Origin of the sequence: Micromonospora echinospora (assembly GCF_014203425.1) — a bacterium.
GTDB lineage: Bacteria > Actinomycetota > Actinomycetes > Mycobacteriales > Micromonosporaceae > Micromonospora > Micromonospora echinospora_A.
Window position 1 is genome coordinate 2,098,219 of record NZ_JACHJC010000001.1, and the last position, 113,161, is coordinate 2,211,379.

Consider the following 113,161-nt stretch of genomic DNA (forward strand, 5'->3'; position numbering starts at 1 on the left):
GCGACAGGCACCGCGGCCTCCTCGTCACATAGGGTCGGCAAGGGCACGTACGCGACGCTCGCGCGATGCGCGGGGAGAAGGGGCGGGGCGGATGACGCAGGTTGTGAGTGACCGGAGCCTGGCGATGGAGGATCCGACCGCGCCTCCTCCCGGTCGGTCCCGCCGGGTGGTGCTGAAGCTCTCCGGTGAGGTCTTCGGCGGCGGCGCGATCGGCGTCGACCCCGACGTCGTGCAGGGCATCGCCCGGCAGATCGCCACAGTGGTACGCCGCGGCGTGCAGGTCTCGGTGGTGGTCGGCGGCGGCAACTTCTTCCGCGGCGCCGAGCTGCAGAAGCGGGGCATGGACCGGGCCCGCGCCGACTACATGGGCATGCTCGGCACGGTCATGAACTGCCTGGCTCTTCAGGACTTCCTGGAGAAGGAGGGCATCGAGACCCGGGTGCAGACGGCGATCACCATGGCCCAGGTCGCCGAGCCGTACATCCCGCTGCGGGCGATCCGGCACCTGGAGAAGGGCCGCGTGGTCATCTTCGGCGCGGGCGCCGGCATGCCGTACTTCTCCACCGACACCGTGGCCGCCCAGCGGGCGCTGGAGATCCGCGCGGACGTGGTGCTGATGAGCAAGAACGGCGTGGACGCGGTGTACACCGCCGACCCCCGGATCGACCCGACCGCGAGCAAGCTCGACTCGATCACCTTCTCCGAGGTGCTGCGCCGCAACCTGCGGGTGGCGGACGCCGCGGCGTTCAGCCTCTGCATGGAGAACGGCCTGCCGATGCTGGTCTTCGGCGCCCAGGGCGACGACACCATCGTCCGGGCCGTCACCGGTGAGAAGATCGGCACCCTGATCACCGCCTGACCGGCCCGCCGGATCGACAAGCGGTCCCTCTGCCACGGCGGCACCCGCACTACCCACGACGAGCGACAGAAGGAGGCGAGGAGACCGGTGATCGACGACACCCTCCTCGAGGCGGAGGAGAAGATGGAGCGTGCCACCGAGCACGCCAAGGAGGAGTTCGGCGGGATCCGTACCGGTCGCGCCAACGCCGCCATGTTCTCCCGGATCGTCATCGACTACTACGGCAGCCCGACCCCGCTGCCGCAGATGGCCTCCATCGCGGTGCCCGAGCCCCGCATGGTGATCATCAAGCCGTACGACAACTCGCAGCTGGGCGCCATGGAGAAGGCGATCCGCGACTCGGACCTCGGGGCCAACCCGAACAACGAGGGCAACCAGCTCCGCATCGTCCTGCCGCAGATGACCGAGGAGCGGCGCCGGGAGATGATCAAGGTCGCCCGGCAGAAGGGCGAGGAGGCCAAGGTCGCCGTCCGCAACATCCGCCGCAAGGCCAAGGAAGAGCTGGACCGCCTGGTCAAGGACGGCGAGGTCGGCGAGGACGAGGGCCGGCGCGCGGAGAAGGAACTGGACGACCTGACCCACCGTTTCGTCGCAGGAGTCGACGAGCTGGTCAAGCACAAGGAGAGCGAGCTGCTCGAAGTCTGAGCGCGCGCGTACCCCGCACGGCACCGCCGCCGTCGCCCGCACGGGCGGCGGCCCGGTGCCGTCGTCGTGCCCGGCGGCGCACACCCTCAGGGCTCCGGCGGGTGCAGTAGGCTCGGCACGATTCCCGACCACCACGGGGTGAACGGCGGGGGTCGCCCGGCCGTCGGTCGGTCAACAGGAAGTCTCACGCCGGTAGGGGATGGTTTTGGTCTTGCGTCATGTGGTGGCTCTCGTACCGGCTGCCGGTGCGTGATGTCCCACCCCGACCCCTACGGCAGCACCGAGCCGCGTGGCTGGGACCGTCCGGCCCCCGCCCTGCCCTGGCCGGACACCGACCTGGAACCCGGCCCCTGGCGGCCCGGTCCGGCGGCGCCTGCCCACCCCGCCGAGCCGGACACCTACACCGGCCCGGACGCGTACGACACGTACGCCGGCCCCGACAACACGTACGCCGGGCCGTACCCGACGACGTCGCGGCACAACGACGGACCGGGCCGGTACGACGGACCGCAGGCCGGCGACCGCGGCCGGCCCGGCGGGCCGGAGCACAGCGGCCCGGGGGGTGAGCCGGTCCGCGACGACGAGTACCCGACCGCGCAGATCGCGCCGGTGCGCGACGAGCCCACCGACCAGATCCCGGCGGTACGCGACGAGCCCGAGCCCGAGCCAAAAACCGGCCGACGGGGCCGGGGACGGCGGCGGGCGAGCGCGGAGCGACCGCCGACCGTCGTGCCGAAGACGTCCCGGGCGGGGCGCAACCTGCCGGCCGCGATCGGCGTCGGGGTGGCCCTCGGCGCTGCGGTGGTGGTGCCGCTGTTCTTCTTCATGCCGGCGTTCCTCGCCGTGCTCGCGACAGCGGTCGGGATCGGCATCTGGGAGATGGCCCGGGCGGTACGCCGCAGCGGCGCCCACCCGCCGCTGGCGCCGCTGGTCGCCGGCGGCGTGATCATGGTGGGCCTGGCCTGGTTCGCCGGCCCGGACGCGCTCTGCCTCGGCCTGCTGGTCACGGTGCTGGGCACGATGATCTGGCGGCTGGGTGACGGGCCGGGCAACTACCAGCGCGACCTCACCGCGGCCACCCTGATCGCGGTGTACGTGCCGTTCCTCGCCGGGTTCGCGGCCATGCTCGCGGCGGCGCCGGGCGACGGGCACCTGCGGGTGCTCGTGACGCTGGTCGCGGTGGTGCTCTCCGACACCGGCGGGTACGCGGCCGGGGTGACGTTCGGCAAGCACCCGATGGCGCCCACGATCAGCCCGAAGAAGTCCTGGGAGGGCTTCGCCGGCTCGGTGGCCGCCGCGGGGGCGGGCAGCGCGGCGCTGCTGTGGGCGTTGTTCGACGTGGCGCCCTGGTGGGGCGCGCTGTTCGGGATGGCGATCTCGGTCTCCGCGGTGCTCGGCGACCTCGCCGAGTCGATGATCAAGCGGGATCTCGGCGTCAAGGACATGAGCAACCTGCTGCCCGGGCACGGCGGTCTGATGGACCGGCTCGACTCGGTCCTGTTCGCGGTGCCGGTGGCCTACCTGCTGCTCGCCGTGTTCGTCCCGGTGGTGAACTGAGGCATGCGTCACGGCGGCGACCTGTGGCGGGCCGGGCGGCCGGGGGCGATTCGACACGTACGGACGGGTGCGTCCGGGCGGGAGCGTGTCAGACTGGACGCGCCATGACGAGTCTCCCGCTGATCTCCGTAGACCCCGACGCCCGCGGCCGCCGACCCTCGATGCCCCCGCGCCACCTCGCCGACCTGGACCTGCCCGGCCGGCAGGCGCTCGTCACCGAGCTGGGCGAGCCGGCGTTCCGCGCCAAGCAGGTCTCCAACCACTACTTCGGCCGCCTCGTGCGCGACCCGGAGCGGATGACCGACCTGCCGGCGGCGACCCGGGAGCGGCTGGCCGGCACGCTGCTGCCCACCCTGCTCACCCCGGTACGCGAGCTGGCCTGTGACGACGGCGCGACCCGCAAGGCGCTCTGGCGGCTGCACGACGGCTCGCTCGTGGAGAGCGTGCTGATGGGCTACCCGGACCGGGTGACCGTCTGCATCTCCAGCCAGGCCGGCTGCGGCATGGCCTGCCCGTTCTGCGCGACCGGCCAGGCCGGGCTGACCCGCAACCTGTCCACCGCGGAGATCGTCGACCAGGCGGTCTACCTGGCCGGGGTGGCCGCGTCCGGCGCGGTGGCCGGCTCGCCGCCGCGGCTGTCGCACGTGGTGTTCATGGGCATGGGCGAGCCGCTGGCCAACTACTCGCGGGTGGTGGCGGCGATCCGCCGGCTGGTCGCTCCGGCGCCGGAGGGTCTGGGCCTGTCGCAGCGGCACATCACCGTCTCCACTGTCGGGCTGGTCCCGGCGATCCGGCGACTGGCCAGCGAAGACCTCTCCGTGACCCTTGCGTTGTCGCTGCACGCCCCCGATGATGAGCTGCGCGACGAACTCGTCCCGGTCAACCAGCGCTGGAAGGTGTCCGAGGTGCTGGACGCGGCGTGGGACTACGCGGCCACGACGGGGCGTCGCGTGTCCATCGAATACGCGATGATCAAGGACGTGAACGACCAGCCGTGGAGAGCAGATCTGCTCGGGCGGCTGTTGGCCGGCAAGCTGGCCCACGTGAACCTGATCCCGCTCAACCCGACTCCGGGCAGCCGCTGGGACGCCAGCCCGAAGCCGGTCGAGCGGGAGTTCGTCCGGCGGTTGCGCGACGCCGGGGTGTCGACCACCGTGCGGGACACCCGGGGGCGCGAGATCGACGGGGCGTGTGGCCAACTCGCCGCCGCCGGGGACACGGACGGCGACTCACGCGCGGCAACGGCGTAGCGGTACGAGACCAGGAGACATAGTGGCGAGTCAGGGTCAGCGTTTCCGGCGTAAGGCGCTCCGCCGGGGATACAAGGTCGACGAGGTCGACGCCTTCCTGGACCGGGTCGAGGCGACACTCGCCGGTCAGCCGGTCGGCGCGCCCGTGGCCTCCCAGGAGGTCCACGACGTCGTCTTCCGGGTCCGCTTCAACGGCTACGACGAGTGGCAGGTGGACCTGCACCTCGACCGGGTCGAGCGGCAGCTCGCCGAGCTGGAGGAGCGCGGTGGCGCCCCCGCCGGGCGCGGTGGCGACCCCCGGGTGGCCGACCGGCTCGGCCCGCCGATGCGCGACGACCGGGGCATGTCGCCGGTGCCGCAGCCGCCGATGCCGCCCCGGCAGATGCCGGCCCAGCCCGGCCCGCCCGCCGACCGCTACGCCAGCCGCTACGACGAGCCGACCGGCGCGTTCGCCGGCGGGTACGACGGTCCGCGCGGTGGCTACGACGGCCCGCGTGGCCCGGGCGGCCCCGGCCCGATGGGTCCGGGCGCGCCGATCGGGCACGGCGGCCCGCCGCCGCGCGGCCTGCCGCCCGGCCCTGGCGGCTACGGCCAGGACACCGGTCCGGGCGGCTACGGCCAGGACGGCGGCCCTGGCGGGTACGGCCAGGACAGCGGTCCGGGCGGCTACGGCCAGGACAGCAGTCCCGGCGGGTACGGCCAGGACAGCGGTCCCGGCGGGTACGGCCAGGAGGAGCGCTTCGACGGCTTCGAGGCGGGTCGGCGCGGGCGTGCCGACATGACCGCCGAGATCCGCATGCCCGAGCGTGAGCTGCGCGGTCGTGGCCCCGGTGGCCCGCCGGCACTGCCGCAGCAGGGTTACGGCGCGCCGGAGCCCGGTTACGGGCCGCCGGACCAGGGCTACGGCCCCGGCCCTTCGATGACCGGCCCGCCGCTGGTGACCCCACCGGTCGCCGGCCCGCCCATGGTGGGACCGCCGATGGCCGGCCCGCCCGGCAGCGACCTCTACCGGGTCGACCAGATCCGGCGCAGCTTCCAGGTCCGCCGGTTCGGCAGCGGGTACGACCCGGACCAGGTCGACCGGTTCTTCGACACGCTGCTCGGCGGCATGCAGGGCCGCAACCCGATGCCGGTGAACCCGAAGGAACTCGACACGCTGCGCTTCGGGCTGGTGCCCGGCGGCTACTTCGAAGCCGAGGTCGACGCCGCGCTCAAGGACGTGCAGGACATCCTGCTCGGCCGCTGACCCGCCCGGTCACCCGACGACGAAGGGCCCACCCCGCGAGGGGTGGGCCCTTCCGCGTACCGTGGGCGCCGCGCGTCAGGACCGCAGGCCGTTGCGGCGCAGCACGGCGTCGCCGATGACGATGGCGATCAGCAGCCCGGCGATCCCGAACAGCCAGATGTGCTCCACCCGGCCCTCCTCGATCCCGCAGAACGCCATCAGAACCAAGACCAGCGCCGACAGCACCGCGCCGATCCGTCCGGACTTGCGGTGCCCGGGCTTGTGCTGATCTGGCGCGGTTACCGGCTCGTCTCCTGCCACTGTCGGTCCTTCCCTCGCGATCGGATCTCCGATCAGTCTGGCACGCCCCCAACCGGCCCCGGCGCAGGGTCCGGCCTCCGGTGCGCTGGACGACCCGGGCGGGCGACAGCGCTGTTGTCGCGTGACCCGGGCCTTAGGTCCCGTCCGGGTCGGGGCGGTTGGGCACTACCGGCGTCGCGGGACGGCGAGCACACTGCCTCCGGTAGCGTCTTGACGTACACCTGATGCCTTTTTGAGGGGGACTGCGGTGCGAGTGACCGGTACGGGCCATGCCAGCATGCGGATCGACACGGCCGCGGGCAGCATCCTGTGCGACCCGTGGGTCAATCCCGCCTACTTCGCCTCGTGGTTCCCCTTCCCGGACAACTCCCTGCTCGACTGGGAGACCCTCGGCCAGGTCGACTACCTGTACGTGTCGCACCTGCACCGGGACCACTTCGACGCCAAGCACCTGCGCGACTTCGTATCGAAGGACGCCACCGTCCTGCTCCCCGAGTTCCCCACCTCGGAGATGGAGGACGAGTTCCGGGAGCTGGGCTTCACCAAGTTCCTCAAGGCCCCGAACGAGCAGGTCGTGGAGCTGCCCGGCGGCCTGAAGATCATGATCCAGGCGCTGACCAGCCCGACCGACGGCCCGATCGGCGACTCCTCGCTCTGGGTCGAGTACGACGGCGTCCGGCTGCTCAACCAGAACGACGCCCGCCCGACCGACCTGAGCGTCTTCGCCGAGCTGGGCCACGTGCACGCGCACATGCTGCAGTTCTCCGGCGCGATCTGGTACCCGATGGTCTACGAGCTGCCGCAGGCGGCGAAGACCGCGTTCGGCAAGCAGAAGCGGGACCGGCAGTTCGACCGCACCTGGCGGTACATCGACGACCTCAAGGCCGACCACGTCTTCCCGATCGCCGGTCCGCCGTGCTTCCTCGACGACGAGCTGTGGCAGTTCAACGACATCTTCGGCGACGAGGGCAACATCTTCCCCGACCAGTCGGTGTTCCTCTCCGAGTACGCCAAGGTCGGCGGCACCAACGGCATCGTCCTGCTGCCGGGCAGCGTCTCGGAGATCACCACCGAGGGCGCGACGACCACACACCCGGTGCCGGTGGAGGAGTTCTTCGCGAACAAGGTCGCCCACCTGGAGGAGATGCGGGAGCGCAAGCGCCCGGTCATCGAGGCCGAGAAGGCGTCCTGGCGGCACCCCGAGGTCGACGTGCTGGGTGAGATGAAGCGCCGGATCGAGCCGCTGCTGGACGAGTCGATCTACCTGGCCAAGGGCGTCGGCGGTCCGGTCCGCTTCGACCTGGTCGGCTACGACGGCGACAGCGTCGAGTCGATCGTGGTGGACTTCCCGGGCAAGGAGGTGCGGCCGTACGCGGACGAGAAGGTCCGCTACCGCTTCCGTACCGAGCGGGCGCTCATCGAGCACCTGCTGCACATCGGCGAGGTCGACTGGGTCAACTCGCTCTTCCTGTCCTGCCGCTTCTCGGCGGCCCGCATCGGCCAGTACAACGAGTTCGTCTACGCCTTCTTCAAGTGCCTCTCCGAGGAGCGTCTCCAGTACGCCGAGGGCTGGTACGACGAGCACGAGCGGGCCGTCGACGCCGAGGACATCACGCTCGACGGCTGGGTGGTGCAGCGGCGCTGCCCGCACCTGAAGGCGGACCTGAGCCGGTTCGGCATCGTCGACGGCGACCAGTTGACCTGCCAGCTGCACGGCTGGAAGTTCGACCTGGCCAGCGGTCGCTGCCTGACCAGCGTCGGGCACAAGATCCGGGCGCACCGCGCGGACGCGGAGACCCCGGCGCCGGCCGGGGAAGCGGCCATCTGACGGTTTCCGCCCCGCCCGCCGCCCCCGGCACGCGACCATCAGGCGTGAGGGGGCGGCGTGACGGGTGCGGACAGGGAACCGGTCTACCGGTTCGGGCGCGGCAGCGAGATGGCGCGCGACGCCTCCCGGGTGGAGGCGTTCAGCGACGCGGTGATCGCCATCGTGCTCACCCTGATGGCCGTCGAACTGCTGGCGTTCGACCCGGACCTGCCGCAGGACGACGGGCTGGCCGCAGTGCTCATGCAGGAGTGGCGGGCCTACCTGGCGTACGTGATCACCTTCGCCATCGTCGGCCAGGTCTGGCTGACCCACCACAACATGTGGCGCTACGTCCGCCGGGTCGACCAGATGCTGTTGGTGCTGAACCTGCTGCTGCTGATGTTCGTGGCGGCGATCCCGTTCACCGCCGACCTGCTCGCGGACAACCTGCGCGGCACCGTCCGCGACCAGCGGCTGACCGCCGCGCTGTACGTGGGCGTGGTGCTCGGCGAGGCGCTCTTCTTCAACCTGAGCTGGTGGTGGGCGCGCCGCCGCGGGCTGCTGCACCCGGATCTCGATCCGAGGCTGGCGAGCGCGGTGGCCCGCCGGTTCCGGCTCGGCCCGCTGCTCTACCTGGTCGCGTTCGCCATCGTGTTCATCGACCCGCTGCTGAGCCTGCTGGCGTACCTGCTGCTGGTCGGCGTCTACCTGGTGCGGGGTCCGGGCGATCTCCCGCCCGCCGGCCAGGAGGCGCCCGACACGCCGTGAGGGTTGTTAAGAAGGGGCCCTTCCTCTACCGGAGGCGTTAAGAAGGGGCCCTTCCTTACCTCTCGGCGAGGATGCGGCGGGCCGCGTTGTGGCCGGCTGCGCCGATCACGCTGCCCGCCGGGTGGCAGCCGGCGCTGCCCGCGTACACGCCGTCCACACCCGTCGCGTACGGCATCCGGTCGGTGAACGACACCGTGTTGTCGACGTGGTGGATGTGCCCGCCGGTGATGCCGAAGTGCGCCTCGATGCCGGGCGGCGGCAGCGGCACCGCGTCCGCGACGAGGTCACCGGCGCCGGGGGCGTACCGCTCGCAGATCGCGATCAGCCGCTCCAGGTAGCCGGGCAGCGCCGCGTCCCAGGTGGTGCCGGCCAGCTCGTAGGGGACCGACTGCACGAACAGCGCCGACGAGTGGTGCCCCGCGTCGTCGGACAGCGACGGGTCGACTGTGGTGTGCAGGTACCACTCGATGGTCGGCTCGTCCGGCAGCCGCCCGGCCCGCACGTCCGCCCACATGCCGCGCAGCGCCGCCATCGGCGACTCGCCGCCGTCGCCGACGAGCGAGGCCGAGCCGGGGAGCAGGTGGATGGTCGACCCGAACGGGCTCGGCGCGTCGTCCGGCAGACAGGAGAAGCGCGGCAGTCCGGTCAGCGCCAGGTTGAGCTTGAGCGTGGTGCCGGGGCGGCGGACCGCCGCCATCCGCGCGCCGAGTTCCGCCGGAAGCGCGCCGTCGGGCAACAGCTCCATCAGCCGGTACGGGTCGCAGGCGCCGAGCACCACCGGGGCGTCCACCTCCCGCCCGTCGGCCAGTGTCACCCCGGCGGCGGCGCCGGACGCCAGCCGGATCGCGGTGACCGGCGCGTCGGCCACGATCCGCGCCCCGGCGCGCACGGCCGCCTCGGCGAACGTGCGCGACACGGTGCCCATGCCGCCCCGGGTGATCATCCAGGTGCCGTCCGCGCCCGGCAGCCGGCACATGTTGTGCACCAGGAAGTTGTGCCCGGTGCCCGGGTCGTCCGGGCCGGCGTTGAGCCCGGACAGGCCGTCGGTGACCGCGTACATGCTGACCAGCAGCTCGGAGCGGAAGTCGAAGCGGGCCAGGTGGTCGGCGACCGAGCCGTGGACCAGGTCGACGAAGACCTGCCGCAGCGCGGGCCGCACGTAGCGTTCGGCGGTCTCCTCGACCGGCAGCGGCTCGGCCAGCCACGCCGGGGCGAGATCCTCCCGCAGCTGGGCCAGCTCGGCGTGCAGCGCGTCGTCGGCGGCGACGTCGGCGGGAGAGAACATCTCCGCGAGCTGCCGCCGGCCGGCCGCGACGTCGCTGCCGGCCAGCAGGTACGGCGAGCCGGGCCCGCCCGGCGTGGGCAGGAAGTAGTGCGGGTCGCGGCGCAGCACCGGGATGCTCACGTCGAGCGTGGCCAGCAGCTCCGGCGGCATCAGCCCGAGCAGGTACGACCCGGTGGAGTGACGCAGCCCCGGCACCTTCGGGAACGGGTTCTCGGTGCGGGTGGCCCCGCCGATCACCCCTGATGCCTCCAGCACCAGCACGTCCAGGCCGGCGCGGGCCAGCAGGATCGCCGAGACCAGGCCGTTGTGCCCGGCGCCGACCACCACGACGTCGGCGCGGGACGGCAGCTCACTCGCGTCGCTCATGGGCCGGAGCGTAGCGGCGGGCGAGCCCTTGCGGGAGGGTTCGCGGTGGGGCGCTACCGTTCCCGGCATGTCCCCGGCTGTCCAGGTCGCGCTCGCGGTGGCGCTCGTCGTGGTGGTGCTCCTTCTCCTGCTCGTGCTGCGGCGCGACCGTCCCCGGGACCTGGTCGCCCCTGATCGCCCGGCCGGCGACGGGCAGGCCGAGGTGGTCCGGCTGGCCCGCGCGGGGCGTACGGTCGAGGCGGTCAAGGTGCTGCGCGAGCAGACCGGGCTGTCGCTGCTGGACGCGAAGCGGGCGGTGGACGCGCTGGCGGCCGGCGGCTCCTGGTCGCCCGGCCCGCCGGCACCGGGAAAGGGCGTCGACGAGGCGGTGCGGGCAGAGGCCGCGCGGCTGCTGCACCGGGGCAAGAAGATCCAGGCGATCAAGGTGGTGCGGGAGCACACGCACATGTCGCTCGCCGACGCCAAGCGGTACGTCGAGGGCCTCTGACGCCGGACGGCCGTCACCGGGCGTTCACCTTATAGTGGCAGTTGTCGATGCATTTCCGTCTTACCGTCGACGGGACACCCACCGCCTCCGGGAGGTAATCCCCGATGGATCGTCGTACCGTCCTGCGTGCCACAGCCGTCGGCGGCGCCGCCGCTTTCGCCGGTGGTCTCTGGGCCGCGGCGGCCGCACCGGCCCAGCCGGCCCAGCCCGGCCCCGGCCCGTACGGCGACCTGCTGGCCGCCGACGCCAACGGTCTCCAGGTGCCGGCCGGCTTCACCAGCCGGGTGATCGCACGCTCCGGGCAGCGGGTCGCGGGCACCTCGTACACCTGGCACCCGGCGCCGGACGGCGGCGCCTGCTTCCCGGCCGCCGACGGCTGGATCTACGTCTCCAACTCGGAGGTGCCGCTCGTCGGCGGCGCGTCGGCGGTGCGGTTCGCGGCTGACGGCGCGATCGCCGCCGCGTACCGGATCCTCGGCGGCACGAACGTCAATTGCGCCGGCGGGCCCACCCCGTGGGGGACGTGGCTGTCGTGCGAGGAGGTGCCGCTGGGTCGGGTCTTCGAGACCTGGCCGGAGGGGGGCCGGTCCGGCGAGGAGCGGACCCGGATGGGGCGCTTCAAGCACGAGGCGGCGGCCTGCGATCCGCAGCGGCGGGTGGTCTACCTGACCGAGGACGAGTCGGACGGCTGCTTCTACCGGTTCGTGCCGGACACCTGGGGTGACCTGCGCACCGGCAAGGTGCAGGTGCTCTGCGCCCCGGACGGCCAGGTCACCGGGCCGGTCACCTGGCGGGACCTGCCGGACCGCGACGGGTTCCCGGTGCCCACCCGCTACCAGGTGGGCGCCGCGCAGACGTTCGACGGCGGCGAGGGCTGCTGGTACGCCGACGACACCTGCTGGTTCACCACAAAGGGCGACAACCGGGTGTGGGCGTACGACGCGGTGAACCAGCGGCTCGACCTCGCGTACGACGACTCGCTGGTGCCGGCCGGCGCCGCGCCGCTGACCGGCGTCGACAACATCACCGGCACCGCCGGCGGCGACCTCTACGTGGCCGAGGACGGCGGCAACATGGAGATCAACATGATCACGCCGGCCGGCGTGGTGACCCCGTTCGTGCGGGTCCTCGGGCAGTCCGAGTCGGAGATCACCGGGCCCGCGTTCTCCCCGGACGGCAGCCGGCTCTACTTCTCCTCCCAGCGCGGCACCAGCGGCGCCCGGGCCGGGACCGGCGGCATCACGTACGAGGTGCGCGGCCCGTTCCGGCGCTGACCCGCAGCCGTCAGGCGCGGGCCGCCTCCCGGGTGGCCCGCCACCGGCTCGCCGCCAGCGTCGCGGAATAGCCGGACAGCACGATCACGTGGAACAGGTACAGCCAGAGCAGCACCGCAACCCCGCCGCCGATCTCGTCGAAGCCGCCGAACGGCACGCCCAGGTCCAGCGGCAGCGAGCAGAACAGCACGAAGCCGTGCAGGAAGCCGGACAGGTTCGCCGCCGTGAACGAGCCCAGGACGATGGTGGCGAGCCAGTCCGGGGAGGCCGGGCCGACCACCCGGAACACCCAGATCAGCACCGGCGTGAGCACCAGCCACACCGCCAGGAACGACAGCACCACGCCGAGCGCGCCGATCCAGCCGCCCTGGCGTACCAGCCGTGTGGTCATCGGCAGCCCGAGCAGGATCGACAGCAGCAGCACCGGGGCCGGCGCCAGCAGGGGGAGCAGCAGCAGCCGGCCCCGCCAGCCGACCAGCGCGCCGGATTCGGCGCGCGGCTCGGCCACCGAGACGAACGCGCGGCGCAGCCCTTCCCCGTACAGCGAGGCCGGCAGCAGCGAGGCCAGCGCCAGCAGCGGGGTCAGCCCCAGCCCGGCCTCGACCAGCGCGGCCGCCGCCCGGTGCGCGCCGATATCGGTGGGCAGCGTGTCGATGGCGTACCCGGTCAGCCGCCGCACCCGGTCCGCCCCGGCGAGCAGCCCGGTCAGCCAGATCGCCAGCAGCGCCACCGGCACCACGGCGATCGCGCCGTAGAACGTGATCGCGGCGGCGTGCAGGGAGAGATCCCGGCCGCGGACCGGCCGGAACGCCGCAGCCGTGATCCGCTTCGCCCGATCCCACCCGTCGCCCATCGCCCTCTCGTTCCCCGTACGGCCCCGCGCCACGCATTACGATCCGGCGGCATGACGATCGCCACGACCGAACGGCTGGTGCTGCGGGACTGGACCGAGTCGCCGGAGGACCTGGCCCGGATCTACGACATCTACTCCCGTGAGGAGGTGATGCGCTGGCTGGGCGGCGGCAAGGGCCGGATGACCGACCCGTCCGAGGCGCGCGAGCGGGTCCGGTCCTGGCACGAACGCTGGGCGCCGTACGAGGGCCGCTGGGGCCTGTGGGCGATCGAGCCACGCGACGGCGGACCGGTGGCCGGGAGCATCCTGCTCAAGCCGTTGCCGGGACGCGACGGTGTCACCCTGACCGACGACATCGAGGTCGGCTGGCACCTGCACCCCGACGCCCAGGGCAACGGCTACGCCACCGAGGCGGCCCGCGCGGTGCTGGAGCGCGAGTTCGCCACCGGCACCCCACGGGTGTACGCGGTGGTGATGGCCGGGAACGACCCGTCGATGGCGGTGACCCGGCGGCTCGGCATGACACACGTGGGCGTGCGCACCGACTGGTACGGCGGCGTCGAGCTGGAGGCCTTCGTCCTGGAGCGCCCCGCCTGACCGTTCGGCGGAGCTGGCCGGGCGAGGACGCGGTTTACCGTACGTCGTGCTGATCGAGTTCGAGGCCGCACCCGATCGGGGCCCGTTCACCGTGGCGTGGCGCCGGTTCCTGCGGCGTGCGGTCCTGCCCTATCGATGGGTGGGCGGCACGCTGGCGCTGCTGGCGGTCTTCACGCTCGTCGCGGAGCCCCGTCTCGCCGCCGCCGCGCTGGCAGGTGGGGCCGTGCTCTGCTGGTTCCTCGCCCCGGCCGTGATGCTGCACCGCGCGGTGGGGGCGGCCTGGCAGTGGGGCTCGGTCGCGGCCCGGTGGAACCTCTCGGACGAGGGTCTGCGGTGCGAGAGCCCGGAGGGGCACACGCTGGTGCGGTGGTCCGCCGTGTCCGCCGCAGAGCAGGTCCACGACCAGTTGCTGGTGCGACTGTCCGGTGGGCGAGCGCTGATCGTGCCTTTGGCTTCACTGACGCCGGAGCAGAGGCAGGACGTTCTCGCCTTCCTCCACGACCGGGCCTTGCTCGTCTGAGCGCGTCGGTCGACACCGGGACGCACCTTCTGTGCGAGCGACGGCACGAGAACGGGTGAAGCTCGACTCCGAGCATCCGGCTCGGCCTGGTCGAGGAGAAAGGGCGAGTTCGGTGAGCGGAGACACGTCGAGTGACGCGGAGCGGAATCCGGGCACGGCTGCCGTCCCGGCCGGCGAACTCGCACGCCGCCAAGGCGCCGAGCCGGTCACCAGCCTCGACGGTCTGGCTCGTCCGGACCTGATCGGGTCGGACGAGGAACTGGAGGTTCTCCTTGCCGACCTCGACGCCTCGCGGCATCGGGACCGGCCTGACCGCGATCCGTCCGGCGGGTCGCTGGATCTGCTCGGCCGCCGGGATCAGCCCTGGACGGCCGCAGCGGCACTCGACCTGCTGCCGGAGAACAACGGCCCGAGGATCGAGGTGCTGCGCGGCTGCGTGATCGTCACGCCGGGCAGCGGCGTCGACCGGCGTACGGCGCATCTCCATCTCGCGTACCGGATCGGGGTGGCGGCCCGGGCGGCCGGCTGGTGGGGCTGTCGATCGGTCAACCTGGTGTCCGGTGACGACCTGTTCGTTCCCGACCTGGTCGTGCTGCGACGGCCGGCCGGCGGTCTCCGGGCCGTGATCGTGGCGGACCCGCTGCTGGTGGGGGAGATCGCACCGTCCGGCGTGATCGACAGGCCGCGGGAGTACGCCGCCGCCGGTGTGCCGTACTTCCTCCGGGTGGACCTGCGCAACCGGGTGCCGGCGCTCGCCCTCTACGAACTGGTCGAGGGTGAGTACCGGCCGCTCGCCGCCGCGGCCGCCGGTGCGACGTTCGTGATGCGGGAGCCGTTCGAGTTCAGCGTCGACCCGGCCGACCTGCTCGACGAGGAGGCGCCCCAGGCGTGATCGACACCAGTTCCCCGAAGTGGTGGCATCGCGACACCGCTGATGGCGCCACCTCGGGGAACTGCAGTCGATCATGCCGCCGGGCACTCCGGGACGAACCGGGGTGAGGCGCTGGGGAACAATGGTCCGGTGACCACTCCCCGAGATCTCGTGCTGCTCGGTTCGACCGGCTCGATCGGCACCCAGGCCATCGACATCGTCAAGCGCAACCCGGACCGCTTCCGGGTGGTGGCCCTCGGCGCGGGTGGCGGCAACGTGGAGTTGCTCGCCGCGCAGGCGCTGGAGCTGGGCGTGGAGGCGGTCGGCGTGGCCCGCGCGTCCGCCGCGCAGGACCTTCAGCTCGCGTTCTACGCCGAGGCGAGCAAGCGCGGCTGGGCCACCGGTGACTTCAAACTGCCCAAGATCGTGGCCGGGCCGGACGCGATGACCGAGCTGGCGCAGTGGCCGTGCGACGTGGTGCTCAACGGGGTGGTCGGCTCGCTGGGCCTGCCGCCGACGCTGGCCGCGCTGCACGCCGGGCGTACCCTCGCCCTGGCCAACAAGGAGTCCCTCGTCGCCGGCGGCCCGCTGGTCAAGGCCGCGCTGATGCGGCATCCGGGTCACAGCCAGATCGTTCCTGTTGACAGTGAGCACTCGGCGCTGGCGCAGTGCCTGCGCGGCGGCGCCCGGGGCGAGGTGCGGCGCCTCGTGGTCACCGCCAGCGGCGGCCCGTTCCGGGGGCGGCGGCGCGACGAGCTGACCGCCGTCACGCCGGAGCAGGCGCTGGCGCACCCGACCTGGAACATGGGCCCGGTCGTCACGATCAACTCCGCCACGATGGTCAACAAGGCGCTGGAGGTGATCGAGGCGCACGAGCTGTTCGACGTGCCGTACGCCGACATCGAGGTGATGGTCCACCCGCAGTCGGTGATCCACTCGATGGTCGAGTTCACCGACGGCTCGACGCTGGCCCAGGCCAGCCCGCCGGACATGCGGCTGCCCATCGCGCTGGGGATCGGCTGGCCGGACCGCGTGCCCGGCGCCGCCGCCGCTGTGGACTGGACCACTGCCCACACCTGGGAGTTCTTCCCGCTGGACGACGCGGCGTTCCCGGCGGTGGCGCTGGCCAAGGCGGCGGGTGAGGCGGGGCGCTGCCGTCCGGCGATCTACAACGCGGCCAACGAGGAGTGCGTGGCCGCGTTCGTCGCGGGGCGGCTGCCGTTCCTCGGCATCGTCGACACCCTCCAGCGGGTGCTGGAGGACGCACCCGATTTCGACGAACCAGGTACCGTCGAGGACGTGCTCGCCGCCGAGTCGTGGGCACGGGCGCACGCCCAGGAGATCATCGTCGGGTCGGTGGAAGGAGCTCGATGAGCTATCTGCTCGGGGTGGTGCTGTTCGCCCTGGCGATTCTCATCTCGGTGAGCCTGCACGAGGCGGGGCACATGCTGACCGCCAAGGCGTTCGGGATGAAGGTCACCCGCTACTTCGTCGGCTTCGGCCCGACGCTGTGGTCGTTCAAGCGAGGCGAGACCGAGTACGGCATCAAGGGCATCCCGCTCGGCGGCTTCTGCAAGATCGTCGGCATGACGCCGCAGGACGACGACGTCGAGCCCGGGGACGAGAAGCGCGCGATGTGGCGCTACCCGGTCTGGAAGCGGACGATCGTGATGTCCGCCGGCTCGATCACCCATTTCGCGCTCGCCCTGATCGCGCTCTGGATCATCGCGATCACCGCCGGCCTGCCGAACCCGAAGTTCCCCTCCACCGAGGACGGCTTCAAGGCGGAGCCGGCCGTGATCGCGCTGGCCCCCTGTGTCGTGGTGGAGAACGCGGCCCGCGCATGCCAGGCCGACGACCCGGCCAGCCCGGCCGAGAAGGCCCAGCTCAAGGACGGCGACCGGATCACCGCGGTGAACGGCCGACCGGTCTCCACCTGGGGCGACATGCTCGACGTGGTCCGGGCCACCCCGCCCGGCGCGGCCACCGTCACCTTTGAGCGCGACGGCCGGTCGCAGGAGGCCCGCGTCGACCTGGCCGCGGTGCAGCGCCCGCCGCTGGACGACCCGAAGGGCGCCAGCTCGTCGGTCTCCGCGCTCGGCGTGGCCCTGCGGCCGAGCACCCCGCCCCGGGTCGAGTACGGCCCGATCGCCGCGTTCGGCGCCACCGCCGACTTCACCGGCACCATGGCGGTGCAGACCGCGCACGCCATGCAGCGCATCCCGCAGAAGGTGCCCGCGCTGTGGAGCGCGATCACCGGCAGCGAGCGCGACATGGACACCCCGATCAGCGTGGTCGGCGCCACCCGGCTCGGCGGCGAGGCCGTGGAGCACAACGCCTGGCTGGTGTTCTTCATGCTCTTCGTGTCGCTGAACTTCTTCATCGGCGTGTTCAACCTGCTGCCGTTGCTTCCGCTGGACGGCGGTCACATCGCCATCGCCTGGTTCGAACGGGCGCGTTCCTGGCTGTACGCGCGCATCGGCCGCCGGGATCCGGGCCGGGTCGACTACCTCAAGCTCATGCCGTTCACGTACGCGGTGATCCTGATCGGTGGCGCGTTCACGCTGCTGACCGTCACCGCTGATGTCATCAACCCCATCACGCTCTTCTCAAGGTGAGTGCCTGAAGTGACCGCTGTCAGTCTCGGTATGCCCCCCGTACCGCCGCCGCCGCTGGCCCCGCGCCGGGCCAGCCGCCAGATCATGGTCGGTTCGGTGCCGGTCGGCGGCGGCGCGCCGGTCTCGGTGCAGTCCATGACCACGACCCTCACCGCCGACGTCAACGCCACGCTCCAGCAGATCGCCGAGCTGACCGCGTCCGGCTGCCAGATCGTCCGGGTCGCCGTGCCGTCGCAGGACGACGTGGAGGCGCTGCCCGCGATCGCGAAGAAGTCGCAGATCCCGGTGATCGCCGACATCCACTTCCAGCCCAAGTACGTCTTCGCGGCGATCGACGCCGGCTGCGCCGCGGTGCGGGTGAACCCGGGCAACATCCGGCAGTTCGACGACAAGGTCAAGGAGATCGCGCGGGCCGCCGGCGACGCGGGCGTGCCGATCCGGATCGGCGTGAACGCGGGCTCGCTGGACAAGCGCCTGCTGGCCAAGTACGGCAAGGCCACCGCCGAGGCCCTGGTGGAGTCGGCGCTGTGGGAGTGCTCGCTGTTCGAGGAGCACGGCTTCCGGGACATCAAGATCTCGGTCAAGCACAACGACCCGGTGGTGATGATCCGCGCCTACCGGCTGCTGGCCGAGAAGTGCGACTACCCGCTGCACCTCGGCGTCACCGAGGCGGGCCCGGCGTTCCAGGGCACGATCAAGTCGGCGGTGGCGTTCGGCGCGCTGCTGGCCGAGGGCATCGGCGACACCATCCGGGTCTCGCTGTCCGCCCCGCCGGTCGAGGAGATCAAGGTCGGCAACCAGATCCTGGAGTCGCTGGGCCTGCGTGAGCGTGGCCTGGAGATCGTCTCCTGCCCGTCCTGCGGGCGGGCGCAGGTCGACGTCTACAAGCTGGCCGAGGAGGTCACCGCCGGCCTGGAGGGCCTGCCGGTGCCGCTGCGCGTCGCGGTCATGGGCTGCGTGGTGAACGGTCCGGGTGAGGCCCGCGAGGCCGACCTGGGCGTGGCCTCCGGCAACGGCAAGGGCCAGATCTTCGTCAAGGGCAAGGTCGTCAAGACCGTGCCCGAGGCGCAGATCGTGGAGACGCTGATCGAGGAGGCGCTGCGGATCGCCGACGAGATGGGCGCCGAGATCCCCGAGGAGCTGCGCGAGCTGGTGCCGGGTGGCGCCACTGTCACCGTGCACTGATCCACTTCCGCGTCGCCGTGCGGCCGTCCCGTCGGGGCGGCCGCACGCGCCGTCTCAGGGCCGGGGCACGGCGGCGAAGGGGGAGAGGGTGAACCAGCCGGGCGCGGCGCGCCGCAGCGCCTCCGGCCCGGTCACCTCCACCGCGCCGCCGCGCAGCGCCACGGCCCACTCCAGGTCGCCCATCCAGACCTGGACCAGGGCGCGCAGGTCTGCCGTGACGGTCACCGTCACGTCGTGCCCGGGGTCGATGTCGCAGACGTCGGCCTCGCCCCCGGCGATCACCATCCACCAGTCGCGCTGCGACGCGGGCACGTCCCGGAAGCGGAACCGCACGACGGTACGCCCCGGTGGGACCGCGTCGTGGTCGACGTGCCGGTGCATGTCCCACAGCAGCAGCTTCGGGTCCAGGTCGGCGTCGCCCAGCTCACCGATCCAGCGCACACCCCAGGCGCCGAGCGCCTCCAGCACGGGCCGCAGCTCCCGCCCGGCGGCGGTCGGGACGTAGCGCACGTCTGCGCCGTCGACCCGCCGCTCCACCACTCCGGCGCGGACGAGCTGGTGCAGCCGGCGGGACAGCAGCGTGGGCGACATCCGGGGCAGGCCCCGGCGCAGCTCGTTGAAGCGTTCCGAGCCGCTGACCAACTCCCGCACCACGAGCAGCGTCCACCGCTCGTCGAGCAGTTCCATGGCCTTCGCCACGGGGCAGAACTGGTGGTAGGAGGCCCCCATGGCGGGCACGCTACGCCCGGCCCGGCGGCCCGGCCAGGCGCCTGTCGGGAGCGGTACAGATCTCGTACTGGGGGCCGGGACGTCCGCTGCCTAGCGTCCCTGACAGGGACGACAGGTGAGGAGCGACAGATGATCGAGGAACGGGAGCGGGACGCGGCGGTGAAGGCCCGGCACCGCGCGATGTGGGCGCTGGGCGACTACTCCGCAGTGTCCGCGCAGGTGATCCCGCAGTTGGGGGCGACGCTGGTCCGGGCGGTGGGGGTGGGACCGGGCATGCGGGTGCTGGACGTGGCGGCCGGAACCGGCAACGCGGCTCTGCCGGCGGCCCGGACCGGCGCGGAGGTGGTGGCCGGTGACCTCACCCCGGAGCTGCTGGCGATCGGGCAGGCGTCGGCCGAGCGGGAGGGCGTGACGCTCACCTGGGAGGAGGCGGACGCGGAGGCGCTGCCGTACGCCGACGGCGCGTTCGACGCGGTGCTGTCCTGCGTGGGCGTGATGTTCGCGCCCCGGCATCGGGTCGCCGCCGACGAGTTGCTGCGGGTGTGCCGTCCGGGCGGGACGATCGGCCTGGTCAACTGGACCCCGGAGGGCTTCGTCGGCCAGTTGTTCGCGGCCATGCGGCCGTACGCGCCGGCACCGCCGCCGGGCGCGCAGCCGCCCCCGCTCTGGGGCGACGAGGACCACGTCCGGGAGTTGTTCGGCGACCGGGTCGACGCGCTCAGGCTGGGGCGCGACGCCGTGGTGGTGAACCGGTTCGCCACGCCCGCGGAGTTCCGGGACTTCTTCGCGACCCACTACGGACCGACTGTGGCGGTCTACCGGGCGAACGCGGGCGACCCGGAGCGTACGGCCGGGCTCGACCGCGCGTTGACCGACCTGGCCGCCCGGCACCTGGACGGCGGCGTGATGCGCTGGGAGTACCTGCTCGTCACCGCGCGCCGCGCCTGACGGCACGCCGGCCGTCGTCCGGCCGGCGCGCCGTCGCGGGCGGCGGTGCTCACTCGGACTCGGCGAGGATGGCGTAGAGCTTGCGCCGGGTCTCGTCGAGCACCTGGGCGGCCCGGGCGCGCTGGTCGTCGGTGCCGGTGGTCATCACCTGCCGCAGCGCCTGCATGGCCTGCCCGCCCGCGTCGCGGATGTCGTGCCAGCTGTTGACTGTCTGCTCGGCGAACTCCGCCCAGGGCGGGGCCTGCGCCGCGGTGGCCGCCTCGGCCTGGCCCTGTTCGGTGAGCGCGAACCGCTTGCGTCCGCCCTCGGAGTCGGCGGCGGTCGCGATGACGCCCTCGTCCTCCAGCAGTTGCAGCGTCGGGTAGATCGAGCCGGGGCTGGGCCGCCAGGCCCCGCCGGTGCGGGAGTCGATCTCCTGGATCATCTCGTAGCCGTGCATGGGCCGTTCGGTGAGCAGGGCCAGCACGGCACCGCGCACGTTCGGCCGCCGGCCGCGTCCGCGCCCGCCCCGGCCTCGACCGTGACCATGCGGTCCGGGCGAGAAGGGCGGCGGACCCGGGGGTACGGGCGGGAAGCCGAAGCCGCCCCGGCGGCGCATCTCGTCGTGCATGGCGTGCATCCGTCGATGGAAACCCATCAGTGTTCTCCTTCTGTCGTCGTATCACTGATGCATCGCCGACAAGACGCTAGATAAAACCGGGCCGAAAACCGTACGCACGTACTGTTAGGCTGCCGACGTGCGGCTGCTTCCCGAACCCGGACCGTCCCGGACACTCGCCCTCTCCACGCTCGTCAACACCGTCGGGCGGGGCACCTGGCTCACGGCCAGCGCGCTCTTCCTCACCCGCTCGGTCGGGCTCACCGTGACCCAGGTCGGCGTGGCGCTCACCCTCACCGCGCTGGTCAGCCTGGTGGCGAGCACCCCGATGGGCTACCTGGCCGACCGCCTCGGGCCGCGCGGCCTCCAGATGGCCGCGCTGCTCGCCTCGGCCGGGTGCACGGCCGCGCTGGTCGCGGTGCGCTCGTTCACCGGCTTCCTGGTCGTCGGCGTGCTGATGGCGTTCGCCGACGCGGCCAACCGGGGTGCGCGGGGCGCGCTCATCGCCGGGGCCGTCCCACCCGACCAGCGGGTCCGCACCCGCGCCTACCTGCGCGCGGTCACCAACGTCGGCATCTCGGTGGGCACCGTGCTGGCCGGGTTCGCGCTCGCCGCCGACACCCGCGGCGCGTACGTCATGCTCATCCTGCTCGACGCCGCGACCTACGTGCTGGCGGCGGCGGTGCTGCTGCGGCTTCCGCCGGTGCCGCCGGTACCCGCCCCGGCGCACGGGCCACGGCTGATCGCGTTGCGGGACCGCCCGTTCCTCGCCTTCACCGTGCTGGACGGGCTCATGTCCATGCACTTCTCGCTGATCAACATCGCCCTGCCGCTCTGGATCGCCGGGCACACCACGGCCCCGAACTGGCTGATCTCCGTCTGCCTGCTCGTCAACACGGTGGTGGTGATCCTGTTCCAGGTCCGCGCCTCGCGGGGCACCGAGGACCTGACCGGCGCGGGCCGGGCCTCCCGCCGGGCCGGCGTCCTGCTCGCGGTCGCCTGCGCGCTGTTCGCCGCAGGTGGCGGCGTGCCGGTCGCGGTGGCGGTGCCGCTGCTGTTGACCGGTGCGCTCGTGCACGTCGTGGGGGAGCTGTGGCACGCGGCGGCCGGCTGGGGCATCTCGTTCGGGCTGGCCCCGGCGCACGCGCACGGCCAGTACCAGGGGGCGTACGGGATGGGCATGCAGCTCGGCTCGATGGTCGCCCCGGTGGTGGTGACCACCCTCGCGATCGGCTGGGGCGCGCCGGGCTGGCTGGTGCTCGGCGGGGTGTTTCTGCTGCTCGGCGCGCTCGTGCCGCCGGTGGTGCGGTGGGCCGCCCGGACCCGGCCGCCCGCGCCCGAATCAGTGCCTGCGCCGGTCGGCTGAGCCACCGCTCACCACAGTGCTCCGGGGTGTCCGGTCGGCCCGCGCATCCCGGGGTGGATCTGGCAGGCTGGTAGCCGTGCTCACGATGCCGGTACGCCAACTGGGGGAGTCGGAGCGCCGCGCGGTCGAACGGCTGCTCGACCTCGACCCCTACGCCGGCGCGCAGGTCGCCGAGCGGGTGGCGGCGCGCGGGCTGGCCTGGTGGCGGGCCGAGGCGCGGATCCTCGGCTACGGCTCGCGCCGTCAGCTGGAGTCGATCTGCTGGCTGGGCGGCAACCTGACTCCGGTGCTCGCGTCCGAGCCGGCGGTGAGCGCGTTCGCCGAGCAGCTGAGCGCCCAGGAGCGGCTCTGTTCCTCGATCGTGGGCCGCGCCGACGCCGTACTCGGGCTCTGGGACCGCCTCGGCCCGTACTGGGGACCGGCCCGGGACGTACGCCCGAACCAGCCCTTGCTGGCCACCGACGCGCTGCCCGCTGTGGCGCCCGACCCGGACGTGCGGCGGGTGCGCGGCAGCGAGGTCGACCGACTCTTCCCGGCCGCGGTGGCGATGTACACCGAGGAGGTCGGGGTGTCGCCGCTGGCCGAGGACGGCGGGCGCGGCTACCGGCGGCGGGTGACCGAGCTGGTGCGCGCCGGCCGCGCCTACGCCCGCTTCGTCGACGGGCGGGTGGTCTTCAAGGCCGAGCTCGCAGTGGTGACCCGCCGGACCGCCCAGGTGCAGGGCGTCTGGGTGGCGCCCGAGTGGCGTGGCCGGGGCATCGCCACCGCCGCGATGGCCGCAGTGGTGCGCGACGCGCTGGACCGGGTCGCGCCGACAGTGAGCCTCTACGTCAACGACTTCAACCTGCCCGCCCGGCGTGTCTACGAGCGCTGCGGCTTCCGCCCGGTCGGCACGCTCGCCACAGTGCTGTTCTGAGGATCACGTCCGTCAAGAGGTCCCGAATCGGACACCCGGCGCTAGGCTGGGCATGTTTTTATACTGACTAGTCAGTTCGGAATTCGGGGTCTGATGAACATCGTCGAGACCATTGGCCTGGGGCTGCGGACCCGCCGTGGTTGGGTCTACCGGGACGTCGACCTCACCGCCGCGAGTGGTGAACTGGTCGCGCTCACCGGTCCGCCCGGCAGCGGACGCACCTCGCTGCTGCTCACCCTGGCCGGGCGCTTCCCGCACAGCCACGGCGAACTGCGCCGCCGCGGCCCGGCCGCGCTCGGCCAGGTGGCCGGCGTGCACGAGCCCGACCCGACGCTCACCGTCGCCGAGCACATCACCGAACGGCTGCTGCTGCTCGGGCCGGTGCCGCGCCGCCGTCGGCGGCTGATCCCGGTGGCCGCGGTGCGGGCCCGCCGGGCCTACCGCCGCGACGCGTACGCCACCGCCGTCGCCGGCGCCGGCCTCACCGACGCCCCGCTCGACCCTGATCGGTACGGCCGCGACCTCACCCCTGTCGAACGGCAGGTGCTCGGGCTGGTGCTGGCCAGCCTCGGCGGTCCCAGCCTGATCGTCGCCGACGACGTGGACGCCGGCGCCGACCGCCCCGAGCGGGAGTGGATGTGGGGCGCGCTGGAACGCCTCGCCGACCAGGGGTACGCGGTGGTCGCCAGCGCCCGCGCCGTCGAACCCGGCGTGGCCGCCACCGTGCACCGCGTCGGCGACCCGGCAGTGCCCGCCCCCGCCCTTCCCGCCGAGCCCACCCTCACCGAGCTCGCCGAGGTGCCCGCATGAGCGTCCTGCGACTGGCCCTGTTCGAGCTGCGCCGGATGACCCGGGGCCGGCTGCCACGCGCCGCGCTGGCCGTGCTCACCATCGTCCCGCTGCTCTACGGCGCGCTCTACCTGTACGCGTTCTGGGATCCCTACGGGAAGATGGACCGGATCCCGGTCGCCCTGGTCAACGCCGACCGTCCGGCTACGGCCGGTGACGGCAGCGAGGTGCACGCCGGGCGCGACCTGACCGAGAAGCTGCTCGACCGCAAGGTTTTCGGCTGGACCGTCACCGACCAGGCCGACGCCACCAGGGGGCTGCGCGACGGGCGCTACCACCTGGTCTTCTCCATCCCGCAGGACTTCTCCGCCACGCTCGCCGCCGGCCCGGAGCCGGACCGACCGGCCCGGCAGGGCGAGCTGAAGGTCGTCAACGACGACGCCACCAACTACCTCTCCGGGCTGCTCGCCCGGTCGGCGTTCAGCGAGATCCGGGCCGCCGCAGCGCAGAGCACCGCCGCCACGTACTTCGACAGGATGCTGATCGGCTTCACCGACGCCAAGGCCGAGACCGGGCGCGCCGCCGACGGCGCCGGGAAGATCGCCGACGGGCTCGGCAGCTCCCAGCGGGGCGCCGATCAGCTCGCCGACGGGATCGGTGACGCCACCGACGGCGCCGGTCAGCTCGCCGGTGGACTGAACCAGTCCGTCCAGGGCGCGGACAAGCTCGCCAAGGGCCTCGACCAGCTGCGTACCGGTGCCGCCCAGCTCGCCGACGGCGCCGGGCGTGCCGCCACCGAGACCAAGGCCGCCGCGGCCACTGTGAACGCCGCCGCCGACAAGTACGAGCCGGTGCTGCGCGGCAACGCCGACAAGATCCAGAAGGCGGCCACGCTCGTCGCCGACGGCGCGCAGCAGCTCGCCGCCGGGCTGGACGCGCTGCCGGGACGGGCCGCCGAGGTGGTCGCGACCGCCGAGGAGATCCGTGACCGGCTCGACGCGGTCGCGAAGGAACACCCCGAACTGGCCGACGACCCGGACTTCGCCGCCGCCCGCAAGGCCGCCGACCGGGCCGTCACCCAGGCCCGCTCAGTGGTGGCCGCGCTGGACAAGACCGACATGGCCACGCTGCGCAAGCAGATGACCGACGTGGCGAAGACCGCCCGCGAGGTGGCCGCCGCCGCGCCGCACCTGGCCGACGACGTCGCCTCGGCCCGCGCCAAGGTGAACGAGCTGGCCGGTGGGCTCGCCACGCTGGCGCAGGGCAGCGCCAAGCTCCGCGACGGGCTGGGTGACGCGTCGACCGGGGCGAGCGAGCTGCGCGGCGGCCTCTACCGGCTCGCCAGCGGCGCCCGCCAGCTCGACGGCGGCCTGGCCCAGCTCGGCAGCGGCAGCAACCGGCTGGTCGACGGGCTGACCCGGCTGGAGGGCGGCGCCGGCGACCTCGCCGACGGGCTCGCCGCCGGGGAGCGGAAACTACCCGGGTACGACGACGCGGCCAGTCGCGCCGACGTGCTCGGCGACCCGGTCGGTCTGATCCGCGACACGCAGAACCCGGCCGGCTCGTACGGCGTGGGCTTCGCCCCGTACTTCCTGTCGCTGGCGCTCTGGGTCGGCGCGATGATCACGTACATGCTGTTGCGGCCGGTCAACCGGCGGCACGTGATGTCCGGCGCGCCCGGCTGGCGGGTCGTGCTCGCCGGGTGGCTCCCGGCTGCGGGCATCGGCCTGGCCCAGGTCGCGGTGCTCTACACGGTGGTGACGCTGGCGCTCGGGCTCGACCCGAGGCACGGGGGGGCCACGTTCGGGCTGCTCGCCCTCACCTCGCTGGCGTTCACCGCGATCATGCAACTGCTCGGTGTGGCGCTCGGCCCGGCCGGCCGGCTGGCCGCGCTGGCGCTGCTGATGCTCCAGCTCACCTCGTCCGGCGGCACCTACCCGGTGCAGACCTCGCCCGGCTTCTTCCAGGCGATCCACCCCTGGCTGCCGATGACGTACGTGGTGGACGGGCTGCGGCACACCATAAACGGCGGCACCACCGCCCCGGTGGTCACCGCCGCGCTGGTGCTGCTCGCGTTCGGGCTGGGCGCGATGGTGCTCACCGTCGGCGCGGCCCGCCGGTCCCGCCGGCTGACCCCGGCGAAGCTGCACCCCGAACTGACCATGTGAGGATGAGCCGGTGACGGACGGACGGACGCGCCGGCGCGAGGACACCCGCCAGCGCCTCTTCGTGGCGGCGGTGGACCTCATCGCCGAGCAGGGCTTCTCGGCCACCACGGTGGACGACATCGCGGCCCGGGCCGGCGTGGCGAAGGGGACCGTCTACTACAACTTCGAATCCAAGACCGTCCTCTTCGAGGAGCTGCTGCGGCACGGCATCGGCCTGCTCACCGCCGAGTTCCGGGCCGCCGTCGACGGGCTGCCGCCGCTGGAGGCGCTCGGCGCGCTGGTCCGCGCGCAACTGGAGTACATCCGCCGCTACCGCGCCTTCGCCCAGCTCCTGCTCTCGGAGATGTGGCGCACCAACCGGGAGTGGCAGCAGACGCTGCGGCTGCTGCGCGGCGAGGCCATCGCGGTGATCGCCGACACGGTGCAGGCCGGCGTCGACAGCGGCGATCTCCCGGCCGACCTGGACGTGCGTACCGCCAGCTCGGCGCTGTTCGGCGTCGGGCTGGTGGTGGCGGTGGACTGGCTCGTCTTCTCGCCGGAGCGGCCGATCGACGAGGTGCAGGAGTCGCTGCTCGGCATCGTCCGGCGGGTCGCCCGGACCTGACCAGCGGTCGGTAATTCGGTTGATTCCGGGCCGCCGGAGGGTGAGGGTGAGGTCACCGCCCCCACCGATCCGAGTCCGGAGGACCTTCCATGCGCCTGCTCCGAGATCTCTGGGCCACGGCGCCCCGGCGGATGGCGGCGGTACTGCTGCTGATCGTGCTCGGCGCCGGTGGCCAGGCGGCCGCGTCCGCGCTGGCCGGGCCGGTGCTGGTGCACCGCTCGTCCGGCTGGTTCGTCGCGCTCGCGGTGGCGCTCGTCGCCGCTGTCGTCACCGACCTGCTGATCGGCCTGATCATGGCCCGGCTCACCGCCGACTGGTCGGCCGACGTGCGGCGGCGGCTGTGCCGGGTCGCGCTCGGCCAGGACCTCCCCACCCTGGAGACCACGCCGGTCGGCGAGCTGCTCGACCGGATCGACAACGACGTCTACCAGGTCGCCGCCGAGATGCGGAACACCGGCGTACGGCTGGCGCAGGGCCTCGCGGTCTGCGCGCTCTCGGCGGTCAGCGCGCTGATCGTCTGGTGGCCCGCCGGTCTCGGCATGATCCTGCTGACCGCGCTGCTCGCGGTGACGCTGCGCCGCCCGACCGCCCGGATCGCCCCGGCCCGGATGGCCGAGGAGGAGGCGTGGTCCGACCTCGCGGCAGTGATGGAGGAGGCGGTGCACGGGCAGGACGACGTGCGCACCAGCCTCGCCCGGCCGTACGTGCTGCGCCTCTACGCCCGCCGCGCGGCCGAGGTGATCACCCGGTGCGTCCGGGTGTTCCGGCTCTCCGCCCGGGTCACCGCGGCCGCCGCCGGCGCGGTACGGGTCGGCATCGCCGGTGTGGTGCTGGGCGGCGCGTGGGCGCTCGCCACCGGCCGCGTGGACGCCGCCCGGCTGACCGGGATCTGGCTGCTGGCCATCGCGTTCGGCGCGACGGTCGAGCACATCGCGCGCTGGGTTCCGCACCTTCAGCAGGCGTTCGGCGCGTGGGCCCGGGTGCAACTGCTGGCCGGGTCGCCGCAGGAGCCGGACGGCGGAGCCACCCCGGCCGACGGCGACCTGACCGTGCGCGGGCTCACCTACCGCTACCCGGCCGGCGGGGACGAGCGGGGGCCGGCGCTGCGCGACGTGCGCCTCGACTTCGTCCGCGGCCGCTCGTACGCGCTCGTCGGGCGTACCGGCTCGGGCAAGTCGACGCTGACCAAGGTGCTCACCCGGGCGGTGGACGTGCCGCGCGGCACGGTGTTCCTCGGCGACACCGACCTGGTCGACCTGGACGTCGAGGAGCTGCGCCGGTGGATCGCCGTGGTGCCCCAGCGCACCGAGATCCTGGCCGGCACGCTCGCCGAGAACGTGGCGCTGTTCGACCCGGAGCTGCTGGACGCCGCCGAGCGGGCGCTGGCCGAGCTGGGCCTGACCGCCTGGATCGCCGAGCTGCCCGACGGCGTGCACACCCGGCTCGGCGACGGCGGCTACGTGCTCTCCGCCGGGCAGGAACAGCTCGTCGCGTTCGCCCGGATCCTGGTCCGCGACCCGCACGTGGTGATCCTCGACGAGGCCACCGCGCGGCTCGACCCGGTCACCGAGAACCGGGTACGCGAGGCCACCGAACGGCTGCTCACCGACCGGATCGGCATCGTCATCGCGCACCGGCTCTCCTCGGTGCGCCGCTGCGACGAGGTGGTGGTGATGGCGGACGGCGCGGTGCTGGAGGCCGGCCCGCTGCGCGAGTCGGCCCGCTTCGCCGAACTGCTCGCCACCAGCCACGCCGGGGCGTACGCCGGGGTGGGCACCCGGCGCGGCGGCGTGGACCTGCTCGACGCGCCCGCCTGGGACGACGCGCCCGCCACGCCGGCCGCGCCCGCGACGCGGCCGGTCGCCGTGCCGCGCGCCGACCCGCCACCGGCGCCGCCCACGCCGCCCGCGCGGACCATGCGCGAGATCCTCCGGCTGGGCTTCAACGACCCGCGGTACGGCCTGCTCTCGGTCGCCCTGTTCATCGTGATGACGGTGCTCGGGATGGACGGCGCGGTGCTGCCCTGGCTCTGGGCCGATCTGGTCGGCGGCGGCGACCCGTGGCTACCAGCGCTGGGCATCGTGGCCGCGCTGCTCGTGGTGCTGCCGCTGCCGTACCTGACGAACCTGTGGTTCCCGCAGTGGTGGATCCGGCAGATGCTGCGGATCAGCGCCCGGCTGGTGCACGGGCAGACCGGCGCGCGCCGGGTCAGCGGGCACACCCCGGCCGAGGTGGTGGCCCAGGGCGGCGACACCGACCGGGTGGTGCACCTCGCCGACAACCTGATGGACCAGTTCATCTCGCTGGTCATCGTGGTGACCATGACGCTGGTGACCGGCAGTCTCGTACCGGCGTTGTTCTTCGTCGGCACGATGGTGGTCTCCGGGCTGGCGGCGACCCTGTTCGGGCCCCGGCTGGAACGCACCGCGGCCGGCACGGTGAAGGCCCGCGCGGCGTTCGCCACCGCGCTGGTCTCCGCGCTGTCCGCCGCCCGGACGGTGAAGCTGGCCGGCGCCACCCGCCCGGTGCTGCGTCACCTCGCCCGGCTGGACGAGGTACGCAGCGAGCGGCAGCGCCGCGAGATCGCCATGCAGGTGTGGGCCCGGTCCACCCCGGCGGTCACCAGCGGCCTGCTGCCGATCGGCGCGTGGGCGCTCTATCTGACCGGCGGGCTGTCCGCCGGCGCCACGCTCGTGGCCGTCTCCACGCTCGGCGCGGCCCGCTGGTTCGCGTGGACCACCGCGTCACTGGTCTCGCAGTACCCGTCGGCGCGGGTGTGGACGAAGCGGACGGTGGCGATGACCGGCGCGGCCGTGTACGCGGCGCCGGTGCCCGGACTGGACCTGGTCGCGGGCACCGCGCCCGCGCCCGAGCCGCCGCCCCGGCACCCGCTGCGCCGCCTGGAGCTGTCCGGCTTCGGCGCGCTGCACTCCGACGGCATGCTCGCCGTCCGCGACGTCGACCTGGTGGTCGAGCGCGGGCAGCTGGTGCTCGTCGTCGGCCCGGTCGGGTCCGGCAAGTCGTCGCTGCTGCGCGCGCTCGCCGGGATCGTGCACCACGTCGGCGAGCTGCGCTGGAACGGCGACCCGGTCACCGAGCCGGAGATGTTCCTGCGCCCCAACCAGGTCGGGTACGTGGGTCAGCTGCCCCGGGTGCTCTCCGGCACGGTGGCCGACAACATCGCGCTCGGCCACCAGGTGGACGCCGCCGGTGCGGTCTCGACGGCCCAGCTCGAACACGACCTGGCCGCGGCCGGGGGTGGGCTCGGGCTGCTCATCGGGCACAAGGGCACCCGGCTCTCCGGTGGTCAGCTCCAGCGGCTGGCGCTGGCCCGGGCGCTCGCGCCGCGTACCGAGCTTCTGGTGGCCGACGACGTGTCGTCGGCGCTGGACGTGAGCACGGAGCTGGCGCTGTGGGCGGCGCTGCGCGAGCACGGGGTCACAGTGGTCGGTTCGACCGCGAAGCGGGCCGCGCTGGTCCGGGCCGACCACGTGGTGGTGCTGATCGACGGGACCGTCGCCGACCAGGGCGCCTGGGCCGACCTGGAACCCCGCTGGAACCACCTGGCCGGCTGACCGCCCGGGTTTTTCCCCGGTTGACCATGAAGTTGGCGGCGACAAATCGGACGCCGTCCGCCGCCAACTTCATGATCACCAGGCAAAGGTCAGAAGGCTCGGGCGTACTGGTCGGGCCAGGCCGGGGTGGCGCCGAGCTTGGCGGCGGCGCGGCGCGGCCAGTACGGATCGCGGAGCAGCTCCCGGCCCAGCAGCACCAGGTCCGCCTCGCCGCCGGCGACGATCTGCTCGGCCTGCTCGGGCTCGACGATCAGGCCGACAGCGCCGGTCGGCACCCCGGCGTCGCGGCGGATCCGGGCGGCCAGCGGCACCTGGTAGCCCGGCCCGACCGGGATGGACGCCCGGGCCGCCGCGCCGCCGGAGGAGGTGTCGACCAGGTCGACTCCGGCGGCGGCCAGCTCACCGGCGAGCACCACGCTGTCCTCGATGCTCCAGCCGCCGTCGGTCCAGTCGGTGGCGGAGATCCGGGTCAGCACCGGCACGGACTCGCCGACGGCGGCGCGTACCGCGCGGGCCACCTCCAGCGTGAGCCGCATCCGGGCGGCCCGGTCGCCGCCGTAGCCGTCGGTGCGCCGGTTGGTCAGCGGGGACAGGAACTCGTGCAGCAGGTAGCCGTGCGCGGCGTGGATCTCGACGGCGGCGAACCCGGCGTCGAGCGCCCGTCCGGCGGCGGTGGCGAAGGCGTCCACCACGGCAGCGATGCCCGCCTCCTCGAGCGCGGTGGGCGTGCGGTAGTCCGGCACGAACGGCTCGTCACCCGGGCCGACCGGGGTCCAGCCGCCCTCGGCGTCCGGCACGCCGCCACGCGCCGGCGCCCACGGCCGGTACGTGGACGCCTTGAACCCGGCGTGCGCGAGCTGCACGGCCGGGACCGCGCCCTGGGCGGCGACGAACGCGGTGACCGGCCGCCACGCGTCGACGTGCGCGCCGGACCAGAGGCCGGTGTCCTGCGGGCTGATCCGGCCCTCGGGCACCACCGCGGTCGCCTCGGTCAGCACCAGCCCGGCCCCGCCGACCGCCCGGGAACCCAGGTGTACGCGGTGCCAGTCGGTGGGCAGGCCGTCCGGTCCGGCGCTGTACTGGCACATCGGCGCCAGCGCGATCCGGTTGGGCAGTGTGACGCCGCGCAGGGCGAGCGGGGTGAACAGGGCGCTCATTCTCGGATCCTCCGGTCATGGCTTCGGGTGCGCCCCCGGTTCGGAAGACGCACCCGAAGAAGTGTCGATCAGGCGGGTACGGGGTCGAGCCGCCCGGTCTCGGCCGGCTCGATCAGGTCGCGCTTGCCGGCCGAGTCGTACGCGGCCCGGTCGAGCGTGCCCTCCCGGGCGGCGACGATGGTCGGCACCACGGCCTGCCCGGCCACGTTGGTGGCGGTACGGATCATGTCCAGGATCGGGTCGATGGCCAGCAGCAGGCCGGCCCCGGCCAGCGGCAGGCCCAGCGTGCTCAGGGTCAGCGTGAGCATGACGATCGCGCCGGTCAGGCCTGCGGTCGCGGCCGAGCCGACCACCGAGACGAACGCGATCAGCAGGTAGTCGGTGACGCCCAGGTTCACGCCGAACACCTGCGCCACGAAGATCGCGGCGAGCGCCGGGTAGATGGCGGCGCAGCCGTCCATCTTCGTGGTGGCGCCGAACGGCACCGCGAAGGAGGCGTACTCGCGGGGGACGCCGAGGCGCTCCACCGAACGCTGGGTCACCGGCATGGTGCCCACCGAGGAGCGGGAGACGAACGCCAGCTCGATGGCGGGCCAGGCGCCGGCGAAGAAGCGCAGCGGGTTGAGCTTGCCGGCCACCGCCAGCAGCACCGGGTAGACCACGAACAGCACCAGCGCGCAGCCGACGTAGACGGCGGTGGTGAACTTCGCGAGCGGTGCCAGCAGGTCCCAGCCGTACGAGGCGACGGCGTTGCCGATCAGGCCCAGCGTGCCGATCGGGGCGAGGCGGATGACCCACCAGAGCGCCTTCTGCACGATCGACAGCAGCGAGCGGTTGAGCGCCACGAACGGCTCGGCCGGGTCGCCGACGAGCAGCGCGGCGGCGCCCACCACCAGGGCGAGGAAGACGATCTGCAGGACGTTGCCCTCGACGAACGCGCCGACCGGGTTGGTCGGGACGATGCCGGTGAGGAAGTCGATCCAGGAGCCGGTGGTCTTCGGCGCGGTCGCGCCGGCCGGGTCCAGGTTGACGCCGCGGCCCGGGTCGGTGAGCAGGCCGAGGCCGATGCCGATGCTCACCGCGATGAGCGCGGTGACGGCGAACCAGAGCAGCGTCTTGACGGCGAGCCGGGCGGCGTTCGCGACGCCCCGCAGGCTGACCACGCTGACCACGATGGCGGTGAAGACCAGCGGCGGCACGGCGAGCTTCAGCAGTTGGACGAAGAGGCCGCCGACGGTGTCGAGCGTGCTGGTCAGCCAGGTGAGGTCGGCGGCGCGGGCGAGGAAACCGAGCGCGACACCGAGCACGAGGCCCAGCAGGATCTGGACGGAGAAGGGAATTCTGCGCAGGGCGGAAGCCATGAGGACGGGTCCAAGGTCTGGAAGGGGGTAGGCGGGCGTCGGGGCGTGGAGCTACGCCGGACAGACGCCGCTGGCCTGCCGTCGGAGATCGACGTACAGGCGCTCGGTGAGGCACCAGACATTGGTCATCGTCGGGACACGTTACTCCCGGCCCGCGCCGGAATGGAAGGACCGTCGGCCGTGAAGCTCCTTACAGCCAGATAGCCGGCGGTGACCAGCCCCCAGACGGCGGCCACGGCGAGCAGCACCCGCTCCGACAGCCCGAGCAGCGCGCCACGGCCGACCAGCAGCAGGGCCAGCGCGACCACGCCGGCCACCGGCAGCGCCAGCGCCGCGCCGTACGCGGCGATCCGCCGCAGTCCCCGGTCCGCCGCCGGGGCGAACAGCAGCGCCAGCATGGCCAGGACCACCGCGCCGGCCCCCACGATGCTGGCGCCGCCGTGCACCAGGTCGGCCACCGTGGCCGCCTCGAACGGCGGCAGCGGACACCCCTCGCTGCACGTCACCGCGCCGGAGACCACCGTGGCCACCGCGCCGACGCCGAGCAGGCCGGACGCCGCGCGCAACCCCGCCGGCAGCGCCCCGGCGAGCAGCAGCAACGCCGCCGCCACCGAGAAGATCCCGATCTGGTACGCCGCCGCGTACCCGCTGTCCGTGATGCCCGATTCGCTCACGTACCCGGCCAGGCCCGGACCCGGACCGGCGACCACCGCGACCGTCACCGCGCCGACGCCGGCCGCCAGGCAGACGGCGGCGAACGCGGCGGCGATCCGGCGTGGGGTGCCCTCAGTCCCGTCCATGCGGGGTGGTCCAGCCGGACAGGTCGGGGCCGAGCGGCACGATCCGGGTCGGGTTGATCATGTCGTGCGTGGCGTAGTAGTGCCGTTTGATGTGGTCGAAGTCCACCGTCTCGCCGAAGCCCGGCGTCTGGAACAGATCCCGCGCGTACGCCCAGAGCACCGGCATCTCGGTGAGCTTGCTCTGGTTGCACTTGAAGTGCCCGTGGTACGCCACGTCGAAGCGCACCAGCGTGGTGAACAGCCGCACGTCCGCCTCGGTGATCGCGTCACCCATCAGGTAGCGCCGCCCCGCCAGCCGCTCGCTCAGCGCGTCGAGGCGGGCGAACAGCGTGGTGAACGCCTCGTCGTACGCCTCCTGGGAGGTGGCGAACCCGCACCGGTAGACGCCGTTGTTGACGTCCCGGTGGATCTCCGCCATCAGCGCGTCCATCTCCGGGCGTAGCTCGACCGGGTACAGATCCGGCGCGTCCGGCGCGTGCAACCGCCGCCACTCGGTCGAGAAGTCGAGCGTGAGCTGCGGATAGTCGTTCGTCACCACCCGGCCGGTGAGCGTGTCCACGAGCGCCGGCACCGTCACCCGGCCGGTGTAGTCCGGATCGGTGGACAGGTACGCCTCGGAGAGGAAGCCGATGCCGAGCACCGGGTCGAAGCCGTCCGGGTCGAGCGCGAAGCGCCAGCCCCGCTCGTCCCGGATCGGGTCGACGGTGCCCAGCGAGATCACCTCGTCCAGCCCGAGCAGGCCGCGCACGATCCGGGCCCGGTGCGCCCACGGGCAGGCCCGGCACCAGATCAGCCGGTAGCGGCCCGCCTCCAGCGGCCAGCGCCCCTGCTCGTCCGGGCCGCCGCCCTCCGGTGATGTGGAGTGCGGGGTGACCCGGCCGGTGAACCGGTTGGGCTGGCGGACGAACGCGCCGCCGCCGCTGGTCTCTGCGCTGAACTGGGGCCCGGACATGCGGCAAACCTATCCGCTCCGGTCACGGATATCCTGGCGCCGGGTACCCCCGCGACCCGCCGACCGACCCCTTCCCACCCCCGAAGGACGTACGCGCGATGACAGTGGCCTACCTCGTTGCCGGAGTCCGCACCCCGATCGGCCGGTACGCCGGCGCCCTGGCCGGGGTCCGCCCCGACGACCTGGCCGCGCACGTCGTCCGCGAGCTGGTGGCGCGCCACCAGTCGGTCGACTGGGCGCGTACCGACGACGTGATCCTGGGCTGCGCCAACCAGGCCGGCGAGGACAACCGCAACGTGGCCCGGATGGCCGCGCTGCTCGCCGGGCTGCCGGAGGAGGTGCCGGGCAGCACCGTCAACCGGCTCTGCGGCTCCGGTCTGGACGCGCTCGCCTCCGCCGCCCGCACGATCACCGCCGGGGAGGCCGACCTGGTGGTGGCCGGCGGCGTGGAGAGCATGAGCCGGGCGCCGTTCGTCATGCCGAAGGCGGCCACGCCGTACGCCCGCACCGCCGAGGTGTACGACACCACGATCGGCTGGCGGCTGGTCAACCCGCTGATGTGCAAGGGCTGGGGCGTCGACTCGATGCCGGAGACGGCGGAGAACGTCGCAGCCGAGTTCGGTGTGGACCGGGCCGCGCAGGACGCCTTCGCGTACCGGTCGCAGCAGCGGGCCGCCAAGGCGCAGGCCGACGGCCGGCTGGCCGAGGAGATCGTCCCGGTGACAGTGCCCGCGGGCAGGCGCGAGACCAAGCTGGTCGAGGCCGACGAGCACCCCCGCGAGACGTCGCTGGAGAAGCTCGCCGCGCTGCCCACCCCGTTCCGCGAGGGCGGCACGGTGACGGCCGGCAACTCCTCCGGCGTCAACGACGGCGCTGTCGCGCTGCTCGTCGCCTCCGCGGCCGCCGTCGAGCGCTACGGCCTCACCCCGCTGGCCCGGGTACGCGGCGCGGCGGCGGCCGGCGTACCGCCGCGGATCATGGGCATCGGCCCGGTCCCGGCCACCCGCAAGCTGCTCGACCGCGTCGGCCTGTCGCTCGCCGACGTGGACGTGATCGAGCTGAACGAGGCGTTCGCCGCGCAGTCCGTGGCGGTGCTGCGCGAGCTGGGCCTGCCGGAGGACGCCGAGCACGTCAACCCGGGCGGCGGGGCGATCGCGCTGGGCCACCCGCTCGGCGCCAGCGGCGCCCGGCTGGCGCTGACCGCCGCGCTGGAGCTGCGCCGCCGGGGCGGCCGGAGGGCGCTCGCGACCATGTGCATCGGCGTCGGCCAGGGCATCTCGCTGCTGCTGGAGTCGGCCGACTGACGGCGACCGGCAGCATCGCCGCCGGTGGATCTCCCATACCTGGCCGTACCGGCCTAGAGTGGTCTGCACCACACGACCCGCCAGCGACGGCGGCGACGACCTGGGGGACCGAGCGATGCAGACGCCGGACGGCGCGCCCACCGAGATCGACCTGAGCCGGCCGAGCGCCGCCCGGGTCTACGACTACTTCCTCGGTGGGGCCCACAACTTCGAGATCGACCGGCAGCTCGCCGAGCAGATCGCGGCCATGACACCGAACCTGGCCGCGACCATGCGCTCGGGCCGGGAGTTCCTGCGCCGGGCCGTACGGGTGCTGCTCGACGCCGGCATCGACCAGTTCCTCGACATCGGCTCCGGCATCCCCACCGTCGGCAACGTGCACGAGGTCGCCCAGGCCGCCAACCCGCAGGCCCGCATCGTGTACGTCGACATCGACCCGGTCGCCGTGGCGCACAGCCACGAGCTGCTCGCCGGCAACGAGCGGGCCACCGCGGTCCTGGCCGACCTGCGCGAGCCGAAGCTGATCCTGGACCACGCCCGGTCCAGCGGGCTGATCGACTTCGACCGGCCGCTGGGCATCCTGCTCGCCGGCGTGGTGCACTTCGTCCCGGACGCCGACCGCCCGGTCGACATCCTGGCCACCCTGCGGGCCGCCGCGGCGCCCGGCAGCTACCTGGTCATCTCCCACTCCACCTTCGAGGATCAGCCGCAGGAGATGCTCGACGCGCAGCGGCTGTCGGCGCGTACCGCCACCGAGATCACGCTGCGTTCCCGGGCCGAGATCACCGGCTTCTTCGGCGACTGGACGATCCTCGAACCCGGCGTGGTGCACATGCCGCTCTGGCGGCCCGAGTCACCGTCGGACGTGGACGAGCACCCGGAGCGGTTCGGCGCCTTCGGCGGCGTCGCCCGGCACGACCGCGCCGTCGGCTGATCCATGCGCGCCCCGGACATCGACGGGGGAGACGTCAGTCGGCCCGGCGCCGTCGCGTACGCCGCCGAGTGGGCTCGTGCGGTGCGCCGCATCGGATTCGTGCCGTTGACCGCGGCCGAGACCGAGCGCCTGCTGGTGCCACTCACCGAGCAGCTCGGCCAGGCCCTGCTCGCCCCCACCTTCTCCGCCCGGCCGGCGGAGGAGGTGGGGCGTGCCCTGGTCGAGGCGCACCTCACCGAGCCCGGCGTGCTCGACTGGTCGGTGCAGGCGCTCGGTGACCGGTTTCTGCCCTGGGTGCTGCCCGGCCGGGCGGAGTCGCCCGAGCTGCGCGAGCGGGTCGCGCTGCTGCAGGGCGCGTTCGCCGCCGGGTTCGCCCGCGCGTTGCGTGACCGGGTCTTCAGCCAGCAGGAGCGGATCTCCCGCTCCGCCTGGCAGGCGCGGGACACCGTCGAGCAGGCGCTGCGGGACAGCGAGGCCCGCTTCCGGGCCGTCTTCACCGGCGCCGCCATCGGCATCGGCATCGCCGGTGTGGACGGGCAGATCATCGAGGTCAACCAGTCCTTCGCCGACATGCTCGGCTATACAGTCGCGGAGATGCGGCGGATGAACGTGTCGGCGTTGGCCTATGCCGACGACGCGGCCGGCATGTGGGAGCTGTACAAGGAGCTGATCGAGGGCAAGCGGGACAGCGCCCGGGTGGAGAAGCGCTACTACCGCAAGGACGGCAGCGTGGTCTGGACCGACCTCGCCGTCTCGCTGATCCGGTACGACGACGGCCGGCCCCGGTTCACAGTCGCCATGGTCGAGGACATCACCGAGCGGTACGAGTTGCAGCAGCGGCTGCGTTTCCAGGCGCTGCACGACCCGCTCACCGGGCTGCCCAACCGGACGCTGTTCTTCGAGACGCTCAGCACGGTCTTCGACAGGGCGGGCGACGACCAGCGCGTCGGGCTCTGCTTCATCGACCTGGACGGCTTCAAGGCGATAAACGACAGCCTCGGCCACGACCTGGGCGACCGGCTGCTCAAGGTGATCGCCCGCAGGCTCAGCGACTGCGTGGCCGGGCGCGGTCACCTGGTGGCCCGCATGGGCGGCGACGAGTTCGTCATCCTGGTCGACTCCGACGGCGGCATCGACGACGCGGTGGAGGTCGCCGAGCTGGCCCTGGCCGCCGTATCCGCGCCGGTGCACGTCGCCGACCAGCAGCTCGCCGTGTCGGCGAGCATCGGCATCGTGGAGTGCCCGGCGGCGGAGACGAGCGTCGGTGACCTGATGAAGGCCGCCGACACCACGCTGTACTGGGCCAAGGCGGAGGGCCGGGGGCGCTGGGCGGTGTACGACCCGGAGCGCAGCGCCGCCGACATCGCCCGTTCGGCGCTGGCCGCCAATCTGCCCGCCGCGCTGGACCGGGACGAGTTCGTGCTGCACTACCAGCCGATCGTGTCGCTGCTGGACGGCACGATGGTGACGGTGGAGGCGCTGGTGCGCTGGCAGCACCCAGAGCTGGGCCTGATCGGGCCGGACCGGTTCATCGGGCTGGCCGAGGAGACCGGCCTGATCGTCCGGCTCGGCGCCTGGGTGCTGCGTCAGGCGTGCCGCGACGCCGAGTCGTGGCGGCGTGCGTACCCGGAGACGTCGCCGGTGGTCAGCGTCAACCTGGCCGCGCGGCAGGCGGACGACCCGGCCATCGTGGAGACGGTCGCCGAGGCGTTGCAGCACACCGGGCTGCCGGCCGAGCTGTTGCAGCTGGAGCTGACCGAGAGCGCGGTCATGGGCAGCGCCGGTGAGCCGCTGCGGACCCTGCACCAGCTCGCCGACCTGGGGCTGCGGCTGGCCATCGACGACTTCGGCACCGGCTACTCGAACCTGGCGTACCTGCGGCGGCTGCCGATCCACTGCGTGAAGCTGGCCGGCCCGTTTGTCGAGGGGATAAAGGGTGACGGGGACGCGGTCGCCGACCACCGGGACGAGCGGATCGTGGACGCGCTGGTCCGGCTGGCGCACGCGCTGGAGCTGTCGGTGACGGCCGAGGCGGTGGAGACCGAGGTGCAGGCCGAGCGGCTGCGGGCGCTGCGGTGCGACACCGGTCAGGGCCGCCTGTTCGGCGCCCCGATGCCCGCCGACGGCATCCGCACCCGCCTGGGCGGGTAAGGAAGGGCCCCCTATTAACGCCTCCGGTAGAGCAGGGGGCCCCGCTTAACACCTCCCGCTCACACGGCGGCAGGCGAGAAGGGAGAACGGTGAGCCTCACCGATTCGCAGGCAGTGGTGTCGGTGGTCGCCGCGCTGGCGATCATCGCCGGGCTGGCCGGGGTGGTAGTGCCCGGGCTGCCGGCGCTGCCGCTGTGCTGGGGCGGCGTGCTGGTGTGGGCGCTGTTCGGTGGCGCCGGCCCGGGCCGCTGGGCGGTGCTCGCCGCCGCCACCGTGATCGCCGCCGGCGGCACCGTGCTCAAGTACCTGTGGCCGGGGCGCAACCTGAAGCGGACCGGCGTGCCCACGTCGTCGCTGCTGGCCGGCGGGCTGCTCGGGGTGGTCGGCTTCTTCGTGATCCCGGTGGTCGGCCTGCCGATCGGCTTCATCGGCGGGATCTTCGGCGCGGAGCGGCTGCGGCTGGGTGACACCCGGCTCGCCTGGCCGGCCACCGTGCAGGCGCTCAAGGCGGCCGGTCTGTCGATGCTGCTGGAGTTCATGGCCGGCCTGATGGTCGCCGCGCTCTGGGTCGCCGGGTTGCTGTTCGTCTAGAGGTGCGGCGGCGCGGGGCGTCCGGAGGGTACGGCCGATCGCCGTACATCAGTGAGAGAGGTGGACGCCGCGCGCCGCCGCGGACCGGGCGTTGCCGAGCGCCCGGCGCCGGCCCGTCGGATCGGGCCTGGTCACGCCCACAATGATGCCCCCGGCGGGATCCGGCGACAACGCAATTACCGGGGTACGTATTGACCACCTTGATCGGCCGGGAGCACACTGCGAGCACTCGCACGAGCATCGCCTCGAGGAGGTGTGCAGTGGCCACGACGCCCGCGCCGACCGCCGAGCAGCCGATGGACGACGACGCCCGACGACTCGCCGAACTCGGCTACAAACAGGAGCTGCGCCGCAAGTGGAGCGGCTTCTCCAACTTCGCGATCTCGTTCTCCATCATCTCGATCCTGGCCGGCTGCTTCACCACGTTCGGCCAGGCGTGGAACAACGGCGGCCCGGTGGCGATCTCCTGGGGCTGGCCGCTGATCTCGCTGTTCATCCTGATCATCGGCTTCTGCCTGGCCGAGCTGGTGTCCGCGTACCCGACCGCGGGCGGGATCTACTGGTGGGCGGCGACCATGGGCCGGCCGGTGCACGGCTGGTTCACCGGCTGGCTCAACCTGATCGGGCTGGTCGCGGTGACCGCGTCGGTCGACTACGGCTGCGCCACGTTCCTCAACCTGACGCTGTCGGCGCTGTTCGACGGCTGGGCCGGCACCGGGCACCAGACGTTCGGGCTGTTCGTGGTGATCCTCGCGTTGCACGGGCTGATCAACATCTACGGGCACCGCATCATCGACGTACTCCAGAACGTCTCGGTCTGGTGGCACGTGGCCGGCGCGGCCGCCGTGGTGCTGATCCTGGTCCTGGTCCCGGACAACCACCAGAGCTTCCAGTTCGTCTTCACCGAGCGGTTCAACAACTCCGGCTTCGGTGACGGCGACACCGGCGGGCTGGCGTTCTGGTTCTACGTGCTGCCGCTGGGCTTCCTGCTCACGCAGTACACGATCACCGGCTTCGACGCCTGCGCGCACGTCTCCGAGGAGACGCGCGGCGCGTCCAAGGCCGCCGCGCAGGGGCTGTGGCGGTCGATCTTCTACTCGGCGGTGGGCGGCTGGATCCTGCTGCTCGCGTTCCTGTTCGCGGCCAACGACGTGGACGCGATCAACGAGGCGGGCGGCTTCTCCGGGGCCATCTTCGAGACCGCGCTGACGCCGTTCTTCTTCAAGGCCGTCATAATCATCTCCACCATCGGGCAGTTCTTCTGCGGCATGAGCTGCGTGACGTCGATGTCGCGGATGGCGTACGCGTTCAGCCGCGACCGGGCGGTGCCGGGCTGGCGGCTCTGGTCGACCGTCGACCGCAACGGCACCCCGGTCAAGGCCATCATCGGGGCGACGCTGGCCGGGCTGGTGCTCACGCTGCCCGCGCTCTACCAGCGCGGCGGCATCCCGGTCGCGTTCTACGCGGTGGTCTCGGTGGCGGTGATCGGGCTGTACCTGTCCTTCATCATCCCGATCTTCCTCCGGCTGCGGATGGGCGACCGGTTCAAGCCCGGCCCGTGGACGCTCGGCCGCCGCTACAAGCTGCTCGGCTGGATCGCGGTGGTCGAGATCGCCGTCATCTCGATCTACTTCGTGCTGCCGATCGTCCCGGCGGGTGTGCCCGGAAACCCCGACTTCAGCTGGACGGCTGTGAACTACGCGCCGATCGCGATCGGTGGCGTGCTGCTCGGCGTCGCCATCTGGTGGTACGCCTCGGCCCGCAAGTGGTTCACCGGCCCGCGCCGCACCGTCGACCAGGCCGAACCGAAGCCGGAGCCCGCCGAGCCGTCGTAGCTGTCGGTGGGTACTGCCATGATCCGGCGATGGAGTCGGAAGCGGTGGTACGCGCGTTGTGGGATCGCATGCAGGCCCGGGACTGGGCCGGCGTCGGCGAACTGCTGGCCGACGACGTGGTGGTGGAGTGGCCGGCCAGCGCCGAGCGGATCGTGGGCCGCGAGAACTACGTGAAGGTCAACGCCGAGTACCCGGAGGGCTGGTCGATCCGGGTGCTGCGGGTGGTGGCGTCCGGGGAGACGGTGGTATCCGAGGTGGAGGTGCCGCACGAGGGGATGGGCGTACACCGGGTGGCGTCGTTTTGGACCGTGCGCGACGGGCGGATCGCCGAGGGCCGGGAGTACTGGACCAGCCTCGGCCAGGACCCGTCCCCGCAGTGGCGAGCCGCCTGGGTCCAGCCGATGTGAGTATTGGGCCGTCCGGAGATCTCGGCGACGGCTTGTCGGTCAGGTCGCAGGCCCGATCTGCTTGGCCAGTGCGATGAAGGACCGCCACGAGGACGGGGTGAGGTGGAGGGTGGCGCCGTCGCGGTCCTTGCTGTCGCGTACCAGCACCACTTCCGTCAGGTTGTCAGCCACCTCGACGCAGTCGGTGTTGCCGCTCCGGGTCGCCTTTCGCCAGGTCGCGCCGCTCAAATCCATGACGTCTCCACCTCTTTCAGAAGTTCGAGAGACTGCCGGCGGGGCAAAGCTTCACTCCGGATCATCTCCCATCTCGACTGAAGCGTAGCCACGTCGGCGTCGCCGTCGATCACGCTCGTGGTGAGCTGGCATTCCATACTGGCGACCCAACCGCCCTCCGCGCCTCTCGCCAGAGTGAACGGACCGGACAAGCCGATGTGCAACCCGACCTGTAGTGGAAGCACGTGGATACTGAGGTGCGGGCGCTCGGCACAGACGACCAGGTGCTCGATCTGCTGAGCCATCAGGCCGCGGAAGCTCTCTTCGCGGCGGTGCAGCATTCCCTCGTCGAGTACAGCGATGAGCTGGGGCGGAGATGGCTGCCGCAGGACTTCCTGGCGATCCATACGGGCTGCCACGCGGCTCTCCACGTCGGCATCGCTGAGTAGGTCGTCACAGCGAATCACCGCTCGGGCGTAGTTCTCCGTCTGAAGCAGGGCTGGAATGAGAGTCGGGTGGAAGCACCGAAGCTGTCGAGCGTTGCGTTCGGCATCGAGCCATGGTCGGAGCCAGGACGGCAAGCCCTCGCGTTCGGCCATCTTGAGCAGGGACACCAGCAGGCCGCCGGAGTTCAGCACCTCGTCGGCACGAGCCAAGAAGAGCCGGTCGTACGGACGGCTGCCGGTTTCGACGGCGGACACCATTGACGGCGAGTAGTGGACCAACCGGCCGAATTCCTCCTGATTGAGACCGGCAACGTTCCGTAGTCGGCGGAGCTGCGCACGGATCAACTCGGCGGTCGGTTCCTCCACAGTTCCTCCACAGTCCGTGCGTGAACTTCATTCGACATCTGCCGGCCGGCCCGGTGCTTCACTCGTGCGCCGTGACCAGGCTCGATGCCTTCCGACCGTAGCGGTGTCCTCACCAGACTGTCACGCATGCGGATCCGCTCGTCGCAGGCGAGCACGGGCGGATTCCAGCCCGGGGCCGCCCGGTCCCGACGATGCCGGGCGGCCCCCTCCATACAACGAGGAGGCCGATGTGCGTGTCCGATGGTTCCGGTGCCGTACCCGGAAGCTGCCCACCCTGCCGAAGCGCGACCCCGGCAGCAACCTGCCGGCGTGGATGCGCGAGCCGACCCGGGTGTTTCCCACGGTTCGCCCGGGCAGCCCCGGTCGTCTGACACGGGCGCAGGAGTGGCGGGCGAACGGGGGCCGTTGGTGACGGCTCTGGTCGGTGTCCTCAGCGCCATCGGGCACGTCGGGTACCAGCCGGACTGGGAATGCGAGCGCTGTCGGGAGCCGTGGCCGTGTCCCACCCTGCGTCGCATTCCGCGAGATCAGCTCGATCCGGCTGCGCTCATCCGGATGATGGCGTTCCTCGTACGCGGCGCGATCCGGGATCTGCGTGGCCGCGTCGAGGGGCCGGAACCGCCCGAGATCGTCAGGCGGTTCTTCTGGTTCCTTCCGCTCACCGACGACGAGGCGCGTGCGATCGCCCGTCGGCTGCGGTGATGGGCCGGCGCGTGGTTCCGCACCTGCCTATGCGCCCGCTCTGGCGGTGCCGCAACTGCGGGGCGGAGTGGCCCTGCCAGCCGGCCCGGCTGTCGCTGCTCGTCGAGTACCGGGAGAACCGCACCGCGCTGCTTCTCTATCTCGGCGGGCTGATGGCCGAAGCGCGGGAACACCTCGCCCGGCTGAATCCCGACCACGCGCCGGATCTGCACGGCCGCTTCCTGGCCTGGGCGCGGGTTCGTGGCTGACGCGGGGACGCTGTCCGCGTACCCCCGGGGTCAGATCGTGGGGCGGCGGTGGGTGAGCGGGAAGCGGAGGATGCGGTCGTCGCCGGCCGTCGGGGTGCCGCGGCCGTCGCGGTTGCTGGTCGCGGCCCAGAGCGCGCCGCCGGGCGCCACCCGCGGCGATGCTCGACATCTGCACGATGTGGCCGGCGCCCTGGGAGCGTAGGTGCGGCAGCACGGCGCGGCCGTCCTCGACGGCCTACGCCCATGCCGCTCCGGCGGCTGAGCTGGGCACTCGCCTGCCGCCGAAACGGACCCGACCGGCGTGCTCGCCGGTCGGGCTCTCGTTCACAGCACGCGGCTTGGTCCGGTCACACCCGGCCGCACAGCGCGTTCTGGATCAGCGTGTCGGCGCCGCGTTGCTGCCCGAGCATGTGGTCCAGCGAGTCGCCGAGCGAGGCGGACATGGACACGACGGCGCTGCGCCGGCCGTCGTCGCTGACGCCGGTGACGGTGATGTAGCCGCCGTCGCCGCCGTCGTGGCCCCAGTAGACGCCACCGCAGGGCAGCGGGCGGCTGACCAGGCCGAGCCCGTAGCGGCCGCCCGGCCAGATCGCGCCGATGTCCTCGTTGATCCCGACCGTACGTCTCATCTCGGCCAGTTGTGCGGGGCGCAACAGCCGGCCGCCCAGCAGTGCCCGGAAGAACCGGTCGAGGTCCCGGGTGCTGGAGACGATGGAGTCCGGGTCGACCAGAACCTGCTCGGTGACGTCCATCAGCTCACCGGTCTCGAACAGTTGGTATGCCCGGGCGTGCGGCCGGGGCAGGGACGGCGAGGTCCCGGGCCAGGTGGTGTTGTGCAGGCCGAGCGGACTGACGATCCGGTCGGTGACCTCCTGTCGCAGCGACCGGCCGGTGGCCCGCTCGATGATCATGCCGGCCAGGACGAAGCCGGTGTTGGAGTAGTTCCAGCCCGCTCCGGGTGCGAAGTCCGGCCGGTGGTTCATCGCCCGCGCCACGAGTTGCTCGCGTGTGTAGACGTCGTACCGCTGCTGGAGGTATTCCTCGGGTGTGGTGTAGCCGGGCAGGTCGTCGTGGATGCCGCTGGTGTTCTGCAGGAGGTGACGCACGGTGATCCGGTGGCCGTCGTTGCCGTTGCCGCGGACCACGCCGGGTAGCCACCGTTCGACTGTGTCGTCGAGGGACAGCCGGTGCTCCTCGACCAGTTGTAGGAGGACGACGGCTTCGAACGCCTTGCGGGTACTTGCGATCCGGAAACGTCCGGTCGGTGGCACCGGGCGTCCGGTGGCACGGTCGGCGACGCCGCTGGTGGCGACCAGGTGCCGGCCGTCGGAGGTGGTCACCCGGGCTTGGACGCCGGTCACCCCGAGGGCGCGGATCGCGTCGGTGTCCCGTTGCAGCCGGCTGTCCGGGTGGCCCGGACGGGTCGCCGATCCTTCCGCGGGGCCGAGCCCGGTGACCGTGATCCCGAGGGCGACAAGTCCGGCCGTCGCACCCAACGCGACTCGTCGTAGCGAGGGGTTTCTGCTGTTCGATCTCATGCCGTCGACGCTAGGAGCGGCGTTGACGCGGGCCGATACCTCGTACCACCGGATTTCAGGTACAGCTGCCTGTAGTGCCCCGGGCGGCAGTCGCCGGGCAGACTTGGCGCCGGGCCGGGACACCGCCCCGCCGGTACGCGGAAAGGCATGCTGTGACGTCAGGACGACGGTGGGCGCAGGTGTGGCGTGCCGCGGTGTTCCTGCTGGCGGCACTGGCCACCGGAATCGCGACGTTGATCGCGCTGCCGCTGCTGTGCCATCCGAGGCTCGCCCGGAGGTGGGCGAACTGGCACCGGGGCCGAGCCGGCCGCCTGCTCGGGACGCCCTTGGCGGCGCGTCCCGCCCTGCGCGCGCCGGGCCGCCGGGCCTGGGCCGATCCGGCCACGCTCCGCGACCTGCTCTGGCTGCCGGTGAACGCCCTCACCGGGACGGTGTTCGGCCTGCTCACGCTGCTGTGCGTAGGCAACCTCGTGCCTGCCGCGGTCGCCACACCACTGTGGTGGGCGTTCGCGCCGGAAGAACGGCCCCGGCTGTTCATCGACATCCCGGTGACCGGCTGGACGTCGGCTCTCACCCTCGGCCCCCTGCAGATGCTCCTGCTCGCGGCGCTGGCGTACCTGGCCCTGCCGCCGATCGCCCGCGCGCACGCCCGGATCTGTCTGGCGGTGCTGTCGCACTCCACTGCCGAACAGCTCGCCGACCGCGTCGCCGTGTTGACCCGTACCCGGGCGGACGTGCTCGACGCGCACGGCGCGGAGCTGCGCCGGATCGAGCGCGACCTGCACGACGGCACCCAGGCCCGGCTGGTGGCCATCGCCGTGCGGCTGGCCGTGGCCCGACGGGTGCTGTACGACAACCCCCGCAACGAGCAGCTCCTGGAGGATCTTCTCCGGGACGCCCACGAAGGAACCGAGGAGGCGATGACCGAACTCCGTGAGGTGATCCGCACCGTCTACCCGCCGATTCTCGCCGACCGCGGCCTGACCGGTGCGTTGACCGCGGTGACGGCCCGCTGCGGCGTGCCGACCCGGCTGGACGTCGGCGACCTCGACACCGTGCCGGCGGCCGTGGAGGCCGTCGTCTACTTCGCCGTCGCCGAGGCGCTCACCAACGTCACCAAGCACAGCCGGGCGACCGCGGCCGGCATCACGGTGATCCGCAGGGCCGACCGGTTGTCGGTGGCGATCACCGACAACGGCGTCGGCGGCGCCGACGACCGGGGCGGCACCGGCCTGGCTGGAATCCGTCGCCGGGTGCTCGCGCTCGACGGGGCAGTCGACGTCGACAGCCCGGCCGGCGGGCCGACGACGATCACCATGGAGCTGCCGTGCAGGTCGTGATAGCCGAAGACAACGTGCTGCTGGCCACCGGGCTGAAACTGCTGCTCAACAGCGTCGGATTCGACACCGCCGCCATCGCGGGCGACGCGGCGGGCTTCCTCACCGCCGTGCGGGACCACCGACCGGACGTCGCCATTGTCGATGTCCGGTTGCCGCCGTCGTTCCGCGACGAGGGCATCCGGGCCGCCCTGACTGCCCGTCGACAGCATCCCGACCTGCCGGTCCTGGTGCTGTCGCAGTACGTCGAGCTGCAGTACGCCGCCGAACTCCTTGCCACCACAGGCGGCGGTGTCGGCTACCTCCTCAAGGATCGGGTCAGCCGGGTGGACGAGTTCGTCGACGCGCTGCGCCGGGTGGCCGCCGGTGGCACCGCCATGGACACCGAGGTCATCGCCCAACTCCTCGCCCGCCGCCGGGACCCCATCGCCGTCCTCACGCCCCGCGAACGCGAGGTTCTCGCGCTGATGGCCCAGGGACACGACAACACCACCATCGCCGACCGGCTCGTCATCACCGACAACGGCGTACACAAGCACATCGGCAACATCTTCACCAAGCTGGGCCTCGCCGTGACCGACAGCGGCCACCGCCGCGTCCTGGCCGTTCTCACCTACCTCAACGGGGCGGGCGGGCTTCCGCCCTCGACCGATCGCGTTTGCGACGGTGGCCGCAGGGGGCATTGACGGTGATCCGGTTCTGCCAGTAGACCTTGGTGATGGAGGCGCGTCGATGAGGAAAACTCCGCTCACGCTGGAACAGTTGCGCGTCGCGGTCGCCGACGGTGAGATCGACACGGTGGTGCTCGCCCTCACCGACATGCAGGGCCGATTGCAGGGCAAGCGGTTCCACGCGCCCTACTTCCTCGACCAGGTCGTCACGAACGGCAGCGAGGGCTGCAACTACCTGCTCGCCGTGGACGTCGACATGAACACGGTCGACGGGTACGCGATGTCGAGCTGGGAACGCGGCTACGGCGACTTCGCCATGCGCCCCGACCTGGACACGCTGCGGCGGATGCCCTGGCAGCCCGGCTCCGCGCTGCTGCTGGCCGACCTGGAGTGGCTGGACGGCTCCGGCCCGGTGGTCGCCTCACCCCGGCAGATCCTGCGCAAGCAGCTCGACCGGCTGGCCGCGCACGGGCTGACCGCGTACGCCGGCACCGAACTGGAGTTCGTGCTCTACCGCGACTCGTACGAGGAGGCGTGGCGGCGCGGCTACCGCGACCTGACCCCGGCCAACCAGTACAACGTGGACTACTCGCTGCTCGGCACCGCCCGGGTCGAGCCGCTGCTGCGCCGCATCCGCACCGATATGGCGGGCGCCGGGCTCACCCCGGAGAGCGCGAAGGGCGAGTGCAACCTCGGCCAGCACGAGATCGCCTTCCGGTACGACGAGGCGGTGCGCTGCGCCGACCACCACGTCATCTACAAGAACGGCGCGAAGGAGATCGCCGCCCAGGAGGGCATGGCGATCACGTTCATGGCGAAGCCGAACGAGCGGGAGGGCAACTCCTGCCACATCCACTTCTCGCTGCGCGACGCCTCCGGCTCGTCGGCGATGCTGGGGGACGGGCCGGCACACCTGAGCGTCACCGGGCAGCGGGTGCTGGCCGGGCTGCTCGCCACCATGCGCGAGTTCAGCCTGTTCTTCGCGCCGAACATCAACTCCTACAAGCGCTACCAGCCCGGCTCGTTCGCGCCGACCGCGTTGCGCTGGGGCACCGACAACCGCACGTGCGCGCTGCGGCTGGTCGGGCACGGGCAGGGGATGCGGGTGGAGAACCGGGTGCCGGGGGCCGACGTCAACCCGTACCTGGCGATCGCCGCGCTGGTGGCCGGGGCGGTGCACGGCATCGAGAACGAGCTGGAGCTGGCGGACGAGTGCACCGGCAACGCGTACGACGACCCGGACGCCGAGCGGGTGCCCACCACGCTGCGTGACGCGCTGGACCTGTGGCAGCGCTCCGAGGTGGCTCGGACGGCGTTCGGCGACGAGGTGGCAGACCACTACGCCAACCAGGCGAAGGTCGAGCTGACCGCCTTCGACGCCGCGGTGACGGACTGGGAGCTGACCCGTGGCTTCGAACGCCTCTGACCCGCCGCGCTCCCCGGCCCTCCTCCGCGATCTTGCACTTGCGGCCCCCGGTCGGGGTGTTGTGCGGCTTTTGCCGGGGCAGCAACTGCAAGATCGGCGGGGAGAAGGGAGGGGCGCGCGTGGGTGAGGTGATTTCGCCTGTTGACGGGAGCGGGATCGGGGTTGTTCCGGGGTGCTCCGTGAGGGACGTGGATGCGGCTGTCTCGCGGGCTTCCGCGGCGTTCGAGACGTGGCGGCGGGTGGCGCCGGGGGATCGGGGGCGGCTGCTGCGGCGGTTCGCCGCCCAGGTCGACGCGCATCTGGAGGAGCTGGCTCTGCTGGAGGTGCGCAACGCCGGGCACACCATCGGCAACGCGCGCTGGGAGGCGGGCAACGTCCGCGACGTGCTCGACTACTACGCGGGCGCGCCGGAACGGCTGACCGGGCACCAGATCCCGGTGCCCGGTGGGCTCGACGTCACGTTCCACGAGCCGCTGGGCGTGGTCGGCGTGATCGTGCCGTGGAACTTCCCGATGCCGATCGCCGGCTGGGGATTCGCCCCGGCGCTCGCCGCCGGCAACACGGTGGTGCTGAAGCCGGCCGAGCTGACCCCGCTGACCGCGCTGCGCCTGGCCGAGTTGGCCCGCGACGCCGGCCTGCCCGAGGGCGTGTTCACAGTGCTGCCCGGTCAGGGCAGCGTGGTCGGCGAGCGGTTCGTCACCCATCCGGCGGTCCGCAAGATCTGCTTCACCGGCTCGACCGAGGTCGGCACCCGGATCATGGCCGGCTGCGCCGTCCAGGTGAAGCGGGTGACGCTGGAGCTGGGCGGCAAGTCGGCCAACATCGTCTTCGCCGACGCCGACCTGGAGAAGGCCGCGGCCACCGCGCCGTACGCGGTCTTCGACAACGCCGGCCAGGACTGCTGCGCCCGCTCCCGGATCCTGGTCCAGCGCCAGGTGTACGACAGGTTCCTGGAACTGCTCGAACCGGCCGTACGGGCGGTGCGGGTGGAGGACCCGGCCCGGGACACGGCCGAGATGGGCCCGCTGATCTCCGCCGCGCACCGGGACCGGGTCGCCGGGTACGTCGACGGGGCGGACGTGGCCTTCACCGGCTCCTGCCCCGACGGCCCCGGCTTCTGGTACGCCCCGACGGTGCTGCTCGCCGGCTCCCCGGCGGACCGGCACTGGCGGGAGGAGGTCTTCGGCCCGGTCGTCTCGGTGCTGCCGTTCGACGACGAGGCGGACGCGATCCGGCTCGCCAACGACACCGAGTACGGCCTCTCCGGCTCGATCTGGACCCGGGACGTCGGGCGCGCGGTGCGGGTGGCCCGCGCTGTCGAGTCCGGCAACCTGAGCGTCAACTCGCACTCCTCGGTGCGCTACTGGACCCCGTTCGGCGGGATGAAGCGTTCCGGCCTGGGCCGGGAGCTGGGTCCGGACGCGCTGCACGCCTTCACCGACGTCAAGAACGTGTTCATCGGCACCGAGGAGTGATCACAGTGCAGGGACGGCTTTCCGACCGGGTGGCGGTGGTGACCGGCGCGGGCAGTGGCATCGGGCTGGCCACCGTACGGCGCTTCGCCGCCGAGGGCGCGCGGGTGGTGTGCGTGGACATCGACGCCGACGCCGGCACCAGGGCCGCGCTGGAGGTGGACGGGGACTTCGTGGCCGCCGACGTGGCCGACGAGACGGCCGTCCGCGACCTGTTCGACGGGGTGGTGCAGCGGCACGGCCGGGTGGACGTGTCGTTCCACAACGCCGGCATCTCGCCGCCGGACGACGACTCCATCCTGGAGACCGGCCTGGACGCCTGGGAACGGGTGCTGCGGGTCAACACCACGAGCGTCTACCTGTGCTGCAAGTACGTCATCCCGCACATGCGCCGGCAGGGCAAGGGCTCGATCATCAACACCGCCTCGTTCGTGGCGCTGATGGGCGCCGCGACGTCGCAGATCGCGTACACGGCGAGCAAGGGCGGGGTGCTGGCGATGACCCGGGAGCTGGGCGTGCAGTTCGCCCGCGAGGGCATCCGGGTCAACGCGCTGTGCCCCGGGCCGGTGGCCACGCCGCTGCTGCTGGAACTGTTCGCCAAGGACCCGGAGCGGGCCGCCCGGCGGCTGGTGCACGTGCCGATGGGCCGGTTCGGCGACCCGACCGAGATCGCCGCCGCGGTGGCGTTCCTGGCCAGCGACGACGCCTCGTTCATGACCGCCGCGCAGTTCGTCGTCGACGGCGGCATCACCGGCGCGTACGTGACACCCCTGTGAACGGGCGACGGCCGGTCATCGGCATCACCGCGTACGTCGAGCCGGCCGGCTGGGCGGTGTGGCGGGACGTGCCGGCGACGCTCGTGCCGCACGCGTACGTCCGGTCGGTCACCGCGGCGGGCGGCCGGGCCGTGGTGCTGCCCCCTGACGACGCCGACGCGGACGTGCTGGAGCTGCTGGACGGGCTGCTGCTGGCCGGCGGCGCTGACGTCGGCCCGGAGCGGTACGGCCAGCCGCCGGACCCGCGTACCGAGAGCCGGCCGGAGCGCGACGCCGGGGAGACGACGCTGCTGGCCGCCGCGCTCGCCGCCGACCTGCCGGTGCTGGGCGTGTGCCGGGGGATGCAACTGCTCGCCGTGGCGTACGGCGGCCTGCTGCACCAGCACCTGCCGGACGTGGTCGGGCACGACGGGCACCGGCCCGCGCCGGGCGTGTACGGGTCGCATCCGGTGCGCTTCGTCGCCGGCAGCCGGGCCGCCGAGGTGATGGCCGGGGTGGACCGGGTCAACTCGTACCACCATCAGGCGGTGGCCGACCCCGGCGGCCTGGCGGTCACCGGCTGGGCTGACGACGGGGTGATCGAGGCGGTGGAGGATCCGGCGCGGCGCTTCGTGCTCGGGGTGCAGTGGCATCCGGAGAACGAGCCGGATCCGCGGCCGGTGGCCGCGCTGGTCCGGGCCGCGATGTCGGCCAGATCACACACCCGCGTTTTCATAGGTGGGGAAAAGCCGGATCGGCCGGCCCCGTCGCCCCGGCGGGGCCGCCCGAGTCGCCCCGGCCCGTCTGTTACGCCAGGATGAGGCGGAGGTAACCAGCGTCGAACGATGTCGGTGCGTTACGTTGCTCGTCCGTCGGGGTAGTAGGCGGGGCAGTCGGCGGAGCACGCCGACCGTTGTGATCATGGCCGGAGCGGGAGGCTGCATGGGCTCGGCCCTGGGGGGCGGGGACGACGGTCGTTCGTCCCCGGCGGCCGGCGAGGCGTCACTACCGCCGCTGCTGTCCGCGGCGTTCGCCGCGGGCGGTGAGATGGGCGAGCGGCTGCACGGCTTCGACTGGTCCACGACCTCTCTCGGCAGCCCGCGGCGCTGGCCCGCCGCGCTCTCCCACGCGGTGAGCACCATGCTGTCGTCCCGCGCCCAGATCGTCATCTTCTGGGGCGAGGAACACCTCGCCTTCTACAACGACGCCTACCGGCCGACGATCGGCGAGAAGCACCCGGCCGTGATCGGCCAGTCCGCGCGGCGGTACTGGGCGGAGACCTGGGACGTGCTCGGCCCGCTTCTGGACGGGGTGCGCCGCACCGGCGTGGCCTACCGGGGTGAGAACCATCCCTTCGTGCTCAACCGGCACGGCTTCCTGGAGGACGTCTACTTCGACATCTCGTACGACCCGATCCGCAGCGCCGACGGCACCGTCGGCGGCGTGTTCTGCTTCGTCAACGAGACCACCGGCCGGGTGCTCGGCGAGCGCCGGCTGCGCGCCCTCGCCGAGCTGGGCAACGAGCTGGGTGACGTGCCGGACATGCTCGAACTGGGCCGGGCGGTCACCCGGGTGCTCGACGCCCACCGCGCCGACGTGCCGTTCAGCGCGCTGTGGTTCCAGGGTGAGGGCGGGTCGCTGGTGCCGGCCGGCTGTTCGGGTGTGGACCCGGCCACCGTCGCCGGCCCGCCGCCCGGACTGCCCGACGACGGGCCGCTCACCGAGCCGCGCTGGATCGCCACCGCCGAACTGCCCGGCGCGGTGCCGCCGGACGCCGCCGACCAGGCGCTCCTGCTGCCGCTGACCGCCACCAACGAGCCGGCCGGCGTGCTGCTGCTCGGCGTGTCCCGCCGGCTGCCGTTCACCGACGACTACCGCGACTTCGTCGACCTGGTCGCCGCGCAGGTCTCCCGGGCCGTGGGCAAGCAGCAGGCGTACGAGCAGGAACGCGCCCGCGCCGCCGAGCTGGCCGCGCTGGACCGCGCCAAGACCAACTTCTTCGCCAACGTCAGCCACGAGTTCCGCACCCCGCTGACGCTGGTCCTCGGACCGCTGGAGGAGATGCTCGCCGACCGGGACCTGCCGGATCGCTACACCGACCGGCTGACCGTCATGCACCGCAACGGGCTGCGCCTGCTCAAGCTGGTCAACACGGTGCTCGACTTCTCCCGGCTGGAGTCCGGCCGGCTGGCCGCCCGCTACCAGCCCACCGACCTGTCCGACTACACCTCCCGGCTGGCCAGCACGTTCCGCTCGGCCACCGAGCGGGCCGGCCTGGACCTGGTGGTGGACTGCCCGCCGCTGCCCGCTCCGGTCTACGTCGACCGGGACATGTGGGAGAAGATCGTCCTCAACCTGGTGTCGAACGCGCTCAAGTTCACCTTCGACGGCGAGATCCGGGTCCGGACGCGTGCCGCCGACCAGGCCGCCGTCCTGGAGGTGACCGACACCGGCGTCGGCATCGCGCCGGAGGAGCTGCCGCAGGTCTTCGAGCGGTTCCACCGGATCGCCGGCGCCCGCTCGCGTACCCACGAGGGCACCGGCATCGGCCTGGCCCTGGTCCGCGAGCTGGTCGAGATGCAGGGCGGCACGGTCACCGCGCACAGCGTCGTCGACCGGGGCACCACGTTCACCGTGACCATGCCGTTCGGGTACGCGCACCTGCCCGCCGACCGGGTGTCCGCCCTCTCGCCGGTGCCGCTGACCGAGCCGGAGCAGGCCCGCCTCTACGTCGCCGAGACGGCGCTCTGGACCGACGAGGTGGCCCGGCCCGTCGGGTTGCCCGAGCCGAACGGGACGCCGGGCGGCGCGGGCCGGATCCTGTTCGCCGACGACAACGCCGACCTGCGCGAGCACGTCGTCCGGCTGCTCTCCCCGGCGTACGAGGTGGTGGCCGTGCCGGACGGCGCGGAGGCGCTGCGGCTGGCCGTCGAGACCCCGTTCGACCTGGTGCTGACGGACGTGATGATGCCCCGGCTGGACGGCTTCGGTCTGGTCGCGGCGCTGCGGGCCAGACCGGCCACCCGGCACGTGCCGATCGTGCTGCTCTCCGCCCGGGCCGGCGCCGCCGAGGAGGTCGCCGGCCTGTCCGCGGGCGCCGACGACTACCTGACCAAGCCCTTCTCCAGCCAGGAACTGGTGGCCCGGGTCCGGGCCAACGTCGAGCTGGGACAGTTGCGCGGGCAGATCATCCGCCGGCTGCGGGCGCTCGCCGACGCCGCCGTGGAGATCAACACCGCCCGGTCCACCGCCGACGTGGTACGGGTGGCCGCCCGGCACGCGCTGCGCCTGGCCGAGGCCGGACGGGTCCGCGTCACGACCACCGGGGCCCGCCACGAGGAGGACGCCGGCGGCGACCTGCCCGCCGACCCGTCGGTGGTGCTGCCGCTGACCGGTACCTCCGGCGAGCAGCTCGGCGAGCTGTGGGTGTGGCGGCGCGAGGACGGCGGCGCCGAGCAGGCGGCGCTGACCGAACTGGCCCGGCTGGTCGGCGTACGGCTGGAGAACGCCCAGCTCTACGAGGCCGAGCACCACATCGCCACCACGCTCCAGCACAGCCTGCTGCCGCGTACGCTGCCGCAGCTGCCCGGCGCGGTGGTGGCCAGCCGCTACCTTCCCGGCAGCGCGGGCGTGGAGGTCGGCGGCGACTGGTACGACGTGGTGGCCACCGCCGACGACGACCTGGTGCTGGTCATCGGCGACGTGGTGGGCAAGGGCGTGCGGGCCGCCGCCGCGATGGGCCAGCTCCGCAACGCGCTGCGGGCGTACGTCCTGGAGGGCTACGACCCGGGCGAGGCGCTGACCCGGCTCAACCGGCTGGTCCACTCCGCCGGCAGCGGCTCCTTCGCCACCGTCGTCTGCCTCGGATTCTCCCCGCGCACCGGCCGCGTCCGGTACGCCAGCGCGGGTCATCCCTCGCCCCTGCTGATCCGAGGAGACGACGTGGCGTTCCTGCACGATCGCGCCCTCGGACCGCCGATCGGGGCGATCCCCGGCACCGTCTACCCGACCGCCGAAGGGGAACTGGCCCCCGGCGGGCGGCTGCTGCTCTACACCGACGGCCTGATCGAGGACCGGCTCGCGGGCATCGACGCCGGCCTGGCCCAGTTGCGGGCGGACGCGGCGGCGCGCGGCGGGCACGTGGCGGACCTGGTCGACGCCGTCGTCGAACGGGTCGCCGGGCGGTCCCGGCACGACGACGTGGCGGTGCTCGCGCTGGAGGCGGCCGAGTTGAACCGCTTCGTGCTGCGTCTGCCCGCCGACCCGACCCGGCTCAGCGTGCTGCGTAAGCGGCTGGAGGACTTCCTCGTCGCCCACCAGGTCGGCGAGACCGACCTGTTCGACCTGACGGTGGCGGTCTCCGAGGCGGCGGCGAACGCGATCGAGCACCCGGTCGACCCGGTCGACCCGACCATCGAGGTCGAGGTGACGATCGCCGACCGTACGGTCACCGCGACCGTCCGGGACACGGGGCGCTGGCGGGAGTCGAGCGGGTCGAGCTTCCGGGGACGCGGGCTGACGCTGATCCAGGCGCTGGGGGAGATGAACGTGACCCGTACCGAGGCGGGCACCGAGTTGACGCTGCGCCGCCGGCTGAGTGACCCGAACTGATCCGACAGCGCCGGGCCTGTTGCCGGGTTGAGCCGAGCAAATGGGGCAAAATCACTAGTATCGCCTCATGGGGCGTGAGCCGTTCCGTCCTTCCCGCGGCAGCGGGAACGACCCGGTAGGTGCGGCGTGGACGGCGATTCGCCGTACCGGCCGGGCCACTGCGCGGGATCGGCTGCAGCGGGTGCGGTTGAGCCTGCTCGTGGCGGTGCAGTGCGGGGTGGCCGCCGCAGTCGCGTGGTGGGTCGCGAAGGATCTGATCCACAACCCGCAACCGCTGTTCGCGCCCGCCGTCGCGGTCGGCACCATCGCCAGCTCGGTGAGCCAGCGCTTCCGCCGTACGCTGCTGCTGATCGCCGGCGTGGCGGTGGGCATCGCGCTGGGCGACCTGCTGGTCTCCTGGGTCGGGCAGGGATACGTACAGATCGGCGTCATCGTCGCCGTCGCGATCCTCGTCGCCGTCCTGCTCAGCGACGAGGGCGCGTTCGTCACCCAGGTCGGCGGCAGCGCGTTGGTGATCGCCGTGCTGTTCCCGGCCCGGACCGACATCGCGCTGCCCCGCTTCCTCGACGGCGTCGTCGGTGGGGTGGTCGGCATCCTGGTCGCGGTCGTGGTGCTGCCCCTGCACCCGATCTACCGGATCCGGCGGGCCGGCCGGCCCCTGCTCAGCCAGATGTCCGCCGGGCTGGACCGCCTCGCCGACGCGGCCCTGGCCCGGGACGCCGAGCTGGCCCGTCAGGTTCTCGACAGGCTGCGCCGGCTCGACACCTCGGAGGTGGAGACCGCCATGTCGGCCGCCGACGAGGTCGTCCGCATCTCGCCGTTGCGGTGGCACAACCAGAGTGCGCTGCAGGGATGGCGGCACGGCGCCATCCTCATGATCCGGTCCCTGCTGCACAGCCGCGACGTCGCGCTCAACCTCGAACGCGCGATCCGTGACGGCGAGCCCGTTCCGCCGTCGCTCGCCGAAGCCGCGCGTTGCCTGGCCGAGGCCGCGCGCACCGTCAGTACGGGCTGGTCCCCGTCCGCCAGCCGGCCCTCCCGTTCCCAGCGGGCCGCGATGTCGGCCCTCCGCCTGGCTCAGGAGGCGTTGCGCAGCGGCCTGCGCGTCAGCGGCATCAACGTGGCGAACGAACTCACCATCATCGCGGTGAACACGATCCGGGCGAGCGGGGTGCGTAAGCGCGACGCCGAGTCGCTTCGTCGTGAGCTCGCCCCGGACACCGCGGGGGAGTCGGGAGAGCGGCACCCCGCGTCGGATCGCGGGCAGCCGGAACCGGGGTCGGGCCTGCCGCCCGCGATGGGAGAGCCCTCCTAGCCGAAAGGGCGCCCGGGTCGGTCAGGCGGGGGCGAGCCAGTCCTGGTCGCCCAGGCCGGAGATGTCCAGCACGCGCCGGACCTGCGGGGACGGCAGCACGGTGAGCGCGTTCGGGAACCGCTGGGCGAGCCGGACCACCGCGTGGATGGCGGCCGAGTCGAAGAAGGTGACCGCCCGCAGGTCGAGCGTGAGCTGCTTGGCGGGCTCGCGGAGCGCGGTCTGGAACATCGTGTCGGCGGTCGCCATGTCGACCTCGCCGGTCACCTGGACGCGCAGTTGATCGCCGTCGACCTGCGCCGTCACGGAGAAGACGGGCGCCGCGCCCCCTTGATCCACGGAGCAACAATGGCACAGCGTTTGCGGCACGGCAACAACCTGCCGGGCAGGGCTGTGGCGGGGGGCACACCGGTCCCGGCGATAGGCTTGCGTCATGACCGTCCGTGCGCCGCTGACCCCCGGCACGCTCTCCCCGTGGCGAGCGGTCCCCGCCCACATCCCGCGCCCGGAGTACGTGGGTAAGAAGCGTCCGCAGGAGTGGCGCGGCTCGCACGTGCAGACGCCGGAGACTATCGAGAAGATGCGCGTGGCGGGGCGTCTCGCCGCCCAGGCCACCCAGCTCGCCGGTGAGCACTGCAAGCCCGGCGTGACCACCGACGAGATCGACAGGGTGGTGCACGAGTTCCTCTGCGACCACGGCGCGTACCCGTCGACGCTCGGCTACCGGGGCTTCCCGAAGTCGTGCTGCACCAGCCTCAACGAGGTGATCTGCCACGGCATCCCCGACACCACGGTGCTCCAGGACGGCGACATCATCAACGTCGACGTCACCGCCTTCCTGAACGGCGTGCACGGCGACACCGACGCGACGTTCTGCGTGGGCGAGGTGAGCGAGGAGGCCCGCCTGCTTGTCGAGCGGACCCACACGGCGATGATGCGGGGCATCAAGGCCATCGCGCCGGGCCGGCAGATCAACGTCATCGGCCGGGTGATCGAGTCGTACGCCAAGCGTTTCGGCTACGGCGTGGTCCGCGACTTCACCGGGCACGGCATCGGCGAGGCGTTCCACAGTGGCCTCTACGTGCCGCACTACGACAGCCCGCGCCCCACCGACGTGATGGAGCCCGGCATGACGTTCACCGTCGAGCCGATGATCACGCTCGGCACCTACCAGTACGACATGTGGGACGACGGCTGGACCGTGGTCACCAAGGACCGCAGGTGGACGGCGCAGTTCGAGCACACCATCGTCGTGACCGACGACGGCTACGAGATCCTGACGCTGCCGTGACCGACACCCCGGCGGCGCTGCGCGAGGCGCACCACGCGGACGTCTCCGGCGGCTGGCTGCGTCCGGCCGTCTTCGGCGCGATGGACGGACTGGTCACCAACATCGCGCTGATCGCCGGCGTGGGCGGTGGCGGGGTGTCCCCGCGCAGCGTGGTGCTCACCGGCACCGCCGGCCTGGTGGCCGGCGCCATCTCGATGGGCCTCGGCGAGTACACGAGCGTCCGGTCCGCGAACGAGCAGGTCGCGGCCGAGGTGGCCAAGGAGCGGCGCGAGCTGGAACGCCACCCGGAGGCCGAGGCCCGGGAGCTGGCCGACGCCTGGGTCGCCCGTGGGCTGCCCCGGGAGCTGGCGACGCAGGTCGCCGAGGCGGTACGCGCCAACCCCGAGGAGGCGCTGCGGGTGCACGTGCGGGAGGAGCTCGGCGTCGACCCCGACGACCAGCCCAGCCCGTGGGCCGCCGCGATCTCGTCGTTTGTCTGCTTCTCCATCGGCGCGCTGGTGCCGCTGCTGCCGTACCTGCTCGGTTTCACCAGCCTCTGGCTGGCGCTCGCCGTCGGCGGCGTCGGACTCTTCGTCGCCGGTGCGATCGTGGCCCGGTTCACCAACCGTGCCTGGTGGCGTGCCGGTCTGCGGCAGCTGCTGCTCGGCGCGCTGGCGGCTGGCGCCACCTACCTGATCGGCGCGCTGATCGGCGTCGGCGGCATCGGCTGAGGCTGAACCAGCCCGGCCGTCAGCCGGACAGCAGGTCGTCGATCGTGCCGTCGACCGGCCGGCCCCTCGCGGCCAGCTCCTCGGCCTGGCGGGTCAGCGCCGCGCCCACCTCGGTCATGTCCGCGCCGGCCAGCCCGGTACGCCGCACCGCGTCCCCGGGGTCGCGGAAGTAGGTGCGGCTGAACAGCCCCTGCACCGTCGCCGCGGCCAGCCGCGCCTCGCCGAGCATGAGCAGCGCCTGGTCCGTCTCGTACCACTCGGCCAGCCGCAACGCCCGGGCGTGCGCCGCGCTGCCCCGGTACCACGCCTGCCGGGCCGCGCCGGTGAACTCGGCGGGCCGGGCACGGGCAAGCCGAGCCAGGTGCTCGTCGCGCAGCTTCGGCAGCCAGCCGGTCGGATCGTGCAGGGCGCGGGTGGTGACGTACCGGTCGGCGACAAGTGGCCAGCGGGACGTGATCGTCGTCGCCCTGCCCAGGTAGTCGTCCGCCCCGGCCACGGTCAGGTCGACCAGCACCCCGTCCACCCGGCGGGTGGCCGGCGGCGGCCCGGCGCCGTGCCGGTACGTGACGACCAGCAACCCGACCTCGCGGTCCCCGCCGCCGTCGTCGTCGCCGTGCGCGAGCGGACCGTGTACGGCGACCGCCAGCACGTCGGCCGGGAACCGCCGCAGGACGGCGTCACCGACCCGTTCGGCCACCTGCCACCGCGGGTCGTCCAGACGCCGCTCGGCGTTCACGTCGACAGCCACGGTCCACCTCCGTCCGAGCGCTCGCCTGCGGCAACCCTAGACAGATCGCGGAGCAGCAGTTCCATTGAAGGACCCCACGGCAGTTCGGAGTGCCCGGCGACTCGCCAACCGTTGCGACGGTAGATGCCGTTCGCCAGGCTGCGCGGATCGGAGGCAAGGGTCGCCCAGCTCTCCGGGCGCCCCTGAAGAAGCCGACGCATCAACTCCGCGCCGATGCCGTGAGACCGATGCTGCGGATGGACGATCCATTCCAGTACGGCGAACTTGTCGCGATCCCGCACCTCGGCCGGGGGTTCCTCCTTCGCCCGCGACCACCAGGTGCCGCCCGCCATGGTCCACCCGTACGCCGCTCCGATCAGTTCTTCGCCCTCTCTCGCCAGGACGAGGCGGAATCCGGGCCGTGCCGCCTCGTCGGGCAGCCCGGCCCGGAACCGGGCGACCTGTGCCGGGCCTTCGCGGTAAGGCGGTTCGGCGTAGACCAGCGCGTACAGGTCGGCGAGAGCGTCGACGACAGACATCAGCTCGTCCGGACGGCATCGGTCGAAGGTGACGGACGGCGGAGGCGTCACCGCTGGACTCGGTCGATGAGTTCCGTGTAGAGCGGCCGGTGCCGCTCTCTGTCGGGTACCGCCGCTGTGACCTGCAGAGTGACCGCGCGCACGAGTTCGTTGTGCTGTTCCTGAGGCAGGCGGTCCAACAGATCGGCCGCCGCCGTCAGACCGTCGGTGATGTCACCGGTCCGGACCGTGGCCGCTGCCTGATGCAGTTGTACCTGCGTACGCAGCCGGATCTGGGAAGCGGGATACAACTCCAAGGCCCGGGCCTGCGCTGCCGCAGCCGCCCTCCGGTCACCGGAATGGGTGTAGACCCAGGACTCCGTGTGTCGCAGGCGATGCTCCGGCCAGCCCCACAGCGATTCGACGTCCCCGACGACGGCGGCCGGGAGTTTCTCGATCTGCTCGCTCAGATGACGCACGGTCGCGACTGCCTCGTCGTGCCGGCCGGCGAGGGAGAGTGCCTGCGCCCGGCCCGCCAGCAGACCGCAGGTGGCAGCCGACGGCCTTCCGGCGAGCGGCAGCACCTCATCGGAGATCGCTACGACGGTCATGGGCCGTCGACCGTCGTAGCAGCCGTTGACGATGTCCCAGGCGCGGGTCAGGACTCGCGTGTCGGGGTCACCGGACTCGTCGGCGGCTCTCTGGGCGCTGGCCCACCATCTCCTCGACAGCAGAGCATGTCCTGACGCGACGAGGCTGAGCGCGACGATCACTGACAGCGCCGCGGCGGCACGTAGTAGCTGTGGGCGACGCCGACCGTCACTTGCGGCGAGTTGATGCTGTAGGACCGTCAGATCCCGGCCGAGTTGTGTCATCAGCTGTTCGTGCGGCTGGCGATAGTAGGCCGTGCCGTAGGCGGAGACGATCTCTGCCCACGCGTCGGAGTCGACGTCGACGGCGGCGTCGAGACCGTGTCGCAGCGCCTCCCAGCCGACCATACGGTCGACGGCGGGGAGAGCAGCGAGCGAAGTCATGGCTTGGAGGACCGACCTTCTCGGCATGTCGATGTCGTTGGCACGCCTGCTGTCGTATGCCTTCTTGATCGAGCCGTCGGTCGACAGTGCCCGGTCGTAGGCGGCCACGACGGCGGGGTTGACGGGGCGGGCGCCACGCTCGATCTGCCCGAGGTAGCCGAAGTCGTATCTGATGAGTTCGGCGAACTTCCGCAGCGACCAACCGGCGGCTATCCGGTGCTGCCTGAGTGTGTCCCCGAAATGGTCCATGCCACCCTCTCAGGTCGTGGGCTGGCGTGTGGGCCCACTGCTCACCGCTGCCGCCTGCGCTCCGTAATCGGGATGCTACCGAGGCCGACCGATTCGGCGCGGCCCGTGTGAGCCCTGTCGGCGTACCACGATCACGCTGCGACGGCAGGTGCCGGGGGCGGGCCGTGTCGGCCCGCCCCAACGGCCGGATGGCACCGACAGAGGACAGGTTCGATGAGGATCATCCCTTTCCGACGCCTGCACAACCGCGGCCCGAGCGCCGCGCGACGTGCTATCGCTCCGCGGTCGACCGGCCGCTGCGCCCGTGGCAGGTACGGGAGCGAACGTTCAGCTCCACACCGCTGGGCCGACGCGGGCTCGATCCCGAACAGGTCCGGGAGTTTCTGGACCTGGTGGCGGGCGATCTCGCGACGGTTTATGACGCGTTGGCCGAGAGCCGCCGGGAGACCGACCGGGTGAAGGACGCCCTGCGGCGCTGGCAGTCCGAGCAGGCGCGTGCCCGGGCCGAGCGGGAGCAGGAACGATGACCGAACGGTGGGTCATCCATCTGCCGATGGTCGTCAACGACCTCGTGTCGGCGCAGCGGCTTGCCCGGGTGGTGGCACATTGGAGCCACGTCCTCCCGCAGACCGAACCCGGTGGCACCAGCGTCTCGCCCGAGGACGACCAGAACGTACGGCACTGGGTCTTCTGCGACCGCAACCTGTCCGAGGGACGACGCTGCCTGCTCCGGCCGGATCACGACGGCGACTGCTCGCCGCGACTCCGGCCACGGTGAGCCGTCGCTCAGGCGTTCGGGACCAGCCGGAACACGCGGATCTCGCGGCCACCGGCACGCTCGACGTACGTGCGGTACGCGGGCCACTCCTGCACCAGCCGTTGGAACAGCCGTTCCCGGTCCTCGCCGGTGACCTGCTCGGCGGTGACCGGGATCCGGCGTCCCTTGACGTCCACCTCGGCGGCCGGGTTGGCCAGCAGGTTGAACGTCCAGGACGGCTGGTGCTGCTGCCCCCAGTTCGAGCCGATCACCACGTAGGCGTCGCCGTCGGGCACGTACACCAGGGGGTTGCTGCGGGGCTTGCCGGAGCGGCGGCCGGTGGAGGTGAGCACCAGTGTGGGCACGAGCCCGAAGGCGACCACGCGCCCCTTCGTCATCCGGCCGACCAGCCGGTCGGCCGGGACGAGCAGGCGCATGGTGGCGCCGAACCAACGCTGGTGACCGAGACGGCGGGTGAGGGTTCCCAGGGCGGACATCCGACAAGTGTGCCGCCCACACCGCGCCCCGTCACCCCCTCGGACGGTCAGTCCGCCCCAAGGTCGACTCCATTTCCCCGAAGTGGTGGCATCCATCCCACTGCGATGCCGCCACTCCGGGGAAATGGTGTGGATCATGGCCGGGAGGGCCACCTCAGTCGAGGCGGCGTTCGATCGGCAGGCGGGACCGGGTGAACAGGGCCGCGCCGCCCATCGCCACCAGCGGCACCACCACCAGCACGGCGAGCGTCACGCCGGGCACCGTCACCGGGTACGGCGGCTGCGCCGGCCAGGAGTCCGCGTACCGCTGGTTGAGCGCCGCCAGGACGACCGCGGCGGAGCCGAGCCCGGCGAGGATGCCCAGCGCCGAGCCGAGTACCGCGATGACCCCGGCCTGACAGAGCGACAGCAGGCGGCGTACCCGGGGATCGGCGCCGACCGCCGCGAGCGTGGACAGGTCCCGGCGGCCCTCGGCGGCGGCGAGGCCGGTGGCGACCGCGGCGGCGCCGAGCGTGATCACCCCCGAGGCGACGGCCAGCAGGAGCAGCATCGGGCGCTGGTCCGACGGCGGGTCGGCGGTCGCCACCTGCGCCGACATGGGGCTGATGTCGTACAGCTCGTCGGTCAGCAGCTCGATCTGCCGGTCGGTCGGCGAGGCGGCGGTGTCCAGCAGGTAGCCGAGCGGCACGGCGGTCAGGCCGAGCGCGTTCGCGGCGGCGGGGGAGAGCACCAGCCGGTCCACCGGGAGACCGCCGCGCAGCACGTACGCGGGCAGGAAGCGCGCGGTCGGCGCGCTGCCGGAGCCGTAGTTGACCTCCATCCGGGCCTGCCCGTCCACCACCCGGCGGGGATCGGTGACCACCACACCTCCGGCGGCGAGCGTCCGGCGCGCGGCGGCCAGCTCGTCGGCGGGCGCACCGGTGAGCGCGGGCAGCGCCGCGCCGTCGTCCACGAGCGTCGGCAGGTACACGTCGACCGGCTCCTGGTAGGACGCGCAGCGGGGATCGTTGCGGGCCGAGGCGCGGTCCGGGTCCGACTCCTCGTAGGGGCAGCGATGCTCAGGCGGCATGATCGCGGACGGAGCGCAGTCCTCCTTGTCGGAGGGACCGGCGCAGCCGGGGACGGCGACGGGTGCCACCGTGGCGTCGGGCAGGACCGTGCGGGCCCGGGCCGCGACCGCGTCGGCCGACGGCGGGTCCGCCGGGGTGTCACCGGAGTGGACGAGCAGCACGTTGCCCGGCGGCAGGCCGGGTTGCCAGAGCTCCCGCGCGCGGGTGTCGTCGCTCGCCACGTAGACGCCGAGGGCGACGCTGCCGGCGACCGCGGCCATCACCGCCGAGATGGCCGGGGCGGCCGACGAGCGGTTGCGGCTGGCGTCGCGCAGCGCGAGCCGTGGCGTCAGCGGCAGCAGCCGTCCGGCCCGGCCCAGCGCGCCGACGAGCGCCGGAGTGCAGAACACCAGCCCCAGTTCGCCCAGGGCGACACCGGCCAGCACACCGGCCTGCGAGGTGCGGCCCGCGGCGAACGCGGCGATGGCGGTCCCGGCGACGGTGAGCGACGCCCCGAGCAGCAGCCAGCGGCGGCGCGGCCGGGTCGCGTCCCGCCGGCCGGCCAGGCCGGTCACCACGTCCTGCCGGGCCGCCGTCCAGGCCGGCGCGACCGCCGCCAGGACCCCGGCCAGCACCGCCGTCGCGGCGATCGCCACGAGCGCGGCCGGGAAGATCCGGTACGCCCCGAGCCGCTCCCCGAGCAGATACTGCTCGACCAGCGGACGGCCGGCGAACGCGGCGCCGATGCCGAGCACCAGGCCGAGGGCGGCACCGCCGGCGCCGAGCACCACCCCGTCGGCGAGCACGATCCGGCGCAGGTGGGCGGCGTCGCCGCCGGCCACCGCGACCAGCGCGAGGTCCCGCCGCCGGCGGCGGACGCTCACCGCGAAGGCCGGCCCGACCAGCAGCACCACCTCCAGCAGGCCCAGCCCGCCGATCAGGCCCACCGTGCCAGCCTCCTCCGCGTCGGGCACCGACATGCCGTGCGGAAGCTCCTCGCGGCCGGGCAGCGGATCGCGGGAGACGACCTGGACGCCCTGCCCGTTCAGCCGGTCGACGAGCGCGCGGTCCAGCGGACCGGGCAGGTCCACCAGCCAGGTGTCGCCGCCGTACGGCATCTCCGGGACCACCCCGGCCAGCGTGACCACCTCGCGGAGGTTGTCCGGGTACTCGACCACCCCGACCACCCGGTACGTGGCGCCGTCGGTCGTGCGGACCGGGTCGCCGATGCGGGTGTCCAGCCGGCTCAGCGCCGCCGGGCTGACCGCGATCTCGTCGGGGCGCACCGGCGGCCGGCCGTCACGCACCCGGGCCAGCGGCCGGGCGAGCGGGTCGGTCAGGTCGACGGCGCGCGCGTCGAACGCCTCGACGCGTCTGTCGATCCGTGTCGAGAACGTCAGCCACCACCGGGCCCGGGTCAGCCGGCTGCCCTCGGGCAGCAGCGCGCGTACCTCCTCGGCGGTGGGGGGACGGCTCCGGCCGACCCACTCGCCCTGGACCGGCCAGGCCGTCTCGCCCCAGGCGTCCTGTTTCACCGGCGTCAGGCTCTCCCACCGCAACGCCACGTCGGCGCCGCCGAGGCGACGGTCGATGCGCTCGGCCCGGGTCAGGTCCCCCATGTCGTAGCTGACCGCGGCGAAGCTCAGCCCGAACACCGGCAGCGCGATCATCACCAGCACCAGCAGCGTGCGCCGCCGCGAGCGCCGGGCCTCCCGCTGGGCGATCCGCAGCGCCGTCCGCCACGATCCGCGTGCGGCGGCGAGGCGGCCGCCGATCACCGGCCGCTGCCGCTGAGCAGGTGCTCCACGCCGATCAGCGGGGCGGTCGAGTCGACCATCACCCCGTCGCGGAGGAAGACCACACGGTCCGCCCAGCCGGCGTGCCGGGCCTCGTGGGTGACCAGCACCCCGGCCGCGCCGGCGTCCACCCGGCGGCGCAGCAGGTGCAGCACCGCCTCGCCCGACTGGGAGTCGAGCGCGCCGGTCGGCTCGTCGGCGAGGACCAGCCGGCGTTCGCCCACGAGCGCCCGGGCGATCGCCACCCGCTGCTGCTGACCGCCGGACATCTGGTCCGGAAAGCGGTCGGCCAGCTCGGCCATGTCCACCTCGCGCAGCGCCGTCAGGGCGAGCTGGCGGGCCGCCCGTACGCCGGTGCCGTCCAGTTCCAGCGGCAGCGCCACGTTCTCCACAGCGGTCAGGCTGCCGAGCAGGTTCAGGTCCTGGAAGACGTACCCGATCCGGCGGCGGCGCAGCCGGGCCAGCTCGCGGGCGGACAGCCCGCCGAGCGCCTCGCCCTCGACCACCACCTCGCCGCTGGTGGGCCGGTCCAGGCCGCCGGCCAGCGCCAGCAACGTGGACTTGCCGGACCCGGAGGGGCCCATCACCGCCACCAGCTCGCCGGCCCGGACGGTCAGGCTCACGCCCCGCAGCGCGTGCACCGCCGCCTCGCCGGCACCGTGGATCCGGCGTACGTCCTGCAGGTCCAGCACTCCGTCGGTCGGGTTCATCAGCGCCTCCCGTGCCGGGTCACCGGCGGGCTTCGTCGCCGGCCCGGTCCACCGCCTCGGGGTGGTCGACCGCCCGGAGCGGCGCCGGGCGGTGCCGGACCAGGCTGGTCTCGCAGTGGTCGAGCCACCGCACCTCGGCCTCGGTCTGGAAAATCATCGCGTCCAGCACCAGCCGCCAGGGTAGATCCTCCGGCTTGTCGCTCGTGTACTTCAACCGGGTGAATTCCTGGAGCGCGCGCATGGTGGCGGTGCGCTGGGTCTGCACCACCGCCTGCACGTCGACGCCCGGCGTGGTCAGCGCCAGCGCCAGCTTGATCGACAGCTCGTCGCGGGGCCGGTCGGCGCGGCTGATCGGCGTGGCGAACCACATCGCCAGGTCCGCCCGTCCGGCGTCGGTGATCTCGTACGGGCGCTGCCCGCTCTCGTTCTCCGGCAGCGGGCGCACCAGGCCGTCGCGTTCCAGCCGGGCCAGCGTGGTGTAGACCTGCCCGATGTTCAGCGGCCAGGTCGACCCGGTGGACTCCTCGAACGCGGCACGGAGCTGATAGCCGTACATCTGGCCGCGTTCGAGCAGGGCGAGCAGGCCGTGACGGATGGACATGGCCTGGAGTATGCATACCTGGTATGCGCTGCGCAACCGGAGGGTTCCGCCGGGTGACCGGCGGCGCGCTCAGGCCGGGCGTCCCGGGAAGGGAACGGTGAGCGGGGTCACGCCCGCCGTCCGCCGCCAGCGGGTGGCCCGCAGCGCGCAGTCGGTGAGCGCGGCGAGCGCCGTGTTCCGCTCCGCGCCGCCGGTGTGCGCGAGCGCGGCCCGCCAGTGTCCGGCGGTCCGCTCCTCGATCTCCACCGCCAGCCGCAGCGCCCCCGCCCGGTCGGTGACCGGATAGGGCAGCGCGTACCCGGCCCGGTCCGCGGGGACCTGCCCGGAGCCCTCGGCGAGTTGCAGCAGCAGCGCGTCCCGGCGGGACCGGTGCGCCGCCTCGGCGGCCCGGGCCGCCGTCCGCGCCGCGCCGGTGAGGTGCACGCCGATCACCCCGTACGCCCAGATCGCCGCGTACTCGGCGGCGAGCGCGTCGGCGAGGGCCTGGGCCGGACTGGGGCTCCTGGTCGGGTTCACGTTGCGTCGGCCGGGCATGCCCTCACGGCCCTCGCTGCGCTCGGTGCGTTCGCTCATGCCGTACCGGCCGGGCATGCCCTCACGGCCCTCGCTGCGCTCGGTGCGTTCGTTCACTTCAGCGCCTCCACGTGGGTCGCCCGGGCGGCGGCGATCGAGCCGAGCAGCGCGGCCCGCTCGGCCGGCGCCTCGGCGCAGGCCTTCGCCGCGTTGGTCCGGCCCTCCTGCTCGGCCTGGCGCAGCTCGGTGAGCACCGCGTCGGGGGTGCCGCCGGTCGCCGGGGCGCCGGCCGCCGGCGTACCGGAGGGAGCCGGCCGGCCGATGACCCGGCGTAGCTCCTCGGCGTGCGCCTTGTGCGCGTCGGCGATCGGGGTGAGCCGACCGGCGAGTGCCGGGTCGGCGGTGGCGGCGGCCCGGTAGCGGGCCTCCAGCGCCAGCGCCTCGGCGGCCAGCGGCTCCAGAGCGTCCGGCGCCGGTGGCTCGTCGTCGCGGTCGAAAAGATCACAACCGGTCAGCGGCGCGGTCGCGCCGCCGAGCGCCACGAGCCCTCCGGCGCGCAGCAGCCAGCGCCGGGAATGCCCCGCTCTGACCTGGTCGGATGGTGTTCTGCCGGTCCCCACCTGACAGAGTCAACACCATCCGTGCCGCCTCATGGGGCAGGGTCTCGGTGCGCCGCCGGGTCCGTCGGCGGCCGTAAGCGTTACGCTCTGCGCAACCACCGGGCGCGGACGCCCCGGTGGCGTGCCGGTATGGCGGGCCGACCGCTCGCACCGGCCCGGGACAACACGGCCCGCGGGTCGTGGCAACAGCAGGAGAGGTGCGCGGAATGACGCAGCGTGGCCGTGCCACCCGGTCGACGGGGCCCGCCGGGCGGCCCCGCCGGTCCGACGGCCCCCGCGGCGCGGACCGCAGCGGCGCGCCCCGCGGCGATCTGAACGCGCGCCGCAACCGGCTGCGCGAGGTGATCGAACCGGTCGTCACCGCTGCCGGCTACGACCTGGAGGACCTCTCCGTCTCCCGCGCCGGGCGGCGGCACGTGGTCCGGGTGATCGTGGACGCCGACGGCGGGATCAACCTGGACGCCGTGGCGGACATCTCCCGCGCGGTGTCGGCGGCCCTGGACGCGGCGGAGGAGTCCGGCGGCGACATCGTGGCCGGCGAGTACCAGCTGGAGGTCAGCTCGCCCGGCGTGGACCGCCCGCTCACCCTGCCCCGGCACTGGCGGCGCAACGTCGGACGGTTGGTCAAGGTCACCGTCCGCGGCGACGCCGGGGACCGCCAGCTCACCGGCCGGATCACGGCCGCCGACGACGAGCGCGTGGAGCTGGAGACCGACGCCGGCGCCGCCGCACACCCGTACGCCGAACTCGGGCCCGGCCGGGTCCAGGTGGAGTTCAGCCGCCTGGACGACCTGGCCGACGAGGACCTCGGCGACGACACCGACACCGACGACGACGAAGATCTGGAGGACGAGGAGAGGTGAACATCGACCTCGCGGCGCTGCGCGCCCTGGAGCGCGAGCGGGAGATCCCGTTCGACACGATCCTCGCGGCGATCGAGACCGCGCTGCTGACCGCCTACCGGCACACCGAGGGCGCCGAGTCGCATGCCCGGGTGGAGATCGACCGTAAGAGCGGATCCGCCTCGGTCTTCGCGCAGGAGCTCGACGCCGACGGCACTGTCACCCGGGAGTGGGAAGACACCCCGCACGACTTCGGGCGGATCGCCGCCATGACCGCCAAGCAGGTGATCCTCCAGCGGCTGCGGGAGGCCACCGACGAGGTGCACTTCGGTGAGTACGTGGGCCGCGACGGCGACCTGGTCACCGGCGTGGTGCAGGCGCACGAGACCCGCCGGGAGAAGGGCATCGTCAGCGTCGACCTGGGCAAGCTGGAGGGCGTCCTGCCGCAGTCCGAGCAGGTCCCCGGCGAGCGGTACGAGCACGGCGAGCGGATCCGCTGCGTGGTGGTACACGTCGCCAAGGGCATGCGCGGCCCGCAGATCACGCTGTCCCGGTCGCATCCCGGGCTGGTGAAGAAGCTGTTCGCGCTCGAGGTGCCGGAGATCGCCGACGGCACCGTGGAGATCGGTGCCATCGCCCGTGAGGCAGGTCACCGTACGAAGATCGCGGTCCGCTCGACCACGCCCGGCGTCAACGCCAAGGGCGCCTGCATCGGCCCGATGGGGCAGCGGGTCCGCGCGGTGATGAGCGAGCTGCACGGCGAGAAGATCGACATCATCGACTGGTCGGACGACCCGGCGACGTTCGTCGGCAACGCGTTGTCGCCGGCCAAGGCGCTGCGGGTCGAGGTGGTCGACCTGGCCACCCGTACCGCCCGGGTGACGGTCCCGGACTTCCAGCTCTCGCTCGCGATCGGCCGGGAGGGGCAGAACGCCCGCCTGGCGGCCCGGCTGACCGGTTGGCGCATCGACATCCGGTCCGACGCGGAGACCGCCGCGCCGCAGGGACGGGGCGGATCTGATCACGTCCGGGAGCCGGGCGGAGCGATCTCGAGCAGCTAGGGGTAGACTTTCTCAGTGGCACGACGCGCGCTGCCGGAGCGCACCTGTGTGGGCTGCCGGAAACGGGCGTCGGCCAGCGAGTTGTTGCGGATCGTTGCGATCGGCGACGAGACTGGTCGCACCAGCCTCAGGCCCGATCCGGCCCGCACACTGCCGGGTCGGGGAGCGAACATGCATCCTGATCCGGCCTGCTTCGCGCAGGCGGTGCGGCGTCGCGCCTTCGGGCGGGCACTGCGCCTCACCGGGGTTCCTGACCACGGTGCGCTTGCGGAGCACGTCGACGCGCAACCCCCGACGACCGGTCAAACCCGACCGGTCGCGGGTCGCTAGCAAGGTAGGACGACCGACATGAGCACACGATGAAGTCCCAGAAATGACCAGGCTTCAAGTGCACGAGTGAGGTCGCTGCGGGTGCTGCCCGCACGACCTCGGAGTGAGGAGTGCAGTGGCAGGAAAGGCCCGCGTACACGAGCTTGCAAAAGAGCTCGGGGTCGAAAGCAAGACCGTTCTCGCCAAGCTCAAGGAGATGGGCGAGTTCGTGAAGTCCGCATCCAGCACCGTCGAGGCGCCTGTCGCCCGACGTCTGCGTAGCGCCTTCGTAGCCGGTTCGTCGGCGCCCGCCGGCCCGCCGGCTGCCGCGCCCAGCGGCCCGGCGCCGACCCCGACGCCCACCCCGACCCCGGGTGCCCCCCGGGTCTCGGCCAGGCCGACGCCGCCCCGGCGTCAGGCCGCGCCGACCCCTGGACCGAAGCCCAAGGGCCCGGTCCCCGGCCCGCCGCAGCCGGCGACCCCGGTCGCCAAGCCGGCGAGCGCGCACGACATCGAAGTGGCGGCCGCCGAAGCGCGTGCCGCCGCGCTCAAGGCTGAGCAGGAGGCTGCGGTCAAGGCCGCCCAGGCCGCCCGCCAGCAGCAGCGCGAGACCGTACGCCGGGAGCCTCCGGCCGAGGGCGGTCCCCGTCCCGGCCCGCGTCCCGGCCCGAACGCCATGCCGCCGCGTCCGGGTTCTCCGGCCGCCGGTCGTCCCGGCGGTCCGGGCCAGGGCCAGGGCCCCGGTGCCCGTCCCGGCGGTCGTCCGCCGGCGCGTGGCGCCGGTAACAACCCGTTCGGCATCCAGGGTGGCCAGCAGCGGCCTCCGGCCGCCGGTGGGGGCGGTCCCCGTCCCAGCCCGGCCGGCATGCCGCCGCGGCCCAGCCCGGCGTCGATGCCGCCGCGGCCGAGCCCGGCCTCCATGCCGAGCCAGCGCCCGACCACCGGCCGCCCCGGCGGCCCCGGTGGCGGTCGTGGTGGACCCGGCGGTGGCGCCGGTCGTCCCGGTGGACCCGGTGGCGGTGGCGGTGGCTTCCGCGGCGGTCCCGGTGGTGGCGGCGGTGGCGGTGGCTACCGTGGCGGTCCCGGTGGTGGCGGCGGTGGCGGTGGCTACCGTGGCGGTCCCGGTGGTGGCGGCGGTGGCGGCGCTCCCGGCGGTGGTTTCCGTCCGGGTGGTCCGGTCGGCGGTGGCCGTCCCGGCGGCGGCGGCCGTGGCCGTGGCGGTGGCGCGGCGGGTGCCTTCGGGCGTCCGGGCGGTCGGCCGACCCGCGGTCGCAAGTCCAAGAAGCAGCGCAGACAGGAGTTCGACAACCTGTCGGCCCCGACCATGTCCTCGGGCGCGCCCCGCGGTCAGGGTCAGGTCGTCCGGTTGTCCCGTGGCGCCTCGCTGTCGGACTTCGCCGACAAGATCAACGCCAATCCGGGTTCGCTGGTCCAGGAGATGTTCAACCTGGGCGAGATGGTGACGGCTACCCAGTCGTGCTCCGACGAGACCCTGCAGCTGCTGGGTGAGCACCTCGGCTTCGACGTGCAGATCGTCAGCCCGGAGGACGAGGACCGCGAGCTGCTCGCGCAGTTCAACATCGACCTCGACGCCGAGGTCGCGGAGGACCGCCTGGTCAGCCGTGCGCCGGTGGTGACCGTCATGGGTCACGTCGACCACGGTAAGACCAAGCTGCTCGACGCGATCCGCAAGGCGAACGTGGTGGCCGGCGAGGCGGGTGGCATCACCCAGCACATCGGCGCCTACCAGGTCCACGTCCCGCACGAGGGCGAGGACCGCGCGGTGACGTTCATCGACACCCCGGGTCACGAGGCGTTCACCGCCATGCGTGCCCGTGGTGCCCAGGTCACGGACATCGTGATCCTGGTGGTCGCGGCGGACGACGGCGTGATGCCGCAGACCATCGAGGCGCTCAACCACGCCAAGGCGGCGGACGTGCCGATCGTGGTCGCGGTCAACAAGGTCGACAAGCCCGAGGCGAACCCGGACAAGGTCCGCCAGCAGCTGACCGAGTACGGCCTGGTCGCCGAGGAGTACGGCGGCGAGACCATGTTCGTCAACGTGGCGGCCAAGCCCGGCATCGGCATCGAGGAACTGCTCGAGGCCGTGCTGCTGACCGCCGACGCGTCGCTGGAGCTGACCGCTCCGATCGACGGGCCGGCGCAGGGTGTCGCGATCGAGGCGCACCTGGACAAGGGCCGTGGCGCGGTGGCGACCGTGCTGGTGCAGAAGGGCACCCTGCGTGCCGGTGACTCGATCGTCGCCGGTGGGGCGCACGGCCGCGTGCGGGCCATGCTGGACGAGAACGGCAAGCCGGTTGATTCGGCCGGTCCGGCGCGTCCGGTCATGGTGCTGGGTCTGACCACGGTGCCGGGTGCGGGTGACACCTTCCTGGCCGCCGAGGACGACCGCACCGTGCGGCAGATCGCCGAGCAGCGGCAGGCGCGGAGGCGGGCGGCTTCGTTCGCCAACTCCCGTGGCCGGGCCACTCTCGAGACGCTCATGGAGCAGCTCAAGGAGGGCGAGAAGACCTCGCTCAACCTGGTGCTCAAGGGCGACGTCTCCGGTTCGGTGGAGGCGCTCGAGGACGCGCTGTTCAACCTGGACATCCCGGAGGAGGTCCAGCTTCGGATCATCCACCGGGGCGTGGGCGCGATCACCGAGAGCGACGTCATGCTCGCGAGCGCCTCGTCCGAGGCGGTCACGATCATCGGCTTCAACGTGCGGGCCTCTAACAAGGTCCGCGAGATGGCCGACCGCGAGGGCGTGGAGATCCGGTACTACACCGTGATCTACCAGGCCATCGAGGAGATCGACGCCGCGCTCAAGGGTCTGCTCAAGCCGGAGTACGAGGAGGTCGAGCTGGGCACCGCGGAGATCCGCGACGTCTTCCGCTCGTCCAAGATCGGCAACATCTCCGGCTGTATCGTCCGGTCCGGCCTCATCCGCCGCAACGCCAAGGCGCGGCTGCTGCGGGACGGGGCGGTCGTGGCGGACAACCTCACGATCAGCTCCTTGAAGCGGTTCAAGGACGACGCGACCGAGGTCCGCGAGGGCTTCGAGTGTGGTCTGACGCTGGGCGGCTACAACAACGTCCAGGTCGGTGACGTCATCGAGACGTTCGAGATGCGTGAGAAGCCGCGCGCCTGAGAACCACGCGTACGACCGGTCGGCGGCCGGGGCCTTCGGGCCCCGGCCGTCGCCGTTTCCGCAGGCTGCGACAATCTCGGGCGTGATCCGGTACGCGCTGCTCCTCGCCCCCTCCGCCAACCGCGTCTACGCCGACGCGGCGGCCCGGCTGGCGCGCGCCGAACTGGCCGTGTTCGCCGGCTCCGGCGTGCTCGACGTCGTACCGGCCGACGCGGAGGTGGCCGGGATCGGCGGGGTGGAGTACCTGACGTTCACCGCCCCCGGACCGGGGCTCGGCGAGCGGGACGTGGCCCACCTGGCGAACCTGTCGGCGGCGTACGCGCTGTTCGAGCGGGTGGGTGACGACCTGCTGCGGCCGGTGCCGCTGCGCCCGCTGGCCCGGTACGACTCCGACCTGATCACCATTCCGAAGTACGCCGGCAAGACCAACGAGCAGTTCACCCGGCTGCTGCTCAACGTCACAGTGCTCGCCTCCGCCGCCGCGCCGCGGATGCTGGACGGGCCGGTGGTGGTGCTGGACCCGCTCTGCGGCCGGGGCACCACGCTCAACCAGGCGCTCATGTACGGCTACGACGGCATCGGCATCGAGCGCGACAGCCAGGACGTGGACGCGTACGCGGCGTTCCTGCGTACCTGGCTGCGCCGCAAGCGGCTCAAGCACACCACCGAGTCGACGTCGGTTCGCCGGGACCGCAAGCTGGTGGCCCGCCGGTTCGAGGCGGTGCTCGCGCCGTCGCGGGACGAGCACCGGGCCGGGGCCACCCAGCGGGTCACCGTGCTGAACACCGACACCACCCGGGCCCGCGAGGCGTTGCGTCCCCGCTGCGCCGACGTGATCGTCACCGACGCGCCGTACGGGGTGGCGCACGGCAGCCGTACCGATCAAGGGCTGTCCCGCAGCCCGCTGGAGCTGCTCACCGCCGCCGTGCCGGTGTGGCGGGAGCTGCTGCGCCCGGGTGGGGCGCTGGGACTGTCCTGGAACACCCACGTGGCCCCCCGGGCGCAGGCGGAGGCGGTGCTGGCCGACGCCGGGCTGCGGGTGCTCGATGGCCCCGGCTTCGGTGACTTCGCCCACCGGGTCGACCAGGCGATCGAGCGGGACGTGCTGGTGGCGGTCGCGCCTTAATCGTGTGCCCGGGGTGCGCGGCAGGCGTACCGTTGCTCGCCGTGTATACCGGAACCGCACTGTTCGACCTGTTGCTCCCGGGTGACTCCCGGTCCCTCAAGGCCAAGCGGTCCTACGTCCGGCCGATCGTCGCCGCGTTGCGCAAGTTCGAGGTCTCCGCCGCCGAGGTCGGGGCGCTGGACCTGCACGGCCGGGCCGAGATCGGAGTGGCAGTGGTGGCCGCCGAGCCGGCCCACGTCCGCGAGGTGCTCGACACCTGCGAGCGGCTGATCGCCGCCCGCCCGGAGACCGAACTGCTGTCTGTACGCCGTCGCCTGCACGGCGGGGACGACTGAACGGCGCGTCGCGCGGCAGTTCGCCCGTGCCGCGTGAGGTCCGGTGGGACGCGGGTAGTGTTCTTCAGCGTTGGGCGGTCGGACCCGGCGGCGCCCACGCGCCCGCCGTCTCCGGCCGACGGCCCGGGTCGCACACGGATCCGGCGCCGTCATCGGTACAGGTGATCCCGGAGGTGGGGACATGACGGATCAGGCCAAGGTTCGCCGGCACGCGGAGCGCATCCGGGAACTGGTCGCGTCGGTGGTGCGGAGCCAGATCAAGGACCCCCGGCTCGGCATGATCACGATCACCGACGCCCGGATCACCGCGGACCTGCGCGACGCCACCGTCTTCTACACCGTGCTCGGCGACGCGGCGGCGCAGGCGAGCACCGCCGCCGCGCTGGAGAGCGCCAACGGCATGCTGCGCAGCACCGTCGGTAAGGCGCTCGGGCTGCGGCACTCGCCGACGCTGACGTTCGTCCTCGACGACGTGCAGGACCAGGTCAAGCACATCGACGACCTGCTGGCCGCCGCGCGTACCGCCGACGCCGAGGTGCAGCGGCTGGCCGCCCGGGCCTCGTACGCGGGCGACGCCCAGCCGTACCGGGTCGAGGAGGACGACGAGGACGCCGCGGACGGGTCGGCGGACGAGGAGCCGGCCGGCGACGAGCCGCGCGACGGCGACCGCCCGTGACCGAGGTCGCCGCCGTGGACGAAGCGCCGTCCGGTCCCGCCGACGACGACTGGGCGGCGGCCGTCGCGGCGGTACGCGACCTTCCCGCCGACGCGCGGGTGCTGCTGATCTGCCACGTGAACCCGGACGGGGACGCGCTGGGCAGCATGCTCGGCTTCGGGCTGGGTCTGCGCCGGCTCGGCGTACGCGATCTCCAGGCCACGTTCCCCGGCCCGGCCGAGGTGCCCGAGCCGTTCCGCTGGATGCCCGGCGTGGAGCTGCTGGTGCCGCAGGACGACGCGTACCTCGATCCCGACCTGGTGATCTGCTTCGACGCGGCGAGTAAGTCCCGGCTGGGTGACCTGGTCGACCGGCTGGACAAGGCGCGTGCGTCGCTGGTGCTGGACCACCACGCCTCGAACACGGGCTTCGGCCGGATCAACCTGGTCGACCCGCACGCCGCCGCCACCTCCGTGGTCGCGCTGGAACTGCTGGACCGGCTCGGCGTGACGCTGGACGCGGAGATGGCGACCGGGCTCTACGTCGCGCTGACCACCGACACCGGCTCGTTCCGCTTCGAGGCGACCACGCCGGCCGTGCACGAGATGGCCGCCCGCCTGGTGGCCACCGGCATCCGGCCCGGCGACATCTCGCGGCGGGTCTTCGACACCCGCCCGTTCGGCGCTGTCCGCCTCTTCGGCGAGGTGCTCGGCCGGGCCACGCTGGAACCGGCGGCCGCCGCCGGGCACGGGCTCGTCTGGACGTACGCCACTCACGACGACCTGGCCCGCCACGAGCAGCCGGCGTACGTGCTGGAGGCGCTCATCGACTCGGTCCGGTGCACCGAGGAGGCGGACGTGAGCTGCGTGATCAAGCAGTCGGGCGAGGCCGAGTGGGCGGTGTCGCTGCGCAGCAAGGGCGCTGTGGACGTGAGCGCGGTGGCGGTGGCACTGGGTGGTGGCGGGCACCGGTTCGCGGCCGGTTTCACCGGGCGGGGCGCGCTCGACGAGCTGGTCGGACGGATCCGCGCCGAACTCGCCACCGCGACGCTGATAGCCCCTTAGAAGGGGAATTGCGCCGAAATTTCCGCCGCGTCGAGGTGCGGCGACGATCAATGGTGTGAGCTGATCGGCGGCTTTTCCAGCGATTACGAGGCGTGCCAGCCTTTCCGCCGTACGTGACGCTGGGGACAATCGGGTGATGGATCATCCCCGTGAGCTCACCGTCGAGGCGCCCCGGGCCTGGGACCGGCCGGTCGTCTCCGTGCCGGTGCTGATCTGCCTGTCTCTGGTCGGCGGTCAACTTCCGTCCTTCTCGACCTCGGCCAACCTCTACATCCTCACCACCGGCGGTGGGTTGATCTGGGTCGGCCTGAGCAACCGGGTGCCCCGGCGTCCGGCGCCGCGCCGGCTGCCGTCGGTCGCGCTCTGGTGGCTGGTGCCGGTGACAGTCTTCGGGGTCTTCGAGGGGGCGACGTTCATGGCGGCGGCGGGTGACGACTTCCCCACCCTCTCCCGGCTGGCCGATCCGCTGCTGGAGGACAGCGTGATCCGCTCGGCGGCCTGGTTCGCGTGGCTGTCCACGTTCTGGGGACTGGTGCGCCGATGATGCGGGCACTGGCGATCGGCGGGTTCGGAGTCTCGATCGTGCTGTTCGCGGCGGTCGAGTGGGCGGCGCGCCGGGAGGGGTCGCGGATCCCGTCGCTGGCAGATGTCTGCGCCTTCGTGATGCGGTACGAGGTGGGCCCGGTGCCGGTCGGGCGGATCGGTCTGTTCGGTTTCTGGTGGTGGCTGGGCTGGCACTTCCTGGCCCGCTGACCGCCCCTGCCGGGCCGGGACGATGACGTTGATCTTTCCGCATTTCGGGAACTGTAGGCAGCATCTGGAAAGTGAACGTTAATTTGGGTGCGGGACCGGCGCTTCGCGGCGCTGGTCACGGGCGGTGGTGCCGCACCCGGCCTCGCCTCCCTCCAGGGTCAGACCGACCCGGGCTCCCGCTGCCAGGCGAGCCGCTCCGGTGATCCCGGACCGCTGCCGGGCGCTCAGCCGCCGACGACTCCCGTCGCGGCGCGATCAGTGGTCGCGCCGAGCCGGAGCGCCGGGCGCCCGTAGGGCCACCGTGTCCCGGTGGTCCGCACCCTGGAAGGACCTCAGATGCCCAGCAAGCGCAAGCCGCAGACCGAGACCACCACCGACGAGGCGCGCGAGCAGATGCGCCGCGCGCTGCAGACCTCGATGGACACCCGTCAGTGACGTACGCCGTCCGGCGGTGACGCCGGCCGGGCCCGAGGACCACACTCCGGCCCGACCCGACGTCACCGCCGCTCGGGGCACATCGCCGTCCCGCACGCCGCTACCGTCGTCCGGTGCGACGCATCCTCGTGGTCGGCAGCTCCGGCGCCGGCAAGAGCACGCTTGCCGGTGAACTGGCCCGGCGACTCGACCTTCCGCTGATTCACCTCGACCGCCACTACTGGCGCCCGGGCTGGACCGCCCCCGCCCCGGCAGACTTCCGCGCCGAGGTGGCCGCGCTCGCCGCCCGCCCGGCCTGGATCATGGACGGCAACTACGCGAGCACCCTCGATCTCCGGCTGCCCCGCGCCGACCTGCTGGTGCTCTGCGACACCTCCCGGCTGCGCTGCCTGGTCCGGATCGTCCGCCGCCGGTGGACACACCGCGCCGCGCCCCGCCCCGACCTGCCCGAGGGCTGCCCGGAGCGGCTCGATCTCGATTTCCTGCCGCACGTCTGGCGCTTCCCCCGCGACTCCCGGCCCCGGGTGCTGGCCGCGCTGGCCGAGCACGCCCCCGGGCTGCCGGTGCGGCGCCTGCGCGGGCGGCGTGACGCCGCCCGGCTCCTGGCTGACGTGGGTAAGTAGTCACGCTGCTTGCGGACCTTACGGAGCGCGTGCCAGGATCGGCGGCGATGAGCACGACTGCCGCTCCCGCCACCGCCGTCACACCCCGGCGGATCGCCGCGCTCGCGCTGCCCGCCCTGGTGGTGCTGGCCGCCGAGCCGCTCTACGTCCTGGTCGACACCGCGGTGGTCGGTCACCTCGGCCGGGTGCCGCTGGCCGCGCTCGCCGTCGGCGGCACCGTCATGACGCTGACCGCGTGGGTCGGCACCGTCGTCGCGTACGGCACCACCGGGCGCTCGGCCCGCCGCTTCGGGGCGGGGGACCGGGCCGCCGCGGTGGCCGAGGGCGTGCAGGCGTCCTGGCTCGCGCTGGCCACCGGAGTGCTGGTGGCGATCGCCATCGGGATCGGCGGGGGCGCGCTGGCGCGTACCCTCGTCGGCGGCCCGGGCGAGGTGGCCGACGCCGCCGCCGGATGGCTGCGGGTCGCGGCGCTCGGCGCGCCCGGCCTGCTGCTCGCCGCCGCCGGCAACGGCTGGCTGCGCGGCATCCAGGACACCCGCCGGCCGCTGCTGTTCGTGCTCGGTCCCAACCTGCTCTCGGCGGTGCTCTGCCCGCTGCTCGTCTATCCGGCCGGGCTCGGGCTGGTCGGCTCGGCGGTGGCGAACGCGGTGGCGCAGACGATCTCCGGCGTCCTGTTCGCGGGCGCGCTGGTGCGCGAGCGGGTCTCGCTGCGGCCCCGGCCCCGGGTGATCGGGCAGCAGCTCGTGCTCAGCCGCGACCTGCTGGTGCGTGGTGTCGCGTTCCAGGCCAGCTTCCTGTCCGCCACAGCCATCGCGGCCCGCTTCGGCGCCGCCGCGGTGGGCGCGCACCAGATCGCCCTGCAACTGTGGTTCTTCACGGTGCTGGTGCTCGACGCCCTGGCCATCGCCGCGCAGTCGCTCGTCGGCGCCGCGCTCGGCGCCGGCGACGCGGCCGGCGCGCGGTTCCTGGCCCGTCGCGTCGCGTTGCTCGGCGGGCTGTGCGGCGTGGCCTTCGCGGTGCTGATCGCCGCCGGGGCCGGCGTGGTGCCGGCGTGGTTCAGCTCCGATCCCCAGGTACGCGAGCAGGCCATGACCGCCTGGCCCTGGTTCGTCGCGCTCCAGCCGATCGGCGGCGTGGTGTTCGCGCTCGACGGGGTGCTGATCGGCGCGGGCGACGTGCGCTACCTGCGCAACCTCACCATCGTGTGCGCGTTCGGCGGGTTCCTGCCGGCGATCTGGCTGGCCTACGGGCTGGAACTCGGGCTGGGCGGGATCTGGGCCGGGCTGACCCTGTTCGTGGTGCTGCGGCTGGCCGGCCTGCTGCTGCGGATGCGCTCGGGCGCGTGGGCGGTGGTCGGCGCGGTCCGCTGACGCCGGTCAGCAGGTGTCCGGCAGGTCGACGGTCTTGTCCGGGTCGAAGACCGCGTCCGGGTCCGGGTCGGCCGGCCCGCCGAACGAGGGCTTGCCGAGCGCCAGCAGCCCCTTGTCCAGTGCGGCGCAGTCGATGTTGGAGGCGTACGAGTCGGCACGCTCGATCCACAGCCCGGCGGAGGCGGTGGTCACGTCGGCCGGGTGCGGCATGCTCCACTTCACCGTGTCGTGGACCACCACGACGCCGTCGCCCGGGGTGGGGCTGGTGGTGGGGAACGCGTACGCCCAGACGAAGTTCGTGGTCACCTCCAGGATGCGGATGCCGTCCCGGTCCTTCGTCGCCCGGTAGCTGATCCGGCCCTTGACCCGGGGCTGGTCGTCGGTGAGCCGGGCGCCGGGAGCGAGCCGGGTCGCGTAGGTGCCCGCCTCGCCGGTGGGGAAGTCGTCGCGCACGCCGGCCCGCGCGTCCGGGGCGAACTGGCGGACCAGCCGCTCCGGGTCCTTCGCGGTGAAGAACGTGCGGTCCAGCCGGGCGGTGATCAGCGCCTTGCGTACCTTGGCCAGCGTGGCGGCCACCTGCTTCTCGGTGAACGCGCCGGTCCGCTTGGCCCGGGGCAGCGCGATCCCGGCCGCGCCCTCCGGGAACCCGGCCGCCGGGGTGCCGTCGAACGGGCCGGCGGCCGGTGGCGGCGAGGCCGACGAGGACGCCTGCTCGCCGACCGGCAGGCTGACCGTGGGGTGTTCGGCGGCCGGCTCGCGCCAGCGCTGGAGGCCCTGGTAGCCGAGGCCCCCGACGAGCCCGAAGAACGCGAGCAGCGCCAGCACGACCACGCCGCCGAGCAGCTTGCCGGAGTGCCCGCCGAGCGCGATCCGCAGGCGGTCGCCGCGGCCCGGCTCGACCTCGGGCGCGGGCTGGCGCAGCCACTCGGGCACCCGTCCCAGCGTGTCCTCCGACTGGTGACCGGTGGAGTGGGGATCGGGCGCGGCACGGTGATCGGTCATCGGACTTCCCGGGCAGACGGGGCGGGGGCGCACGATCTTGACACCCCGCCGAAGCGGGGCGGTATCCCCCGCAGGGAGGATCGGCGCCGTCTGGCAGGCTTGGCGGTCGTGAGCACAGACGGTCTGATCGTGGTCGACAAGCCCGGCGGCATGACGTCGCACGACGTCGTGGCCCGCATCCGGCGGCTGGCCCGTACCCGCCGCGTCGGTCACGGCGGCACGCTCGATCCGATGGCCACCGGCGTCCTCGTGATCGGGGTGGGCCGGGCGACCCGGCTGCTCACGTACGTGATCGGCGCCGGCAAGAGCTACGCCGCGACGATCCGCCTGGGGCAGGCCACCGTCACCGACGACGCCGAGGGCGAGGTGGTCGCCACCACCCCGGCCGGTGCGGTCACCGACGACGGGGTACGCGCCGCGCTGGCCGCCCTCACCGGCGAGATCGACCAGGTGCCGAGCGCGGTCAGCGCTATCAAGATCAACGGTCAGCGGGCGTACAAGCGGGTCCGCGACGGCGAGACGGTCGAGCTGCCCGCCCGCCGGGTCACCGTCTCCCGGCTGGACGTGCGGGACATCCGCCGGGACGCCCCGGACGTGGTGGACGTGGACGTGGACGTGACCTGCTCGTCCGGGACGTACATCCGGGCGCTGGCTCGCGACGCGGGGGCCGCGCTGGGCGTCGGCGGTCACCTCACCGCGTTGCGCCGCACCGCCGTCGGCGGGTTCACGCTCGCCGAGGCGGCCACGCTCGACCAGTTGGAGCAGCGCGCGCCGGACGTGGTGAACCTGCCGCTGGACGCCGCCGCCGCGCGGTTCTTCCCGCGCCGGGACGCCACCGCCGACGAGACCCGGGTGCTCTCCCACGGCGGGCCGCTGGCCCCGGCCGGGATCACCGGGCCGTACGCGGTCTTCGACCCGGCGGGCGGGCTGATCGCTATCGTCAGCGAGCGGGACGGGCGGGCCCGCGCGGAGATCGTGCTGGCCCCGGCCTGAACGGCGCGCGGGCGGACAGGGGAGGAACGGCATGCAGCGGTGGCGGGGGTACGAGGCGGCGCCCGGCGGCTGGGGACGCTCGGTCGTCACCATCGGCGTCTTCGACGGCGTGCACCGGGGGCACCAGGCCACCATCGGGCACACCGTGGCGCGCGCCCGGGAACTGGGCGTCAAGTCGGTGGTGGTGACGTTCGACCCGCACCCGGCCGAGGTGGTGCGCCCGGGCTCGCACCCGGCGGTGCTCACCGAGCCGGCGCGCAAGGCCGAGCTGATCGAGGCGCTCGGCGTGGACGTGCTCTGCGTGGTGCCGTTCACAGTCGAGTTCTCCCGGCTGCCACCCGAGGCGTTCGTGCACGACGTCCTGGTCGAGCACCTGCACGCCGCGCTCGTGGTGGTCGGCGACAACTTCCGGTTCGGGCACCGGGCGGCCGGGGACGTGCCGCTGCTGGAACGGCTCGGCCGCACCTTCGGCTTCGCGGTGGAGGGCGCGCCACTCGTCGCCGAGTCGGGGACGGTCTTCTCCTCCACGTACATCAGGTCCTGCGTCGACGCGGGCGACGTGGGCGCGGCGGCGGCGGCGCTCGGCCGCCCGCACCGGGTCGAGGGCGTGGTGGTCCGCGGCGACCAGCGCGGACGTGAGCTGGGTTACCCCACCGCCAACCTGCTGACCCACAGGTACGCGGCGGTGCCCGCCGACGGGGTGTACGCGGCCCGCCTGGTGCGCCGCGACGGCGAGCCGCTCGCGGCGGCGGTGTCGATCGGCACGAACCCGACGTTCTCCGGCCGGGAACGGCGGGTGGAGGCGTACGCGCTGGACTTCACCGGCGACCTGTACGGCGAGCGGCTGGCCCTGGACTTCGTGGCGCACCTGCGCGAGCAGCGGACGTACGACGCGATCGAGCCGCTGGTGGCCCAGATGGCCGAGGACGTGGAGCGCACCCGCCGGGCGGTGTCCTGACCCGCGTGGGCGACCTTGACCGGCCGTCCGGACCGAGGGCTGGTAGGCTGACGGAGACGTCGGCTGACCGACGGGGGCCTCGCGTGCCTGCACGACGCCGCGGGTGCGAGGAACCGGTCCGTTGCACCGGTCACCACGACCGCTCCGGACCTCATCGAATGACCCACGAAACAGGGAGAACATGGCGCTCGACCAGGAAGCCAAGGCCAAGATCCGCCAGGAGTACGCGACCGCCGAGGGCGACACCGGCTCGCCCGAGGTGCAGGTCGCGGTCCTGACCAAGCGGATCGCGGAGCTCACCGAGCACCTGAAGGTGCACAAGCACGACCACCACAGCCGCCGTGGGCTGCTGCTGCTGGTCGGCCGGCGCCGCCGGCTGCTCAACTACGTCCAGAAGAAGGACATCAGCCGCTACCGGTCGCTCATCGAGCGGCTCGGCCTGCGCCGATGACCTGACGGGGGAGTGGCCGCCTGGCTGCTCCCCCGTTGCAGTACCACCGAAGAACCCGGCCGCGCGACACCCGAAGAGGGAGCCGGTCAGCACCGGTCTCCGGTAGTGGCCCCCGGGAACCCCGGCACGACGCCGGCTTCCCCGGGCGCTTCGATCGAAGACCGGCCGCCTGAGCAGTTCCCGTGTCGTCGGCCGACGACGCGAAGGAGCACCACAGCACATGACCGAGACCAAACTCGGCACCGAATCCCGTACCGCCGTGATCGACAACGGGGCCTTCGGCACCCGGGAGATCACCTTCTCCACCGGCCGGCTGGCCCGCCAGGCCGCCGGTTCCGTCGTCGCCCAACTCGGCGAGACGGTCGTCCTCTCCGCGACCACGGCCGGCAAGCAGCCGCGCGAGTCGTTCGACTTCTTCCCGCTGACAGTGGACGTCGAGGAGCGGATGTACGCCGCGGGCCGGATCCCCGGCTCGTTCTTCCGCCGCGAGGGCCGGCCCAGCGAGGACGCCATCCTCACCTGCCGGCTCATCGACCGGCCGCTGCGCCCGTCGTTCGTCAAGGGCCTGCGCAACGAGGTCCAGGTCGTCGAGACCATCCTCGCGCTCGACCCGCAGCACCCGTACGACGTGGTGGCCATCAACGCCGCCTCGATGTCGACCAAGCTCTCCGGCCTGCCGTTCTCCGGCCCGATCGGGGCGACCCGGGTCGCGCACGTCGACGGCCAGTGGGTCGCCTTCCCGACCCTGGAGGAACTGGCCCGGGCCACCTTCGACATGGTCGTGGCCGGCCGCACCCTGCCCGACGGCGAGGTGGCCATCATGATGGTCGAGGCCGAGGCCACCCCGAACGCCGTGGCCCTGATCTCGGGCGGCGCCACCGCGCCGACCGAGGAGATCGTGGCCAGCGGCCTGGAGGCCGCCAAGCCGGCCATCCGTGAGCTGTGCCGGGCGCAGAGCGAGCTGGCCGAGGTGGCCGCCAAGCCGGTCGCCGAGTTCCCGGTCTTCCTGGACTACTCCGACGACGCGTACGACGCGGTGGCCGACGTGGCCCGCGCCGAAGTCGCCGAGGCGCTGAAGATCGCCGGCAAGGCCGACCGCGAGGAGGCCCTGGACCGCATCAAGGCCAAGGTCGCCGAGCAGCTGACCGGTCGGTTCGAGGGCCGCGAGAAGGAGCTGTCCGCCGCGTTCCGTTCGCTGACCAAGTCCGAGGTCCGCAACCGGGTGCTGCGCGAGCAGGTCCGCATCGACGGCCGCGGCCCGCGTGACATCCGTCCGCTGTCCGCCGAGGTCGGCGTGCTGCCGCGGGTGCACGGCTCGGCGCTGTTCGAGCGCGGCGAGACCCAGATCCTGGGTGTCACCACGCTGAACATGCTGCGCATGGAGCAGATGGTGGACACGCTGTCCCCGGAGAACCGCAAGCGCTACATGCACAACTACAACTTCCCGCCGTACTCGACCGGTGAGACCGGCCGGGTCGGCTCGCCGAAGCGGCGCGAGATCGGCCACGGCGCGCTCGCCGAGCGGGCGCTGATCCCGGTGCTGCCCGCGCGCGAGGAGTTCCCCTACGCCATCCGGCAGGTCTCCGAGGCGCTCAGCTCCAACGGCTCCACCTCGATGGGTTCGGTCTGCGCCTCGACGCTGGGCCTGCTCTCGGCCGGTGTTCCGCTGAAGGCGCCGGTCGCCGGCATCGCCATGGGCCTCATCTCCGACGAGGTCGACGGCAAGACCCAGTACGTGACGCTGACCGACATCCTCGGCGCCGAGGACGCGTTCGGCGACATGGACTTCAAGGTCGCCGGCACCCGGGACTTCGTCACCGCGCTCCAGCTCGACACCAAGCTGGACGGCATCCCGTCGGACGTGCTGGCCGCCGCGCTCCAGCAGGCGCACGAGGCCCGGCAGACCATCCTCGACGTGATGCAGCGGGCCATCGAGGCGCCGGCCGAGATGTCGGACTACGCGCCGCGGGTCACCACTGTGAAGATCCCGGTCGACAAGATCGGCATGGTGATCGGCCCGAAGGGCCAGACCATCAACGCGATCCAGGACGAGACCGGCGCCGAGATCTCCATCGAGGACGACGGCACGATCTACGTCGGCGCGACCAACGGGCCGTCGGCCCAGGCCGCTGTGGACCGGATCAACGGGATCGCCAACCCGACGCTGCCCAAGGTCGGCGAGCGGTTCCTCGGCACCGTGGTGAAGACCGCCGCGTTCGGCGCCTTCATCTCGCTGCTGCCCGGCCGCGACGGCCTGCTGCACATCTCCAAGGTGGGCGACGGCAAGCGGGTCGAGAAGGTCGAGGACTTCCTCAACGTCGGCGACAAGGTCGAGGTGGAGATCGCGGACATCGACGCCCGCGGCAAGATCTACCTGGACAAGATCCGTCCGGAGGGCGCCGAGGCGCCGGCCGCCGGTGAGGCCGCCGGTGGCGACCGTCCGTCGGGCGGCCGGGACCGCGGCGGCGACCGCGGCCCGCGTGACCGGGGTGACCGGGGTGACCGGGAGCGTGGCGAGCGCCGTTCCGAGGGTGGCGAGAGCCGCTCCGAGGGTGGCGAGGGCGGCGGCGACTCCCGTCCGCGTCGCCGGACCCGGCACAGCTGATCCACCGACCGGCCCGGGTGACGTCCGCGTCACCCGGGCCGGCCCACGGCTCCAGGTCGCCTGTGCGAACTGGAGCCGTCGTACGTCCCGCCGTTCCTCGTCATCCGGAGAGCAGGTTCTCGTGAGTTCGTCAGTCGCCTCCACGGGACGGGGGACGGCGCCGACCGGACCCGGCGCAGCGGCCCGCGCGGTCACCCGGACGCTCAGCGACGACCCGCTCGGCGGCACCGTCCGCCGTACCGTGCTGCCCAGCGGGCTGCGGGTGCTCACCGAGGCGATCCCGGCGATGCGCAGCGTGTCGTTCGGCATCTGGGTGGCGGTCGGCTCGCGCGACGAGACCGGCCCGCAGGCCGGCGCCGCGCACTTCCTCGAGCACCTGCTGTTCAAGGGCACCAACAAGCGCAGCGCGCTGGAGATCTCGTCCCAGATCGAGGCGGTGGGCGGCGAGACCAACGCGTTCACCACGAAGGAATACACCTGCTACTACGCGCGGGTGCTGGACGAGGACCTGCCGCTGGCCATCGACGTGATGTGCGACCTGGTCGCCGACTCGGTGCTGACCCCCGCCGACGTGGAGACCGAGCGCGGCGTCATCCTCGAAGAGATCGCCATGCACGACGACGAGCCCGGCGACGAGGTGCACGACCTGTTCGCCCGCGCCGTCTACGGCGACCACCCGCTGGGCCGGCTCATCTCCGGCACCGAGGAGACGGTCACGCCGATGACCCGGCGGCAGATCCAGGGCTTCTACCGCCGCCGCTACACCGCGCCGCAGATCGTGATCGCCGCCGCCGGCAACCTCGACCACGCGACTGTGGTCAAGCTGGTCCGGCAGGCGCTGCGCGGCACCCCGCTGGACACCGACCCGGCGGGGCCGGCGACGCACCGCCCGGCCACCCCGGCGGTACGCACCAAGCCGGCCACCACGCTGGTCGAGCCGAAGGAGACCGAGCAGGCGCACGTCGTCCTCGGCTGCCCGGCCATCGACCGCACCGACGAGCGGCGCTTCGCCCTCGGCGTACTGAACAACGTGCTCGGCGGCGGCATGTCCAGCCGGCTGTTCCAGGAGATCCGGGAGCAGCGCGGCCTCGCGTACTCGGTCTACTCCTACGCCAGCCAGTACGCCGACAGTGGCGTGTTCGCCGTCTACGCCGGTTGCGCTCCGGGCAAGGTGGACGAGGTGCTGCACCTGACCCGCGCCGAGCTGGCGCGGGTGGCCGCCGAGGGGATCACCGAGGCGGAACTGGCCCGGGGCAAGGGGATGAGCAAGGGCTCGTTCGTGCTCGGGCTGGAGGACACCGGCTCGCGGATGAGCCGGCTGGCCAAGGGCGAGCTGCTCTACGGCAACCTGATGCCGGTGGACGACCTGCTGGCCCGGGTGGACGCGGTGACTCTGGCGGACGTGAACACGCTCGCCGCCGAGCTGCTCGGCCGGCCGATGTCCCTCGCCGTGGTCGGCCCGTTCGACTCCGGCAGTTTCACGGTCACGGGCTGAGCGCCGTACCGGTCCGCCGGACCGCGTGCCGGGCGCTGGGATAGGTTGTGGCCCGTGACTGAGCAGCAGAACACGGTGGCCCGGGTCGGTGTGCTGGGTGCCCGGGGCCGGATGGGCATGGAGGTCTGCAAGGCGGTCGACTCCGCCGCCGACCTGGAGCTGGTGGCGGCCGTCGACCAGGGTGACGACCTGGCCACTGTGGCGCAGGCGGGCGCCGAGGTGGTCGTCGACTTCACCGCCCCCGACGCGGTCATGGACAACCTGCGCTGGTGCGTCGAGAACGGCGTGCACGCGGTGGTCGGCACCAGCGGCTTCACCGAGCAGCGGCTCGCCCAGGTGCGCGAGTGGCTGTCCGGGCGGCCCGGCGTGGGCGTGGTGATCGCCCCGAACTTCGGCATCGGCGCGGTGCTGATGATGCAGTTCGCCGCGCGCGCGGCCCGGCACTTCGAATCGGTGGAGATCATCGAGCAGCACCACCCGCGCAAGCTGGACGCGCCGAGCGGCACCGCCACCCACACCGCCCGGCTGATCGCCGCGGCCCGCGCCGACGCCGGGCTGGGGCCCGTGCCGGACGCGACCCGCGACGAGGTGGCCGGCGCCCGCGGCGCCGACCTCGACGGGGTACGCGTGCACGCGGTACGCGCCACCGGCCTGGTCGCCCACCAGGAGGTGCTGTTCGGCACCACGGGTGAGACGCTGACCATCCGGCACGACTCGTACGACCGGGTGTCGTTCATGCCCGGCGTGCTGCTCGCGGTCCGCGAGGTGGGCCGCCGGCCCGGTCTGACCGTCGGTCTGGACGCCCTGCTCGACTGACCCGTGGCGGGCGCGGCGCTGTCGTGCCCGGGCCCGCTGCGAAAACCTTTTTGCCTGGTCGGCGGCGGCGACCTAGGCTGCTCCCCATGATCGATTCCGGGCATTCCGACCGCACCGGCCGCCGGCTGACGCTGCGGCCGGTGGACGACGACAACTGGCGGGCCGTCGCGGACGTCGCGCCGCGTGACGGCCAGCGCGCCTTCGTGGCCGCGCTGGCCGCCCGCTACCTGCTGCTCACCGAGCGCTCGGACGTCTGGAACTCGCTGGCCGTCTACGCCGACGAGAAGGTCGTCGGGCACGTCATGTGGGGCGTGGACGACGACGGGTCGCGCTGGATCGGCGGCATGGTGATCGACGCCGCAGAGCAGGGCCGGGGCCTGGGCCGCGCCACGGTACGGACGCTCGCCGACTGGCTCGCCGAGGCGGGCGAGCCGATCCGCCTGAGCTACCACCCTGACAACAAGCCCGCCGCCGCCCTCTACACCGCACTGGGCTTCCACCCCACCGGCGCCATGGAGGACGACGAGCTGGTAGCCGAACTCCGCCCAGCCTGACCGCCCACCCGCCCTCTACGCCCTCCGCGGCTCCCCGGCGATCATGAGGTTGGCGGCAGTGGGGAAGATCGAAAAGGCCGTCAACCTCATGATCAGCTTGGCCCGAGGTGGGTGGGCGGGGCGGGGTGGCGGTCCCGCCCCGTGCCGTGACCGCCACCCCACCCACGACAGGGTGGACCGTCGGCCGGGCGGGAACTCATCGGTCGGCTGAAGGATTTTCCTCGGCGGATTCCGGGACTGCCACGTGGAAGCGGAGTTGGGGGACGAGCATGTCGTCCACGTCCAGCGCGCGGGTCGCGCCGTCCGCCTCCCAGCCGGTCGAGCCGAGGAAGTTGCGGGTCGCCGCGTCGGCGTCGAACGCCCACGCCACCGCCCGGGTCAGGCCGTCGGCGCGCCAGTGCTCGACCGCCGCGGCGAGCAGCCGGCTGCCGTGCCCGCGCCGCCCCCACCGGGGCTCCACCAGCAGGTCGGTCACCGCCGCGACGCCCGGCGCGAGCGCCTCGGTCGGCTCGCCGGGAGCGAGCGCCTCGGCGTCGGCCGGACCGGAGGCGATGAACCCCACCAGATAGGATTGCGCCGCCTGTTCGACGGCGACCAGCACCCGGTGCGCGCCCGAGGGCGGCTCCTGCACCGCAGCGCTCCACCGCCGGGCGAGGTACGCCTCGTCCAGGTTGTCGAGCACGTGCCGGGGCAGGATCCGGCGGTACGCGACCCGCCAGGTCGCGAGCTGGACGCGTGCGATCTCGCCGGCGTCCTCGGGACGCGCGGGCCGGACGTAGCCTGCAGCCATGGCACGTGAGCCTACGCAGGGCGAGGAGGGTGACGGTGGCGCAGGGTGCCGGGCGCACGATCACGCAGGCCGTCGCCGTGGTGGCGCTCGCCGCGGCGGTCACCGTGTTCCTGTCCGTGGCGGCTGTGCGGCACGGCTTCTTCGACCTCCAGGTCTACTACGGCGCGCTCACCTACTGGGCGCGTGACGGCGGCGAGATCTACGACTTCCTGCGGTCCGGCACCCAGTACGGCTTCACCTACCCGCCGTTCGCCGCGCTGGTGATGCTGCCCATGGCGTACCTGCCGTGGAGCGCCGCGATCGTGGTGAGCGTGACGCTGACGGTGCTGGCGAGCGCCGTGGTGATCTGGCGGCTGCTGGACCCGGTCGCCCGCCGCTCCGGCTGGACCCGCTGGTTCGCCCTCGCCGTCGCGCTCTGCCTGGCCGCCGCGTACGAGCCGATGCGGGAGACGGTCAACTTCGGCCAGGTCAACATGCTGCTGCTGTTCCTGGTGGCGGTGGACCTGCTGTGGCTGCTGCCGGCGCGCAGCCGCTGGGCGGGTGTGGGCATCGGCCTGGCCACCGCGATCAAGCTGACGCCCGGCATCTTCATCGTCTACCTGCTGGTCACCGGCCGCTGGCGGGCCGCTCTGACCACTGTCGGCACGGCCGCCGTCGCCACGCTCGTGGCCGCCGGCCTCTTCCCGGACGCCTCCCGCGAGTTCTGGACCGAGGCGCTGTGGAACACCGACCGGGTCGGCGAGCTGGCGTTCGTCTCCAACCAGTCGCTGCGCGGCGTGGTGGCCCGGCTCGACCCGCAGCACCCGAGCACGATCGCCTGGCTGCTGCTCGTACTCGTGACGCTGGTGGTCTGGGGGTGGCGGTCGCGGGCGGCGGTGGCCGCCGGCGACGAGGCCACCGGCCTGGCCCTGACCGGCGCCGTGATGTGCCTGGTCAGCCCGGTCACCTGGGTGCACCACCTGGTGTGGCTGCTGCCCGGGCTGATCCTGCTCGTGGACAACGGCATGGCGGCGCCCGCCCGCAGCCGGCGACGCCGTCTGCTGCTGGCCGCCGCGTTGATCGGGTACGCGCTGCTGTGCAGCCGGATCGTCTGGTCCTGGGAGAAGGACTTCACCGGCGTGGACGGCTTCCTCGGCAGCAACACGTACGTGTGGATCAGCCTGGCGCTGCTGCTCGGGCTGCCGATCCGCCGCTGGCTCACGCCGACGGGTGGCGCGCGTCCCGGCGGTGACGTGCCGGCCGGGTCAGCTTCCGGTGGTGTACCGCAGCTCGCGGAGCAGGATCGGGGCGCGTCCGCCGGACAGCGGCACCGGATAGGTGGACTCCTCACCGTCCGGTGAGTGCCCGGCCCGCTCGTAGAAGCGGCGCGCCCGGGCGTTGTCGGCGAGCACCCAGAGCCGATACCCGGTCCAGCCCCGCTCGGCCAGGCCGTCGCGGGCCGCGGCGAGCAGCGTCCGCGCGACGCCGGAGCCCCAGTGCGCGGGCTCCAGGTAGATCGCCACCAGCTCGCCGTGGGCCGGGTCGAGGTCGTCGCGGTCCTGGTTGTTCCGGTACGGCCCGAACGTGGTGAAGCCGACGATCGTCCCGCCGGTCTCGGCGACGAGTGTGGTGAACGGGTGCTCCGGGTCAGCGGTGCCAAGGTCGCGGCGGCGCTGCGCCCAGGCGCGCGGGTTCAGCCGGGTCAGCACCTCCGCGGGCATGATCCCGGCGTAACCGGCCTGCCAGCCGTGGACGTGCACCCGGGCGATCGCCTCGGCGTCGTCCGGTTCCTCCCGGCGAATGGTGAGCACCTGTCCGTTCTATGCCCCGGCGGGCGATCGGTCCAGCCGCCGCTCCCGCCCGGCGCGTCCGGCATTGTGTCGGACCGCTGGATTAGGGTCGCCGACGATGGCCGAATCGCTCTCCCTCGCCCAGGCCCGCCGGGTGGCCCTGGCCGCACAGGGCTTCGCCGACCCGGCGCCCACCGGCGTGCCCACCCGGCGGCATCTGCGCCGGGTGCTCGACCGGGTCGGGCTGATCCAGATGGACTCGGTGAACGTGCTCCAGCGGGCGCACTACCTGCCGCTCTACAGCCGGCTCGGCCCCTACCCGACCGCGCTGCTGGACACCGCCGCCTACCGCCGCCCGCGTGAGCTGTTCGAATACTGGGCGCACGAGGCGTCGCTGGTGCCGGTCGGGCTGCACCCGATGCTGCGCTGGCGGATGGCGAAGGCCCGCGACGAGGCGTGGGGCGGCATGCGCCAGATCGCCGAGGAGCAGCCCGGGCTGCTCGCCTGGGTCCGCGACGAGGTGGCCGCCCGGGGCCCGCTGACCGCCGCCGAGATCGAGCACGACGCGCCTCGCGAGACCGGCAACTGGGGCTGGAACTGGTCCGTCGTGAAGCGGGCGCTGGAGTTCATGTTCTGGGCCGGCGAGGTCGCCGCCGCCGACCGCACCAACTCGTTCGCCCGCCGCTACGACCTGCCCGAGCGGGTGCTCCCGCCCGCCGTGCTGGACGCGCCCACCCCGACCGACGCCGAGGCGTACCGGACTCTCGTCTCGATCGCGGCCCGGTCGCTCGGCGTCGCGGCCGAGCCGGAGCTGCGCGACTACTTCCGGCTGCCGGTGGCCGGGGCGCGGCAGGCGGTGGCCGAGCTGGTCGAGGCGGGCGAGCTGACCCCGGTCACGGTGCAGGGCTGGCGGCATCCCGCCTATCTGCACGCCGACGCCCGGATGCCCCGCTGGGTACGCGGGAACACGCTGGTCAGCCCGTTCGACCCGCTGGTCTGGGAGCGGGCGCGCACGGAGCGGCTGTTCGGCTTCACCTACCGGATCGAGATCTACGTGCCGGCGCCGAAGCGGTTGTACGGCTACTACGTGCTGCCGTTCCGCCAGGGCGAGCGTTTCACCGCCCGCGTCGACCTCAAGGCGGACCGGAAGGCCGGCGTGCTGCTGGTGCCGGCCGCCTGGGTCGAGCCGGGCGCCGACCCGGGGGAGACCGCGGTGGCGCTCGCCGCCGAGCTGTACCGGCTGGCCGGCTGGCTCGGCCTGGACGCGGTCGCCCCGCCGGCGGCGGGCGATCTGGCGGCGCCGCTGGCCGCCGCGCTGGTGGGCGTGGCGGGTGTACGGTGAGCGCGTGACGAGCGTTGACCGGCCTGCCACCGAGCCCGACCCGCACGCCGACCCGCACCCGTCGGCGCCCTCGCTCGCGCATGCCGGGGCACACGCCCACGCCGGGCCGCCTTCGGGCGCCGGGCCGCACGCCCACACTGAGCCGCATGTCCACGCCGGGCCGCACGCTCCGGCCGGCGCGCCCGACGGGCCGTGGCAGGGGCCCTACCCGGTCGCGTACCAGCCGGTCGAGACCGACCGGTTCACCCGCATGGTCCTGCGCCTGCACGCCCGCGCCCCGCGCTGGGCGGTGCCGCTGGCCGCGCTCGGCTGCGTCGTCCTCGGCCTGGCGTACGCGCTGATCAGCAACCCGACCCAGAGCGACCCGGACGCCCGCCCGACCTGCCTGCTCAAGCTCACCACCGGGCTCGACTGCCCGGGCTGCGGCGGCACCCGTGCGCTCTGGTACGTGCTGCACGGTGACCTGCCGGCCGCCGCCCGGCACCACTTCCTGTTCGTGTTCGCGCTGCCGTTCCTGACCTGGCTCTTCGTGGCCTGGGCCGGCAACCGGGCGTTCGGCTGGAAGCTGCCGGAGCCGCGGTTCAGCCCCAAGGCCATCGGGTTGTTCCTGGCCGCCTGGGGGGTCTTCTCGGTGGCCCGCAACCTGCCCTGGGCCCCCTTCACCTCGCTCTACGTCTAGCCTCCCGCCGGACGCGGCTGGTCGCGTACCGCACCGGCGGCTTCACCGACGCTGTCGCACCACTCCCGCTAGTCAGGATCGATGTCCCGCAAGGCGGGACGAGAGGAGATCTTGGAAGCGTAGCGCCCCTATAGGGGCCTTCTCCTACCAAGATCTCCAGATCTGGAGCGGCGGCGCTGCCGCGTGCCCGATTTCCGCGCCGGGCGCGGGCCAACTACAGTCGCAGGAATGCCGGAGATGGTGCAGCCCCAGGTCAAGTTGATCGCGTGGACCCAGTTCCAGGCGCCGGACGAGGTGCCCTGGTCCACCGACGCCGACGGCGGGCAGGCGCTCGCCGAGTTCGCCGGCCGGGCCTGCTACCAGAGCTGGAAGAAGCCGAACCCGGCGACCGCCACCAACGCGGGTTACCTGGCGCACATCCTGGAGGTCGGCCACCTGAGCGTGCTGGAGCACGGCTCGGTGAGCTTCTACTTCAGCGGCGTGTCGCGCTCGTTCACGCACGAGCTGATCCGGCACCGGCACTTCTCCTACTCGCAGCTCTCCCAGCGGTACGTGCCGGAGCGGGACGCGGCGATGGTCGAGCCGTCGGTGATCGCCGACGACCCGGAGCTGCACAAGAAGTTCGTCGAGGCCACCGACGCGGCGGTGCGGGCGTACACCGAGTTGCTGGAGGGGCTGGAGGCCCGCTTCACCGACGAGCCCAACCCGACGCTGCGCCGCAAGCAGGCGCGCCAGGCGGCGCGGGCGGTGCTGCCGAACGCGACCGAGACCCGGATCGTGGTGACCGGCAACTACCGGGCGTGGCGGCACTTCGTCAAGATGCGCGCCACCGAGCACGCCGACGTGGAGATCCGCGAGCTGGCGGTGGAGTGCCTGCGGCAGCTCAAGGGTGTCGCGCCGAACGTCTTCGCCGATTTCGTGATCTCCACCCTGGCCGACGGCACCGAGGTGGCGGCCTCCCCGTACGCCGAGTGACTCGTCACCCTTCGCCGCCGGGCCACCGGTGGTCGTCCGCTAGGTTGTGAACATGACGCACGACCACTCCACCGACCCGGGCCAGGGCGCGTCGCGCCCGTTCGGGCGAGTGATGACGGCCATGGTGACCCCGTTCACGCCGGACGGCGGGCTGGACCTGGACGGCGCCGTCCGGCTGGCCGAATACCTCGTGGACGAGCAGAGCAACGACGCGCTGGTCCTCAACGGCACCACCGGCGAGTCCCCGACCACCACCGACGCGGAGAAGGAGTCGCTGATCCGCGCCGTGGTCGAGGCGGTCGGCGACCGGGCCCGGATCGTCGCCGGGGTGGGCACCAACGACACCCGGCACACCGTCGAGCTGGCCACGCAGGCCGAGAAGGCCGGCGCGCACGGCCTGCTGGTGGTGACGCCGTACTACAACAAGCCGCCGCAGGCCGGGCTGCTGCGTCACTTCACCACCGTCGCGGACGCCACCGGCCTGCCGGTCATGCTCTACGACATCCCGCACCGCTCCGGTGTGGCGATCGCCACCGAGACGCTTGTGAAGCTGGCCGAGCACGGCCGGATCGTCGCCGTCAAGGACGCCAAGGGCGACCTGTTCGCCACCGCGGAGGTGCTCAGCCGCACCGACCTGGCCTACTACAGCGGCGAGGACGCGCTGACGCTGCCGATGCTGTCGGTCGGCGCGGTCGGCGTGGTCGGCACCTCCACCCACTTCACCGGCGCGCTGACCAAGCAGATGATCGACGCGTTCGTGGCGGGCGACAACGCCGGCGCGCTCGCGCTGCACCGGCAACTGCTGCCGCTCTACACCGGCATCTTCCGCACCCAGGGCACGATCCTGGTCAAGGCGGGTCTCGCGGCCCAGGGCCGCCCGGCCGGCCCGGTGCGACCGCCGCTGGTGGACGCCACCGGCGACGAACTGGCCCAGCTGCGCGCCGACTGCGCCGCAGCGGGCCTGCCCCTGCCCGAATGAACAAACGACACGACGGACGCCGCGCGACGGCGTCGCAGAATGAGGTGACGCGTGACCGAGGCGCACATCGAGGGTGAGCTGCCCCCGCCACTGCCCGAGGGCGGCCTGCGGATCATCCCGCTCGGCGGACTCGGCGCCATCGGCCGGAACATGACCGTCTTCGAGTACGACGGCAAGCTGCTCATCGTCGACTGCGGGGTGCTGTTCCCCGATGTCGAGCAGCCGGGCGTGGACCTGATCCTGCCCGACTTCGCCCCGATCCTGGACCGGCTGGCCGACGTGCAGGCGATCGTGCTCACGCACGGCCACGAGGACCACATCGGCGCGGTGCCGTACCTGCTCGCCCACAAGCCGGACATCCCGCTCGTCGGCTCCCAGTTCACGCTCGCGCTCGTCGAGGCGAAGCTGGCCGAGCGGCGGATCCAGCCGTACACGCTGACCGTGCGGGAGGGCGGCCGGGAACGGCTGGGCCCGTTCGAGTGCGAGTTCTTCGCGGTGAACCACTCGATCCCGGACGCGCTGGCGGTGGCCATCCGTACGCCGGCCGGCCTGGTGCTGCACACCGGCGACTTCAAGATGGACCAGCTTCCGCTGGACGGGCGGATCACCGACCTGGCCGGGTTCGCCCGGCTCGGCGCCGAGGGCGTCGACCTGCTGCTGTCGGACTCGACGAACGCGGAGATTCCCGGCTTCGTCACGCCGGAGCGGGAGATCGGCCCGGTCCTGGACTCGATCTTCGCGAAGGCCAAGGGGCGGATCATCGTCGCCTCGTTCGCCTCGCACGTGCACCGGGTGCAGCAGGTCTTCGACTCGGCGGCGGAGCACGGCCGCAAGGTGGCGCTGATCGGCCGGTCCATGGTCCGCAACATGGGCATCGCCCGCGACCTGGGCCTGCTCAACATCCCGGCCGGCCTGGTGGTCGGCATCGAGGAGGCCACCAACCTGCCGCCCGAGCAGATCGTGCTGATGTCCACCGGTTCACAGGGCGAGCCGATGAGCGCGCTGGGCCGGATGGCCAGCGGCGACCACCGGCACATCACCATCGCGCCGGGCGACACGGTGGTGCTGGCGTCCTCGCTGGTGCCCGGCAACGAGACGTCGGTCTACCGGGTGATCAACCGGCTGGCCCGCGCCGGCGCCGTGGTGGTGCACAAGGACGTGGCGAAGGTGCACGTCTCCGGCCACGCCCCGGCCGGCGAGCTGCTCTACCTGCTCAACGTCGTACGCCCGAGCAACCTGATGCCGGTGCACGGCGAGTGGCGGCACCTGCGGGCGCACGCCCGGCTCGGCATCGAGTCCGGCGTCGCGCCGGACCGGGTCGTGCTCTGCGAGGACGGCGACGTGGTCGACCTGGTCGAGGGCCGCGCCAGCGTGGTCGGGCGGGTCAAGAGCCGGTACGTCTACGTCGACGGTCTCGCCGTCGGCGACGTCAGCGAGTCGCTGCTCACCGAGCGCCGGATCCTCGGCGACGGCGGTTTCATCGCCGCGACGGTCGTTGTCGACTCGGTCACCGGCAAGGTGGTCGCCGGGCCGACCGTCTCGGCGAAGGGCTTCTCCGAGGACCAGGCCGCGTTCAACGCGGTGATCCCGCTGGTCACCGAGGCGCTGAACCGGGCCGCCGCGGACGGCATCACCGACCCGCACCAGCTCCAGCAGATCGTCCGCCGCACCGTGGGACGCTGGGTCAACGACGCCTACCGCCGGCGGCCGATGATCGTCCCGACCGTCGTCGAGGTCTGACCCGACCGCGCCGCGCGCCGGTCCACCGTCCACGGTGGACCGGCGCCGTCGCTTTTCGGGTACGTCCCGACACGCCGCGTCGAAACCCTCCGGTAACCCTCATCCGATCGGCGTCCGTCTCCGTACTCCGGGACGGCCGGCGTGCCCCTGCGCCGGCCGGGAGGAGCGTGGCGGATGGACCGCAGACGGATGACAGCCATCGGCGTACTGGTGGCGGCGGCCGGGTTGACGGCGGCGGTGACCGTACCGTCGTTCGCCGGCGAGGAACCCCGGCGGGCCGCGCCGGTGACCGACGGCGTCGCCCCGGAGGTCCTGGACGCGATGGGCCGCGACCTTTCGCTCACCCGTGACCAGGCGGTGAAGCGACTGCGCACCGAGCGGTGGGCGGCCGGCACCCTCACCCGGTTGCGTGCCGAACTCGGCGCCGGGTACGGGGGCAGCTAGCTCAGCGCGGACGGCGCCACGCTCACCGTGGCGGTGGCCGACGCGGCCGGCGAGGCGCGGGTCAGGGCCGCCGGCGCGGTCCCGAAGCGGGTCGCCCGCGGCGTCGCCGAGCTGGACGCGGTGAAGTCCCGGCTCGACGCTGCGGGCGGCGCGGCCAGCCCGGACATCGCCGGCTGGTACGTCGACGTGACCGACAACGCGGTAGTGGTGGTCGCCCGTCCGGGCGCGGAGGCCGACGGCCGACGGTTCGCCGCCGCCGCGGGGTCGAAGACCACGATGGTCCGGGTACGCACCGCCGACGAGGCCCCGCGTCCGCTGTTCGACGTGCGGGGCGGCGACGCCTTCTTCATCAACAACGCGGGCCGCTGCTCGGTCGGCTTCTCCGTGGTGGGCGGATTCGTCACCGCCGGGCACTGCGGCCGGCCGGGGGACCGCACCACCGGATCCAACCGGGTCGCCCAGGGCACGTTCGCGGCCTCCTCGTTCCCCGGCGACGACTGGGCGTTCGTGCGGGTCAACGGCGACTGGACGCCGCAGGGCGTGGTGACCGACTTCAACGAGGGCAGCACGGTGGCGGTCAACGGCTCCACCGAGGCGCCGGTCGGGGCCTCGATCTGCCGCTCCGGCTCCACCACCGGCACCCGCTGCGGCCTGGTCCAGGCCAAGAACGCCACTGTCAACTATCCGGAGGGGACGGTCACCGGGCTGACCCGGACGAACGTCTGCGCCGAGCCGGGCGACTCCGGCGGCGCGTGGCTCTCCGGCGACCAGGCGCAGGGCGTCACCTCCGGCGGCTCCGGTGACTGCACCCGGGGCGGGGTCACGTTCTTCCAGCCGGTCAACGAGATCCTCCAGCGCAACAACCTCACGCTCGTCACCGCCGGTGGCCAGCCGGCCCCGACGCAGCCGCCGGCCGGTGGCGGGGAGACCACCCCGCCGTCGACCGTCCCGCCCACTCCGCCGGCCGGCGACACCGAGTGCGCCGGCCAGGTGAGCCGGACCGGCCCGATCGCCGCCGGGCGGGTCCAGGTGCAGCCGGACGGGCGCTTCTTCCGGGTGCCGGGCGGCACCCAGGAGGCGTGCCTGGCCGCGCCGGACGGCGTCCGGGTGACGCTGGAGCTGCAACGCTTCACCAATGGCGCGTTCCGCACTGTGGCCCGCGCCACGAGCGCCGACGGCGTGGCCCGGCTGACCGCCGAGGGCCCGGCCGGCGCCTACCGGTACCGGGTGACCGGGCTGTCCGGCTCGGGCGAGTACACGCTGGCGTTCTCCGCCCGCTGACCGCCGCACCGAGACCGCGGCCCCCGACCACCACCGCCCGGTGATCGGGGGCCGCGCCGCGTAGCGGGTCGGCCGGTCGGCAGGTCGGGGCGGCGGGTCAGGCCAGGGCGGCGACCGCTTCGGCGTACGCGGCGCCGGTGCGGACCGCCGCGGCCACCAGCACCTCCAGCTGCGCCGGGGCGACCCCGCAGGACAGGTCCGTGGAGACGCCCGCGGCCAGCACCAGCGTCCCGTCGCCGGGCTCGTGCACGTAGGCGGCGGGCAGCAGCCGGTCGTGGTTCCAGGCGTTGCAGAACGCGTACGCCTCGGCGCGCCGCTCGGCCGGCAGCGTGCGCGCCGCCACCACCCGGGCGTGCAGCACGTCACAGCGGCGGCCGAGAAGGCGGAACTGGATCGTCGCCTCGCCCCACCGGCCGACGAGTGTGCCGTCCGGCTCCACCGTGTACGGCTCGCCCCGGGCGTCGAGCGCGGCGGCGAGCAGCGCCGCGTCCAGCGGGGCCGGCTCCTCCGGACCGGGCGGACCGGGCTCGGCCGGGTCCGGTTCCGGCTCCTCGTCGAACTCGCTCTCGGCGGCGAGCGAGACCGGTGCGGCGAGCGGCCGCTCGGCCAGCCAGGAGGCGATCCGGCCGGACTGGTGCCCGGTGCCGTTGCGGGCGTCGAAGCTGCCGGCGAGCGCCGTGGCCAGCGCCTGGAGCTGCGCCCCGAGTGTCGCCACGTCCACCTCGGCCGCCGGTCGCGAACCGTGCCCTGGGCGGTGGATCCGCCGCCCGCCGAGCCCGGCCTCGGCGGCCAGCCCGCAGAGCAGCGCGCCGGCCGCCGCGAACTCCATCGCGGACAGGTCGTCGGCCGGGTGGTCCAGCCGGGGCAGCTGCTCGGTCAGCACCTCCAGCCCGCGGTGCAGGTAGCCGCCCAGCGCGCAGAAGCGCAGGTGCGTGGCGAGCAGCCCGAACGCGGCCCGCTCACGCCGGTGCCGGCGGTACGCGCGCACGTGCGCCCGGGCCGCCTCGGTCACCGCGCCGACCCGCAGCCACGGCAGCAGTCCCACGGCGAGCGCCCGTTCGGGCTGATCGGTGCAGACCGCCGCCCCGGCCGCGGCCGCGGCGGCCTCCCGCTCGCCCCGCCGGGTCGATGGTGCCTGCGGCACGACCCAGCCGGTCAGCGCCGGCGCCAGCGCCGCCAGCGCCGCCTCCGGTTCGCCCCAGCCCGCCAGCAGCTCGGCCCGTCGAGCCGGGGCGCAGCCCGGACAGCCGCCCACCGGGTCCGCCGCGTCGGCGGCCGACCAGCGTTCGTACGCCCGCCGGGCGGCCGGCTCGTCGCCGAGGTGGTCGGCGACGCGGCACCGCAGCTCCGCGACCGGCGCGGCGTCCTCGCCCAGCTCCCCGGCGAGCGCGTCCAACAGGGACCGGGCCTGGTCCAGGCCGACCCGGGGCGTGCCGAACAGCGCCTCCACCGCCTGCCGCTGGTGCCGGCGCAGCCGGGTCAGCTCGTCGGGGCGGGCGTCCAGCAGCCCGGGGTGCCGGGCCGCCGTCTCCCGCATCCGCCGGACCGGTTCCACGGTGCGCCACCGCTCACCCAGGTGCAGGTACGCCTCGACCAGCGCGAACCGCGCCGACAGGGCGGTACGCGGGTCACCGGTGGCGTCCGCGCGGGAGGCGATCCGCTCCAGCTCGGCGCAGCGCTCCTCGCCGTCGGGCCGGTCCCGGGCGTCGGCGAGCGCGGCGGCCAGCCCTCGGTCGCGGGCCGTGGTCATCGGAGCGTCCCGCCGGTCAGCTCGTCGACGGCGGCGGCCAGCTGGCAGCCGGTGGTGACACCGCAGTCGACCAGCCGGTCGAGCTGGTGCGGTGTGACCCCGCGCTCCAGGTCGGTGGTGACCTCGCCGCAGATCTGGGCCGACCCGTCGTCGGCGACGTGCACGTACGCCTTCGGCCAGAGCCGGTCGTGGTTCCACATGTTGCAGAAGACGTGCAGCTCGGGCACGTGCTCGATGCCGAAGTGCCGCGCGACGACGGTGCGTACCTGGAGCAGCTCACCGGCCGCGCCCCGGCGGTGGAACCAGATCAGGTTCCGTTCCCAGCGGCCCACGAGCGCGCCGTCGGGCTCCTCGACCACCGCGTACCCCCGGTGGGCCGCCACGGCGGCGATCAGCTCGCCGGTCAGCGGGCGCAGCGCCTGCGGGTGTCCGGTCAGCGGACCGTCCGGACCGTCCTCGATCTCCGGCGACGCCATCGGGCATCCCTTCTGAGGCGAATAACACAAACGACGGTCCGACCCGTGCTGCGACGCGCGGACACGACCCGGAAAAGCGGCGTTCCACCGGGTGCCGCCGTTACCGTGACTCTATGGCGGGGCGTACCTCTCAGGCGAGCCGGCGGCGCGGCGCGTCGCCGCGTGGCACCACGAACAACCGCGCCCGTCAGCCGGCGAAGAAGGCGGCGGCGCGGAAACCGGCGCGGCGGCCGGCGCGCCGCGGGCCGGCTCCGGCCGCGTTCGTCGGCCGGGCCGCGGGCGCTGTCTGGATGGGGCTGGCCCACACGGTGGGCTGGGCGTTCCGGGCCGCCGGCCGGCAGGCCGCGTCCACCCGGGAGCTGGATCCGGAGCACCGCCGCGACGGCGCCGGGCTGCTGCTGTTCGGCCTGGCCATCCTCAGCGCGGTGGGCATCTGGGGCGGCGGGGCCGGGCCGGTGGGCCGGCACCTGGCCGACACCGTACGGCTGTTCATCGGCGCCATCTCGATCATTCTGCCGGTGCTGTTCATGGTCGGCGCGTGGCGGCTGATGCGGACCCCGGCCGACCCGGAGCATCGCGGCCGTGGCCTGGTCGGCTGGGGCTCGATGATGCTGGCGACCGCCTCGATGCTGCACATCGGGCAGAACCCGGTCGACGAGGTCCAGCGCGACTACGCCGGCGGTCTGCTCGGCGCGGGCGTGGGCAACCTGCTGAAGTCGGCGGTGACCGCCTGGGTGGCGATGCCGCTGCTGCTCCTGCTGCTGGTGTTCGGCCTGCTCGTGGTCACCGCGACCCCGATCAACAAGATCCCGGAGCGACTGGGCCTGCGCGGTGATTCGGGCGTGCCCGAGGACGACGAGGAGGAAGCCGAGGCCGAGGCGGCGGCGAAACCGGCCCGCAAGCGGCCGGCGAAGCGGCTGTCCTCGCCGCTGGAGCCACTGGACCCGGACGACGAGCTGGCCGGCGTCGACCTCCAGGAAACCATCGTGCTGCCGCGCAAGACGCCGCGCGTGCCGGCGAACCGCAAGCCGGTCGACCCGCCGGAGCACTCGCCGCTGCCCACCCGCGCCGAGCAGCTCGCGCTCACCGGGCTGGCCGGCGACTACACGCTGCCGCCGGCGAACATGCTCGGCAGCGGCGCCGCGCCGAAGACCCGGAGCAAGGCCAACGACGAGGTGATCGCCGCGCTCACCGGCGTCTTCGAGCAGTTCGACGTGGACGCCGCGGTCACCGGCTTCACCCGCGGGCCGACGGTCACCCGCTACGAGGTCGAGCTGGGCCCGGGCGTGAAGGTCGAGCGGATCACCCAGCTCTCCCGCAACATCGCGTACGCGGTGAAGTCGCCGGACGTGCGCATCCTCAGCCCGATCCCGGGCAAGAGCGCGGTCGGTGTGGAGATCCCGAACACCGACCCGGAGAACGTGTCGCTCGGTGACGTGCTGCGCTCGCGGGCCGCGACCAGCGACCACCACCCGATGGTGGTGGCGCTCGGCAAGGACATCGAGGGCGGCTACGTGGTGGCCAACCTGGCGAAGATGCCGCACATCCTGATCGCGGGCGCGACCGGCGCGGGCAAGTCGTCATGCCTGAACTCGCTGCTGGTGTCCGTCCTGACCCGGGCCACGCCGGACGAGGTGCGGCTGCTGCTGATCGACCCGAAGCGCGTCGAGATGACCGGCTACGAGGGCATCCCGCACCTGGTCACGCCGATCGTGACGAACCCGAAGAAGGCGGCCGACTCGCTGGAGTGGGTCGTGCGCGAGATGGACATGCGCTACGACGACCTCGCCGCCAACGGCGTCCGGCACATCGACGACTTCAACCGCAAGGTGCGCAACGGCGAGATCAAGGCCCCGCCGGGCAGCGAGCGGGAGATGCGGCCGTACCCGTACCTGCTGGTGATCGTGGACGAGCTGGCCGACCTGATGATGGTCGCGCCGCGCGACGTGGAGGACTCCATCGTCCGGATCACCCAGCTCGCCCGGGCCGCCGGCATCCACCTGGTGCTGGCCACCCAGCGTCCCTCGGTCGACGTGGTCACCGGCCTGATCAAGGCGAACGTGCCGTCCCGGCTGGCGTTCGCCACCTCCTCGCTCGCCGACTCGCGGGTCATCCTGGACCAGCCCGGCGCGGAGAAGCTGCTCGGCCGCGGCGACGGCCTGTTCCTGCCGATGGGCGCGTCGAAGCCGCAGCGCATCCAGGGCGCCTGGGTGACCGAGCGCGAGATCGCCGACGTGGTCAAGTTCTGCAAGGACCAGCGGGAGCCGGAGTTCCGTCCGGACGTGCTCGCCCCGGCGCAGGACAGCAAGAAGAAGATCGACGAGGACATCGGCGACGACCTGGACCTGCTCGTGCAGGCGGTCGAGCTGGTGGTCACCTCGCAGTTCGGCTCGACCTCGATGCTCCAGCGCAAGCTGCGTGTGGGCTTCGCCAAGGCGGGCCGGCTGATGGACCTGATGGAGACGCGGGGCGTGGTCGGGCCGTCCGAGGGCTCCAAGGCCCGCGACGTGCTGGTCAAGCCGGACGAGCTGGAGGAGGTCCTGGCCGGCCTGCGCGGCGGCGAGGACTGACGACCCACGACGGACCACGGCGGCCCCCACCGTCCGGTGGGGGCCACCGTGGGCGGTTCGGGGTCAGTTGAGCAGCGCGGCGACGAGCACGGCGCCGATGATCGCGCCGACCACGCTCGCGGCGGCGGCGTACCAGCCCAGCGGCTTGTCGCCGAGGACGGCGCCGACGATGCCGAGGATCAGGCCGAGCACGCCGAAGATCAGCGGGGACAGGAAGATCGCGAGAGCCGCGAAGACGAACGCGACGATCGTGCAGATCCGGGCGGCGTTGCTGCGCGGACGGGCGCTGGCGTGCATGTCGGCCATGGGGTCCTCCGTGATGATCGCTCTGTCGGTCAACGGGAGACCGGGTACCCCGGGCGTCGCATCGTCCAAACCGGATGCGGGTGATCAGCCGAAGAGCTTGAGCCCGATCACGCCGGCGACCACCAGCAGCAGGCAGGCGACGCGCGGCAGGTTCACCGGCTCGCCCAGCGCGAGCATGCCGACCAGCGCGGTGCCCACCGCCCCGATGCCGACCCACACCGCGTATCCGGTGCCGACCGGGATGTCGCGCAGCGCGTACGCCAGGCCGGCCATGCTGCCGACGAGCGTGACGGCGAAGACGGCGGAGGGGAGGGGACGGGTGAAGCCGGCGCTGCGATCGAGCGCGATCGCCCACGCGGTCTCCAGGAGTCCGGAGAGCACCAGTACGAGCCAGGCCATGAGATCACCTCTGACGGGCGGGCCCGGCGCGGAGCGGGCCGGGCGACGGTTAGGTCACGCGGGGCGTCTTGGCCTGACCGGGTACGCCCACCACTCGTCCGGGACGGCCCGTGGGCCGTCGTGGCCGACGGTAGCACCGGCCGGGCCGCACCGGTGGCGGGGTGAGAAAGCCCACCTCGGCTGGAGTTGACGTCAACTTCAGGTTGCAGGATTGACCGCATGACCCTGCTCTTCTCCGACGACGACGTCGCGGCCGCCGTGGACGCCCCGCTCACCGTCGCGGCCATGCGGGACGCGCTGCTGGCCGCGTACGCCGGGCGGCTCATCGCCCCGCCCCGGGCGTCCGCGCCGCTGGGCGGGGGCCGGATGGTGCTCACCGCCGGGCACCTCACCGGCGAGTGGTACGGCTTCCGCTCGTACGACACGTTCGGCCACCCGGAGAGCGGTCAACTCGTCGTGCTGCACGACGCGAGCACCGGCGCGGTACGCGCCATCGCCGTCGGCGAGGAACTGGGCTCCCGGCGTACCGGAGGACTCGGTGGCGTGGCGGTGGACGCGCTGGCCCGCGCGGACGCCGCCACGCTCGGCGTGGTGGGTTCCGGGCGGCAGGCGTGGACCCAGGTCTGGGCAGCGGCGGCGGTCCGGCCGCTGCGCGAGGTGACCGTCCACAGCCGCTCGGCGGCCCGGCGGGAGGCGTTCGCCGCGCGGGTCCGCGCCGAGCTGGGCTTGCCGGCCCGCGCCGTCGGCTCGGCCGCCGCCGCGGTGCGCGACCGGGACGTGGTGGTGCTCGCCACCACGAGCACCGTCCCGGTGCTGGACGCTGCCGACCTGGCGCCCGGCACGCACGTCAACACGGTCGGCTTCAAGCAGACCGACCGGCACGAGTTCGGCCCCGACCTGCTCGATGCCGCCGACCTGCTGGTCACCGACTCGCCGGGGCAGGCCGCCGCGTACGTCCCGCCGATGCTCGCCGCCGTCGAGCCGTACGCCGGGCGGTTGCGCGACCTGGGCGCGGTGCTGGCCGGGGCGGTTCCCGGCCGGACCGGCGCGGACCAGGTCTCGGTCTTCTGCTCCACCGGCCTGGCCGGTACGGAGGTGTTCCTCCTCGACCGGCTGGCCCGCGTGGCCGCTCCCGCCCGCTGAGCGCGCCGGACGGGCGGCGTGGCGGTGCGGAACCGGCCCGGTACCCTCGGATGGTGTCTGCCACCTCCTCCACCCCGCAATCCGACGGGCGCCGGGTCGCCCTGCTGACTCTCGGCTGCGCCCGCAACGAGGTCGACTCGGAGGAGCTGGCCGCCCGGCTGCATGCCGACGGGTGGCAGGTGACCACCGACGGCGAGGGCGCCGACGTGGTGGTGGTGAACACCTGCGGCTTCGTGGAGAAGGCCAAGCAGGACTCGATCCAGACGCTGCTCGCCGCCGCCGACACCGGCGCGAAGGTGGTCGCCGCCGGGTGCATGGCCGAGCGGTACGGCCGTGAGCTGGCCGACAGCCTCCCCGAGGCGCAGGCGGTGCTCAGCTTCGACGACTACCCGGACATCGCCGCCCGCCTCGACTCGGTGCTCGCCGGCGAGGCGATCGGCGCGCACACCCCCCGCGACCGGCGGGAACTGCTGCCGCTGACGCCGGTGAAGCGCCGCGACGCGGCGGTGTCGCTGCCCGGGCACGGCACCCCGGCCCGGGTCGCGCCGCAGACCGACGCGCACACCCCGGCGCACCTGCGGCAGGTGCTGCGGCACCGGCTCGACACCGGCCCGGTCGCCTCGCTGAAGCTCGCCAGTGGCTGCGATCGGCGGTGCGCGTTCTGCGCCATCCCGGCCTTCCGCGGGGCGTTCGTCTCGCGTACCCCGGACGAGCTGCTCGCCGAGGCCGAGTGGCTGGCCAAGACCGGCGTCCGCGAGCTGGTGCTGGTCAGCGAGAACTCCACCTCGTACGGCAAGGACCTGGGCGACCCGCGCGCGCTGGAGAAGCTGCTGCCGCAGCTCGCCGCGATCGACGGCATCGTGCGGGTACGCGCCAGCTACCTCCAGCCCGCCGAGACCCGGCCCGGCCTGGTCGAGGTGATCGCCACCACGCCCGGCGTGGCCGCGTACTTCGACCTGTCGTTCCAGCACTCCAGCGAGCCGGTGCTGCGCCGGATGCGGCGCTTCGGCTCCACCGACCGGTTCCTGGAGCTGCTCGCCTCCGCCCGCGCGCTCGCGCCGGACGCGGGCGCGCGCAGCAACTTCATCGTCGGCTTCCCCGGCGAGACCAAGCAGGACGTGACCGAGCTGGTCCGGTTCCTGACCGAGGCGCGCCTGGACGCGATCGGCATGTTCGACTACAGCGACGAGGACGGCACCGAGGCCGCCGGGCTGACCGGCAAGGTCTCCGCCGCCACGATCAAGCGGCGGTACGACAGGCTCAGCGCGCTGGCCGACGAACTGTGCTCGCAGCGCGCCGAGGAGCGCCTCGGCGCGACGGTGGAGGTGCTCGTGGACTCGGTCGCCGACGGCGTCGTGGAGGGCCGGGCCGCCCATCAGGCGCCCGAGGTCGACGGATCGACCACGCTCGTCGCGCCGGACGGCGGCGGCGTCGACCTGGCCGCGTTGCGCCCCGGTGATCTGGTCCGGGCCACTGTCACAGCGACCGAGGGTGTCGATTTGGTCGCCGTACCGGATGAGATGATCTCGGCGGCGCCCGGCGCGGTACGGTGACGGCGGGCCCGGACGGAGCGGGGAAGCCACGTGGGGCGATGCGGGACATGACGGGAGCGGAGTCGACGGCGGCTGCCCCCGTACCGCTGCTCAACGCGGCGAACCTGCTCACCGGCGCGCGCCTGGTGCTGGTGCCCGTCTTCGCGGCCACCGTGGTCGCGTCCGCCATGACCCACGGGGGCTGGCGGATGGCCGCCTGCCTGATCTTCGCGGTGGCCTCGGCGACCGACCTGATCGACGGCTGGATCGCCCGCCGGTTCGAGCTTGTCACCTCGCTGGGCAAGGTCGCCGACCCGATCGCCGACAAGGCGCTCACCGGCGCCGCGCTCGTGCTGCTCTCCGTCTACGACCGGCTGCCCTGGTGGGTGACAGCGGTGATCCTGGCCCGCGAGCTGGGCATCACCGCGCTGCGCTTCTGGGTGATCCGGCACGGCGTGATCGCCGCCAGCCGGGGTGGCAAGGTCAAGACGGCGCTCCAGATCCTGGCGATCACCTGGTACCTCTGGCCGATGCCGGAGGCGCTCGCCGCGATCGGCCCGTGGATCATGGGGGCGGCTGTCGTGGTCACCGTGGTCACCGGGTTCGACTACATCGCCCAGGCGTTGCGGCTGCGGCGTCCGGCCCGTTGATCCGGCGGCCGACGAGTAAGCCGACCCGGCGCGGGAAGAGAGGGCGGGCATGAACACCGACGCGAGACACCAGCAGCCCGCCGGCAGCCCGGCGGCCTCCGTCGTGCACCGCCTGCACGAGTGCGGCCAGACACTGGCCACGGTCGAGTCGCTGACCGGCGGGCTGCTCGCCGCCGCGGTCGTGGAGATCGCCGGGGTCAGCTCGATCTACCGGGGCGGCATGGTGGTCTACGCCACCGAACTCAAGGCGACGCTCGCCGGCGTACCGGAGGACCTGCTGGCCGACCGCGGCCCGGTCGATCCCGACGTGGCCGCCGCCCTGGCCGAGGGCGGACGGCAGCGGTGCGGCGCGGACTGGGGTCTGGCCACCACCGGTGTGGCCGGGCCGGAGCCGCAGGACGACAAGCCGGTCGGCCTGGTCTACGTGGCGGTCGCCGGGCCGGACGGCACGCAGGTGCGTCGGCTCGACCTCGACGGCGGCCGCGACCACATCCGCTCGGCCGCGGTGATCGAGGCGCTGCGCCTGCTCGCCGATCGCATCGAGCTCCCCGAGGACGCCGACGCCGACGCGGCGGCGGGGGCCGGCCGCCGATGAGCCGGCCCGGCGCCGACACGCCCGGCGGCGGGTCCGCCGACCGGCCGATCCGCACGGATTTTCAGAGGCGGGGTGGGATGTCGTCGTGGCAACCAACGGGTACGGTTGCGGGAAGGCTCCGACGGTCGTCGTCGGCGTCGGAGCGGTCCCCGCGTCCGGCGCGGCGCGGTCGGCCGGGGATGGTGGTCCCGTTCAGGGGGAGGTGCGATGGTCCTGCTACGCCGGGTGATCGGTGACGCGCTGCGGACACGCAGGCAGGGGCAGCACCGCACCCTCCGCGAGGTGTCGTCCGCCGCCAACGTCAGCCTGGGCTACCTCTCCGAGATCGAACGCGGCCAGAAGGAACCCTCGAGCGAACTGCTGGCCGCCATCTGTGACGCGCTCGGCGCCCGCCTGTCGGAACTGCTGCGCGAGGTGAGCGACACCGTCGCCCTCGCCGAGCAGATGCCCGGCGTGCTGGTCCCGGTGGCCGACGGGCCGGTCGAGCCGGCCCCGGTGGCCCCGACCGGCGTGCGCAAGGCGACGAACCGTGGCGTCCGGCAGGTCACCTCCGACGGCGCGGTCGCCGTCCAGGTCCGGCAGGACTCGCCGCTCAAGGCCACGCTGCGCAGCACACGGGTACGCCCCGCCGAGCGGGATGTGGTCTGCGCCGCCTGATCCCGCCTGTCGCGTCGTGGGTGGTGCTGGCGCCCGCGTCGTACTGTTGATCAGGAGCGTACGGGTGCCGGAGTGGCGTCCGGTTGGAACGATGTAGGCGCGACGCTACTGAGGGGACGAGGCGGAGATGGCTAACCCGTTCGTCAAGGGTTGGAAGTACCTGATGGCGCTCTTCGGCGCGAAGATCGACGAGCACGCCGATCCGAAGGTGCAGATCCAGCAGGCCGTCGAGGAGGCGCAGCGCCAGCACCAGGCGCTCGTCCAGCAGGCGGCGGCGGTGATCGGCAACCAGCGTCAGCTGGAGATGAAGCTGTCCCGGCAGATGACCGAGGTGGAACAGCTCCAGGGCAACGCGCGGCAGGCGCTGGCGCTGGCCGACCAGGCCCGGGGCAAGGGCGACGAGACCGAGGCCGGGCGCTACGAGCAGTCCGCCCAGATGCTGGCCACCCAGCTCGTCTCCGCCGAGCAGGCGCTGGAGGACCTGAAGACGCTGCACGACCAGGCGCTGGGCGCGGCGGCTCAGGCCCGCAAGGCGGTCGAGAACAACTCGATGATCCTCCAGCAGAAGCTGGCCGAGCGCACCAAGCTGCTCAGCCAGCTGGAGCAGGCCAAGATGCAGGAGAGCGTGGCCCGCTCGCTGGAGTCGATGTCGTCGCTCACCGCGCCCGCCAGCACCCCGTCGCTGGACGAGGTACGCGACCGGATCGAACGCCGCTACGCCACCGCCATGGGCCGGGCCGAACTCGCCGGCAACTCGGTCGAGGGCCGGATGCTGGAGATCCAGAAGGCCACGCTCGACTCGTCCGGATCGGCGAGACTGGAACAGATCCGGTCGAGCATGGCCGGCGAGCAGCTCGGCGGCCGGCACGAGACCCCCGCTGTGGGGCAGCCGACCGACCCGGCCGCCACCGCCCGGCTCGACGAGATCCGGGCCAGCATGAGCCGGGAACGCGGCACCGGGGAGAGCACGACCGGCTGACGGAGGGGCGGACACCATGGCGGACGAACGGGCCCGACATTTCCGCAGGTTGCGCCGGCTGCGCAACTCGGCGCGACGGTGGAGCGTGATGGCCGGAGGGCTCGGCGGCGCCGCCGCGGTGCTCACCCCGTACGCCGGGCTGGGCCTGCCGGACGCGGCCTGGGCCGGTGCCGCGGGCAGCGCGATCGCGATCGCCTTCTGGCGCTGGGCCGACCACCGGGCGCTCGCGGCCGTGCCGGCGCCGCCCGCCCTCGACCCGGCGGAGGCCGCCGCCCGCTCCCGCGCCCGGCTGGTCGCCGCCGTCGAGCGGCTGCCCGTGGGCCCGGGCGTCCTGGCCGAGGTACGCCGGGTCCGCTCCCGCATGGCGTTGCGAGGCACCGCAGCGGCCGAGCCGTGGGCCCGGCTGGACCGGGCCGCGCTCACCCTGGCCGGGCTGGCCGGGCGGCTCACCGGGCTGGCCGAGCCGGCGGTGCGGGAAGCGGCCGAGGCCGACCGTTCCCTGCGTGAGCTGGCGACCCGGGTGGCGGGCGTGGAACGCGCGGCGAAGCTGACCCCGCAGAGCACGCTTGACGAGGTGCACGCCACGCTGGTGGCCCAGTTGGAGGACGGGGTGGCCGCGTACGAGCGGCTGGTGGTGGCCGCCGCCGGCTACGTCGCCGAGGACGCCCGCCCGAACACCGCGCACCCGGCTGCCGCACGGCTGACCGAGGCCACCGACCTGCTGCACGGGGTGGCCTCCGCCCTGGCCGAACTCCGCACCCCCCTCCGAGCCCCATAGCCCCGGCGGCAATCGTCCCCGCGCGTTGATCTTCGAATCTGCCGTCAACTTCATGATCGACCCCGACTGGGAGGACTACGTGGGGGTGGTTATGGGGGTGGGCGGGGTCCAGGGGGAGGTGCCTACCACGTTCGTCGCGCGTACCCGGTAGTGGTAGGTGGTGGCCCGGGCCAGGCCGGTGTTGGTGAAGCCCCGGCCGGTGACGCGGAACGTGGCCGGCTCCCTGGTGAACGCGGCGTCGGTGGCGCGCTGCACGATGAAGCCGGCACCCGGCCCGGCCGGTGCCTCCGCCGACCAGCTCAACGTCACGGTGGCGGTGTCCGGTCCCGGCGCGCTCGCGATGACGCTCACCGCCGTGGGCGCCGTCGGCCGGGCCGGGGTGGTCACCCGGGCCACTGTCGACCAGGGGGACGCCGCGCCCAGGTACGTCGTGCGTACCCGGTAGTAGTACGTGGTGTCCGGGGCGACGGCCGGGTCCAGGTGGGCCTCGCCCACGGCGATCGCTGTGGTGCCCGGGCCGCTGGTGAACGTCGGATTGGTGGCGCGCTGCACGTCCACACCGGTGGCAAAGGAGTGGTTCGCCCAGCGCAGCGCCACGCGCAGCGGCGCGGTCGGCAGCACCGCCGAGGTGAGCCGGGCCGGCGCGGCCAGGCGCACCGCCGCCGGTACGGCATTCGACCAGGACGAGCAGCCCACCGCGTTCTCGGCCCGGATCCGGTAGTGGTACGTGACGCCGGGGGTGACTGTCGCGTCGGTGTAGCGGGTGGCGGTGGCGGCCACGGTGATCTCGGTCAGCCCGGCGGTGAAGGCGCTGTCGGTGGCGCGTTGCAGCAGGTGGCTGGTGGGCACCGGGCGGCTGCCGTTGCCGGTCCAGGTCAGCGCGATGGCGGGCAGCGCGGTGGCGCTGCCGGGCGCCGGGGTGGCGGTCAGCCCGGTCGGTGCCTTGGGCGCCACCCGCAGCACCAGTGGACGGCTCATGCCCTGGTCGCGCAGCCCTGCCGAGCGGGTCTGCCAGCGGTACTCCCAGCCCAGGTTGACGAGTTGGTTGACCACCGTGGCGGGGCGCCCGTCGGCCGGGCTGACCGGGCTCGCGTCCAGCCGCGCGCCGGCGGGCCGGGACGGGTCGAGCAGCCGTACGCTGTCGCCGATCTTGAACGGCAGGGGAGGCGGTGCGGGGCGCAGCGCCACCACGACGTCCTCGCGGGGGTTGACCCGGACGGTGTCCTTCCAGCCCAGCTCGCCCGGCTCGGGCGGGCGCAGCGTGCCGTCCCAGCCGACCCGGTTGACCAGCTGCACGTCGCAGCCCTCGATGTGCACCGGATGGGTGCGCGGGGCGTCGCCGACGATCCGCCACAGGTGCGTGCCGTCGCCCGGCGCGCCGACCGGCACCGCCGGGTCGGTGGCGTGCAGCACCTCGGTGGTGGGTTCCACCGGGCCCAGCGGCAGCGTGGCCGGGAGCAGCGGCCCGCTGACCGGGTGGCCGACGCCGAGGCGGCCCACCGCGCGGCCGTGCCGCGGCTCGAACACCTGCCCGACCGACTTCACCGCCAGCGGCAGCGTGACCGGCGCCGCCGCGCCGTGCGGGGTGAACGTGACCGAGCCGTCCCGCGCGCCGACGAGCGTCGGCCGCGGGGTGTGGGTGCCGAACGCGGCGTCGTACGCCGGCTGCGGCACGATCGGCGGCGGCTGGCTGTGCGCGTACGCCCCTGGTAGCCGGTCGGCGAGCCGGCGCGTGTCGTACGGCTGGGCCGGGGCGCCGGTGACCCGGATCTGGAGCAGTGTGCGGGTGTTCGGGCCATAGCCGGGCCGGGTCGGCGGCAGCCCGCCGGAGCCGCTCCGGTCCGACGCGCCGGTGTGGTGGTCGTAGCGCGGGTCGAACCGGGGCAGCGGCGCGGGGCAGTCGTTGTAGAGGATGAGCGTGCTGCCCGGTGGCACGGTGGCGAAGTCCACGACCACGTCGGCCCGTTCGCCGGGGGCCAGCAGCAGCGCGTGCCCGTCCACGTTGAGCACTGTCGGGTCCTGCCTGTCGTACCGGTAGTCCACCGGCCGGTTTGCCAGCACCACCGGGGCGGGGAGCAGCCCGCTCTCGTTGCCGATCTGGATCAGGTCGGGTCCGGCGGCGGCCGGGTCGGGCACGCCGCCGTCGCGTCCGTCCGCCGGCCAGTACGCGGGCCGCCCGGGCGCGCGTACCGCCTCGACCATCGGCACCTCACCGGCGGCCGGGTCGGCCGGGCTGCCGTCGTCGGCCCACATCGGGCCGTCCGAGGCGGCCCGGTAGAGCTGTAGGTTGAGCGCCCGGTCCGCGCAGGCGTTGAGGATCCGGAACCGGTACGCGCGCGGTGCGACCTCCAGGTACGGGTAGGCCACGCCGTTGACGAGCGGGGTGTCCCCGTACGCCTCGGGCACCGCCGACGGGTGCGGCACGGCGGGTACCAGTGGCGGCTCGTCCGGGTCGGCATCGGGGTCGTGGTGCGGGTTCGGCACCGGGGCGACCCACGGGCTGGCCCCGCCGTCCGGGTCGTGGGTCCACGGGCCGTAGTCCCAGCGGCCGGTCGGGTTGCCGCCGGTGAGCCGGTACGGGTTCTGCCGGGGCTGGTAGACGTGTGGGTGCCAGAGGCTGCCCTTGGCGCCCCAGCGGTCCCGGTCCCAGGTCGGGTCCTGCGCGGCGAGCTGCGCGTCGTCCGGCACGAACGTCTTGTCCTCGATCACCAGCGGGAACTGGTCGGCGGGGAGCACGCCGTCGTCCACGAGGCGTTCCTCGGCGGGATCGGTGAGCAGGTACAGCGCGATCTGCCCGGAGTAGACGGTGAGCCGGGACAGGCCGAGCGTGTTGTCGTGCAGCCACATCAGCCGGCCGCTCTGCTCGTTCGGGAAGTACAGCGTGGTGG

General features: G+C 73.2%; 106 protein-coding genes, 1 pseudogene and 1 riboswitch (1 of these 108 cut by a window edge). Of the genes and pseudogenes, 77 read left to right on the forward strand and 30 right to left on the reverse strand.

Features of this window, described 5'->3' with window-relative positions:
• Window positions 1–91 precede the first annotated feature (91 nt).
• The 5 genes from pyrH to FHU28_RS10035 all read left to right on the forward strand — a co-directional run bounded on the left by pyrH (window position 92) and on the right by FHU28_RS10035 (window position 5,557).
• The gene (gene pyrH, locus FHU28_RS10015) at window positions 92–859 is read left to right on the forward strand and encodes a UMP kinase (RefSeq protein WP_221453160.1); all 768 of its coding nucleotides are present in this window, start codon (window positions 92–94) and stop codon (window positions 857–859) included.
• A gap of 87 nt (window positions 860–946) precedes the next feature.
• Window positions 947–1,504 (forward strand): ribosome recycling factor, encoded by a 558-nt coding sequence (gene frr / locus FHU28_RS10020; protein ID WP_184683075.1) that lies wholly within the window; start codon window positions 947–949, stop codon window positions 1,502–1,504.
• Between the two features lie 252 nt (window positions 1,505–1,756).
• Entirely contained in the window at window positions 1,757–3,061 is a 1,305-nt protein-coding gene (locus FHU28_RS10025; protein ID WP_184683077.1) for a phosphatidate cytidylyltransferase, read from the forward strand.
• Between the two features lie 104 nt (window positions 3,062–3,165).
• Window positions 3,166–4,311, forward strand: coding sequence for a dual-specificity RNA methyltransferase RlmN (rlmN, locus tag FHU28_RS10030; protein WP_184683079.1), 1,146 nt, complete (start codon window positions 3,166–3,168; stop codon window positions 4,309–4,311).
• Window positions 4,312–4,333: 22 nt separating this feature from the next.
• Window positions 4,334–5,557: a DivIVA domain-containing protein gene (locus FHU28_RS10035; RefSeq protein ID WP_184683081.1), complete on the forward strand. Its 1,224-nt coding sequence runs from the start codon at window positions 4,334–4,336 to the stop codon at window positions 5,555–5,557.
• A gap of 75 nt (window positions 5,558–5,632) precedes the next feature.
• Here the strand turns inward: FHU28_RS10035 and FHU28_RS10040 are convergent, their stop codons facing one another.
• A complete protein-coding gene (locus tag FHU28_RS10040) occupies window positions 5,633–5,857 on the reverse strand; it encodes a hypothetical protein (protein ID WP_073830336.1) in 225 nt (74 codons plus the stop codon).
• 247 nt (window positions 5,858–6,104) lie between these two features.
• Here FHU28_RS10040 and FHU28_RS10045 point away from each other — a divergent pair, with 247 nt between their 5' ends.
• Window positions 6,105–7,685, forward strand: a complete 1,581-nt coding sequence (locus FHU28_RS10045; protein ID WP_116504689.1) for a Rieske 2Fe-2S domain-containing protein — start codon at window positions 6,105–6,107, stop codon at window positions 7,683–7,685.
• A gap of 108 nt (window positions 7,686–7,793) precedes the next feature.
• Entirely contained in the window at window positions 7,794–8,432 is a 639-nt protein-coding gene (locus tag FHU28_RS10050; protein WP_184689394.1) for a TMEM175 family protein, read from the forward strand.
• 55 nt (window positions 8,433–8,487) lie between these two features.
• On the opposite strand, the gene FHU28_RS10055 is transcribed toward FHU28_RS10050, so the two are convergent.
• Complete coding sequence (locus FHU28_RS10055) at window positions 8,488–10,083, reverse strand: phytoene desaturase family protein (protein ID WP_184683083.1); 1,596 nt, start codon at window positions 10,081–10,083, stop codon at window positions 8,488–8,490.
• Between the two features lie 67 nt (window positions 10,084–10,150).
• Here FHU28_RS10055 and FHU28_RS10060 point away from each other — a divergent pair, with 67 nt between their 5' ends.
• Complete coding sequence (locus FHU28_RS10060) at window positions 10,151–10,570, forward strand: 50S ribosomal protein L7/L12 (RefSeq protein ID WP_184683085.1); 420 nt, start codon at window positions 10,151–10,153, stop codon at window positions 10,568–10,570.
• A 104-nt stretch (window positions 10,571–10,674) separates the two neighbouring features.
• Window positions 10,675–11,844 (forward strand): alkaline phosphatase PhoX, encoded by a 1,170-nt coding sequence (locus FHU28_RS10065; RefSeq protein WP_184683087.1) that lies wholly within the window; start codon window positions 10,675–10,677, stop codon window positions 11,842–11,844.
• A gap of 10 nt (window positions 11,845–11,854) precedes the next feature.
• On the opposite strand, the gene FHU28_RS10070 is transcribed toward FHU28_RS10065, so the two are convergent.
• Window positions 11,855–12,697: a YhjD/YihY/BrkB family envelope integrity protein gene (locus FHU28_RS10070; RefSeq protein ID WP_116504698.1), complete on the reverse strand. Its 843-nt coding sequence runs from the start codon at window positions 12,695–12,697 to the stop codon at window positions 11,855–11,857.
• Window positions 12,698–12,748: 51 nt separating this feature from the next.
• On the opposite strand from FHU28_RS10070, the gene FHU28_RS10075 reads away from it, so the two are divergent.
• The 6 genes from FHU28_RS10075 to ispG all read left to right on the forward strand — a co-directional run bounded on the left by FHU28_RS10075 (window position 12,749) and on the right by ispG (window position 18,488).
• Window positions 12,749–13,294, forward strand: a complete 546-nt coding sequence (locus FHU28_RS10075; protein WP_184683089.1) for a GNAT family N-acetyltransferase — start codon at window positions 12,749–12,751, stop codon at window positions 13,292–13,294.
• A gap of 46 nt (window positions 13,295–13,340) precedes the next feature.
• Window positions 13,341–13,814 carry a YcxB family protein gene (locus FHU28_RS10080; protein ID WP_184683091.1) on the forward strand — a complete coding sequence of 158 codons (474 nt, stop codon included), beginning with the start codon at window positions 13,341–13,343 and terminating at the stop codon, window positions 13,812–13,814.
• Window positions 13,815–13,926: 112 nt separating this feature from the next.
• Window positions 13,927–14,706 carry a Uma2 family endonuclease gene (locus tag FHU28_RS33040; protein WP_184683093.1) on the forward strand — a complete coding sequence of 260 codons (780 nt, stop codon included), beginning with the start codon at window positions 13,927–13,929 and terminating at the stop codon, window positions 14,704–14,706.
• Window positions 14,707–14,835: 129 nt separating this feature from the next.
• Window positions 14,836–16,059 (forward strand): 1-deoxy-D-xylulose-5-phosphate reductoisomerase, encoded by a 1,224-nt coding sequence (gene dxr, locus FHU28_RS10090; RefSeq protein WP_184683095.1) that lies wholly within the window; start codon window positions 14,836–14,838, stop codon window positions 16,057–16,059.
• Window positions 16,056–17,303 (forward strand): M50 family metallopeptidase, encoded by a 1,248-nt coding sequence (locus tag FHU28_RS10095; RefSeq protein ID WP_184683096.1) that lies wholly within the window; start codon window positions 16,056–16,058, stop codon window positions 17,301–17,303. Before dxr ends, FHU28_RS10095 begins: the two co-directional genes overlap by 4 nt.
• Before the next feature lie 9 nt (window positions 17,304–17,312).
• A complete protein-coding gene (gene ispG / locus FHU28_RS10100) occupies window positions 17,313–18,488 on the forward strand; it encodes a flavodoxin-dependent (E)-4-hydroxy-3-methylbut-2-enyl-diphosphate synthase (protein ID WP_184683098.1) in 1,176 nt (391 codons plus the stop codon).
• Between the two features lie 54 nt (window positions 18,489–18,542).
• On the opposite strand, the gene FHU28_RS10105 is transcribed toward ispG, so the two are convergent.
• Complete coding sequence (locus tag FHU28_RS10105) at window positions 18,543–19,217, reverse strand: winged helix-turn-helix transcriptional regulator (protein ID WP_116504714.1); 675 nt, start codon at window positions 19,215–19,217, stop codon at window positions 18,543–18,545.
• 129 nt (window positions 19,218–19,346) lie between these two features.
• Between FHU28_RS10105 and FHU28_RS10110 the strand changes: the two genes are divergently transcribed.
• The gene (locus FHU28_RS10110) at window positions 19,347–20,165 is read left to right on the forward strand and encodes a class I SAM-dependent methyltransferase (protein WP_184683100.1); all 819 of its coding nucleotides are present in this window, start codon (window positions 19,347–19,349) and stop codon (window positions 20,163–20,165) included.
• Between the two features lie 49 nt (window positions 20,166–20,214).
• Here the strand turns inward: FHU28_RS10110 and FHU28_RS10115 are convergent, their stop codons facing one another.
• Window positions 20,215–20,802 carry a PadR family transcriptional regulator gene (locus FHU28_RS10115; protein ID WP_184683102.1) on the reverse strand — a complete coding sequence of 196 codons (588 nt, stop codon included), beginning with the start codon at window positions 20,800–20,802 and terminating at the stop codon, window positions 20,215–20,217.
• A 100-nt stretch (window positions 20,803–20,902) separates the two neighbouring features.
• On the opposite strand from FHU28_RS10115, the gene FHU28_RS10120 reads away from it, so the two are divergent.
• The 6 genes from FHU28_RS10120 (at window position 20,903) to FHU28_RS10145 (ending at window position 30,181) form a co-directional block, all read left to right on the forward strand.
• Window positions 20,903–22,129, forward strand: coding sequence for an MFS transporter (locus FHU28_RS10120; protein WP_184683104.1), 1,227 nt, complete (start codon window positions 20,903–20,905; stop codon window positions 22,127–22,129).
• Window positions 22,130–22,205: 76 nt separating this feature from the next.
• The gene (locus FHU28_RS10125) at window positions 22,206–23,045 is read left to right on the forward strand and encodes a GNAT family N-acetyltransferase (protein WP_184683106.1); all 840 of its coding nucleotides are present in this window, start codon (window positions 22,206–22,208) and stop codon (window positions 23,043–23,045) included.
• 93 nt (window positions 23,046–23,138) lie between these two features.
• Window positions 23,139–23,855, forward strand: a complete 717-nt coding sequence (locus FHU28_RS10130) for an ATP-binding cassette domain-containing protein (protein WP_184683108.1) — start codon at window positions 23,139–23,141, stop codon at window positions 23,853–23,855.
• A complete protein-coding gene (locus FHU28_RS10135; protein WP_184683110.1) occupies window positions 23,852–26,002 on the forward strand; it encodes a YhgE/Pip domain-containing protein in 2,151 nt (716 codons plus the stop codon). Before FHU28_RS10130 ends, FHU28_RS10135 begins: the two co-directional genes overlap by 4 nt.
• Before the next feature lie 10 nt (window positions 26,003–26,012).
• Window positions 26,013–26,606 carry a TetR/AcrR family transcriptional regulator gene (locus FHU28_RS10140; protein WP_073830318.1) on the forward strand — a complete coding sequence of 198 codons (594 nt, stop codon included), beginning with the start codon at window positions 26,013–26,015 and terminating at the stop codon, window positions 26,604–26,606.
• Between the two features lie 89 nt (window positions 26,607–26,695).
• Window positions 26,696–30,181: an ABC transporter ATP-binding protein gene (locus tag FHU28_RS10145; RefSeq protein ID WP_184683112.1), complete on the forward strand. Its 3,486-nt coding sequence runs from the start codon at window positions 26,696–26,698 to the stop codon at window positions 30,179–30,181.
• A gap of 89 nt (window positions 30,182–30,270) precedes the next feature.
• Here FHU28_RS10145 and FHU28_RS10150 read toward each other — a convergent pair whose 3' ends face one another.
• The 4 genes from FHU28_RS10150 to FHU28_RS10165 form a co-directional block, all read right to left on the reverse strand.
• Window positions 30,271–31,338: an NADH:flavin oxidoreductase/NADH oxidase gene (locus FHU28_RS10150; RefSeq protein ID WP_184683114.1), complete on the reverse strand. Its 1,068-nt coding sequence runs from the start codon at window positions 31,336–31,338 to the stop codon at window positions 30,271–30,273.
• Between the two features lie 68 nt (window positions 31,339–31,406).
• Window positions 31,407–32,687: a dicarboxylate/amino acid:cation symporter gene (locus FHU28_RS10155; protein WP_184689397.1), complete on the reverse strand. Its 1,281-nt coding sequence runs from the start codon at window positions 32,685–32,687 to the stop codon at window positions 31,407–31,409.
• A 137-nt stretch (window positions 32,688–32,824) separates the two neighbouring features.
• Window positions 32,825–33,499 (reverse strand): DUF998 domain-containing protein, encoded by a 675-nt coding sequence (locus tag FHU28_RS10160; protein ID WP_184683116.1) that lies wholly within the window; start codon window positions 33,497–33,499, stop codon window positions 32,825–32,827.
• Entirely contained in the window at window positions 33,486–34,451 is a 966-nt protein-coding gene (locus FHU28_RS10165; protein WP_184683117.1) for a glutathione S-transferase family protein, read from the reverse strand. Before FHU28_RS10165 ends, FHU28_RS10160 begins: the two co-directional genes overlap by 14 nt.
• 98 nt (window positions 34,452–34,549) lie before the next feature.
• On the opposite strand from FHU28_RS10165, the gene pcaF reads away from it, so the two are divergent.
• From pcaF to FHU28_RS10195, 6 genes are all read left to right on the forward strand, one after another.
• Window positions 34,550–35,755: a 3-oxoadipyl-CoA thiolase gene (pcaF, locus tag FHU28_RS10170; RefSeq protein WP_184683119.1), complete on the forward strand. Its 1,206-nt coding sequence runs from the start codon at window positions 34,550–34,552 to the stop codon at window positions 35,753–35,755.
• 115 nt (window positions 35,756–35,870) lie between these two features.
• On the forward strand, window positions 35,871–36,689 hold the full coding sequence (locus FHU28_RS10175) for an SAM-dependent methyltransferase (RefSeq protein WP_184683121.1): 819 nt from the start codon (window positions 35,871–35,873) through the stop codon (window positions 36,687–36,689).
• Between the two features lie 3 nt (window positions 36,690–36,692).
• Window positions 36,693–38,840 (forward strand): putative bifunctional diguanylate cyclase/phosphodiesterase, encoded by a 2,148-nt coding sequence (locus FHU28_RS10180; protein WP_184683123.1) that lies wholly within the window; start codon window positions 36,693–36,695, stop codon window positions 38,838–38,840.
• A gap of 89 nt (window positions 38,841–38,929) precedes the next feature.
• On the forward strand, window positions 38,930–39,430 hold the full coding sequence (locus FHU28_RS10185; protein WP_184683125.1) for a DUF456 domain-containing protein: 501 nt from the start codon (window positions 38,930–38,932) through the stop codon (window positions 39,428–39,430).
• Between the two features lie 260 nt (window positions 39,431–39,690).
• A complete protein-coding gene (locus tag FHU28_RS10190) occupies window positions 39,691–41,265 on the forward strand; it encodes an amino acid permease (protein ID WP_184683127.1) in 1,575 nt (524 codons plus the stop codon).
• Between the two features lie 29 nt (window positions 41,266–41,294).
• On the forward strand, window positions 41,295–41,672 hold the full coding sequence (locus FHU28_RS10195; RefSeq protein WP_184683129.1) for a nuclear transport factor 2 family protein: 378 nt from the start codon (window positions 41,295–41,297) through the stop codon (window positions 41,670–41,672).
• 39 nt (window positions 41,673–41,711) lie between these two features.
• Here FHU28_RS10195 and FHU28_RS10200 read toward each other — a convergent pair whose 3' ends face one another.
• Complete coding sequence (locus tag FHU28_RS10200; RefSeq protein ID WP_184683131.1) at window positions 41,712–41,906, reverse strand: DUF397 domain-containing protein; 195 nt, start codon at window positions 41,904–41,906, stop codon at window positions 41,712–41,714.
• Window positions 41,897–42,697 carry a helix-turn-helix domain-containing protein gene (locus tag FHU28_RS10205; RefSeq protein WP_184683133.1) on the reverse strand — a complete coding sequence of 267 codons (801 nt, stop codon included), beginning with the start codon at window positions 42,695–42,697 and terminating at the stop codon, window positions 41,897–41,899. Before FHU28_RS10205 ends, FHU28_RS10200 begins: the two co-directional genes overlap by 10 nt.
• A gap of 555 nt (window positions 42,698–43,252) precedes the next feature.
• On the opposite strand from FHU28_RS10205, the gene FHU28_RS32505 reads away from it, so the two are divergent.
• Window positions 43,253–43,399: a hypothetical protein gene (locus FHU28_RS32505; protein ID WP_260412869.1), complete on the forward strand. Its 147-nt coding sequence runs from the start codon at window positions 43,253–43,255 to the stop codon at window positions 43,397–43,399.
• Between the two features lie 29 nt (window positions 43,400–43,428).
• Complete coding sequence (locus FHU28_RS10215) at window positions 43,429–43,647, forward strand: flavin reductase (protein WP_260412870.1); 219 nt, start codon at window positions 43,429–43,431, stop codon at window positions 43,645–43,647.
• Window positions 43,648–43,994: 347 nt separating this feature from the next.
• On the opposite strand, the gene FHU28_RS10220 is transcribed toward FHU28_RS10215, so the two are convergent.
• Window positions 43,995–45,143 carry a serine hydrolase domain-containing protein gene (locus FHU28_RS10220; RefSeq protein WP_221453162.1) on the reverse strand — a complete coding sequence of 383 codons (1,149 nt, stop codon included), beginning with the start codon at window positions 45,141–45,143 and terminating at the stop codon, window positions 43,995–43,997.
• Between the two features lie 221 nt (window positions 45,144–45,364).
• Between FHU28_RS10220 and FHU28_RS10225 the strand changes: the two genes are divergently transcribed.
• The 8 genes from FHU28_RS10225 (at window position 45,365) to FHU28_RS10260 (ending at window position 56,772) form a co-directional block, all read left to right on the forward strand.
• Window positions 45,365–46,525: a sensor histidine kinase gene (locus FHU28_RS10225; RefSeq protein ID WP_311773558.1), complete on the forward strand. Its 1,161-nt coding sequence runs from the start codon at window positions 45,365–45,367 to the stop codon at window positions 46,523–46,525.
• Window positions 46,513–47,208, forward strand: a complete 696-nt coding sequence (locus FHU28_RS10230) for a LuxR C-terminal-related transcriptional regulator (RefSeq protein WP_184683141.1) — start codon at window positions 46,513–46,515, stop codon at window positions 47,206–47,208. The genes FHU28_RS10225 and FHU28_RS10230 overlap by 13 nt, the downstream gene beginning before the upstream one ends.
• A 46-nt stretch (window positions 47,209–47,254) precedes the next feature.
• Window positions 47,255–48,619: a glutamine synthetase family protein gene (locus tag FHU28_RS10235; protein ID WP_184683143.1), complete on the forward strand. Its 1,365-nt coding sequence runs from the start codon at window positions 47,255–47,257 to the stop codon at window positions 48,617–48,619.
• Between the two features lie 119 nt (window positions 48,620–48,738).
• A complete protein-coding gene (locus FHU28_RS10240; protein WP_184683145.1) occupies window positions 48,739–50,094 on the forward strand; it encodes an aldehyde dehydrogenase family protein in 1,356 nt (451 codons plus the stop codon).
• A 5-nt stretch (window positions 50,095–50,099) separates the two neighbouring features.
• Window positions 50,100–50,867, forward strand: coding sequence for a 3-oxoacyl-ACP reductase (locus FHU28_RS10245; protein WP_184683147.1), 768 nt, complete (start codon window positions 50,100–50,102; stop codon window positions 50,865–50,867).
• Window positions 50,864–51,667: a gamma-glutamyl-gamma-aminobutyrate hydrolase family protein gene (locus tag FHU28_RS10250; RefSeq protein WP_311773559.1), complete on the forward strand. Its 804-nt coding sequence runs from the start codon at window positions 50,864–50,866 to the stop codon at window positions 51,665–51,667. The genes FHU28_RS10245 and FHU28_RS10250 overlap by 4 nt, the downstream gene beginning before the upstream one ends.
• A gap of 121 nt (window positions 51,668–51,788) precedes the next feature.
• On the forward strand, window positions 51,789–55,457 hold the full coding sequence (locus tag FHU28_RS10255; RefSeq protein ID WP_184683149.1) for a SpoIIE family protein phosphatase: 3,669 nt from the start codon (window positions 51,789–51,791) through the stop codon (window positions 55,455–55,457).
• Between the two features lie 181 nt (window positions 55,458–55,638).
• The gene (locus FHU28_RS10260) at window positions 55,639–56,772 is read left to right on the forward strand and encodes an FUSC family protein (RefSeq protein ID WP_184683152.1); all 1,134 of its coding nucleotides are present in this window, start codon (window positions 55,639–55,641) and stop codon (window positions 56,770–56,772) included.
• Between the two features lie 21 nt (window positions 56,773–56,793).
• Here the strand turns inward: FHU28_RS10260 and FHU28_RS10265 are convergent, their stop codons facing one another.
• Complete coding sequence (locus FHU28_RS10265; RefSeq protein WP_311773560.1) at window positions 56,794–57,108, reverse strand: STAS domain-containing protein; 315 nt, start codon at window positions 57,106–57,108, stop codon at window positions 56,794–56,796.
• Window positions 57,109–57,202: 94 nt separating this feature from the next.
• Between FHU28_RS10265 and map the strand changes: the two genes are divergently transcribed.
• Window positions 57,203–58,060, forward strand: coding sequence for a type I methionyl aminopeptidase (gene map / locus FHU28_RS10270; RefSeq protein ID WP_073830294.1), 858 nt, complete (start codon window positions 57,203–57,205; stop codon window positions 58,058–58,060).
• Entirely contained in the window at window positions 58,057–58,770 is a 714-nt protein-coding gene (locus FHU28_RS10275; RefSeq protein ID WP_184683157.1) for a VIT1/CCC1 transporter family protein, read from the forward strand. Before map ends, FHU28_RS10275 begins: the two co-directional genes overlap by 4 nt.
• Window positions 58,771–58,789: 19 nt before the next feature.
• Here the strand turns inward: FHU28_RS10275 and FHU28_RS10280 are convergent, their stop codons facing one another.
• From FHU28_RS10280 to FHU28_RS10290, 3 genes are read right to left on the reverse strand one after another with little or no spacing between them, the layout of a single operon-like run.
• The gene (locus tag FHU28_RS10280; RefSeq protein ID WP_184683159.1) at window positions 58,790–59,518 is read right to left on the reverse strand and encodes a nucleotidyltransferase domain-containing protein; all 729 of its coding nucleotides are present in this window, start codon (window positions 59,516–59,518) and stop codon (window positions 58,790–58,792) included.
• Entirely contained in the window at window positions 59,503–60,036 is a 534-nt protein-coding gene (locus FHU28_RS10285; RefSeq protein ID WP_184683162.1) for a GNAT family N-acetyltransferase, read from the reverse strand. Before FHU28_RS10285 ends, FHU28_RS10280 begins: the two co-directional genes overlap by 16 nt.
• 47 nt (window positions 60,037–60,083) lie before the next feature.
• Complete coding sequence (locus FHU28_RS10290; protein ID WP_184683164.1) at window positions 60,084–61,298, reverse strand: helix-turn-helix domain-containing protein; 1,215 nt, start codon at window positions 61,296–61,298, stop codon at window positions 60,084–60,086.
• A gap of 188 nt (window positions 61,299–61,486) precedes the next feature.
• On the opposite strand from FHU28_RS10290, the gene FHU28_RS10295 reads away from it, so the two are divergent.
• Together FHU28_RS10295 and FHU28_RS10300 are read left to right on the forward strand one after the other, a co-directional pair.
• A complete protein-coding gene (locus FHU28_RS10295; protein WP_376700723.1) occupies window positions 61,487–61,825 on the forward strand; it encodes a DivIVA domain-containing protein in 339 nt (112 codons plus the stop codon).
• On the forward strand, window positions 61,822–62,076 hold the full coding sequence (locus FHU28_RS10300; RefSeq protein WP_184683166.1) for a hypothetical protein: 255 nt from the start codon (window positions 61,822–61,824) through the stop codon (window positions 62,074–62,076). Before FHU28_RS10295 ends, FHU28_RS10300 begins: the two co-directional genes overlap by 4 nt.
• A gap of 8 nt (window positions 62,077–62,084) precedes the next feature.
• On the opposite strand, the gene FHU28_RS10305 is transcribed toward FHU28_RS10300, so the two are convergent.
• From FHU28_RS10305 to FHU28_RS10330, 6 genes are all read right to left on the reverse strand, one after another.
• Window positions 62,085–62,552 carry a nitroreductase family deazaflavin-dependent oxidoreductase gene (locus FHU28_RS10305; protein WP_184683169.1) on the reverse strand — a complete coding sequence of 156 codons (468 nt, stop codon included), beginning with the start codon at window positions 62,550–62,552 and terminating at the stop codon, window positions 62,085–62,087.
• Between the two features lie 154 nt (window positions 62,553–62,706).
• On the reverse strand, window positions 62,707–65,379 hold the full coding sequence (locus tag FHU28_RS10310) for an FtsX-like permease family protein (protein WP_184683171.1): 2,673 nt from the start codon (window positions 65,377–65,379) through the stop codon (window positions 62,707–62,709).
• Window positions 65,376–66,107 carry an ABC transporter ATP-binding protein gene (locus FHU28_RS10315; RefSeq protein ID WP_184683174.1) on the reverse strand — a complete coding sequence of 244 codons (732 nt, stop codon included), beginning with the start codon at window positions 66,105–66,107 and terminating at the stop codon, window positions 65,376–65,378. The genes FHU28_RS10310 and FHU28_RS10315 overlap by 4 nt, the downstream gene beginning before the upstream one ends.
• A gap of 19 nt (window positions 66,108–66,126) precedes the next feature.
• Window positions 66,127–66,708: a PadR family transcriptional regulator gene (locus tag FHU28_RS10320; protein ID WP_073830288.1), complete on the reverse strand. Its 582-nt coding sequence runs from the start codon at window positions 66,706–66,708 to the stop codon at window positions 66,127–66,129.
• A gap of 69 nt (window positions 66,709–66,777) precedes the next feature.
• Window positions 66,778–67,242 carry a ferritin-like domain-containing protein gene (locus FHU28_RS10325; protein ID WP_184689402.1) on the reverse strand — a complete coding sequence of 155 codons (465 nt, stop codon included), beginning with the start codon at window positions 67,240–67,242 and terminating at the stop codon, window positions 66,778–66,780.
• A gap of 92 nt (window positions 67,243–67,334) precedes the next feature.
• Entirely contained in the window at window positions 67,335–67,784 is a 450-nt protein-coding gene (locus tag FHU28_RS10330) for a hypothetical protein (protein ID WP_184689404.1), read from the reverse strand.
• Between the two features lie 263 nt (window positions 67,785–68,047).
• Here FHU28_RS10330 and rimP point away from each other — a divergent pair, with 263 nt between their 5' ends.
• From rimP to FHU28_RS10390, 12 genes and pseudogenes are all read left to right on the forward strand, one after another.
• Window positions 68,048–68,704: a ribosome maturation factor RimP gene (gene rimP / locus FHU28_RS10335; RefSeq protein ID WP_184683177.1), complete on the forward strand. Its 657-nt coding sequence runs from the start codon at window positions 68,048–68,050 to the stop codon at window positions 68,702–68,704.
• Window positions 68,701–69,744, forward strand: a complete 1,044-nt coding sequence (nusA, locus tag FHU28_RS10340) for a transcription termination factor NusA (protein ID WP_184683179.1) — start codon at window positions 68,701–68,703, stop codon at window positions 69,742–69,744. Before rimP ends, nusA begins: the two co-directional genes overlap by 4 nt.
• A gap of 15 nt (window positions 69,745–69,759) precedes the next feature.
• Window positions 69,760–70,096, forward strand: a pseudogene (locus FHU28_RS10345) (YlxR family protein).
• Between the two features lie 93 nt (window positions 70,097–70,189).
• A complete protein-coding gene (gene infB / locus FHU28_RS10350) occupies window positions 70,190–73,204 on the forward strand; it encodes a translation initiation factor IF-2 (protein WP_184683183.1) in 3,015 nt (1,004 codons plus the stop codon).
• 82 nt (window positions 73,205–73,286) lie between these two features.
• The gene (locus FHU28_RS10355) at window positions 73,287–74,330 is read left to right on the forward strand and encodes a TRM11 family SAM-dependent methyltransferase (RefSeq protein ID WP_184683185.1); all 1,044 of its coding nucleotides are present in this window, start codon (window positions 73,287–73,289) and stop codon (window positions 74,328–74,330) included.
• A gap of 41 nt (window positions 74,331–74,371) precedes the next feature.
• Window positions 74,372–74,665 (forward strand): DUF503 domain-containing protein, encoded by a 294-nt coding sequence (locus FHU28_RS10360; protein WP_184683187.1) that lies wholly within the window; start codon window positions 74,372–74,374, stop codon window positions 74,663–74,665.
• A gap of 181 nt (window positions 74,666–74,846) precedes the next feature.
• The gene (gene rbfA, locus FHU28_RS10365; protein ID WP_184683189.1) at window positions 74,847–75,341 is read left to right on the forward strand and encodes a 30S ribosome-binding factor RbfA; all 495 of its coding nucleotides are present in this window, start codon (window positions 74,847–74,849) and stop codon (window positions 75,339–75,341) included.
• Complete coding sequence (locus tag FHU28_RS10370; protein WP_184683191.1) at window positions 75,338–76,384, forward strand: DHH family phosphoesterase; 1,047 nt, start codon at window positions 75,338–75,340, stop codon at window positions 76,382–76,384. The genes rbfA and FHU28_RS10370 overlap by 4 nt, the downstream gene beginning before the upstream one ends.
• 136 nt (window positions 76,385–76,520) lie before the next feature.
• On the forward strand, window positions 76,521–76,928 hold the full coding sequence (locus FHU28_RS10375; protein ID WP_184683193.1) for a hypothetical protein: 408 nt from the start codon (window positions 76,521–76,523) through the stop codon (window positions 76,926–76,928).
• The gene (locus FHU28_RS10380) at window positions 76,928–77,137 is read left to right on the forward strand and encodes a DUF6186 family protein (protein ID WP_184689406.1); all 210 of its coding nucleotides are present in this window, start codon (window positions 76,928–76,930) and stop codon (window positions 77,135–77,137) included. The genes FHU28_RS10375 and FHU28_RS10380 overlap by 1 nt, the downstream gene beginning before the upstream one ends.
• 548 nt (window positions 77,138–77,685) lie before the next feature.
• Window positions 77,686–78,195: a P-loop NTPase family protein gene (locus FHU28_RS10385; RefSeq protein WP_311773561.1), complete on the forward strand. Its 510-nt coding sequence runs from the start codon at window positions 77,686–77,688 to the stop codon at window positions 78,193–78,195.
• A gap of 47 nt (window positions 78,196–78,242) precedes the next feature.
• Window positions 78,243–79,565: an MATE family efflux transporter gene (locus tag FHU28_RS10390; protein ID WP_184683195.1), complete on the forward strand. Its 1,323-nt coding sequence runs from the start codon at window positions 78,243–78,245 to the stop codon at window positions 79,563–79,565.
• 6 nt (window positions 79,566–79,571) lie between these two features.
• Here the strand turns inward: FHU28_RS10390 and FHU28_RS10395 are convergent, their stop codons facing one another.
• Window positions 79,572–80,567, reverse strand: a complete 996-nt coding sequence (locus FHU28_RS10395; RefSeq protein WP_184683197.1) for a hypothetical protein — start codon at window positions 80,565–80,567, stop codon at window positions 79,572–79,574.
• A 108-nt stretch (window positions 80,568–80,675) separates the two neighbouring features.
• Here FHU28_RS10395 and truB point away from each other — a divergent pair, with 108 nt between their 5' ends.
• The 7 genes from truB (at window position 80,676) to FHU28_RS10430 (ending at window position 88,439) form a co-directional block, all read left to right on the forward strand.
• Entirely contained in the window at window positions 80,676–81,560 is an 885-nt protein-coding gene (gene truB, locus FHU28_RS10400; RefSeq protein WP_184683199.1) for a tRNA pseudouridine(55) synthase TruB, read from the forward strand.
• A gap of 31 nt (window positions 81,561–81,591) precedes the next feature.
• Window positions 81,592–82,518 (forward strand): bifunctional riboflavin kinase/FAD synthetase, encoded by a 927-nt coding sequence (locus FHU28_RS10405; RefSeq protein WP_184683201.1) that lies wholly within the window; start codon window positions 81,592–81,594, stop codon window positions 82,516–82,518.
• Window positions 82,519–82,699: 181 nt separating this feature from the next.
• Window positions 82,700–82,969, forward strand: coding sequence for a 30S ribosomal protein S15 (rpsO, locus tag FHU28_RS10410; RefSeq protein ID WP_184683203.1), 270 nt, complete (start codon window positions 82,700–82,702; stop codon window positions 82,967–82,969).
• Between the two features lie 220 nt (window positions 82,970–83,189).
• Window positions 83,190–85,574 carry a polyribonucleotide nucleotidyltransferase gene (locus FHU28_RS10415; RefSeq protein ID WP_184683205.1) on the forward strand — a complete coding sequence of 795 codons (2,385 nt, stop codon included), beginning with the start codon at window positions 83,190–83,192 and terminating at the stop codon, window positions 85,572–85,574.
• A 121-nt stretch (window positions 85,575–85,695) separates the two neighbouring features.
• Window positions 85,696–87,069: a M16 family metallopeptidase gene (locus FHU28_RS10420; RefSeq protein ID WP_184683207.1), complete on the forward strand. Its 1,374-nt coding sequence runs from the start codon at window positions 85,696–85,698 to the stop codon at window positions 87,067–87,069.
• Window positions 87,070–87,123: 54 nt separating this feature from the next.
• The gene (gene dapB / locus FHU28_RS10425) at window positions 87,124–87,885 is read left to right on the forward strand and encodes a 4-hydroxy-tetrahydrodipicolinate reductase (protein WP_184683209.1); all 762 of its coding nucleotides are present in this window, start codon (window positions 87,124–87,126) and stop codon (window positions 87,883–87,885) included.
• A gap of 86 nt (window positions 87,886–87,971) precedes the next feature.
• Window positions 87,972–88,439, forward strand: a complete 468-nt coding sequence (locus FHU28_RS10430; protein WP_184683211.1) for a GNAT family N-acetyltransferase — start codon at window positions 87,972–87,974, stop codon at window positions 88,437–88,439.
• Window positions 88,440–88,635: 196 nt separating this feature from the next.
• Here FHU28_RS10430 and FHU28_RS10435 read toward each other — a convergent pair whose 3' ends face one another.
• Window positions 88,636–89,229, reverse strand: coding sequence for a GNAT family N-acetyltransferase (locus tag FHU28_RS10435; RefSeq protein ID WP_184683213.1), 594 nt, complete (start codon window positions 89,227–89,229; stop codon window positions 88,636–88,638).
• A gap of 35 nt (window positions 89,230–89,264) precedes the next feature.
• Between FHU28_RS10435 and FHU28_RS10440 the strand changes: the two genes are divergently transcribed.
• Window positions 89,265–90,569, forward strand: coding sequence for a glycosyltransferase family 87 protein (locus FHU28_RS10440; RefSeq protein ID WP_184683215.1), 1,305 nt, complete (start codon window positions 89,265–89,267; stop codon window positions 90,567–90,569).
• Here FHU28_RS10440 and FHU28_RS10445 read toward each other — a convergent pair.
• Window positions 90,474–91,019 (reverse strand): GNAT family N-acetyltransferase, encoded by a 546-nt coding sequence (locus tag FHU28_RS10445; RefSeq protein ID WP_184683217.1) that lies wholly within the window; start codon window positions 91,017–91,019, stop codon window positions 90,474–90,476. The two genes, FHU28_RS10440 and FHU28_RS10445, sit on opposite strands and share 96 nt — an antisense overlap.
• A gap of 97 nt (window positions 91,020–91,116) precedes the next feature.
• On the opposite strand from FHU28_RS10445, the gene FHU28_RS10450 reads away from it, so the two are divergent.
• The 7 genes from FHU28_RS10450 to FHU28_RS32520 all read left to right on the forward strand — a co-directional run bounded on the left by FHU28_RS10450 (window position 91,117) and on the right by FHU28_RS32520 (window position 98,438).
• Window positions 91,117–92,340, forward strand: a complete 1,224-nt coding sequence (locus FHU28_RS10450) for a winged helix-turn-helix domain-containing protein (RefSeq protein ID WP_184683218.1) — start codon at window positions 91,117–91,119, stop codon at window positions 92,338–92,340.
• Entirely contained in the window at window positions 92,330–93,019 is a 690-nt protein-coding gene (locus FHU28_RS32265) for a DUF2752 domain-containing protein (RefSeq protein WP_184683220.1), read from the forward strand. Before FHU28_RS10450 ends, FHU28_RS32265 begins: the two co-directional genes overlap by 11 nt.
• A gap of 237 nt (window positions 93,020–93,256) precedes the next feature.
• Window positions 93,257–93,994 carry an FAD-dependent thymidylate synthase gene (thyX, locus tag FHU28_RS10460; RefSeq protein WP_184689410.1) on the forward strand — a complete coding sequence of 246 codons (738 nt, stop codon included), beginning with the start codon at window positions 93,257–93,259 and terminating at the stop codon, window positions 93,992–93,994.
• A gap of 52 nt (window positions 93,995–94,046) precedes the next feature.
• A complete protein-coding gene (gene dapA, locus FHU28_RS10465) occupies window positions 94,047–94,973 on the forward strand; it encodes a 4-hydroxy-tetrahydrodipicolinate synthase (protein ID WP_184683222.1) in 927 nt (308 codons plus the stop codon).
• A gap of 51 nt (window positions 94,974–95,024) precedes the next feature.
• A complete protein-coding gene (locus tag FHU28_RS10470) occupies window positions 95,025–96,713 on the forward strand; it encodes a ribonuclease J (protein WP_184683224.1) in 1,689 nt (562 codons plus the stop codon).
• 174 nt (window positions 96,714–96,887) lie between these two features.
• Entirely contained in the window at window positions 96,888–97,157 is a 270-nt protein-coding gene (locus FHU28_RS33330; protein WP_260412872.1) for a hypothetical protein, read from the forward strand.
• Window positions 97,158–97,184: 27 nt separating this feature from the next.
• Window positions 97,185–98,438 carry a S1 family peptidase gene (locus FHU28_RS32520; protein ID WP_311773562.1) on the forward strand — a complete coding sequence of 418 codons (1,254 nt, stop codon included), beginning with the start codon at window positions 97,185–97,187 and terminating at the stop codon, window positions 98,436–98,438.
• Window positions 98,439–98,535: 97 nt separating this feature from the next.
• Here FHU28_RS32520 and FHU28_RS10480 read toward each other — a convergent pair whose 3' ends face one another.
• Window positions 98,536–100,188, reverse strand: coding sequence for a type III secretion system chaperone family protein (locus FHU28_RS10480; RefSeq protein ID WP_184683226.1), 1,653 nt, complete (start codon window positions 100,186–100,188; stop codon window positions 98,536–98,538).
• On the reverse strand, window positions 100,185–100,664 hold the full coding sequence (locus tag FHU28_RS10485; protein WP_184683228.1) for a type III secretion system chaperone family protein: 480 nt from the start codon (window positions 100,662–100,664) through the stop codon (window positions 100,185–100,187). The genes FHU28_RS10480 and FHU28_RS10485 overlap by 4 nt, the downstream gene beginning before the upstream one ends.
• A 113-nt stretch (window positions 100,665–100,777) precedes the next feature.
• Between FHU28_RS10485 and FHU28_RS10490 the strand changes: the two genes are divergently transcribed.
• Window positions 100,778–103,234 (forward strand): DNA translocase FtsK, encoded by a 2,457-nt coding sequence (locus FHU28_RS10490; protein WP_184683230.1) that lies wholly within the window; start codon window positions 100,778–100,780, stop codon window positions 103,232–103,234.
• Window positions 103,235–103,297: 63 nt separating this feature from the next.
• Here the strand turns inward: FHU28_RS10490 and FHU28_RS10495 are convergent, their stop codons facing one another.
• Both FHU28_RS10495 and FHU28_RS10500 read right to left on the reverse strand, forming a co-directional pair.
• Window positions 103,298–103,540 (reverse strand): hypothetical protein, encoded by a 243-nt coding sequence (locus FHU28_RS10495; RefSeq protein WP_013474454.1) that lies wholly within the window; start codon window positions 103,538–103,540, stop codon window positions 103,298–103,300.
• A gap of 84 nt (window positions 103,541–103,624) precedes the next feature.
• Entirely contained in the window at window positions 103,625–103,939 is a 315-nt protein-coding gene (locus tag FHU28_RS10500; protein ID WP_116504820.1) for a DMT family transporter, read from the reverse strand.
• A gap of 57 nt (window positions 103,940–103,996) precedes the next feature.
• Window positions 103,997–104,062: riboswitch (guanidine-III (ykkC-III) riboswitch) on the reverse strand.
• 96 nt (window positions 104,063–104,158) lie between these two features.
• Here FHU28_RS10500 and FHU28_RS10505 point away from each other — a divergent pair.
• From FHU28_RS10505 to pspM, 7 genes are all read left to right on the forward strand, one after another.
• Window positions 104,159–105,082 (forward strand): ornithine cyclodeaminase family protein, encoded by a 924-nt coding sequence (locus tag FHU28_RS10505; RefSeq protein ID WP_184683232.1) that lies wholly within the window; start codon window positions 104,159–104,161, stop codon window positions 105,080–105,082.
• A gap of 50 nt (window positions 105,083–105,132) precedes the next feature.
• On the forward strand, window positions 105,133–106,635 hold the full coding sequence (gene rimO / locus FHU28_RS10510; RefSeq protein ID WP_184683234.1) for a 30S ribosomal protein S12 methylthiotransferase RimO: 1,503 nt from the start codon (window positions 105,133–105,135) through the stop codon (window positions 106,633–106,635).
• Between the two features lie 47 nt (window positions 106,636–106,682).
• On the forward strand, window positions 106,683–107,264 hold the full coding sequence (pgsA, locus tag FHU28_RS10515; protein ID WP_184683236.1) for a CDP-diacylglycerol--glycerol-3-phosphate 3-phosphatidyltransferase: 582 nt from the start codon (window positions 106,683–106,685) through the stop codon (window positions 107,262–107,264).
• A 49-nt stretch (window positions 107,265–107,313) separates the two neighbouring features.
• Window positions 107,314–107,859, forward strand: a complete 546-nt coding sequence (locus FHU28_RS10520; protein WP_184683238.1) for a CinA family protein — start codon at window positions 107,314–107,316, stop codon at window positions 107,857–107,859.
• Between the two features lie 207 nt (window positions 107,860–108,066).
• Entirely contained in the window at window positions 108,067–108,516 is a 450-nt protein-coding gene (locus FHU28_RS10525) for a helix-turn-helix domain-containing protein (protein WP_184683240.1), read from the forward strand.
• A 127-nt stretch (window positions 108,517–108,643) separates the two neighbouring features.
• Window positions 108,644–109,495, forward strand: coding sequence for a PspA/IM30 family protein (locus tag FHU28_RS10530; RefSeq protein WP_116504830.1), 852 nt, complete (start codon window positions 108,644–108,646; stop codon window positions 109,493–109,495).
• A gap of 16 nt (window positions 109,496–109,511) precedes the next feature.
• A complete protein-coding gene (gene pspM, locus FHU28_RS10535; protein ID WP_184683242.1) occupies window positions 109,512–110,273 on the forward strand; it encodes a phage shock envelope stress response protein PspM in 762 nt (253 codons plus the stop codon).
• Between the two features lie 75 nt (window positions 110,274–110,348).
• Here the strand turns inward: pspM and FHU28_RS10540 are convergent, their stop codons facing one another.
• Window positions 110,349–113,161, reverse strand: the 3' portion of a protein-coding gene (locus tag FHU28_RS10540; protein ID WP_376700728.1) for a fibronectin type III domain-containing protein. 919 nt of this gene lie beyond the right edge of the window; 2,813 of the gene's 3,732 nt are visible here — the last part of the coding sequence; its start codon lies off the right edge, out of view; its stop codon occupies window positions 110,349–110,351.

Excerpts from the sequence above, each read along its gene's own strand:
- FHU28_RS10070 (WP_116504698.1), bottom strand. The coding sequence starts at position 12,697 with ATGGGCGACGGGTGGGATCGGGCGAAGCGGATCACGGCTGCGGCGTTC.
- pcaF (WP_184683119.1), top strand. The coding sequence starts at position 34,550 with ATGACAGTGGCCTACCTCGTTGCCGGAGTCCGCACCCCGATCGGCCGG.
- FHU28_RS10180 (WP_184683123.1), top strand. The coding sequence starts at position 36,693 with ATGCGCGCCCCGGACATCGACGGGGGAGACGTCAGTCGGCCCGGCGCC.
- thyX (WP_184689410.1), top strand. The coding sequence starts at position 93,257 with ATGGTGCAGCCCCAGGTCAAGTTGATCGCGTGGACCCAGTTCCAGGCG.
- FHU28_RS10075 (WP_184683089.1), top strand. The coding sequence starts at position 12,749 with ATGACGATCGCCACGACCGAACGGCTGGTGCTGCGGGACTGGACCGAG.
- FHU28_RS10395 (WP_184683197.1), bottom strand. The coding sequence starts at position 80,567 with ATGACCGATCACCGTGCCGCGCCCGATCCCCACTCCACCGGTCACCAG.
- FHU28_RS32505 (WP_260412869.1), top strand. The coding sequence starts at position 43,253 with ATGATGGCGTTCCTCGTACGCGGCGCGATCCGGGATCTGCGTGGCCGC.
- rlmN (WP_184683079.1), top strand. The coding sequence starts at position 3,166 with ATGACGAGTCTCCCGCTGATCTCCGTAGACCCCGACGCCCGCGGCCGC.
- FHU28_RS10150 (WP_184683114.1), bottom strand. The coding sequence starts at position 31,338 with ATGAGCGCCCTGTTCACCCCGCTCGCCCTGCGCGGCGTCACACTGCCC.
- FHU28_RS10105 (WP_116504714.1), bottom strand. The coding sequence starts at position 19,217 with ATGGGGGCCTCCTACCACCAGTTCTGCCCCGTGGCGAAGGCCATGGAA.
- FHU28_RS10320 (WP_073830288.1), bottom strand. The coding sequence starts at position 66,708 with ATGTCCATCCGTCACGGCCTGCTCGCCCTGCTCGAACGCGGCCAGATG.
- FHU28_RS10485 (WP_184683228.1), bottom strand. The coding sequence starts at position 100,664 with ATGGCGTCGCCGGAGATCGAGGACGGTCCGGACGGTCCGCTGACCGGA.
- FHU28_RS10295 (WP_376700723.1), top strand. The coding sequence starts at position 61,487 with ATGGCACCGACAGAGGACAGGTTCGATGAGGATCATCCCTTTCCGACG.
- FHU28_RS33330 (WP_260412872.1), top strand. The coding sequence starts at position 96,888 with ATGGACCGCAGACGGATGACAGCCATCGGCGTACTGGTGGCGGCGGCC.
- rpsO (WP_184683203.1), top strand. The coding sequence starts at position 82,700 with ATGGCGCTCGACCAGGAAGCCAAGGCCAAGATCCGCCAGGAGTACGCG.
- FHU28_RS10380 (WP_184689406.1), top strand. The coding sequence starts at position 76,928 with ATGCGGGCACTGGCGATCGGCGGGTTCGGAGTCTCGATCGTGCTGTTC.
- FHU28_RS10520 (WP_184683238.1), top strand. The coding sequence starts at position 107,314 with ATGAACACCGACGCGAGACACCAGCAGCCCGCCGGCAGCCCGGCGGCC.
- FHU28_RS10315 (WP_184683174.1), bottom strand. The coding sequence starts at position 66,107 with ATGAACCCGACCGACGGAGTGCTGGACCTGCAGGACGTACGCCGGATC.
- FHU28_RS10160 (WP_184683116.1), bottom strand. The coding sequence starts at position 33,499 with ATGGACGGGACTGAGGGCACCCCACGCCGGATCGCCGCCGCGTTCGCC.
- FHU28_RS10415 (WP_184683205.1), top strand. The coding sequence starts at position 83,190 with ATGACCGAGACCAAACTCGGCACCGAATCCCGTACCGCCGTGATCGAC.
- FHU28_RS10145 (WP_184683112.1), top strand. The coding sequence starts at position 26,696 with ATGCGCCTGCTCCGAGATCTCTGGGCCACGGCGCCCCGGCGGATGGCG.
- FHU28_RS10390 (WP_184683195.1), top strand. The coding sequence starts at position 78,243 with ATGAGCACGACTGCCGCTCCCGCCACCGCCGTCACACCCCGGCGGATC.
- FHU28_RS10505 (WP_184683232.1), top strand. The coding sequence starts at position 104,159 with ATGACCCTGCTCTTCTCCGACGACGACGTCGCGGCCGCCGTGGACGCC.
- FHU28_RS10285 (WP_184683162.1), bottom strand. The coding sequence starts at position 60,036 with ATGTCTGTCGTCGACGCTCTCGCCGACCTGTACGCGCTGGTCTACGCC.
- FHU28_RS10490 (WP_184683230.1), top strand. The coding sequence starts at position 100,778 with ATGGCGGGGCGTACCTCTCAGGCGAGCCGGCGGCGCGGCGCGTCGCCG.
- FHU28_RS10165 (WP_184683117.1), bottom strand. The coding sequence starts at position 34,451 with ATGTCCGGGCCCCAGTTCAGCGCAGAGACCAGCGGCGGCGGCGCGTTC.
- FHU28_RS10375 (WP_184683193.1), top strand. The coding sequence starts at position 76,521 with ATGGATCATCCCCGTGAGCTCACCGTCGAGGCGCCCCGGGCCTGGGAC.
- pyrH (WP_221453160.1), top strand. The coding sequence starts at position 92 with ATGACGCAGGTTGTGAGTGACCGGAGCCTGGCGATGGAGGATCCGACC.
- FHU28_RS10130 (WP_184683108.1), top strand. The coding sequence starts at position 23,139 with ATGAACATCGTCGAGACCATTGGCCTGGGGCTGCGGACCCGCCGTGGT.
- FHU28_RS10055 (WP_184683083.1), bottom strand. The coding sequence starts at position 10,083 with ATGAGCGACGCGAGTGAGCTGCCGTCCCGCGCCGACGTCGTGGTGGTC.
- rbfA (WP_184683189.1), top strand. The coding sequence starts at position 74,847 with ATGACGGATCAGGCCAAGGTTCGCCGGCACGCGGAGCGCATCCGGGAA.
- FHU28_RS10305 (WP_184683169.1), bottom strand. The coding sequence starts at position 62,552 with ATGTCCGCCCTGGGAACCCTCACCCGCCGTCTCGGTCACCAGCGTTGG.
- rimO (WP_184683234.1), top strand. The coding sequence starts at position 105,133 with ATGGTGTCTGCCACCTCCTCCACCCCGCAATCCGACGGGCGCCGGGTC.
- FHU28_RS10200 (WP_184683131.1), bottom strand. The coding sequence starts at position 41,906 with ATGGATTTGAGCGGCGCGACCTGGCGAAAGGCGACCCGGAGCGGCAAC.
- FHU28_RS10325 (WP_184689402.1), bottom strand. The coding sequence starts at position 67,242 with ATGCCCGGCCGACGCAACGTGAACCCGACCAGGAGCCCCAGTCCGGCC.
- FHU28_RS10255 (WP_184683149.1), top strand. The coding sequence starts at position 51,789 with ATGGGCTCGGCCCTGGGGGGCGGGGACGACGGTCGTTCGTCCCCGGCG.
- FHU28_RS10430 (WP_184683211.1), top strand. The coding sequence starts at position 87,972 with ATGATCGATTCCGGGCATTCCGACCGCACCGGCCGCCGGCTGACGCTG.
- FHU28_RS10495 (WP_013474454.1), bottom strand. The coding sequence starts at position 103,540 with ATGGCCGACATGCACGCCAGCGCCCGTCCGCGCAGCAACGCCGCCCGG.
- FHU28_RS10290 (WP_184683164.1), bottom strand. The coding sequence starts at position 61,298 with ATGGACCATTTCGGGGACACACTCAGGCAGCACCGGATAGCCGCCGGT.
- FHU28_RS10530 (WP_116504830.1), top strand. The coding sequence starts at position 108,644 with ATGGCTAACCCGTTCGTCAAGGGTTGGAAGTACCTGATGGCGCTCTTC.
- FHU28_RS10175 (WP_184683121.1), top strand. The coding sequence starts at position 35,871 with ATGCAGACGCCGGACGGCGCGCCCACCGAGATCGACCTGAGCCGGCCG.
- FHU28_RS10025 (WP_184683077.1), top strand. The coding sequence starts at position 1,757 with ATGTCCCACCCCGACCCCTACGGCAGCACCGAGCCGCGTGGCTGGGAC.
- FHU28_RS10060 (WP_184683085.1), top strand. The coding sequence starts at position 10,151 with ATGTCCCCGGCTGTCCAGGTCGCGCTCGCGGTGGCGCTCGTCGTGGTG.
- FHU28_RS10435 (WP_184683213.1), bottom strand. The coding sequence starts at position 89,229 with ATGGCTGCAGGCTACGTCCGGCCCGCGCGTCCCGAGGACGCCGGCGAG.
- map (WP_073830294.1), top strand. The coding sequence starts at position 57,203 with ATGACCGTCCGTGCGCCGCTGACCCCCGGCACGCTCTCCCCGTGGCGA.
- FHU28_RS10300 (WP_184683166.1), top strand. The coding sequence starts at position 61,822 with ATGACCGAACGGTGGGTCATCCATCTGCCGATGGTCGTCAACGACCTC.
- FHU28_RS10195 (WP_184683129.1), top strand. The coding sequence starts at position 41,295 with ATGGAGTCGGAAGCGGTGGTACGCGCGTTGTGGGATCGCATGCAGGCC.
- pgsA (WP_184683236.1), top strand. The coding sequence starts at position 106,683 with ATGACGGGAGCGGAGTCGACGGCGGCTGCCCCCGTACCGCTGCTCAAC.
- FHU28_RS10110 (WP_184683100.1), top strand. The coding sequence starts at position 19,347 with ATGATCGAGGAACGGGAGCGGGACGCGGCGGTGAAGGCCCGGCACCGC.
- dapA (WP_184683222.1), top strand. The coding sequence starts at position 94,047 with ATGACGCACGACCACTCCACCGACCCGGGCCAGGGCGCGTCGCGCCCG.
- FHU28_RS10050 (WP_184689394.1), top strand. The coding sequence starts at position 7,794 with ATGGCGCGCGACGCCTCCCGGGTGGAGGCGTTCAGCGACGCGGTGATC.
- FHU28_RS10065 (WP_184683087.1), top strand. The coding sequence starts at position 10,675 with ATGGATCGTCGTACCGTCCTGCGTGCCACAGCCGTCGGCGGCGCCGCC.
- FHU28_RS10215 (WP_260412870.1), top strand. The coding sequence starts at position 43,429 with ATGCGCCCGCTCTGGCGGTGCCGCAACTGCGGGGCGGAGTGGCCCTGC.
- FHU28_RS10405 (WP_184683201.1), top strand. The coding sequence starts at position 81,592 with ATGCAGCGGTGGCGGGGGTACGAGGCGGCGCCCGGCGGCTGGGGACGC.
- FHU28_RS10525 (WP_184683240.1), top strand. The coding sequence starts at position 108,067 with ATGGTCCTGCTACGCCGGGTGATCGGTGACGCGCTGCGGACACGCAGG.
- FHU28_RS10095 (WP_184683096.1), top strand. The coding sequence starts at position 16,056 with ATGAGCTATCTGCTCGGGGTGGTGCTGTTCGCCCTGGCGATTCTCATC.
- FHU28_RS10500 (WP_116504820.1), bottom strand. The coding sequence starts at position 103,939 with ATGGCCTGGCTCGTACTGGTGCTCTCCGGACTCCTGGAGACCGCGTGG.
- rimP (WP_184683177.1), top strand. The coding sequence starts at position 68,048 with ATGACGCAGCGTGGCCGTGCCACCCGGTCGACGGGGCCCGCCGGGCGG.
- FHU28_RS10235 (WP_184683143.1), top strand. The coding sequence starts at position 47,255 with ATGAGGAAAACTCCGCTCACGCTGGAACAGTTGCGCGTCGCGGTCGCC.
- FHU28_RS10115 (WP_184683102.1), bottom strand. The coding sequence starts at position 20,802 with ATGGGTTTCCATCGACGGATGCACGCCATGCACGACGAGATGCGCCGC.
- pspM (WP_184683242.1), top strand. The coding sequence starts at position 109,512 with ATGGCGGACGAACGGGCCCGACATTTCCGCAGGTTGCGCCGGCTGCGC.
- FHU28_RS10450 (WP_184683218.1), top strand. The coding sequence starts at position 91,117 with ATGGCCGAATCGCTCTCCCTCGCCCAGGCCCGCCGGGTGGCCCTGGCC.
- FHU28_RS10480 (WP_184683226.1), bottom strand. The coding sequence starts at position 100,188 with ATGACCACGGCCCGCGACCGAGGGCTGGCCGCCGCGCTCGCCGACGCC.
- FHU28_RS10135 (WP_184683110.1), top strand. The coding sequence starts at position 23,852 with ATGAGCGTCCTGCGACTGGCCCTGTTCGAGCTGCGCCGGATGACCCGG.